Source organism: Paenibacillus sp. UNC451MF, assembly GCF_000686845.1.
Classification (GTDB): domain Bacteria; phylum Bacillota; class Bacilli; order Paenibacillales; family NBRC-103111; genus Paenibacillus_S.
The window spans coordinates 57,672-173,014 of sequence record NZ_JMLS01000020.1 but is presented as its reverse complement, the minus strand read 5'-3'; the positions used below and the strand labels follow the sequence as shown (position 1 = coordinate 173,014).

Here is a 115,343-nt window from a genome sequence, read left to right as displayed (position 1 = left end):
TACTGGATTATTAACTAACCAAGGCAACCCCAATATACACAAAGCAAGAACTGGAGTTCCAATAAGAATAACAGCTATCTTTAAAAAGAGTGTTGAACCTTGTTTCATAAAGAGCACCTCACTTATTTATTGTCAATTTGATTATAATATTTAATTTATCGTTTTACAATAAATAATTATTGAATTTTATTTTATTATTATTGCTATATAAATATCCTTTTGATTTAAAATAAAGTTAAATAGGCATTCCTCATTACAAAGAAATGCTTTATAACTTATAAATTCAATTTATAACTTGTTCCACTAACCTTAATTTCATCTATCAGACATAACAAAAAAGAAGCTGTATCAATGAACACAGCTTCTTCATTCTTGCGTCTTATTCGAAAGGAGAAATTAAACATATTGCAGGCAATACTTCATTCAATTTTCAATTCCATTTAGGATTTTTTTTAATTACGAACATTATCCGGTAAACAGGTTTATTTCTAGCTTCTCTTTTTACGCAATAAAGAATATTATTGCCCAAATTACACCAATGTATACATAGATCGAAGACCACCACTTAAACATTCAACTATAGTTCCCCTTTTAGCATATTAACCGGAACCTTATATCCGTTGTGTAGACCATCTAGTGGCAGCCTCTGTCCGTGCTGTTTGCACCGCAATGCGGTCCTTTAACCAAGCCTTATGTTTACAAACGATATAAAACCAAAAAGCGAATGCTCACAAATTCGGGAACCATTCGCTGCTTGAATTATTCAACGTCGACGGCGGATTCAGTAAAGTATGGCATATGGACTGATGCTATTGATATACGAGCGATGGTGAAGACTCGGATAGTTGTGAAGACCCATAGAGCGGTAAAATTATTTCTACAATCGTCCCCGAACCACTGCTATCTATTTTCATCGTGCCTCCATGAGCCTCTACGATTCGATGAGAGATCATGAGGCCTAGCCCCGTACCCTTTTCTTTTGTTGTAAAAAATGGCTCTCCTACCTTCTCTATGATCTCAGACGCAATTCCGTGCCCCTCATCCTTGATCTGTATGCATAAAGCGGTTGAACTCGCCAAAGCAACATCTACATAAACATTCCCCTCCTGAGGCATTGCCTCGATGGCATTTTTCAAGAGATTCACAAAGAGCTGCTTCAATTGATTCTCTTCGCAAAGTATAGGGGGAAGTGCAGTCTCAAATTGTGTTACGATGTGCACCCCAGTAAGAATCGCTTGTGTCTCCAAAATGGACACAACGCTGGTGATGATTTGCGCTATATCTTTGAGACTGAAGTGGGTAAGATGCGGCTTTGCAAGTGACATGAACTCTGTAACGATAAAGTTAATCCGATCTAATTCGCTTTCCATAACTTCAATATAAGGAAATTGCTCTTGATATCTGGTCTTCAAGAGCTGTGTGAATCCCTTTAGGCAGGTTAGGGGATTCCTGATTTCGTGAGCGACTCCGGCTGCAAGCTGGCCAATAACAGACAGCTTTTCTGATCTTCTCAACAGCTCCTCCGCGCTCTTTCTTTCACTGATATCCCTTATGGAACCTATCAGACGAACCCTCAGCTCTTCCATATCACGTATCACTTGCCCATTGCACTCAACCCATAAATAATTGCCATCGGGCTGCTTTATTCGGTATTCTAACCGAACGGGCTGCTCCATCTGGGTTTGGTCAAATAACGCCGCTTGTACAGCCGCCCTATCTTCCATGTGAACGAAGGAGAGCAAATCCGCCTCCGTCACCGGTGGACATTGAAAAAACTCATTTGCCCGCTCGGACCATAAAAACCGTTTTTCCTCGACAGACCATTCAAAGATTGCATCCATGGCAGCTTTTGAAACGGTTTCTAACAAATGATTCGTTTTTCGAAGCTGAGCAAGAAGGTCTTCTTTTTCCCATGCGGTTGCCAATCTGTGTAATGAATAGGTTATCGTATCGCTTTTGAAATAGGACCAGCTTTCATCGACCGGATGGAGCATAGCCATGACTCCCCAATCCCGTTCATTGGGAATTATCGGATGAATGGATATGATATTTGTGGGGTCGGCGAGTAATTCCTCAGGTATACAATGAATCGGAGGGAATTCCATAGGAGAGCATTGTATTTCACCTGTTGGAGCAGTCAACTCGTCCTTAGCATAATAGTGTTTGACATACATTCTCTCCCGCGCTGAAGATTCATTGAACCATTGGCCGTAGCACCCCCATATGCATTGCAAAGAGTGCATCCATGACAAGTTGTTTAGCTTCTTAGCATCCCGATAAGATAAGTAATGGATGGTCCGATTGGCCGACATACTTTGATTTAATAACTGGTAGGGGTGGAATAGCTTTCCTTGATCCCCATCCCAGCTCTCCGGCTCATAGTGGCAACCGCATGATCCTCTAGCTATAAGGGTCATATTCATTTGGACACGATCCGTTTGCAGTCGCCCCGTTGCCATCTCCTTTTCCAGAACGTCAATGGACCGTCTAGCCGCTTCCGCAAGCGGAGGCTTGATTGTAGAAACGGCCGGCTTCGTATGCATCGATAAGGGATTATTATCATATCCCATGACCGCTAGATCCTCAGGTATTCGATATCCATCCTTTTGGAGCCGATCGATGAGGGCTATAGCCGTTATATCGTTACTAGAAACGACAGCCGTACAGTCGAGTTCTCCGCTCACAATGAGATCGGCCACTAGATGCCCTCCTGCTTGAGCGTCGGTTCCAATTTGAACCAGCAAGTTAGGGTCCATTTTTATCCCGAATCGATCGAAAGCGTTTGCATACCCAAAATATCTGGAATTTGTTGCCCGGTTCATCATATTTCCGACAAATGCGATCCGACGGTGTCCGTGTTGAAAGAGATGTTCTACAGCCATCTCCATCCCTTTCTCATTAGCAAAATGGATGCTAGGATAATGCAAGGAGTCGTGGTTGATCCCTATAATCGGTCGCTTTAGACGTTTAAGTTCATTTACAATACATTCGTTCAAGGGGTAATCGACAACAATCCACGCCGCCGCATGAACGGTAGCTAGCGGGATAGAGTAATCATTGTTCGTTTTGGGAGTTTTAATTACGATGAGTCTATATCCACGTTCTATGGTTATTCGATTTAATTCGTATAATAAGCCTCCGTAAAAGCTTCCATCCAAATAAGGTGTGATCACACCGATAAAACGGCTTAAGCTCATATTGCATTTTCTCCTTCTAGATAAATTACGCTTTTCCTTACACTGTCCATCCCGATCCTTATCCCTCTATGCCCTTTGTATGAATGCTCATCACCTACATCTGGGTACCGTTGTCAAGATAATTTCTATAAAGGGAGCTGCTAAGGTACCTGCGGAATCATACGTCTCAAGACGAAATTTTGTTTATTTGTTTTATTTCAAAAGACTATTTATTTATTCAGTACAGCCTTGCGGCAAGGTCACTACGTGTTCTTCGCAGGTTTCCCCAGTTGCTGCCGCAGCCATATAATTTTTCATGAGCACTAAAGGTAAGCTTTCGCCTGCCATCTCTCGGGACAGCTGCCCTATTATGACTCCTCTCTGAAGTATACACACAATAAAAGCGCCCCAGTAAAGGACGCTTACTTTCTCAACTGTGCTACTATCGCTTTGCCTTATTAAACTCGTGATACAGCTTCTTAAGTGCCCTCTTCTCGATTCGAGACACAGGCCATTTTCGAACAAGTATTCTTTGCTACTTTTCGAAAGTAGCCTGTACATTGGTTTTTTCCAGGGATAAGCGAAATACGTTCAAGAGTTTAAACATATCTCTTATCAGCCCCATAAATCTGTTTTCCCATATCATTCGATAGCTTCAATAAGTCGCTTTCCAAATGCTCTGAATCAGTGATCAAAAGAATTGAAATTAAGTCTTCCTTTTTAAGTGATGATGCCAAATATAATTTATTTTCCAAAAGTCTAGTTCCTATATAAACCCTATTATCCATATAAACTCATTTCCCTTTTTCGGTGTATTTATTTCACGATCCTGTTCTTCCATATATATCCCCCTCACCTGTCAAAAATTTAAAGGATATGAGAACATCTCAAAAAATAATTCACATAATAATCTTCATTATTTAATTCTAAAAAATTTGAAAGAGCTTGAACATAGGAAGTTTTGTCGATTACTTGGGTGGTTTTGTCTTACTTGATCGTTTTTTGACTAATCGATCTATGAAATAAGCCACTCCTTTTAAAGGAGCAGCTTATTTCATAGTGTACTATAACTTTTATTAGTGTTTTAAATTGTTCCTATCCCATGCTCTCAATTCAATATATCGCAATTTAGAGAAGACAAAACGCCTGAAGTCATAAGTCTTCAGGCCTCCAACAAGAATCTCAAGGGTGGTTCACAACGATTTTTGTATCAATAATAAGTAAAATTAGCCTTTATCGAGGCGGAGATTTTCAACTCACCCGGCTGAATTGGCGTTGCTACACTCGGGCTATACGATGTAGCAGAGTATAGAATCGGTTCTTGTGTACGCAATATTTCTTGAACAAGGCAAGGAGCCGGATGAAGCGTCACGCCTAATGTTTTGGCTATGGTAGTTGCCTTGAATAGGCCATTTTTTATAGCAATTGATAATGCGTTCATATAAGCAATTTCCGGGTGCGCCAATGTAAATTGAATGTTCGACACAGTGTTGGCACCTTCCTTGACGGCCGTATCCACAATAAGTCCAGTCAGATCGATTTCGTCAATTGTTAGTTGAAGCAAATGGGTTACTTTATATCCCCGAAAAATTTGATGGCCATCTTCATAGTTATATTGGATGTCGATGCTGTATTGCGTGGTTTGAATGTTCTCCTTCGGAATGGATAGGTTTAACAATGCATCGATGATATTACTAAGAGTATTTGCATTTTCTTTCTGAGCTACTGTCAGGCTTATATTCTCAGTGATCACGCCGAGAACGATAATGGCTTTGTTAGGAGTTGCCGAAACAGTTCCTTCCCCCGTGACTTCTATCATATTACGACATTTGGGAAATGTGGGTGATGCGATCGGAGGATATGAAGACCATGGTTGATAGTACATTTGCCGTCCCCCATTCATACGTTACTTAAACTAATGTATTTATTAACCTCGTCCATGATTCCTATCTTCGGAAAGAACTAAGCTTCGAGAGATCAAAGGCTGGAGATCGATCCCACATAAATCTTAAGAGGGTTTTCATAGCCCTTATTGTTTGCCAACAACTATTTTGGCAAACTTCCTTTTGCCTGCTTGAATAATGTCACCACTTTGAATTTTCACACGATCATTAGGGTTAATAAGCTTACTTTCGTTGATTTTAACCGCCCCTTGAATGACACTGCGTTTCGCTTCGCTATTTGAGGTTGCAAATCCTAGTGTAACAAGAAGCTTGCTTATTGTAATCCTTCCTTCTTCTAAAAGGTCTTTTCTCACATACATTTCAGCGATATGCTCAGGAAGGGATCCCTTCTGGAATACAGTTATAAAATGTTGTTCCGCTTGTTCACCTTCTTGCTCGCCGTGGTACATGCGAACAAATAGTTTGGCAAGTTGGATCTTAGCATCACGAGGATGAACATCCCCTTCTTTCAAGCCCTCTTTTAACCTGAGAAGTTCCTCATTTGTAATGCTTGTACTAAGCTCAAAGTATTTCAACATTAAGTCGTCCGGGATGGACATAGTCTTACCGAAGATTTCATTCGGAGATTCGTCAATACCGATGTAGTTACCAAGACTTTTGCTCATTTTTTGAACTCCGTCAAGTCCCTCCAATAATGGCAAGAAGACGGCCACTTGACTGTCTTTAAATCCATATGCACCTTGTAATGTTCTGCCCATCAAAATATTAAAGGTTTGATCCGTACCACCAATTTCAATATCGCTCTCAAGAGACACCGAATCATATCCTTGCATAAGTGGATAAAAAAATTCGTGGAGGTGAATGGGCTGATTGTTGGAGTACCGCTTTGAAAAGTCATCGCGCTCTACCATTCGTGCAACGGTAACTTTAGCTGATAGCTCTAGTACGTCTTGGAAATTCATTTTTCCAAGCCATTTAGAATTAAAATGAAGCTTAGTCCTTTTCGGGTCAAGTATTTTATACAGTTGCTTTTCGTAGGTTGCTGCGTTTCTTTTAACATCATCTTCGGTCAATTGTTTTCTTGTCTCGGATTTCCCAGTAGGGTCCCCAATGCGTCCGGTAAAATCCCCAATGATCAACTGCACCTCGTGTCCCAAGTCTTGAAATTGTCTAAGCTTATGAAGTACCACTGTATGACCAATATGAATATCGGGTGCAGAAGGGTCGAGCCCGAGCTTTACCCTAAGAGGTTTGCCCGATATAACTGAGGTTGAAATCTTTTTTTCGAGGACATCCTCGGGTATGATCTCAGCAATTCCTCTTCGGATGACGCTCAACTGTCGTTCAACCTCTCTTTTTTGATCCTCCGAAAGCAGCTTCATTTTATCCATTTAAGGTCCTCCTGATCTTTTAACAAAATAAAAGCAATCTAGGTTTTTACATTTACACATTAGCCAATCCTTTCTTATTAAAATAAAAAACGCGCCGGACCTCTTGGTCCTGCGCGCTCTATATGTCGCAGGGAGGCCAACGCGAGAAGCGGTAGCCCACCCTGATTTTTTCAGGTGTGCTAACGCCTTTTGTAATAATGAAGTTGATTTATCATGATTCTATTCATGGTTATGATCTCCTTCAAATTTTTTAATACATCGATTTTAACTTATCACTTATGGTTAATACAAGATTAATTTACCGACTTAAACCTAAAAAGGTATAATAAACCAAAAGAGATGAAGCGGTGATGTAGTTGCTTACACAATTTATATATAGCATAAAATAACAATTCTAACCTTATATTGCTATATAATTGTTAAACATACATTCCTCTTTTAGGAGGTCTTTCATGATAAAAGAAATTGCTATACAGATATTAGCTATGACCATTATTTCTTCGCCGATACTTGATACTAAATTTGATTATGTTAATAGTTATAACAATATTAATGATCATGATGAACGTTTGATCAAAGATTTTCGTTCTCATCATGGATACTCAAGATTTGAATTGTTTAGTTTAGAAATAAGACTTTTAGGAGAGATCAATGACTATAAAATTTATTACGTTCCCTTTAAAGGAATGGACGATACATTAAACAAACCTTTTGAAGAACAAGGTTATAATTTTCCAATACAAAGCCAAACAAGAATTATAGGTATTAAAGGTAACCGTCTATATACTTTGGGTTGGTTAATAAGAATGAATGATATGGATTTAAATAAGTTATATAAGTTAATAATTAAAGAATTTTAAAATGCATAACCAACTCATTGTGTTGCAGGATTCAGAGTAATGAGGTTGTAGTGAATTAAAGCTGCAACCTCATCGTGTTGTTATTCAACTCTCGTTTACGTTGGCTCAATGACGCAAATATACAGGAGATAAACAGCAATTTACTTTGTACATTCGAGACAGTAAACCAATGTAACTGGAAATTCAGTACACCTGAGCGAATCCAATTAGGCTAACTGTACATTGGATTGAAGCAGAATCTGCTGCAGTATCTTTACGTCCACTTCCGCGACGGATAAGTTCTTTGCACTGGCCAGAGCAGCGGCAGTTCCAGCTGCCTGTCCGGTGGCCATACAGCTGGGCGTTAACCGAGTAGTTGCCAAGGCCTCATGAGAAGTGGAGATACAACGCCCTGCTGCTAGCAGGTTCTGTATCTTTTGCGGTACAAGACAACGGTACGGAATATCATAAGCGCCATCTCCACCGATCCACGCGGCAGTAACTCCCTTTCCTTTTGGATCGTGAATATCGATCGGATATCCGCTTCTGGCAATCACATCATCGAACCGTTTTCCCGACACAACATCCTCAATGGTCAGACTATACTGCCCGTTAATGCGTCTTGTTTCCCTGATCCCGATTTGTGTTCCCACCGACGAGATGCTCGCTTTGGCGAAGCCAGGAACCCAGTTTTGCAAGAATTGGGCCATCATCATCACTTGACGGCGGCCCTCCTCCTCGGCCTTCGTTAAATCTTCGATGTCCGTACCGTCCAATCCCTGTACACGGGTGCAGTTCACCAATACCTCATCTTCCGCAGGGCCAGTGAAGAAAAGAACCTGGTCCCGATTTATAGGGACATTTGCGGCTTTCCACTGTGAATAAAAGCCCTGGACACCTGTCAATGGAATTTTATCTAGTTCATTAAAAGGGGTTTTCCGGTAAAAATTATCCGGGTTCTCTATCATATTGCGGCGAACGGCCTCTAGGTCCACTCCGCGCATCCGGAATTTCATCGTCATCGGCTGGGTGCCGTGATCTCCTTCCCGCCCTTGCAGCGTAGGAGCCCCGGATAAATAGCTCACATCCGCATCTCCAGAGGCATCGACGAACATCTTCCCTCGGATTTGATAATGACCCGATTTGCCCGTAATTTGTACGGATCGAATAATGTTGTCTTCCACCTCAACGGCATCCACAAAGCTGTGTAGCAGCAGCCGCACGCCCGCTTCCTTGAGCATATCGATGGCAACCAGTTTGTAAATCTCGGGGTGATACGGTGTTACCGTGTGAACGAATCCCACCGTGTCCCGCAGATGGCCGGGTGAGCCCCCTTGCGCCATTAATCGTTCCACCAACTCCTGCGCAATTCCCTTAATGACCTGGTTGCCTTGCTCCGTGTGAAAGGTCATCCACGGATAGACGGAGGCGGCTGTCGACATCCCTCCCAAAAAACCATAGCGTTCGATTAAAATGGTGGATGCCCCTAGTCTTCCGGCAGCGATGGCTGCATTAATGCCGGCAGGCCCGCCTCCGACAACCACGACATCAGCTTCTAAAATGCGGTTCATCTCGTTCCTCCTCTACTCCTTTAACCCTGTCATTGCAATGCCTTGTATAAACTGCTTTTGCGCGAAGAAGAAAACCAGCAGCAGCGGCAGTGTCACCATAACGGAAGCGCTCATCAGCAGGTTCCACGCCGTGCCAGCCTCGTCTGTAAACAGGGAAAGTGCCAGTGGCAGCGTCATTAAATTCCGGTTGTTGATAAAAATAAGCGGATTGAAAAAGTCGTTCCAGGTCGTTAAAAATGTAAAGATTGTCAGCGAAGCGAGTGCCGGCTTGGCCATCGGAAGCATGATTTCAAAGAATGTGCGCATTCGCGAGCAGCCGTCGATCATAGCGGCTTCCTCCAGGTCCTTTGGCATGGCAATAAAATACTGCCGCATCACAAATACACCAAAGGCTCCCTCCGCACCAAAGATCGGCAGAGCAATCAAAGGAACATGCGTATTGTTGAACCCTAAATCCCGCATGAACAAAAACATCGGGATCGCAGTGGCTTCTGCCGGAATCATCATGGTGCTGAGCAATAACAGGAACACGAGATCTCGTCCTTTAAACGGGATACGAGCAAACGAATATCCGGCCATCGAAGCAAAAAAAGCGGTCCCAACCGTTACCACAATCGCGATATAGACACTGTTAAAATAATACAAGTGAAAAGGGGTGTTGTTCAGTACTTCCGTGTAGTTAGCCCAGCGGATCGCAGATGGAATAAATTCCGGCGGAAACACGAATATTTTGGCTGGCTCCTTAAGCGAAGTAGACACCATCCATAAAAACGGGATCAGCATCACGACCGATATTAAGGCTAGCACCAGATAATGCAGCGCGCCGGCGATCCAATTCGATGATTTCAAGACTGCACCTTCAGTTTTCATGGAACACCCACCTTTTTCTGAGCTGCCACTGAATCAGTGTAAAGATCAAGATGATGAAAAAGAGAACATAGGCAAGAGCTGATGCATAACCGAACTCGAACAGTTTGAACGCTTTTTCCCAAATATAGTACACGAGTACTTTAGTGCTTCCGCTCGGTCCGCCTTGGGTCATCACATAGATCTGTCCAAACACCTTCAACGAACCGATTACGGTCATGATAACCGTCAAAAATATCGTTGGCGTAATCATCGGCACCGTCACTTGAAAGAAAACGGTCCGCCTGCCTGCCCCGTCGATTTTGGCCGCTTCATAAAGCTGAGCCGGAACCTGCTGCAAAGCGGCGATAAACAGCACCATATTGAGCCCGACGTTCTTCAGCACGCTGGTAACAATAACGGCAGGCATAGCTAATTGTGTATTGTACAGCCAGGCCGGGCCTTGAACGCCAAAAAACAACTGCAGCAGCTGGTTAATAAAGCCTGTATCCGTCGCAAACAGATACTTCCAGACGATAGCCCACACGATGAGTGAAGTCATGACCGGCACGAATATGGCGGTACGGAAGAGACCCATGCCAGGCTTCCCTTTTGCAAGGAGCAGCGCAAGCCCCAAAGCCAGGATAATATTCAGCGGTACAAGACCCGCCGAGAAGTAAAATGTATTCCCAAGTATTTTCCAAAATTCGGCATCTGCGATGATTGCTTTGTAATTAGCAAAACCAATAAATTGTGCATCGCCAAGTATCGGCCAGTCTGTCAAGCTCATGTAAAAAGCCATAACTAAAGGAGCAATAAGGAAGGTGATAAAACCAAGAACCATCGGCGCCACAAACAGCCATCCGGTGATAGCAGCTTCCCGCGACAAAGGATGTTTCTTCTTGATAGCTGCGGCTTGTTCGCCACTCATGTTCTTTCCCCCTATCTGTCTATCGCATTACGGAACGCGTGGACCATGCGACGGATTTCGTCCTCATGTTTCCCGATGGCGACAGCCCCAACTAACAGGACTTGAATACCGCAATCTTTTAGAGCAGGGATATCCTGAGGGACGATTTTGCGTTGAGAAGGAACGATGACGGGCAACCCGGCATTCTCTACCAACCAGCGGTACTTTAACAAATCGGCAAAACTAAGCGGTGATCCGTACTCTTCTCCCGGGACGATGGACGCTTCTAACGCTTCCAGCATTGGAAAGGATTTGGCTGCCTCCAGAAAGCGGAGGTCAAATCGGTTATCGATAGCAAAAGTGGAGGACAGCTTGCCTGATTTCAGCAAAAAGGACGGCAGATGCCAGGCATAAATGGAGTAGAAGTCAATCCCAAGCTCGGATAGTTCCTCTATTTCATGAGGAAGAATGGCCTCTATGGACCCTCCAGGTACTATACCTAAAGGACCGTGGAACAAGGAACGAATCTCCTTGAACGTTGCCCTGTATTCCGAGAGCTCACTGAAGCTGGTGCCACTGGCACGGTGGCCCACATTCATATGCACCTTTAGCCCGTCTGCGCCTTCTTCGATTGCGACTTTAGCCAATCCCGCGTCATTCTCCGGAAGGCTAACAAACAATTGCAATTTAGTTTGATTAAGTGATGTCTTCAAACGATTCATCTGCGGGTTCTCCTTTCCTTTGTAAAACAGCGGCCCGCTTTCAACGAACCGCATCGTTCCTTACCTATTTCAAAAGAGGGATGATCTTGGTTTCCAGCGTTTTTACGATTTGTTCCGGAGTTGCCGTTTGGCTGAAAAGTTGATCGAAGCCTGCAAGGATTTCATTATCGATTTTCTCCCAATTGACGTGCCCCGGTTGAACGATGGCCTTCGGCATTTCATCAATTACGGCTTGCTTAATGTCAACCGTATCAGGATTTCCCGGCTGCTTCAGAAAATCATCGGAGCCTAACACGCTCTTGCGCGGAGGTACGAAGAACGTTTGGGTTGCCTTGATACCTTCCTCACTCGCCAGGAATTTCATGAATTCTTCGGATTCCTTAGGATACTTGCTGCCTTTGAACATGACATATCCGGCTTGGCCCAGCATCGGTACAGAGCCTTTCGGACCGGACGGCATCGGAGCGATGCTCCATTTGAAGTCTTTAATCGTCCTTGCTTTGGACACATAGCTGTATACATCGAAGAACATTCCGATTTTACCGGATTCGAAGCTGACCTGTTCGCCCGCTTTCGGATGTGACTGATCGACGAACATCATGTTTTGCAGCATTTTGAAAGTCTCAATTCCGTATTGATCATTCCATGTAAATTTGGTCATGCCTTTATCGAACGGGCCGCTTCCGTTGGACCAGGAGTAGCTGGACAGCAAAATATACGTTTTCCAATCGCGGAAGAAGTTCGCTCCATATATTTTGTTAGCCCCTGTACCGCTTGAGAGTGCCTTGGCGTCTTTTACAAATTCCTCCCAAGTCCATTTGCCTTGTTTGGCAAGATCGTTAGGAGAAGTTAGTCCTGCTTTGGCAAACAGGTCCTTGTTATAGAACATAACGCTCGGCGGCGTCGAGAATGGCAGTCCGTACAATTTACCGTCTTTGGTGAACAAATCCAGTGTGGACGGGATAATATCATCCATTTTAAAGGAAGCATCCTGCTTTACACTGGAAATGTCCTGCAGAATCCCGTTGGCCATAAACTGCGGGACCATACGCTCGGATAACCAAGCGACATCAGGAAGTTCGCGTCCTGCTGCCAATACCGAGATCTTCTGCTGATAGTCCGGAAATGGAACGGATTGCAGGTCCACCGTAATGTTCGGATGGGTCTGTCTGTACTTATCGATTAATGTCTTGTATAGATCGAGGTGGGCCTGATTTCCCCAAGTTAAAAACTTGAGCTGGATAGGCTTGCTTGTATCAGGTGACGCACTACTGCCAGCTGGCGTTGCGCTCGGTTGTGTTCCTGCACCGGAATTGCTGCAGCCGGCAACCAGGACCGCGAGTATGGCCGATATACTGAGCATGATATTGGCCTTACGTTTCGATGCTTTCATTCTGTTTCCCCCCATTTAGTGATGATCTTGATAGTCCTATTATATTGAAAGCGCTTTTATAAAATAAATCACTTCACATTTGGGTTTGGTACGTTTTGTTTAGAAGATTTAAGAATCTCCCTCTTCTCTGTATGCACCAGGAGTCTTGCCCACCTGCTGTTTGAAGAGCAGCATAAAATGCTTAGGGCTTTGGTAGCCGGAGAGCCGAGCCACATCATAAATCTTCAGGTCGGAATTCGAAAGCAAATATTTTGCACGCTGCATTCGGACATCTGTGATAAAATCGGACAAATGAATTTTGGCTTCTTGTTTAAACAACTGGCTGAGGTAAGCCGGGTTTAAATTAACGTACTCTGCAAGAACCTGAAGCTTCAGGTCTTTATCCGGATTTTCTTGAATGTACTCTTTGACCTTTCGGATCAGACGCCTGCTATTGTCATTTTTCGGAGGCATCTCTTGCCTATCCGATTCTTCCTCAGGAAGAGACGAGTTTCCCTCCTTTGGCCCGAATCCTCGTCGAATTTGATCCAGAACCGAAATTAGAGCCAATCGATCAATCGGCTTCAATAAATAATCGGTGACTCCATACCGGAGCGCTTGCCTGGCATATTCAAAATCACCGTATCCGCTAATGATCAGGATCGGCATCTGTGGGTAGCGTTCCCGTACTTTGGCGGTTAGCGTCAACCCGTCCATCTCACGCATACGGATATCCGTGATGATGAAATCCGGTACTTCCTTTTGCAAATAGTCCAACGCCTCCCGTCCATTTACGGCTTCCTTGACTATGTTAAAATCCGCAGACACTTGTGCGATTAAGTTTTTCAATCCGTTTCGGATGATTTCTTCATCTTCAACCAGCAGTATTTTGAGCATGATCGTCCACCCTTTCGATAACCGGTATTGTAATAGTAAATGCAGAACCTTTTCCCGGACTTGCATCGACTTCCAGCTCGTACTCCTCTCCGAACATCAGAATCAAACGATGGTAAATATTGCGCAAAGCCAGCCCATGATCCCCGGATTCTGGAGGCAAGGTCGAAGCAAGCGATGCGCGCAGACTTTCCATTTGTTCATCTGTCATCCCGACCCCATCATCCCTGACTGTAATCAGCAGATACTTATCAAAACGAAGCGCCGTGATCCAGATTGTACCTCCTTGCTCCTGGTCGCCGATTCCGTGATAAATCGCGTTTTCGACCAAAGGCTGGAGAAGCAGCTTCGGAATTAAATAACGCTGTATCCCTTCTTCTAAGTCAAATTCGACGCGTAGCCGGTCCCCGTAACGCATCTTTTGGATTTTGACATACGACGCAACGGAGTCCAACTCCTCTTTTAATAAGACCATCCGATCGTACTTATCAACCGTGTAGCGAAGCATTTTGCCGAGTGCTGTTACCATATCGGATACCTCATAGTTTTGCTTTCCAATGGCGATCATGTTAATGGATTCCAACGTGTTGTAAATAAAATGGGGATTAATCTGACTTTGCAGGGCTGCAAGCTCCGCCTCTTTTTCCTTCAGTCCAATTTCATATACTTCTTTGACCAACCGATCGATCTCCTCCGTCATCCGGTTGAAGCCTCTACTCAATTGACCGATTTCATCCTGTGATTCCACAGGGACATTTTGCTGGAAGTCTCCTCGCTGCACAAGCATCATTTTTTTCTTGAGCCTGTCTAACGGTCGGCTGATGCGGTATGAAAAATAGATCGCAAGCAGCCCGGCAGCCAGCAAAAAAACGATGGCGAGCAGGACCGTAAAATTACGTAACGTTTTCGTATCTTTGAGCAGCGAGCTTACCGGAATGAAGCTGATCACTTTAAGTCCAGTAAAATCGGAATAATCGACCACAGTCAAAAAACGTTTCCCCTCATACGTAACATCCTTGGCAAAGCTTTCATTCGGCAGCTTTGTTTCACGTAAGACTTGCTCCGTATTGGGGTCCTGTGTACAGCTTCTTTCGTTGTAAAAGAGTTCATTGTTACTATCTACTACGGAAAGGCTGCATTTCTCTTCAAATTTCACGTTTGATAAAATCTGCTTGAATACATCCATCTTCATATCAATTTTAATGAGCCCCAGCAAGCGATTCGTATTCGGCTCACGGATCAAGCGGGCGACGGAGAAATACTGCTGCGGATTGTTCTCCATGTAGTAATCCGGCCTATGCGGAGGAATGATTGCCCAGGCGCCGTCCGCTTGGCTGACTTTGGCATACCACGCTTCCTTCTGTACATCCACGGAAAATTGCATTCGGGTTGAATCCACGTTGGTAAAAATAAAGCCATTGTTGGCAATGACCTGTATTCCCCTCACCTCAGAACGGTTATACGCCAATCCCGATATGTAAAGAAACATTTTTTCCATTTCCTCTAGCGTTGGACGCGTTTGCACATACGCCGGCATACTGTATTTATCCAAAATAGACAAAACCTTTTGATCATAGAGAGGCATTAAGGAAAGACGCTGCATTTCTACTAATGTCCTATCCAGGTTGCGATTAATTTGACCAGCAATCTGAATCGTCGAGTCAGCAGTCCTCCTCTCAATGGTACTGGAGAATTCATAATAGGAGATCAATCCCTGTAAAGTCAGTGGTATCGTGATAAGCAGGATGAATATGGTAACTATTTTTTTACGCAAACTCATTCGAGAAAAAAAGGGGTGAAGAAATCGCCATTTTCTGTTCATTTTGTATCTCCTCATCCATACCATGATCCTATTATTTTAATCGTTTACCCTATTGTTCGAAAATAGCTATTTTTATGTTATTAAACAAAGAACGAAGGGGATAGATCTACTCAACATGTTCCCTGCACATAAGCAGCGCGGTTAAGGTGTTCTATGGGGCACGCTTGGCCGGTGGTTGTGCAAAAAACAACAAAAAACATCGCATCATTTTCGATACGATGTTTAATTAGATTGTTAACTTTGCCACTTATTAATAGCACATGATGACCATAAAGCAGCATCCCCTACAGTCAAGGAAACGCCTTTGCTATTATATTCATCGGATCATTCGCCGTTCCGTTTCGAATTGACTACCGCTTACTTCTTCAACGCGTCGATCTGCTTGGTCGCTTCTTCCTGCGCTTCCCGCAGTGCTGTATTGATATCTTTGCCGGCCATCACGTCTTTGAACTTAGCTTCTAGCGGTGGACGCGCCTTGCCCGAATATATCGATTGGGCGACGAAGGGAGCCGGCTTGCTTTTGAAAATCCCCTCAATATGTTTCCCTTTCAACAATGGCAGGTCTTCACCGAAATGTTTGTTCATCTCTGGATTTTTCAGAGCAGACAGCATCGCGGTAGATTTCGTATAAGCAAGCTGCACTTCGTCGGAAGTCATCACCTGAAGCGTCTGCATCGCCTGCTCGCGATGTTTGCTTGTCGCTGTAATGCAGAGCGCGTATGCTTTCACCATGCCGTACAGATTCGGCTTGTCTTTGAAGCTCGGATATTGGGCGATATCCCAATTTACATCGGACTGCGCAAGGCCGCTCACCACGCCATGGGATGCATACATCGCCACATTTTTATCCTTGGCAAAGCGGTTTACCGTTCCCGCGTGATTCGAAATCGTATTCTGGTTGCCGGGGATGCCGTATATTTGCTTCAGCGTTTCGAATACTCGCTTCCACCCTTCGGTATCAAGCGTAGCCTTCTGTATTTTCGGGTCGACAAAAGGCAAGGACAACGCATTGCCAAGCTTCTCCGGACCTTCCGGGTCGAGCCCTTTGTACTGGATTCCGCCGTCTTCGCGCGTCAGCTTCTTGGCCAGCTCAATTGCATCCTCCCAGGTCATCCCATCCTTTGGATAAGCAACGCCGAACTTGTCGAACAAATCTTTATTGTAAAACAAAGCATAGAAATCTTGCGCGAACGGCAGTCCATATAAAATCTCTTTCTTCTCTCCATCGCGCATCCCGTCGAGAACTTGAGCGTCGAACAAGCCGAGGTCCATCCCAGCTTTCTTGACATCCGGCGTAATATCGCCGAGCAGCTTCAAATCCTGAAACTGCACCAGCACGTCGTTCCAGGCCATAATGATATCAACCTCATTGTCAGCATTGGTTACGATGCTCTCCGGCTGCGTCTGCGGTCCGCGCACTATCTGCTGTAGAGTAATGTTCGGGTACTTTTTCTTGACGGGCTCGGCAATCAATTTCTGAAACACATCCTCCTGGAAAATCGCGTCCCACATATAAATTTTTAGAGTGACCGGCGGCGCCTCGGCTATTGTGGCCTTTGGTTCGCTGCCTGTGTTGCTGCAGGAAGCGGTTATTGCGGCGAATGCCAAGACAACAGCTATTTTTTTAGCAACGGGATGGATCATGATCGTTAACCTCCCTTTTTATTTAAAGACCCAGCCTAACATTCTATTCCCTATTTATGTAACCCCTTACAATTCGATATGGTATCAAATATACATTTGGTTTAAAATAGACATAATGGACAATTTTTCAATTAATATGGCCTGATCATACAAAATAAGGGGGAACAGAGGATGGAAATTCAATTTCGCCGTGATTATGACGATCTGGACTTGCGGATTCAGATGGGACATTTGCAAATCAACGTATGGTATATCCGGTTCGTCCCTGCTTCCATCCGGACGAATAAGATGCATGCGCACGGCGGCTACGAGCTGCATTTCATCCCTTATGGGTTCGGTCGGCTCATTGCCGAAGGAATCCACTACGAGATTACGCCCAATACGTTTTATTTGACCGGCCCGATGATTTATCACGAGCAAATGACCGATAGCGACCATCCGCTTGCAGAATGCTGCATTAACTTCGATATCACCGTAATGAAGAAAAGAAAGCAGGACAACGAGTTCCTCCGCATCGAAACCGACGCGATGATCGAAACGCTGTCTTCCACGCGGTTTTGGTTCGGGGAGGACGAATACCGCAGTATCGAGCTGTTCCAGAAGATTATGGATGAACTGGATAACCGACTGGTCGGTTACTACCACAACATCCGCAGCTACGTATCGCAAATTATAGTCAACGCCGTCCGCAGCTACCGTGGCGAGAATAAAGCCGATTATGCGCTGCCACGCAAAACGTTAAACGAAAAAAGAGAGCATCTGCTCGATGCTCTCATGAACCCGGAAACACCCGATATGTCGCTAGATCAAATGGCGGGCGAGCTAAAGGTCAGCAAACGCCATCTGCACCGGCTGATGAAAAAACAATTCCAAATGACCTTTAAGCAAAAGCTGTTGCAGGAAAAGTTGGAGATTGCCAAGAAGCTGCTTACCGAGACCAAGCTCACCGTAGAGGAAGTCGCGCACTCTGCCGAATACTCATCGAGCAGCTACTTTTGCAAAAAGTTCAAAGCGCATACCGGTATGTCGCCCACTAAGTACAGGAAGACCTGGATACTGGAATAGTCAGTTATAGCTGCTCCCTGTAAAGGGTGACTATTCATATAATCCCCCTTACCTTTTACCAATCATCTCCCAATCGCTCGCAGTGAAATTACCCATGTGCCAGAGGGAAATACCTTTGAGGCCGTAGACTTTGGCCAGCCAGATTTTTTTGACAATACTTGACGTGTCTTCATAATAAATATCATTGACCGTTCCGCCATCCTGATAATGAACATGCTCCAGAAAATAAGGCATGCTCCACGTTTTAATGGCATTTGGATCAGCAATGCGCTTTTCCACCAGTTCAATGGCCGGCATGGCGGTTGTCGTAATGTCGTTTCTTGTGACCCACTGATTGGCCTGCTTAGAAATGCCCAGTACCAGCTTATCCGGCGGTACTCCCTGCTTGAGTACTCTCTCTACCCCATCCCGGACCAGCGGTAATGGAGCGGAAGGTAGGCGCGAATCTGCATGTGTAAAATCGTAAGCCATGAGAATCAGGGAGTCCGCCGTTTCACTAAGTCCTTTGAAATCGTAGCCCTTGTAATAATGATCCGTCGGTACGCATACGGAGAGAGATTTGCTCCCAATGGCCGCTTTCAGATCTCGGACAAACTGCAGATAATAGGAAGCGTCCGCAGCCTCTTTCAATCCTTCAAAATCAAGAGAAATTCCGGAAAATCCGAATGACGGGTCAGCCAGCTTCGCAGCAACCTGACTTATGAATGTCTTTTGTGCGAGACTGTCCTTCAAAAATGCCGAAAGCTTTTTGCCATCACCGAAATACACCATCAAATCCTTATTGATATTCGCTTGGTTGGCTGCAGTCAACACATCCGCGTACCCGTCCGGAACTCGGTAGGTGGTTGTTTCCATATCCAGCTTGGATGTGCCCGCAGCTTCATATTCGAGATGGGACCAGCCCATCGCAACATGATCGACAAGAGGCATCCGGCCGATGGCCGGGCTCGATTTGATCGCATAGAAACCAGTCGCTTCCAGCTTATGGCCGGCTGCTTCGATATCGAGCAAGCGGTAAATTACTGCAGCCACTTCACTGCGGATCAAACCGCTCTTCGGTCTAAAGCCCTGACTGTCGCCTTCCATGACCGTCCGTTTTATGGTATAGAACACGTACGGTGCCAGGCTTTCCTTGATTTGGGCGCTGTCGCTATACGCTAGCGCTCCCTGTTCCTTCGACCAATCTCCCGCCAGCCATTGCGATCCGCTTGCCTCCTCTTTGTCCAATAGATACTTACCGACGACGGCTGCCACTTCTTCACGTGTAATGGGCTGCTCTGGCTTTATTTCACCTGCCCCGTTTACCATAAAATCTATCCAATGCCGCTCCAAGGCTGATGCCAAGTAAGGCGCGGACCAGCGGTTGAGGGCATCCGGCGGTACGATCCCTGAGGATTGGGATATATCCAATTTGGCTGCCGTGACCATAAGCTTGATAAAGGCTTCCCGGGACAATGCTTCCCCGGAATGATATTGGGAATCCGGATAACCTTCTATAATACCGAGAGCCGATAAAGTGTACACGTAATCTTGTTCCCAAGACTGCTCTGTCACATCCTTGTAAGCGGTTATAGGGACATCGTAAGCATGGGCGTTACCTGCTGTGGCGAACAACAGCGCTGCGGCCAATGCCATTATCTTTTTATGCATGTTTCTCTCCTCCTCCGAGACCTCAACTCTATTAGACTCCCCTAACAGATAAAAGTTGCCAGAATCATAGTTTCCTTCAAATTTCCGACCATATCAATGATCAATGACTGATAGGTATCTGACAATTGGTGTTTTACTTTTAGGAGGCTGACTACCGCAGAACTTTTAATGTACCGTCTCAGGGGTTTTAAGAGAATCACATCCCCCTTTTCCGATATTCTTCCAAGATATCTGGACCAAAATCAATCTGTAGTTTAATAGCAGGTATTTTTACTTCTGCAAAAAACTCCGCTTTAGTAATAAGTCCCAACACGAATATCGAGTTTCAAAAAATCATCACGGCTGCCATCTTTCATTCCCCTATCCAACTATACTGAACTCATTATTAGTCAGTTATTTATTTTGAAAGTTATACTTTATAGATTTTGACCAAAAGTACATTCCCATACCGAATAAAGTCATCATGCTGCCTAAGAACTGAAATATAGAAATTACTTCTCCTAGCAATAGATACGCAAGAATAATGGCAAGAACAGGTTCTCCAATAATACCTACTGAGACAGTCGTTGCCCCAATTGATTTTAGCAGTAGATTAAAAATAAATTGTCCAAAAATAGTTGGGATGATTGCAAGCAACAAAAAATAAGTCCACTCGGAGGAGTCGTATTCAATTAAAGAGTAATTATTCAACAAATTGTAGACGAGCATGACAGTGCCACCAATAAAAAAAACGATAATGCTGTACACTTTCGCCTCGATTTTGCGGCTTACTTTTTGGCCAGCCAACAGATATGCTGAAACGAAGATTGTGCCAATTAACGATAAGCCGTCTCCAATTAGCGCTTCTTTCGATATCCCTATATCTCCACAAGCTATAATGATTGAACCAAAAAGAGCAACGATCAAGCAAAGAACGGTGAGCAGATTAGCTTGTTCCTTGAACAAAAAGTATGAGCCGATCATTACAAATAATGGCTGTAACGACAAGATGACCATGGAGCTTGCAACTGAGGTATAGACCAATGATTCCATCCAGAATAAAAAGTGTAACCCTAGAAAAAGACCGGCTAAAATAACGATACTCCAATCTTTTTTATTCATCTCTAAGGAGCGAAGCCTTTTCCAAGGTACAAAAGCGAGCATGATCATTACGGAAATAAACAATCTGTACATCCCAGCCACAGAAGTGGGTGTATCAGAAAATTTTATCATGATGGAAGAGATTGAAACGGACAATATACTGATTATTAATAAAATTAACGGATGAAAAGGTAAAGACGATTTATTTAATTTAACCATAGTTCCTCCAAGCTGTTAGACAATTACCTGTGCACAGAATTGCAATGTTAAGCCGAAGCTAGATATAATAATATCATCACCGACGATTATTTTGTGTAACTATATCCTTAATTTATATTGAAATATCGTCTAAAAGGAGCTGTGTTTTGAAAAAACAATTACACGAAGCCATTCAGTATCCTGACGAGGCATTTCCATACATTATGTACATTCATACTAATCATGGATCTATTCCTGAAGGCAGAGGAGTAAACGATCTGCATTGGCACGAAGAATTACAAATCACTTTAGTGACCAAAGGGAAACTAACTATACAAATCAACGGAATCGATTATGATTTAGAAACGGGTCAGGCCATTTTTATCAATAAGAGTGTCCTTCACGTTGTTACACATCTAACCCATGACGGCGAATATGTCAGTTTTAATTTTCCGGAGAAGCTGCTCGCCTTTTATTCAGAGAGTGCCATGGAAAAAAGCTATGTACTTCCTTTTACTAATTCGTTTTTATTATCATTAGAAATCAAAGGAGATGCAGAGTGGCAAAATCAAATCCTACAAATGCTTTGGAATATGAAGAAGGAATTCGAAGTGAAAAAAAACTGGGGATGGCAGTATGAGATTTCCATCAAAACGGTTCAGTTGTGGTTGATCCTTATATCCAATATTTCCTTATCTTCAGAGGAATCCTCTAAACATAACAGACTCCAACAAGAGAGACTGCAATTAATGCTTAGCTTCATCCACCAAAATTATATAGGCAATATAACTTTGAAGGAAATTGCTGACATAGCACATTTGAGTGTTTCGGAGTGCACTCGAAGTTTTAAAAAAAGTATTCATATGACTCCTTATTACTACTTGGTTAAGTACCGTATTAAAAAGAGCTGCGAGCTGTTAGAATCTACTGAATATACGGTAACCGAAATTGCCCAGAGAGTTGGTTTCAATCATGTAAATCATTTTATCCAGTCTTTTAAAAAACATCGTAACATTACTCCTAAGGAATTTCGTAATATAAGAAATAAACTGACTACATCTTGAAAAATGAGCCCATTGATTTAGACTTCAAAATTATCCTGTTGTAGCTTGTCCATAATCCTGTACAGTAATTGCCACCTGGCCGCCGATGGCCCTCTTCTGAAGTTTCGGCGACCGTGACAATCACGATGTACTACTGATGACCCTTTTGGATCAGCTATTTTGTGCCTAATTTTTAATTGGTTTAACCGTAGAAGCTACCTTGACACCTTTCTTTTTTTTCGTATTTCGTCTCATTTTTCGGGTATTTAGTAAAGCTTTTATCTTCTTCTCTTCGCTGTCGTCAGATTCATCCAAAAACGCTAACTCGTTAAAAGTCGATTTCTGAAACCTCATGTTAAAATATCCCTGCCTTCTCTTTTGTTTAAGTCAAACTGCATTTATCTTATGTCATAGGTTCCCACAAGGTTCAATGTACTTAATGGGATAACCACCAATTCCTTATCTTTCTCCCCTGCTGAGGGCAGTTCGGCCCAAATCTCCCCCTGTTCAATTGGCTAGACCTGTATGTAAGATGAAGGAAATTCGAGAGCTATCCAAAGCATCTTTTGCTCGACAAATTTTGAACAAGGTTGATCTGGAAAAATAGTTATGCTAAAATACTCACAACTTTACATATGGGAGATGAGATGAATAATGTAATATTTCTTGCTTATGTTATGGAAGATAAAACAGCACTTGTTTTATTCTTTTTTAAGCAAGAAAGTTACTTATTCTTTTCACTCAAAATATATTCTTATCTATTCCATTAATTGGGCTGGATTTGTCTATTTGAGCTACAAGAAGGGTAACTTTCTTGTAGCTCATTTTTTTACTGAAACACTCCCCAACAATTCTTTTTGTAGAGGTTGATGCGATTTTCGCGAAAATATCGCTATCAAAATGATGGAGTTTAATGTAACTTTACACATCAATGATCTTAGGAGGTTGAAATCAATGTTTGAGGTAGTAAATGTTCATGTGAACCGTACATTGTCCGTTGGCACGGTTCACTATCAAATTAAACGGATGCCGGAGCATTTTCCATCTATCGACAGATGCACGTAGCGACTCTAAATGCAGAGTGCTTCGTGATTTTTCTAATATAGTTGTTTAATGTACGTGCAAGAGCACTAATAATGGTGCTATTGGCACTTTCTCCGGCTCTAAAGGAGAAAAACATGAAACCAACTTCGAAATACGAGACGATTCAACACATTTTGATAGATCTGAAACAACCCAAATATCGTTTTTTGCAAATAACGGACGCAATCTTCAAGCAAAGAATTGGCGAATATGACCGGATGACAATACTGCCCAAGGGATTAAGAAAGGAATTGATCAAAAAGCTTGGCGAAACGGTTCTGAACATATCACCCGTCATGCAAAAGACATCGAAACAAGTTAATAAGGTACTTTTTTCAATTGAGGGTGGAGAACGTATAGAAGCAGTACAACTAAGCTATGAACGAGGCTGGAAATCATACTGTATTTCTAGCCAGAACGGATGCGGATATGGTTGTCGCTTCTGTGCTACAGGCACGATAGGCTTGAAACGAAATCTAACTGCCGATGAGATTAGCGATCAATTGCTGTATTTTCATTTAAATGGTCAATCCTTAGACAGTATTTCATTTATGGGGATGGGGGAAGCACTAGCAAATCCACATCTTTTCGATGCGCTTGCGATTTTGACAGATCCGAGAATCTTCGGATTAGGGCATCGAAGAATTACCGTCTCCACCATCGGAATTTTACCTGGTATGGGTCGTCTGATGAAGGAATTCCCACAGGTTAATTTAACTTTTTCACTGCACTCTCCATTCGACGAGCAGCGGAGCGTTTTAATGCCTGTTAACAAACGGTTTCCGCTTCATGATGTATTGAACATGTTGGATAATTATATACGTGGTACAGGCAGAAAGGTTTATATTGCGTATATATTACTTCGAGACCAAAACGATTCGAATGAACATGCGGAAGCTGTTGCTGCTTTGTTGAAGGATCGAGGTCCTTGGGAACATTTATATCACGTCAATTTGATTCCCTACAATACAACCGATGTGACGCCGGAAAGTTACCAACAATCGGACAGGGAACGGGTAAAAATGTTTGTTCGTATCTTAAAATCAAAGGGAATCAACGTCACCGTGCGAACGCAATTCGGAACGGACATAGATGCAGCTTGCGGTCAGCTATACGGGCGCAGCCAGTAAGTAATAATTTCAGTTCAAAATGCATTAAGGGGAATGTGTAATTTAAACTACCATTCCCTTAAAATACATAATACTTATAACATCTAATACTCATTTTTAAAGAAGATTATAGAAGAAACAATGAAGTAAAACGAGCCACTAGAATCGCATCTTTGGCTCATTTTGCGTTTAGGGGGAGGGGGGCATTTCTGCTTTTATAAATAAAAATATGCAGCCAAGCTCCTGCATAGATCCTAGCTGCGTTATTGTTACCTGTAAATTTACGAAAGGAAAGCTCGCCGCGAAGCGTATACGAATCGTTCTCCTCGCGCCATGACATGACACTTCTGCTCAGGGTAGCGCTCGTAAAGCGTTTGAACGAAATTTCCCGGCTTCTCGCTATTCCCTGCAAACATATCGTAGTGCAGCGGAATGACCATATCCATATGTACGGCCTTGGCAAGCTCCGCTGCTTCGCGATAATTCATGTTCCCTACAATCCCGCCGGAAGTTCTGAAGTAATCCCGTCCATTGATGGGGAGCATCCCCAAATCGATTGCCTCCTGCTCTAGATTCTCTATCAGACCGGGGTAGATTACGGTATCGCCTGCATGGTACACCTTCACTCCGTTCAGCTCAAGCAAGTAGCCAACATAACGGTGGGCGCATTCACTTCCCGTCGTCTCCAGGGTTTCATGAGCCGCTGGTATCGGCTTGATCCGGATCTTTTCTCCTTCTCTGCCTTCAAGCTCAATCCACTCCCCAGTGAGAGCATCGATTATCCTTTCAGATGCTATTCCGCAGTTTGCTTCCAGCATAGCTCGACAGCTAAAGGGTGCCATGAAGCGTATCTCCGGACATTGCTCAGCAATTACCTTTAGTGTCCACGGATCCAAGTGATCCTCGTGCTCATGAGTAATCAGGCAGAAGTCGAGGGTGGTAATATGCTCAGGTTTAACTAATGTGGGATACGTTCGCTTTATCCCATTGATCTGTTCAAGATAATCGGAATAGAAAGGATCGACATGGATTACAGTCGCTTTTCCTTTGATAGCTACGCTTTCTTGTCCGAAGAACCATACAGCTGCACAGCCGGATGACGGCCTCGTCCTTTGTATTTCCTCCATAAGCCATTCCGGATTCCGCCAACGCTCCTTATTGTGACTTTCCATTCTAGCATCCCTCCATTACTATAATCCCATCATATCCGACAGTGCTTAGGCCAGCATCACATCCATAGGATCACGTGTCCGTTATTCAAAATAAATTAATTATATTCAAAAATAGTTAAATCAATGACCGTAAAACGGGGGCTAGGTCGGCAACCCCCCGCCATAAGACATTATGAACTTCTCGGCTTATAGTCCATCCTTAGTAAAATGTCCTGGTCGTAATTTCCGAACTTGCGGCCGAACAAATTGATACCTCCCTGATTCGCGGCATCGGGCTTAACGCCGATTCTCACATTGAAAGAGTGGCCACCTTCAGTCCCCAATTCGATTACTTTCAAATTCGATACTCTTATGCCGTCGATGAAGGAGCCTTCTTCGGTTACTTTCCATTTCTTCAGCATCCCGAACTGCGAGTCCTGCGTCTCCCACCATGCAGGAGTCAGGTGCCCCCGCTCGCCGCCGAAATCCCCCGGACTCAACCATGTCCCGATCTCCATCCCGTTGATCCATACCGTAATATCCGACGGCCAGTCTTGATTGTGCAGCGGGGCCTCGGAGCATAGTTCCATAGACAACTCGATTCCAGACAGCTCACAGTCGTACGGAAGCCGGTTCGGAAACATGTACTCGACAAAACCCTGCTTGAACCAGAGCAGTTGGGCATTTACCTTGTCCGGTTCATAAAAACTGCGCGGATCGTCGAAGAAGCCAATAATGCCGGTTTCCGCGGCTAACCCGCAGGTTGGGCGAATTTCGCAATCGACATAGTGGCCGACCGGCATACTAATATGGCAAAAGTTCGTATCTCCCGCCTCCGGAATGAATCCCATCCGGTCCCTGGATCCTATCCTGCTTGTAATAAAATAAAGCCACTTTAATACTTGCCTTTACCATCGCATCAAACATCATTACCAGTTAATGGTTGGATGCTAACGGCTTTAATTTATCCGCTCCCTCAGTTGGACGTGTTAAACCGATAACTTCACGCCCCATATTCGACAGCTTTACTGCAACCGAACCCCCAATATAGCCCTTTGCGTCCTGTAACACGCCTAGAATAGATTATAAATTTACTACTCAATTTCGTATTTATTTTAAGTTCAATAGATCATACTTCTCATTCCCTGCTACGCACGGAACATATTTTACGGAACAAGTTTGAAAATATGGCAAAACACCATTATTAGGATTTATTTTTGCTAACATGAGTAAGGGTTTCTTGGTCAACAATCTCTCTAATGGATTGGATGATGGGGTCGAATAGAGCGTGTTTCTTCCCATAGTCAATATTGAAAAGATAATCAAAATCAGAAGGATTAGCTCCTTGATTATGTTGAATTATGGTTTCTATTTTATCGAGTGCCTTTACCAGCTTGGCTTCTTTGGTCTCCGCTTTATTATATTCCCACCATAATTCAATGAACTTCTGTTGAGTTATTTCTGAAAGTGGTGCTATTAGTCTGAGTATGGCTTCTTCTTCCTTTTTTAACTTTTTTGCAGAATCCACTGCGATTTTAGCCGACGTATCTCCTTCATAGGCTTCACCAAGGTCATGTATCAGAGATAAGCGTAGGACTCTATTAAAATCTATATCATGAAAATATTCTTCTAGAACCATGCTGAACATGGTGAGTCGCCAAGAATGTTCTGCTATACTTTCTCGTCTCCCTTCACTTGTCCATGCTGTTCTTGTATTATTTTTTAACCGCTCTAATTCCTTAATAAAGGTAATAGTATTACTGTATTCCATGAAACCTACCCCCATCACAAGTAAAAAAATTTACATTCGGTTATTCAAGAATTCCGTCTCATAAGTTTAGACCTTCCTTACTCATTCATAAATGTTTCCATTTGCCCGCTCTCGCAGTCGCTGTAAATCCTTTATATAAAGGGAACCATTTTTTCGGTATATAGTCCCTTCTGAACTTAGTCTGTGAACAACTCTATTTAAGTGACGATAGCTTGTACCTAAAAGAGCTGCTACTTCTGTTAGGTACGAAGTCCTCATTTCTTTGTAAAACATGGTACTATCTCCTTCTGAAGACAGAGACAATAGATAGCTTGCCAAGCGAACATCGACTGGCAAGAGCATGTTTAAACTTGTGGATTAAGATTCTGTATATAGTTTTTGTGTAACAATCTTTAATAAAAACTGTAAGAAATCAATCTGGTTTGTTTCCATAGTTCTCAAATCGCTATAACGAACCGTTATTACTTCACCTTCACTAACCGCCTCAACAGTATTTAATACATCCATTCCATTTACATATTCCACATCTCCAATAATAGCCAGTGGAGTTTTGAAACGTACAATTAGTGTCTTACCTTCTAGTGAAGTTGTATAAATTTTAACCTTACCTTTTACAAGGAAATACATAAAATGTATATCGTCACCTTTTTTATACTTTCAATGATAACAACACCTTTGATCATTGAAGTTATCTAGCGTAAAGTTTATGGAAAATATGATTCCTTGTCTTTCTTCTCATTCCATTCTAACTTCTTCATTTAATTAAAATACAGAAGAAGGGTATAAAAAAAGGACATATGTCCCTTTTTTAAAACTTGACTATTGAAAATTATTACATGAAATTACAGGGGCGATTACCCCTTGATCGTTACAGAAAGTACATATGTCATTATGACTAATCGTACAACAGACCTAGGGATTCAACCAGCTGTCTGAACTTCTCCGATTGTAAAAAATAATAGATTCGCTTACCTTCCCTACATTCTTGAATATACCCTTCATCTTTTAATTCTTTGAGATGATAGGACAATTTGGACGGTGATATATCGTCTAGCTGAAGTTGAATGTCCGCTGGACATACCGCCAAGGGAACGGATGAGCAGACAGGCGCTTGATAATCTTCTTGCCTCCCTTTTCTAAGCATCACTAGAATTTTCAACCGTATGGGATCACTAAGTGCCTTTGCCGCTTTGGCTACCTCGAATTCGAAATTTTGTCTCATGAAAACAATATATCAAATAATTGTTGACACTTCAATTTTTTTTGAAATATAATCAAGTCAATTCAAAATAATTTGAAACGAGAGGTGTAGTCACATGTCATCAGGAAATAACTTATCTGCAGGTTCACGTACTTCATCCGTAAGCACAACAACGCCACAATCGAAATTTTTAGGCTGGAGTTTAGCTATCCTAGCATTTGCCCAACTTATTTACTCGATTGACATTAATATTGTGTTTGTCGCGCTTCCGGAGCTAGGCAAAGATCTAGGCTTCTCGGAACAATCGCTTCAGTGGGTCGTCAGTGCATACACGATTTTTTGCGGCGGCTTTTTGCTGCTTGGCGGACGTGCAGCTGATTTGTTCGGACAAAGAAGGGTGTTTATCTCAGCCTTAATCCTCTTTGCTATAGCTTCATTATTAGGAGGACTTGCTTGGAGTCCAATCATCATGATTATTGCCCGTGCAATACAAGGAATTGGGGGAGCGATGCTATTTCCAGCCACTTTATCACTATTAAACCGTTTATTTGAGGAAGGTCCTCGGCGTAACCGTGCACTTGGAATTTGGGGCGGTGCCGGCGCTAGTGGACTAACAATAGGTTCACTTTTAGGAGGCATCCTTACAAATGCCTTTGGCTGGGAATCCGTCTTCTATGTTAATGTGCTTTTCGCTGGTGTTGCTGCGTTTGCTGCGCTGCTCATCATTCCCCGGGATGAAACCTGTCGCCGAATTCAGAGCTTTGATTTACCTGGCGCCTTAACCTTTACTGGTGCAGCCACCCTTCTCGTTTATGTCCTTGTTCAGGGTCCTGGATCAGGGTGGGGCTCTGTCAGCGTCATTATTTGCATGGTACTTTCCTTCCTATTATTCATTACATTTGCGCAGATTCAAATCCGTTCCAAAGCACCACTTATGCCACCATTTATTTTGCGCAACCGCAGCCTAGTAGCCGGCATGACCATCACTTTCATTTTTATGGGCACATTCGGTGCGATTCCTTATTTTTTGACAATTCTTTTTCAGAATGTACATCAGTACAGCGCTTTGCAAACAGGTCTAGCTTTTATCGTTCCATCGCTCGCAATCGCATCCGGTACACAACTTGGGGAACGGCTCGCGACCCGATTGGGGATGCGCAGCACCCTATTGACTGGCATGATCATAGGCATTATTGGAACTGCGCTTATACCGCTTGGAGCTTATGTGGATAGCAGCTATCTTCTCATTCTGCCTGGACTTGTCATCTCTGGTGTAGGCCAAGGAATCGTCTGGACCGGAATGTGGATTGCCGCCTCCACTGGCGTCGAACAAGCGGAGCAAGGTGTTGCTTCCGGCATGGCTTCGACCACGCTAAATATCGGAAATGCAATTGGCCTCGCCTTCTTGATTGCCATTGCCAACTCCCAACTTCATGGACAAACAGGCCTATCGTTGCAGGCGGCCGTCGCAACAGGAGCACGGACTGCCTTTTATATTGCTGCAGCAGGTCTTGTGTTGGGAATTATCATTACCTTCTTCCTTCCACGGAAGAAATAATTACGCAAAACTGCCTATTCTCATTGATTCGTGAGCTCTGTTAAGTCAGCCATTCTAAGTTGTTTCTGTTAAGAATATCCGCTGGATCCACAACAGTACGAACTTCTGAGAAGCACAAATTTCTGGACAATAATAGGCAGAGAAAAGAACATGTCTTTTCCCTGCCTATTACTTAATTGATTAAATGTGCCACAGTTGCAAGATCAATAATGTCAACTTTATCATCATTGTTGAGATCGCCAATAGTCCGTTTTAATTGCGTTGCTGGCCCCTAAGCTTGCAAGCATAATCCGAACTTTGCCTGGTGCTATCCCATTTTTACTTACTACTGACAAACCTGATTTGAGAGATACGGCATCAACAAACTCCATTTGGTGATTGATGGACTTTCCGTTTATAATATCGTCTTGGCAGTACATGTGGCAAATTAATAGCACAAGTCCAAACCAATATCTTAGCCAATTCATAAACTGTTACTATCTTGTGATTAGGAGGGGGATAGGGATGGGATTAATATTTAATCGAAATGTTAGAGTTACTTTTTTCTCGGGTTTTAACTTTACTGGAAGAAGTCTAACATTTAGACGAGGCGTGGCAGTTTCAAATCTGGGATTATTCGGTTTTGACAATATCATCTCCAGTTTCCGGCTAAGAAATGTTATAATTCCTAGTCAAGTTACTTTAGTGTTGTTTTCAGGGCGCAACTTTACAGGGAATTTTCGAATTTTCCGTGGCAGCCAGAACATTCCAGACTTACGAGCTTTCAACTTTAACAATGTAACCTCGTCGTTTATTTTGGTTGGATTCCGGTTAACAACTTCTCAGATTCGTTCCATTCAACGTACAGGCAGAATGCCAAGCGGCATTTCCGAATTATAGGCTAAAGGGACGCTGAAAAGCGCCCTTTTTACTTAAATGAATGCCTTTGAAATCGTCAAGCCTTATTGTGTTTTTTCTAAGTGAAATCATCGTCTTCACCAAAAAAAACGTTGGTGCTTGATTCCCCGGAAACTAATTCTTGTGATACGACTTGACTTAATTCTTCAAGTCATTCTAATTACCATATCACGCTCTTCAACTGTAACATGATAACGCTCCTTGCAACGAAAACTCCATTCATCAGCTCTTTGATCTGAATATCAGGCAGCTCCCCTTTATAAGGAACAAGTACTGTTAAAAAGTTCTTCGACCCGCTGTAACGTCCATGAAATTTTACTCTTGTAGAAGGCCTTGCGACATCATTTCTATCCGACAGTCTTCCCGGCAAAATATCCACCCGGTCCTGTTCACTTGTAAAAATAGCCAGATTCGCGATATCGCTTGCTGCAATTATACCGCCTGCAGCTTCTTGCACATCTGTAAAATCAAGGTGAAAATAGCGCTGCACGCTATGCTTCTCCATACCCTCTACCCGATCGGCAATCACAACGAACCTGTCATTGACGAGAGAGATATGGCGATGATGGACAATCGGCTCATAATTCAAATGGTACGCGCTTGCAAGCTGGTAGAAGCCTCTATCTTCCACATGATAGATCTCTCCCTTTTTTTGCTAATATCGGAGGCGCACTGGGAGCGGTCACTTTGCACCAGACAATCATTTTTCGAATGAACGGTTCAATAATTTCTACAACAAAAAAAGCAACGAGTGATCTCGTTACTTTTATAGCTAAATACACGCGGGGACGCATTATAAATATGCATATGGAATTGTAAAGTGGCATCGCGCTCGGATACTGGGTATCATCTTGTCATGAAAAAAGCTATCTCTGTACACCGTCTTTATTTAGAGGGAACTGATGATCATATCATTATCCCTAACGGCAACCTGATATCGCTCGTCATAACCGAATTCGAAAACTCCATCCGCGGCTTCCTTGATCTGAACAACAGGCTGCGTCTCTCCTTTATACGGAACAAGTATGCTCAAAAAGATTTTCGTGCCGCTATAGAGCCCCTGAAACTTAACTCTGGTAGAAGACCTTGCCACATCAGTAGTATCCGATAGTCTTCCGGGTAAAAAATCCAGCTGCCCCTGCTCGCTTGTATAAATAGCCAGATTGGCGATATCGCTTGTTGCTGCTATACCGCCAGCAGTTTCTTGCACGTCCGTAAAATCAAGATGAAAATAACGCTGCACATGATGCTGCTCGAGCCCCTCTACCCGATCGGCAATCACAACGAAATTGTCGTTGACGAGAGATATATGACGATGATGGACAATCGGCTCATAATTCATATGGCAAGCGCTTGCCAGTTGGTAGAAACCTCTATTCTCGACATTGTAGATCTCTCCCTTTTTTTGCGGACCATACTCCCAGGAGCCCCTATATTCAAAGTGATCGCGGTCATCAATGAGGAGTGTGGAATGAAAGTTTGAACTTTTAAACTGCTTACGGTCCTCATCCTCCCTGTAGCAAAAATAACCGGGATCACAAACCATATTTTTGCCCAGCGCTGTAAAATCAAAACTCATAAGATCAATATGAGCATGAAGATTTTGAATCGGGCTGCGGCAAGTAAACAAAAAGCTAAGTGACTCGGAATCCCAGCCGCTGCGAATAATCGCCTGATGCAGCGTGCGATTCCAAAATGTGGTTTGCTTATCGCATGTAAATCGCTTCCCCTTCAAGGCGCGCAAATCTTCTGCGAATTGCCGCACATCCAGCGCGCGCCATATATGCCTACTTGCACCTTGTATCATTTTGCTCGTATTCATCATGTTCGTAACAAGACCGAGCCAGGTCATGTCCCCAAGAGCAAAATAACCGTATACGCCAGCATTAATCGCACCATCATTAGCACCTGAATCACCAACGGGCACACATTTTCCTGTCGGCCTTAGCGAATAAATCGAGTAATCCAAATTTTTCTTATAACGCTCTATAAACTGCTCGGAGAACTGGAAGCCAAAGCGCTTGGCAAGTACAATTGCAAGACCAAACCAGAACATACAGCCATTATGATAGGATGGACAGCCCTCGATCTGTCCGCCATCCTCCGTCAGCTGGGCCAAGCTGCTCTTCTCGAAGGCATCTATCGCAAAGGCTTTCCATTCCTCCGATTCCTTCAGCTCGGGGAAATAAAGCGCTGTGGTCAAAATACCCAAGCTTTCCATCAAATAATGGTTATGATCCGCTTTGGGCCATAGCTGCGGCGATACTTTGCGTAATATTTTGATTTGCTTATAGACGGCAGTTACATACCGCTCCAGCACTTCCTCCGTAAACAGCTCCGAAGGTCCCAGATGCTCCAATACAAGCGGCCAAGTCCTGTAGCTGCGAATGCCCAGCTCCAGTGCACGAAGCGGATGACAATCCTCATAATGGCTGAGTGGAAGATCGATCATTTCTTCTGTAATTTCTACCGTCTCGATCCAATCCAGCATCTCTTCAATCACTTTGCGGCCATATTTCTCATTCTTCGTTAAGGAGTAGGCTTCCAATAAATCCTTCCAATAGTCCATGCGATTAAGCTGCCATAGATATTCATTGTCATTATGTCTGCGCTCCAGCCAGCGAGGCGGATTTCCTACAAATTCTCTTATGCCGCCGGTGCCGGGAAGCATGATCATTCCTTGATAAGCAAGCTCCGCCTTGGCTATCGTCTCCTGCACAAGCTCAGGCATATGACTTGCGATATAGGCACTCTTTACGTCCATCCTTTCTAATCGGGAACGTAAATTGCCTAATAGCACCGTTGTCGAAATCGGCTCCTTCAGCCATTTTTGTATGCTCACTGGTTTATCTCCCTCCTTAATCTTACCAATAAGCTTATTCGTCCGCTAATCTTCTCCATCTAATTAGTCACTCAAGCCACACTCCTCATTGTTTTATATAATGCTTTTAATTTATCATGAAAAATGTAAGAAACGAATGTCTGAATCATCGCATTACTTGTAAATATGTGTGATTTAACTGCATATCATTTTCCACGACCGAAGGAGGACTTCTATGAAATCCAAAGTGCTTACCGTTTATTTAGGCTCGCTCCTCCCTTTAGCTTAATGAAAATGGAGAAGCTGCCGCTCCAGCAAACTGCTCCATATACTTATCTAACTCTTCAATATCCTCAGTTGCCCAATTTTTAACATGTATTTTACACGCTAACTTGCCAGTTAGTTCAACAAAGACAGCCGATCGTTGTGGCCTACTGCAGTTTTGCAAAGCTTCTACAACCCCGAATATTTAATATAACATTTTGAAGCTGATCTGCTCGTTGGCGTAATGCGTCTTTGTAGTTTATTGAGCTATCGTTCCCATACCCTTGACTTGCATAAAACATATTATCTTCCCCTTTTTGAATTCCTTGAAGACTGTTTATGTTTCATGGTAATACCATTTTGAAATTATGTTTTTTTTGATTTTAAACCTAACCACATTAAGAATGAGGGTAAGAAAGAAACGGGTACATACATATACGAGATTTTTATTGAAGATGCTTCGAGTAACATAAGCATACTTGGGCCCATACTTGCTAAATAGGCATTTATTACAAACCAATTAGAGACCCTAACACCAGCAATTAATTGCATCAAAAAGAAGATGAAAACCCGTTAGTTGAGAAAAGGCTGCCATGCGGCAGCCTTAATGGAATTGAATTATCGTACCCATTAACATGATAGAACATTTACTATAAGATAAGATGTTCATCCTTCAATTTTTTCAATACAATTTCATGTGTTGGGAAAGCCAAAATCGGCACTTCACTAAAAGAGAAAAATTCTACTTCCTCAATATCATCTCCCGCAACGAGCTTACCATCAATCTCTTTTACTAGAAACCAAATAATTGCATTTTGTTGTTCGAGGTTATGTAAGCGACGAAATTGTTCGTGTATACTGCCATAATCTGAAAGAACTGTGTAAACTGCTGTAATATTAATATTTAAACCCGTTTCCTCTACAAATTCTCGTCGAGCCGCTTCATATACATCCTCATCCCACTCAACGTGGCCACCTGGAAAGCACCACTGCCCCTTAAAGTTCCCTCGCCGTCGTTTGCCTAGCAAAACCTTCCCGTCCCTAATTAAGATTCCCATAACGCCTACCGTTGGATTTTGATAAAAGATAAACCCGCATGAAGTACAAACCGGCTTAGATAGCTCCCTGTTTTCGTTCAGAATCAACCTTCCACCACACTTGGGACAGAATTTATACCTCATCATTGATACAACCCCAATCCATATTGGATAGCCATCTATATTTTGATTTTATCTTGTGGGACCGGAAAAACAAAAATTGGCCCTTTCACATACATGTGAACAGTGGCCAATTTTTTTGCTTGAAATCTGGAAAAGGAAATCACCGCTCAAAATCAAATTTGAACAAATAAAAGGATTGAATTCTATTGTGCGGTCAATATAATCGGGCCATCCGCAGTAATGGCGATCGTATGCTCGTACTGTGCGGAAAGCGAGCCGTCAGCGGTTCTGGCGGTCCATCCATCGGCATCAATCGTCATTAACGCTTTTCCGGCATTTAGCATCGGCTCGATCGTAAAAACCATTCCTTCATTCAAGCGGAACCCTTTGCCCGGATTCCCGACGTGGGGATAATTAGGTTCCTCGTGCATCTCTCTTCCTACGCCATGACCGAGCAGATCGAGCACCACCGAGAATCCGTTTCTCTCGGCATGGGATTGAACCGCGTGCATTACATCTCCGATCCGGTTTCCGATGACAGCTTTTTCAATGCCAAGATATAAGCATTCCTTCGTTACCCGCATCAGATTACGGGCTTCTTCCGACACCTCGCCGACCGCATAACACCAGGCTGAATCACCGATCCAGCCGTCCGCTTCCGCGACGATGTCGATTGTGACGATGTCGCCTTCCTTGAGCGGCTTCCGGTTCGGAAACCCATGCGCAATGACGTCGTTGACAGACGCACATGTCGCAAACGGATAGCCGTTGTAGCCGATCGTATAAGCCTTGGCGTCATTCTCCTTCAGGAACCGCACTGCGAACGACTCGATATCGAGCGTCGTGACACCCGGCCGGATCATGCCTGCGATTGCCTGATGAAAAGCAGCGACAATTCGGCCGGCTCTTCTCATTTCTTCAATATCTGCTCTCGATTTCAGAATGACCATTCCATTTATCTCTCCTTTGACTGTATGCCTGAAAAAATCATATCAACGATGCCTTCCAAATCTATCTCGTCCCGCATATTGTGGTGGATGTTCAATGCTGAGCAGCCAACAAGCGAGCCAAATATCAGATTAGCTGTTTTCTCCGGTGATTTGGAACCGATTCCTACACGAATCATTTCCACAAACGGCAAATATATCCGTTCCTGAAAATCGGCAAACAGCTTGATGAACCGGTTTCCCGGGAATTGATGAAAATTATCCGCAACCGTTTTAAGCAATATAAATACGGAAGGATCCTGGATGCACTTCCGCAGGAGCAGCCTGGAGAACGACTCAGCTTTAAGCAAACTGCCGCCGTCCCCATTCAAAGCGGGCAGTACTGCCGACTCCGTTCGATTCAGGGCATCCCACAGTAAATCTTCCAAAAGCATGTGCTTATTTTTGTAGTAATGATACACGGTTCCGTAGCCTAGCTCCGCCTTGACCGCAACATCGCGTATTTCCAATTGAATACCCTTCTCCAAATATACTTCCGCAGCAGCTTGCATAATTTGGTTCATCCGCATCTCCCGGATCGCGTCATTCTGTTCTTTGGTACGTGGTGACATGGCTCCTCCTTTTTTAGACCTGCAGTAATGTCAATTTAAAATTAATATACACCATTTGGAAGTAAGGATCAAGTACTTCGATTCACCTGATTTTTTCGGATAAAGCCTTATCCAGCAAAGGAAAAGAGTCGGGAAAAAACGCGAGACAATTTATGTCTCACGTTTCCCGTTTAAGCAGAGGTACAGAAAATTCATCCCAATACCTATTCACTCTAAATGATAAAAGGATACTTATTAAAATAGTCTTAATATTTTTCCGTAAGTTCATGTCGTTAATTTAGCATATGCAACAAAGAAAACCATCACTTCTCCAATGATTATGTAATTGGGTAGAAGGAAAAACAAATCCACTGTAAAAAAGACTCCTAGTAGCCCTAACAAGAACGATAAGTGTGTTATCCCTAATCTTTGATGTATATGTCGATATCTATGGAAAACCAACGTCGTTGCAAAAAAGTAGAGCAATACAGATCCAAAAATAAAAAATAACATAAATGAATAATTTAATTGTTTCAAAAATATCAATTGAATCGAAGCCGCAATCATACACATGGATAAATAAATGAATAAATGACCATAAATTATAGTTTGCCCAGCTGTCTCTATTGTTTTGTTGACTTTCTTCTCGACGTTGTCAAAATATTGCCACCACATTGCAATAATTAATATAAAAGTTAATGACGCAAATAAAATAGATTGCCACATCCAGTAGCTAGACTGCAATACGGCTAGTATACTAATTACTGATTCGCCAAGAAGAATAAGTGTAAACAGTGAGAAGCGTTCTAATAGATGGTGAGTATTTATAGGGCTTTTCACCAAGTATTGCCGGCCGATTAATGGGAGCAATATGTCTACAGCGATTCCCGCATACAAAACTGCATAACGAATCCACGAGTCAAAGAACAGTGATAAAGAAGATATCACCAAACCGATCCAAAAGCGACTCCCCAAATAACGGGCAGTGATCTTTCTATTTGCTTCTTCTTTCTTATGTACCGAAAGATATTGAATGGCCGTCATAGCTCTTAAACCAACATAGCCTATTAAGAATGGAACATAGTATTGATCAAAATCAACCGATAGGCTGGCCGTCATTATTAATACAAAAAATAATTGTAAAATCAGAAATATTCGGTGAGATAAGATATCTTGTCCAAACCGATTTACAAAAAGCGATTGCCCTACCCAAGCCCACCAGATCGGAACAAATATTAGGACGAATTTCGTTAAGTACTCTACTGGAATTGAGCCATTTTCGACATGTAACAAGACATGACTCGCTTTTGAAACTGCCGCTACAAAAAGTAGATCATAAAATAGTTCCAGCCAGGTAACCTTCTTATCAGATGATGCTTCATTTTTTTGAAATCCCGATGTGTGTTTATTCATTTTGTGCTCCTTTACTTTTGATGTGTTGGAACCCCCGTCACAATTTATTTGAGTACTAACCCATTTTAGCTGATGAGATCGATTACGGATAGGGAAATATGATTATTCTAATGATTAGAATGTCACATGCATAAAATATCTGCTGGAGTGAAAGTATTTGAAGCGAGGATGGCAGCAATTTTGATTCAAATATTTTGCATTAATCTGCCCTTAGTTTAATAAACAAAACGAGGAGCTGCCTTGCGGCAAGCTCCCACACTATCGTGTCCCATTAATTCAATAACTTTAAAAATAATGAAGTTTTAAGCCACTTTCAGCAAGTGGGAATAAGACTCTAATCGCAGAAATCTATCAGCGGTATTACGGCTCATTGGATTCACAGCACCACAGTTGTTTTTATATTAATAGACAATCAAGCTCTTGATTACACTGAGAGAACCGTAAGCCGCCATTGCATCCGGCACTTCCTCTGGTGTAAACCGTTGGGTGACAAGGCTTGATACATTCACCCGCTTCTGTGCGATCAACGAAATAGCCTGCGAATGTGTGTGCGGGTTTATGAATGATCCCAGCACCGATAACTCCTTGGCAAACATTTCGTACGGGTACAGCGGAATTGAGATTCCCGGCGCAGCTACGCCAAACAACAGCACTTGCCCGCCTTTGGCTGATGAGTGCACCGCCTGTTCCATCGACTCCTGCCGACCAACACATTCGGCAACAATATCAAAACCGTCACAAACACCTAAAGAGACCCATGCTTTTGAAGAGGCTACTTCCCTCGGAGACATCGCCGCCGATGCGCCAAACTCAATTGCCCGCTCCCTTTTGGCTGCGTCTGGCTCAGAGACAACTATCGGCGAAACACCGTACAGCTTTAACACCTGAATCATCAGCAGGCCGATGAAACCGCCACCGACAACCAAGGCGGATGCCCCCGACCTCAGCTTTAGCCGCTCAACGCCATGCAGCACGCAGCCTAGCGGTTCAACCAGAGCGGCCTCCTCAAAGGACATACCGTTTGGAATGAGATGGCAATTTGCCGCTGGAACCGCACATTGCTCAGCCATACCACCGTTCCGTGTAACTCCTACGGCCTGTAGCCTGTCACAAAGCTGTATCCTTCCTTCACGGCAAAATCGGCATTCCCCGCAATAAATATTCGGGTCGATCGAAACTCGATCTCCAACCTGTAAAGAGGTCACTCCTTCGCCAATCTCTATCACAATGCCTGAGAGCTCGTGTCCTAGTATGATTGGATATGACACCGAAGTCGAACCGGTTCCGCCGTGAAAGATATGCAAGTCGGTACCACAAATCCCCGTTGCTTTCACTTCAATCACGACCTCTCCGATTTTTGGGGAGGGCGCTGTCCTTTGTTCTACTGAGAGCTCTTCTTTTTCCCGCAATACAATCGCTTTCATATCATTCCCCTCTCCAATTCAAATAATAAGAATAATCAAGCAAGTCTAAATGCCTGCACGATGAAAGTACTGCTTATCGAAAAAAGCTGCCGGAGACATGGTTGCTCCTACTCACTTTTCTTAATGATGCCTCAAGCAAGGTGTAACTCAGGATGATTACGGTAAAAATCCGCCCACCTTTCGAGGTGATTAGTGGTAATTAAAGCGCTCGGGTACTTAGAGGCAATAAGCTCCATATCCTCTACGGTTTCAATCGGCCAAGGTCCGGAAATGATGCCGTGCTCTGCCATCATCTCTGCGTACATAGGTGTCATAAAGCGCATATTTATACCGAGAAAATTGCAGCGGATTTCTTTCATATAAGGAAACACATAAGGCATGCTGCAGCTTGAAATCATACCAAGCTCGATATCAGGATCCAACTGCCGCATCCGAGCTATGGAGAAGTGGTCGAATCCGATAATCCTAGACTGATCCAGCGTATTCGTGCGGCGTACAATATCCAGTACCTTTTCTTCCAATCCCGGGTACATGTCGCCAGCCTGCTTGATCTCGATAAGCACGGAAATATTGCCTTTAAGCAGCTTCATCGCTTCTTCCAGGGTTGGGATCTCTTCCTTACCCTCAACACGAAGCTGTTTTAATTCACTTAGTGTCAGCTCACGGATAAGACCTTTTCCATTCGTTATCCGATCGACGGCATAATCATGCATCAATACGGGGATACCGTCTTTGGATAGATGGACGTCCAGCTCCAAATGTGTAAACGACAAATCAATGGCTGCCTGGAACGAAGATAATGTGTTCTCCGGAAATTTGACAGGATAACCTCTATGTGCGATACCTCGTATTTTCATTCTGTTTTCCTCCATTTAGATGATATAGTCGGGAATTTTTCAGTGCTATCCGGCGCTATCTCGACAGCATATCCGCCGCCAAGTGTATCGGGTTCAGGTACTCACAGCTTTTAATGAAAAATATTTTTCAATAACAAGCTTATGCACCGGATGCCCTTCGGGGATACCCGTTATTTGGGCTGCTGCGAAGTGAATCCCTCTAGATTTGATGAACTCTTGGAGTTCAACAGCCTCTTCGTCTTCCTGATAATCGAAGAGAAGGGCCGCAGCCATAGCCAGCGTCAAATATCGGGGTTCTATACCAAGCTCAAATCCTTGCATAGCAGGACGTACCAGACGATCATTGGGAGAAAGCTTCCGTATCGGAGAACGCGCTACACGAACGACCTCATCACTTAAGTAAGGATTACGAAAACGGTCTATAATCTTACGAATATATTGGGAATGCTCACTCGGATCAAAGGCGTGCTTTCGGATAAGAATCGATCCCGATTCCTCCAGAATATGCTGCACCTGCTGGGAGATAGAAGGGTTCTCCATCGATTCCAGAATCGTCTCATGGCCGCTAAGATAGCCGAGATAAGCGATACAGCAATGTCCGGTATTTACTGTAAACAATTTTCTTTGTAAATAGGGCTCCAGACGATTTACATAACGAACCCCTGCTATCTCTCGGGCTCCTGGAAGCATCCCGGATCGATCAACCAGCCACTCATAAAAGGGTTCCACAATAACCATCAAGGGATCATCATGATGCTGAAAAGGTACAATCCGATCGACCGCCGCATTAGGAAAGGACACCCACTGATCCGCTCTACTGCGTATTTCTGCATTTAAATGCTTATAAACAAAATCTTTCAGCTGGGAGCTTCCGTCTATCGTATTTTCACAAGCTATAATTTGTAGAGGGTTAGACGACTCAGACAGCCTCTTCTCAATACCCTTTGCAATTCCTAAGGACACCTTATCCAATAGAGCCAGCCCTACAGCCGTCGTTACTAGCTCCGAGCTTGCAATAGCTTCCGCCACCTGATCAAGATTCTGACCATTAATAGCGGAAATTCCCTTTACAAGCGTTGTATCATGGATGCTGTTGGCCAATGTAACGGTATAGGCGCCATTTTGCTGAAGCAGCGATACCAACGGCTCGTTAACATCTACAAAACATACTTCATATCCGGCTCGGGATAACAGCAGTCCGATAAAGCCTCTTCCTATGTTTCCCGCTCCGATATGAACGGCCTTCATGGTTCCATCATCCTTCTTGAGAAAATATCAATCCTTATACCCACGTTGAAAATCCTTCCTGTTTTCCTTTTTTTTGTCTTGCCACCAAGCCTCTTACTGATTTACATACATCACTTTGAGTGTAAACTTGCTTCGATCCCGCATCATTTTCAAAGCATCACCTATCCCTTCCACGTTTACACGATGTGTAATGAGAGATTCAAGCCGAAGCTTTCCCGAGGCCATAAAACTCAGCACTTGCTGCCACTCGTTAAAAGGTAAACCCGCATAATAAGAGTTCCAGGTGCCAATGAGCGTAAGATTTTTACGAAGAATCTTCCAATAGCCTTTCTGAGTTATTGACATATCGCCAGCGGGATTGCCCAAAAGTACCACTTTGCCGAATGGACGTGTCGTATGCATCGTATTCTCGAAGGATATCGAGCTGCCCGCACCTTCAATTGTCAAATCTGCACCCCGTCCGTCCGTATATTTGTTCACCCATGCTACTACATCGGACGTGGCGGCATTACAAGTGTTCGTGATACCCAAGCCACGTGCGAACGCCAGCTTGTCTTCATCGATATCGACTAGCAAAATATGCCCTGCTCCCCAAATTTGAGCCCACATAGCGACCATGATGCCGATAGGGCCTGCACCATAGATTAGCACTGTATCACTGATACTGACACCAGCTTGCCGAAGTGCATGCAAAGCCACAGCTGCCGGTTCAATCATCGCCGCTTCTTCAAAGGACACACCTTCGGGCATGAACAGCAGGTTCCACAAAGGTACTGCGATATATTCGGCAAAAGCACCGTCGCATCTCGATCCCATATAATTGTAATTTTCGCATAAAGCAAATTCGCCTATCTCACAAAAGCTGCAGCTGCGGCAGGGTATCAACGGAAACACTGCCGCCCCGCGACCGATAAGCGATTCGTCGCCACCTTCGCCAACTTCTACGATTTCACCGGAAAACTCATGACCCGGTATAGTCGGAAATGAGTAGGTTCCTTTCGAAAAAACCCGGGGAATATCCGAGCCGCAAATGCCGCATGCCCTCACCTTTAAAAGAACCTCTCCTTTACCGGCTTTCGGCTTTGTTCTCGTTTCCAGTCTAATATCTCCAATAGCATGCAAAGGCCAAGCTTTCATTATCATCGTTCCTTTCAGACGAACTGTTTCAACTCCCCATTTGTTTACGGATCCTCATCGCTGGTAGTGGATCATTGCATGTCAGCAGGGTAACCCCACATCCTAGCGCATAGTAAACCTGCTTGTCATGATCTGTACAGTAACACCCGACCAGAAGGCCCATATCCTTAAATCGTTGAGCTAATGCAGGTGTCAATAATTTCATACTTATACCCACCGACCACATTTTCGAATATGTACCTTCTTTGCCCGGAACAAAGTTGGACATACTTTCTTCAGGAAACCCTTGTGTTTTTAAACTATAGGTATCGTGAATATAAGTAATGATCTTTGCATCAAAGCATGTAAATATGCAGCGTGAAAGATGGCCGTACTTCGCCAGCATAGCGATGGCTTGATCTGCAATTTCTTTGGCGTGAATGCTTGGTTTAATTTCTACATTTAAAATAAGATCAGGATACGGCGTAATCAACTGGATCATTTCTTCAAGGGTCGGTATTTTAAGTCCCTCAAAAGGTTTACCGAACCAGCCTCCCGCATCCAATTGTTTAAGCTCAGCTAGCGTATAGTCACTTACATTGCCAATGCCATTGGTTGTACGCTCCAACGTTTCATCATGGATGATCACGATGACCTTATCTTTGGAAAACCGCAGGTCAAACTCAAGCACATCCACCCCCATTTCTAAAGATTTTTGGAAGGCAAGAAGCGTGTTCTCCGGAAATGCAGCCTTATATCCTCTATGTCCTACCACCATAATGGAAGAGGTTGTTTCAAGAAGCTTCAACATATGCGGCATGCCCCTTTCTTGGCTCATTAAGCCGTTTCAGTTTATTTCTTCATTAATTTTTCGGCTGACGCTTTAAATGTATTCAAAGTGGTCTGAATATCTTTATTGTCATACATGATCGCTTGCATGGCAGAGCGGAACTCTTGTACGGCCGGCGTCCATGCCAAATGCTTGTTCGTGTCAATCCCAAATTGAAGCTGGTCATAGGCTACCTTGCGATTTGGTTCTTTTGCAAACAGCTCTTTAATTTCCTTGGACTCCACCATTTTCTTCGTGAAAGGCAGATACCCCGTATCGATAACAAACTGCTGTCCACCTTGAGGATCGGTCATCAACCAGTTCATAAATTCCCATGCCGCATCTTTATTTTTTGAAGAGGCAAACATGGTAACATTCGCTCCGCCTGTCGGATTTGCGTACACATCATTTTTAGGCAGAAAAGAAGTCACATAATCAAATTTCACATTTTTTTGCAGCGATCCAATACTTCCGGTTGATTCGAACAAAATGCCGATTCTCCCCTCAGTAAACATCTGTTTAACGATATTTCCGGAATCCTGGGTAGGTGGATAGAACAAAGCTCCAGTTTTCTGAAGGTCCTTCAAGTAATTAAATATTTTCAATCCGACTCCATTGTCCACAAACCCGACTGAAGTTCCCTCTTCATTAAAGAATCTTCCTTTGGACTGGGTCATCATCGCAATGAGATACCAATCATCGAACGGCATAGAAAGACCCTGGCGTTTAAAACCGTTATTATCTTTGATAACGAGCGCATTGGTAACAGACTTCAGCTCCTCCCAGGTAGTAGGCACCTTAAGCCCCATTTCATCCAGCATCGTTTTGTTAACATGCATGATTGGAGTAGAACGGTTCAAAGGCAGGGTAAGTAGTTTTTTATTCCAGATGGAGTGGCCCATCAAGCCTTGTACAAAGTCTTCCGTACTTAAATTGGATTTCTTCATATACGGGGTCAAATCTTCTAAAACATCGGCATCCGCAAACAATTGGATGAAGGAACGCTCCAGCATGCTTACATCCGGTGCCGAGCCCGCAGCAACAGCCTGTTGAAGCTTGGTAACCACTTCTTCATAGGAGCCCTGAAAGGTTCCAACAACCTCAATGTTAGGATGACTGTCGTTAAACCGCTTGATCAACGCTTCCGTAAATTCGCCGTTTGCCCCTCCCATGGAATGCCAATACTGGATAGTCGTTTTTCCGGTCTTGGCTGCTGACGGTGCTGTAGTGGTTCCTCCCGTATCCGTTCCTTGCGGTGATGTGCAGCCCGTCAGTACACCGAGCAAAAGCGTAAATGCCGTAATCATTGCGCCATTTCTTTTCATGTTCTTCTTCCCCCTTGTTTTCATTATGATTTGCAAGGATCAAACAATTATTTAATCCCTGAATACACAAATGCCTTAACAATCTGCTTGGAACAAACCAAGTAAACGAGCAGAATAGGAACTACCAGGACCACGTTGCCCGCCATAATAATATGCCAATTACTGATTCCTTCAGACTCTCTGAGCATGGAAATTCCAAGCGTCAACGGACGAACTGGGTTCGAATCGGTCATCACGAGCGGCCAGAAATAATCATTCCAATGACTCACGAAGCTGAATAGGGCTATCGTTGCCAACGCCGGCATGGACATCGGTGTCATGATTTTCCAAATGATTTTGAGTTCACCGGCATTGTCCAATTTAGCCGATTCAATAATTTCCTCAGGAATTTGCATGAAATATTGACGTAACAGAAAGATACCAAATGCGTTGGACATGAAAGGAATAATTTGCGGCAATAAGGTTTTGACCAATCCCCAATCGGCCATCATCAAATAGACAGGGATAAAGGTTATTTGACCAGGTATCATAAATGCGAGAAGCACCATAGCAAACAAAAATTGCTTTCCTGTAAAAGAATATTTGGCAAAAGCGTAGGCAGCTGGTATCATCACAGAAAACTGCAATACAATGACGGACAAGGTAACGACAATCGAATTTTTGGCATAGGTCACAAATGGACCCGAGCTCATGGCTGTCACGAAATTACTCCATTGGGGTACAGACGGAATCATAGTCGGAGGTATCGTCAAAGTCTCCTGAACGGTTTGCAGTGATGTGGAGATCATCCATACAAACGGAAAAACAAAAATGATGAGAACTGATAGTTTTAGCAATGTACTTATTGTCATCCATAGGTGCTTAAGTTCAAATGTCATAAAGGGTTGAACCTCCTTTCTCCAGTAATCTAGGTACATTAATAATAATTTCTATTGGTAATGTACCTTTCTTGAAAGCAAACGGAAGTAGATCAACGTAAGAACTCCAATAATAGCCATCAAAACAACACCCGTAGCGGAGGAAAAACCAATATTAGAGGTTCTAAAACCATAAATATAATAAACCAGAGTACTGGTTGCGTTATTAGGCCCTCCTCCAGTCATGATTCTAACCGTATCAAACACCTTAAAGGAACCAATCGTCATAATAATTAGGATGAAAAATAGCTGTGGTGAAATTAAAGGCAGCGTTATTTTATAAAACACTTTGAACTTTTTGGCATTATCCAATTCAGCTGCCTCATAGATGCTCGGTGGTATGCTTTGTAGAGCAGCCACGATGATCAACGTATAGTAGCCTATACTGTGCCACACAGAAACGATGATCACCGATATCATTGCTGTCTTGGAGCTCTGCAGCCATTGAGAAGGCGGTAAACCAAGCGCCTTTAAAGCAAAATTGAGAAGACCTAGGTTTGGTTCCATTAACCAGAGCCATACAAGCGCAATAGACACGATAGAAATGATGTGCGGTGTGAATAAACCCGCTTGCACCACGCTGTTAAATTTACTCTGTTTACTAAGCCATATAGCAAAAAGCAGCGATAATACCATAGTCAACACGACAGCACCCACAGTGTAAATAAACGTGTTTCCCAATGATTTGTAAAAATCTTCTCTCATAAAGACCTCTTTATAATTGTCTAACCCGATAAAGGTGCTTTTAGCTTTATTCATCAGGTTAAATTTAAAAAGGCTCAGATATATCAGATAAAGCATAGGATAAATGACAAAGGTGAAAATACCCATCATCGCAGGTAATACCATAAGATAAGGACGGAATCTGATCCACGTTCGTTTTTTTTCCATACGATCAACCTTTCAAAGCTTCCAAATAGTCTTTGAAGCATCCATCTTCATCACCAATCCGGCTTCCATCTTCCCCAAAGAAAAATAGTTTGTTGGCTGCGACCTCTACATATACTTCCTGATCCACAGAGAAATGATCCTCGATACATTTAATCATATAGGAGCTATTCTTGTATTTCACTTGATAAACCGTTTCAGATCCGAGCATCTCTCTGGTAGCAATGACTCCGTGAATGGAAAAATGTAGCCCTCCGGGATTTTTGGATAGCACAGCACTTTCCGGACGAAAGCCAAATTTGATTTTTCCTACACCCAGGTCATCTATATTCATCGGCGGGACCCCAATGAACTCCGCAGCAAACTTATTGTTCGGCTTGCGATACATGATATCTGGCGGTGCTTCCTGTTGAATGAGGCCTTTATTCATCAAAACGATCGTGTCAGCCATCGACATAGCTTCTACCTGGTCATGGGTCACATAAACAAATGTAGTCCCCAGTTTTTTATGCAGCTCGATGAGCTCAATGCGCATTTGTACCCTTAATTTTGCATCCAGATTGGACAACGGTTCATCCATCAGAAACACGGACGGTTGTTTGACCATGGCACGTGCCAGTGCGACACGCTGGCGCTGCCCTCCGGATAAAGTCGATGGTTTGCGATCCAGGTAATCCACAAGCCCAACTGTAGCGCTGATAGACTCCACCAAGCGAGTACGTTCATCTTTTGGCACGTTGTTGTTTTTCAAACCGAATTCAATATTCTCCCTTACCGACATCGTTGGGTAAATCGCATAGTTTTGAAAAACCATTGCTACGCCTCTTTGACCGGGTGGAATTTTGGTTACATCCTTTCCGTCGATAAGCACCGAGCCCGATGTCTGAGGGTCTATTCCCGCAATCATCCGCAGCAGCGTCGTTTTCCCACAGCCTGACGGACCTACAAGAACAGTAAACTTGCCATCTTCAATTTTAAGATCCAAATCTTTAATAACGGCATGTTTATCAAATGATTTCGAGACCTTCATAAACTCTATGGATGCCAATTAGATTCCTCCTCATAGTAGAATAAGGTTCAATTATGATTGCTATTCTCAGCATGTTCCCTGTCAGGATAAATCATGATCTTTATGCTTTTATCCTTTTCATTTCTTGCTACATCAATGGCTTCCTGAATATCATCAAGAGCAAACTTGTGTGTGATCGAATGACGCAAATCAATTTCACTGCGTTTTAGAGCTTGAATGGCTGCAGGATATGTATTGGCATAACGGAAAACGCCAAAAACATCTAATTCTGAGTCGATTAGGAGGTTTATGTCCATTGGAACCTTTTCAACAGTAGGCAAGCCTATATACACAATGCGGCCTCCGCGATTCACCAAGCCGATCGTATCCGAGATGGCGCTGCTGCTGCCTGAGGATTCAATGATAACGTCGATGCCGTGGCCTACCGTGAGTAGTGAAATCTGCTCGGACATTTTGCCTTCTAGTGGATTTATCGCAGCAGTCGCTCCCAGCTTAAAGGCCATTTCCCTCCGGAAAGGCACAACGTCGGAAGCGATAATCTCGGTAACACCAAACAATTTGGCAGCTTGAATACCCAATAATCCAATCGGACCTAATCCAAGGATTAAGACACGATCAGCTGGTCCTACCCTGCCTCTTCTCATCGCATGGAAGCCGACTGACAGCGGTTCCAAAAGTGCCCCTTCCTCATAGCTCATACCTTCAGGAAGCTTGAACAGAAAATCACTTCGGATTACAGCGTATTCAGCCCAAGCACCATCAACGGGTGGAGTTGCCATGAATACAACCTCAGAGCACAAGTTATACCGCCCTGACTTGCAGTAAGAACAGTGGCCACATGTCACCCCCGGCTCAACGGCTACCCGATCACCAACCGTAACATTCGTGACCTGATCACCAACCTGAATAACTTCACCTGCAAGCTCATGACCCAAAATAATCGGTCTGTCCACCACATAACGTCCAATTTTTCCATGCTCATAATAATGAAGGTCTGAGCCGCAAACCCCGATACAATAAATCTTTACCAAAGCCTCGTCTGGACCTGGTGAAGGTCTTCTTACTTGCTTTACTGTCATGGTCATTGGCTTTTCCAAAACTGCTGCTTTCATCAGGTCATTACTCATAGTCGTACTCCTTTACTAATCACTCAGGTAATGCTTGATATTTCTTGAAGCACAAAACTCATTAACTTCAGCCAGTGTTGGAATGCCGTCTTGGGCATCTTGCCTCGTTACTTTTAAAGCGCTTACAATGGTTGCGAAATGCGCAGCGCTTATCAAGCTTTCACCATCCGCAATTGCACAGGCTAGCGCCCCTGCAAATGAATCGCCTGCTGCTACAGTATCCAAAGGCTTGACTTTAATGGCCTCAATATACTCCCATTCTCCGTAAGAGTAGACAAGTGATCCCAGCTCAGCCATTTTTATTATCGATCTTGCCACTCCCGCTCTTTTGTCCAAAAACCTTGCAGCCGCAAGAGCCGATAGACTGTCCGTCACGTGAATCCCGGTTAAGCTCTGAGCTTCCTGCCGGTTGGGAATGAGGATGTCCGCATATTTCAAGTTTTCTACCGTAATACCCTGTGCAGGTGCTGGATCTAAAATAACGGTTACCCCATACTCGCGCGCTTTGATCATAGCATGGATAGCAGTCTCCTGAGGAACCTCTAACTGAACAAGCAGCACTTTACTCTTACTGATTAATTCGCTGCAGCAATCGATATCCACGATATTTAATTCCTCGTTAGCACCTTTCACAACAAGCATCGTATTCTCTGCGGACTGATCAATCGTTACAAGCACAGCGCCCGTGTGTCTAGATACAGATCTTTTAATAAAACTAACATTCACATGATTGCTACCCAAAGTTTCGATCAGGCGGTCGCCGAACAGATCATCCCCAACACAGCCTATGATCAAGGCTTCCTTCCCTAATTTGGCACATGCTGTTGCTTGATTGGCTCCTTTGCCGCCAGGGGAAAATCGTAGTTCGCTGCCAAACATCGTATCCCCTCGTCTGGGATAATGATCCGTCAGAGCGACAACATCCATATTGATGCTTCCCACTACAGCAATAGTCATGACTACCTTCCTCCTAAGGTCGAGCTATCACCTACCGCAATACTCTCGCAAATCCGCAACCGACTGCTCCAATGGCACGCCCGGCAGGAACAAACTCGATGTTCCGCATACCAGCATGTCGGCCCCCTTCTCAATAACCTTAGGAATATTAGCTAAGCTGATATTACCATCGACCTGAATCGATATATCTCTGTCAGCAGCACGAATCTTTTGTTTTAAATCGGCTATTTTGCCCAAGGTGCTTGGAATCAATTTCTGTCCTGCAAATCCTGGATTAACGGTCATCAAACATACATAATCCACACATTCCAGCACATAATCCAACATGCAGAGAGGCGTCGATGGATTTAAAGCTACACCCGCCTTCAGATTTCGATCCCTTATCGCTTGCAAAACTCTCTGCAAATGTAATTTGGACTCTGCATGGACGGAAATCATATCCGCTCCTGCATCTGCAAACACATCTATGAATCTTTCTGGCTCCTCAACCATCAGATGCACATCGAAGGCTTTGTTAGTTTGAGACCGTAACGTCCTTAGCATATCCGGCCCCATACTAAAATTGGGAACAAAGTTTCCGTCCATAATATCAAAATGAAAGAAATCAACCTCGCCCCGATGCAAAATTTGAACAGATTCTACCATATGCCCTAAATCGGCACACATCAAAGAGGGTCCTATCCTTGCCATATCACACACCCCATCGATTTATTTCAAAAACATAAATTGTTTATTCCAACAAAAAAATCTTCGTAATAAACACTATACGAAGATTATATATCACATTTCCTTTGCTTTCAACATTTAATTTTTGAAACAAAGAATATATTTATTTTTATTTTTCCAAGCTCAGTTAACCATTACAACATTCAAGCCGCTTGCTTCCATTTCTTTTATTGCTCCAGCCGGCACATGGCTATCAGTTACCAGTGTAGTTATTTCTTCCAAGCCTATTAAGCGGACCATAGATTTCCTTTGAAACTTGCTGCTGTCAGCTAATAGAATGAGACGATCCGATATCGAGACGATGCTTTTTTTCAATTGAACATGCGCTTCATAAGGCTCGCTGACCCCTCTCTGTAAATCAAATCCCTGGCAGGAGAACATAAACTTGTCCACATGATACCCCTCTAACATTTTCTCAGCCGGTGTCCCCGTATTACTTAATGAATGCCTGTCAAGATAACCTCCGATTAGAAAAATTTGAATATTCGACTTTTTAACCAATTCATAGGCGATTGCGATGGAATAGGTTATGACTGTAATCTCCAGATTTGGCAAGTATTTAGCCATTTGAAGACAGGTTGTACTGGCGTCAAGCGCAATGACCTCACCTTCCTTAACGAGGGATGCCGCGTACTCTCCAATAGCTCTTTTTTCGTCGGCTTGTACTAGTTCCCTTTGCAGCACAGGCAGCTCGGGACCCTCTTTACGGTTCAAGACTGCTCCCCCATGCGTTCGAAGAAGCGAGCCTTCCGTCTCCAGCCGTTCCAAATCACGACGAATCGTTTCTTCGGTTACTCCGAATCTTTTACTCAGCTCCGCGACACGTACTACTCCCAAATCTGTCAATAAATTTAGAATTTCTTTTTTTCGGTCATTTCCAGCCAACGATTCCACTTTTTTGTTTGTATTGTTTTCCACATTTATCACCTATCCTTTATTTTCACATGTGGTTTATAAAGATTTTCGTCACCCTATTTTACTTCATCTTTGAGGGAACAGCAAACAAGTGACTAATAATACATGGAAAACCAACACTTTATAATAATTGTGCGCTAAATTAATATGAATTGCTTGCATTTGTAAGCTTCTACCAAGTGGTCAAGCAAATAATTATTAGGAGGATGCACATGGAAAACTCAAAAAAACAGTTGGAAAGGGCGATTAACTTACTATTCATAAATTACGCCATACATTTGCTGGTTGTGTATTAGCCATTAGCGCTACCGCAGGAGCTGCCGCAGTCTAACAATATATTCTTACAGATGCTTCATATCCGATAGTTGTTAATGGGAAAATTTCATGCATACGATTTGGAAGGAAGTTTCAGAGGGCGCTACACTGATGCTGATAATAAAACAAAACCAGGAGAGACTTTTCTTCGTTTAGTAGATGGTTGGGTGCCTTATACTATCCTTTGTCTGCAAATGGTGTAAGAATTAAACAGCAAGATTATTGAACATATTAAAAAATCAAGGACTTACAAAAAGCTGGGATAATTAAATAAGATCGAAAGTTGTTTTAGATTTAGCCAGTTGTCGGAAAATATCCGATTACTGGCCTTTTTTATTTTAGATGTTGAAAAAGCGTTAAATCCACCTTTTAATAAAAGCATCGGAGTCGCGTTTCTCCCAGCAGCTGGATGTTCTTCTACGCAAACGTGTTGGCTTGAACCATGTCCTCCAAAATCGTGCCAATTTTATATTTGTCCAATCACGGTTCTCTAGTTCAACATACTATGAAATTATCAAACTAGAGGAGATGATATTTTGGTTCGTGTTCTTGATAAGGCTGCGGTTCAGCCGCTGCGCAGATTTAACCTAGCCAATTCTTTTATTATCAGACGTTCACCCGCAAGGAATGTTTTGGCAACCATTCAAATAAGAATACCCTCTTTGAACGCCCAACCTAACCGGGTGGAATTAGTAGCGACTGTCGGTGTCCGTGGGGTTACTGGTATTGCTCAAATTCTGTTCAGAATTTTCCGTGATGGAGTAGAGATCTTCAATACGCAGCAAGGTATTGAATCAACTGGTTCTGAGCAAAACTATGCGGTCACGTTTCAAGCGATTGATAGAAACGTAAGAGCTGGCACTCATGTTTACAAAGTAACTGCAGAAAACCGAACCGCCAATACAAGAGCAGATATCGTCGGCCCGATTTCCTTTAGCGGCCTCGCCGTGAAAACGAGAGGCTAATTGGGAAATTCCAGCACCTGAATAAGGTGCTTTTTTGTTGGGGTTCTAGACTTCAGCCGCCGCATCCAGTCCGATCGTGGACATGGTCAGGAGTACTTCGTGGGATCGTTGACAAAGTGTTTGCTCTTCTTATTCCTCGGTGAAGCAGGGCTCATACGTCTTTACTCTCTTCACAATAACGTCTTGATCGTGTTCGATATTGAATAAGGCGTAATTCATATATTTCATGTTGTCGTTGCGGCCGCTTTCATACTTCGCGCCGTGGTACCGAATATCAGTGCAGCATGCACCTATGAAATTGGTCAAGAGGTAGGCCTGTTTCACCTGCTTGGTTTCCTCATTCTTTTCTTTAAAGAATTCCTGAAAATCATGATCGAATTCCCCGAGGTCAAATATGTCCAGATCCGTCGATATTCGAATTTCGCAGATATCCATCATCTCATCATGGACAGGATGGATTTCGTGCGGGATTGCAACATACAGCACCGATACACCGATGGTCTTATATAACGTGAGGTATATTGCATCTACTCTTGATCTTCATTCATTACACCCCGGCGTAGGACATAAACCCACCATCTACTGGTATAGTTATACCTGTAACGAAGCCAGACAAATTCTCATCAGCCAACCACAGCAGTGTACCGAGCAGATCTTCCGGTTTACCGAACCTGCGCATTGGTGTGTGCGTTAATATTTTGTTAGAACGTTCTGTCAATGAGCCGTCCTCATTCGTTAAGAGCCTCCGGTTCTGTTCTGTCAAGAAGAAGCCAGGTGCAATAGCATTGACACGGATCCCTGCATCCGCCAGGTGCACCGCAAGCCATTGCGTAAAGTTCTCGATTGCCGCCTTAGCTGCACTGTACGCCGGTACCTTGGTCATTGGACTTGGCGCGCTCATGGATGACATGTTAATCACAACGGCACCAGGTCTATTCACCATGCCACGTGAGAACACCTGTGTTGGAATCAGCGTCCCTAGGAAGTTCAAGTTGAACACATACCCGAATCCTTTCTCTGTCAGATCATAAAAGGTCGTAATTTCCTTATTTTGCAGGTCCTCCAGCTTGAATGTTTCGTTAGTCGTGCTGCCTTTCGGATGGTTGCCTCCCGCTCCATTAATCAGAACATCGCATACCCCTAAACGCTCCGTTACGATCTTCTCCGCGACCTTCACGCTTTCCGCATTCAACACATCACAAGCTACTGCAATGGCAGTACCGCCTGCCGATTGAATTTCGTATGCGACCTGTTCGCCTTTCTCCACAGTCCGGTTCAAAATAGCGACCTTCACGCCATGCCGACCCAATTCCCTCGCCATTGCCGAGCACAGCACACCACTACCACCCGTAATGACGGCAACTTTCCCTTTTAAATTATCGTTCAGAGTAATCATGCTTTACCCCCTGTGCTTGATTTACCAAAGAATCCCACACGCCCCATAAATACATAATGCCTAGCGCGCGGTCATAAAGCCCGTAGCCGGCACGGCATTGTTCATCCCATATATGTCTTCCGTGGTCCGGTCTTGCATACCCGGCAAAGCTTGTCTCGTGGTAAGCCTTCATGATGCCGCAAATATCCACGGTGCCATCCTGGGTACGGTGCGACGTCTCAATAAAGTCACCGTTATCATAAACTCTGACGTTGCGGATATGGGCAAAAGGAATGCGCCCCGCGAACTCTCTGACCATAGCAGGGATGTCATTATCTGGGTTAGCACCAAGCGAACCGCTGCATAAGGTTACTCCGTTGTAAGTGCTATCGACCAACTTGAGCAGCCTGCGGATATTAACTTGGCTCGTCATAATGCGCGGCAAGCCGAAGATCGGCCAAGGCGGATCGTCTGGATGGATCGCCATACGGATGTCGTTCGCTTCACACACAGGAATAATATGTTCCAAAAAGTATTGAAGATGACTCCATAAATCTTCTTCCGTCACATGCTTGTAAGCATCAAACAAAGAAGTAAGATGCTTGAGCCGCTCTGGCTCCCAGCCCGGCATCGTAAAATTAGGATTTTCGTTGATTCTACGGACAAGTTCCATCGGATCCATATTGTCCACCTTCGCTTTTTCGTAAAAAAGCGCCGTCGAGCCGTCTTCCAGCTCCTTAAACAAATCGGTACGTATCCAATCAAAGACCGGCATAAAGTTATAGCAAATAACCTTGGCTCCAACCTTGGCAAGCTTCTCAATTGTCCGCTTGTAATTCTCAATGTATCGATCTCGGGACGGCAGTCCTAGTTTTATATCTTCATGAATGTTAACACTTTCCACAACCTCTAGATGAAAGCCATAGGCATCGGCTTTTTTCTTATATTCTAGAATTTTATCCATCGGCCATTCTTCACCTGCTGGCACATCATGAAGTGCCCATACAATACCTTCCACGCCGGGGATTTGCTTGATTTGGGGTAGAGTGACGGTATCGTTGCCTTCACCGTACCACCTAAACACCATTCTCATCCTCGAACCTCCTTTTTAAATTAGTATACTAGTATTACTAGTATACTAATTTAACGAAAGTATGCAAATAGTTTTCAAATCATAGCCTTCGGGATACGGGCGATGGTCATGTCTGAGACCTTGTTATTATTGGAAGTAAACGATGCACTCTCGCTCCGATCTGGTTTGTATCTCCGAGTCGTTCATCGCACATTATTCATTCAATTAACCCAACGAATCGGCTTCATTTATCCAAAAGATAATTTTCGTATTATTTCTTATAATATTGAAATCCCTGAATATAAGCGCGTACCGATAGGGGTACCCCAAATGCGCACCTTATCTCCCTCGAAGATATCCGGCCGATTTATAAATCAGCATGTAGTAGGACTGAGAGTTGGAATCCATTATGTTTAGAAAGGATGGTTGGCCTAAATCGTTAATGCATAGTCTGTACCGTTAATAGCATCTCTGGCTAATAATGCAATTTCTGTCTTCTTAGCCTCTGCTATTTTCCTCGCTTTTTCTTCGGCCTTCGCCTTTGCCTATTCTTCCGATTTGTGTGTAGTCTCCTCCTCAGCATTTGCTTTAGCCATGCCTCAGCAGCTATTCTTACTTTCGCCCGAGCTTTGTCTCTTATTCTCATTTCTGTTTCTGCTTTAGCGGCGCAACCACTTAAAAGCAAGGCTACCTTCATAGATAAAGATGCAATTTCTTTGAAATCTCATTGGAAATTCCTGCCTATACCGATGCCACCGGCAGTACTCCCAGCTTGTCGACGAGAGGATCGATTTTTGCCAATATATCAACTGGTGTAGTTGCAGGTAGTGTCGCAATCGGCGTCTGCTGAGGATCGTTTTTTTTGATCGTTGCGAACACCGAATCTAGGTCTTGAATGGATTTGATCGCCGTCAGATCGATCTTATATTTGTCTATCATGTCTTTGCGCGATACCACGCTGCGTAGCCATATCCTTTACTTTCTCGGACAACAGCAAAAAGATCGCTAAACATCTGACTAAGCAAGCCGGATAGAGCGATCTTTTTTTTGTTCGTACATCATTCATTTGTTATTCAAGCTTTAAGTGAACCAGAGGGTGCCGTCTTCCCTGAAGCCCATCCGATCCATGCATACTTGCCGGTTGCCGCCTCCCTTGGCAGGGTCAGTATGCGTGTGGTATACCATGAAAAGCTCCGTTCCGTCCGGCGATGCAATGATGCTGTGATGTCCCGGGCCGGAAATTTCTTCGCAATTGCTTTGCAGCACAGGATTGTTTTCGTATTTGCGGAACGGACCAAGCGGACTTTCCGACACCGCATAACCTACCGAATAATCCCGTCCGCCGAAGTAGTTCGCGGAATACGTTAAATAATAAATGCCTTTTTGCTTGAGCATGAATGGGCCTTCATTCCATAATCGTCCCTGGTCAAGCGATTTCATCTCCCACTCCTGGTCCGGCTTCGTTAGACATACGCCTTCGCCAATAACCGTTACCATATCTTCGCCCAGCCTGACGCCGTAAATATGGCTTTCGTATCGGCTATTCTCGATATTTTCCGAACAGTCTCTCGAATAATACATATACATGTTACCGTTATCGTCGAATAAAATATTCGCATCGATAGCGGCATAGCCGAAATCAAACATCGGATTGTCGTATACGTCGATGAAAGGACCCGTGGGACGATCCTCAACGGCAACCCCGATTCGCAGACTGTCCTTCTCTTTCCAACGCGCCGTATAATACATGTAAAACTTTCCGTCTCGTTCCACTACTTCGGGCGCCCAAAACTGCCGGAACCCCCATGAACGTTCATTTCTCTCGTAGATGAAGCCTTCCTCTTTCCAATGAACCAGATCATCAGAAGACCAGGCTTTGAACCCTTGGTCCCTACCCGACGTGGGATAACAGTAATATTTGGCGTCGGACGCCCGCAAAATGTACGGATCGCCGATATTTTGAATTACGAGCGGGTTTTTGTAATATGCAGTTGAAATGGACATGAACGATTTCACCCCTTACCTTTGTACTCAAGTCTTTGGATCTCTTGATTCATGTTTGCACTCCCTTTATTTTATTAACAAATGAATTAAAACGGTTACTTTCAAGTAAATATAATAGGCAAACCCTTTTTTTTGTAAACTAATTAGTTTACTTATTAACTATTATGTTATACAAATGAGTAGGAGTTAGAACTGCAGTGATGAAAGAGATAACGTCTCTAGTGGTTTAGTATCCTCCGAGAAGCGGACAGGCATGATGGATGATCCGCGTTACCGTTACTTCGATGACCCCGAATGCAGACTGGCTGTCTTGCGCGAAAAAGCCTTGGGCATTAACTTTAAAGTAACAGGTTCCGTACTGATATTGGATATATCTGTGCTTTTTTCGCCAGACATAGTTTGACTTTGGCAGCCGATATTCAGAAGCAGCGCTAAAACTGTAGCAGTAAGTACTAACTTCCTTTTCAAATAGATCCCTCCATATTCATTGTGTGTATCCAATTTCCGCAAGTAACAACCTGTCTCCCGTTTAATCAGGCTGTTACAATATTGTCTACAGAGCTAAAGTGAGATACGATTCTTAGTCTAAACACACATTTGATTTGGAAACCGTTTTCATAAATTCTGTTTAGTTTACTTGGTTTGTGAAAGAATCTCGCGAGGATACCCCTGTCTCATCATTTCTTGAGCCATACCCTCCTTCTATTTAATAAAATAATTATCTTTATTGCATAATGGTTAATATAATAGTTTTACCTTGCTTTTTTGTCAATGTAAAGTTGATTAATTAATAATTTGGTTATATAATCGAGTGAGTTAGGAGCGTGCAGTATGAAAATAGACGTGACGACAAGATATATGAACGTGCTGGAGTGTTTTTCTTCTGAAACGCGAGTACGGATCATTGAATTATTGAATAAGAAACCTTATAACATTGGTGAACTCGCAGAGGCATTAGGCTTGTCCTCAGCCATAATTACAAAGCATATCCAGAAGCTTGAGGAAGCTCGGATTGTTTCTACGGAGAATACGGTAGGAAAACGAGGTACGCAGAAGCGCTGTTCATTGAATGTGGATAAGATGACGCTTGTACTCCGAACTACCGAAGAAGAAAAGCCACCGAACCAAACCGGATTTACGGTTGACCTGCCGGTTGGGCAATATATCCGGTACGAGGTTCACCCAACCTGTGGCTTGGCGTCCTCCGACAAGCGCATCGGCATGATGGACGATCCGCGATATTTCGATGACCCCGAACGCACGACAGCAGAGCACCTCTGGTTTGCAAGCGGTTTTGTCGAATATCGGATTCCGAATTATTTAGTGGGAAAAGAAACCGCGTCAAGCCTAAACTTTTCATTGGAGATTTGTTCCGAGGCACCTTATTATAACGATAATTGGCCGTCGGATATTACCTTTTCCGTCAACAACATTGATGTTGCTACTTGGACCTGCCCGGGGGATTTTGGCAGCAAACGCGGACAATACACGCCCGAGTGGTGGGTGGATACACAGTATGGACTTCTTAAGGTCCTCTCCATTACCAATGAAGGTACATTTATCGATGGGGTAAGGTTTTCTGATGTTCGAATTCATCAACTGAACATAAAAACAGGACAGGAACTACTCTTTCGAATCTCTTGTCCTGAATCCGCTGCGAATTGTGGAGGTGTCAGTCTTTTTGGCAAGAACTTCGGCAACTATCCACAGGACATTCGAGTAACTATTTCAGTTTAGATCTCTATTTATTGATTAACGAACGTTAAACAACCTAAGACCCAATTCATTGGTTTTAGGTTGTTTGCTTATTTCTTGATACGATGCTTCAATACATACAATCGGACATCCCATAAATCAAAGTTGTTGGTAATGTTTGTTATGGAAAAGGTAAATAAACGTAACAGAAGAGCGATGACAATCAACGATCTGCCGAAGAGCTGTCGTATTCGTGCCGTCATTTATTGAAGTCCTTGTGTAAGCACAATCGGTCCCGTGTAAGCTTCCAACGGGCATTCGGATCTTCATCAGTCATATAAGCGATAGAAGCCCCTTGTGTTGCCGAATGGAGCATGATCGTCCAGAACTGCATCCTTACCCGGTATATGGCTGTTGATTGGGATGAAGATCGGTGCGGCGGTTTGCAGCTGCACCCCGTTCGGCCACATGCGGGCAACCATATTCTCCTCCGGAACCTATTTCTGCTTGAATCCATGTGCATTTCGATATTCATTCGGCGAAACACCTTCATATTTTTTGAATAAACGCAGAAATGTTGTACGGCTAAATATGCCGATCTGATTAGAAATATCACTAATTTTCATATCGCTATGCGCTAATAATTCCTTTGCTTTCGCAATCCGAATAAGACTGATATAGTCTGAAATATTCGTCCCTGTCGCGTCTTTAAACATTCTTGATACATACTTGGCGGATAGCCCTATCTCATTGGCAATTACCTCTAGATATAAGTCCTTCTCATAATGCTTCTCGATATATGCGGTGATCAACGAAACAACAACACCTGATTTACTTTCAGGCTTATCTAGCGTCTCTGTAATAATTTTCTCATAAAATTCAAAAATCAATTGCAGTCTTCCATCAAACTCATTCGGTAAGAGCTCCTTGTCGTCCAAGGAAGCATATTCATCTGCTTCAAGGAAATCATATACATTTAGTCTCTTTTCCGTCAAATAGCGATTACCTGTATGAAACAACTCCACAAGTAAAGCACCAAGATAATGATAAGAGACGCCTCTCGTTTTATTCAAACCGATGATTTCTTCCACTTCCATCTTTAAGGCATCCATATCACCTGATTTCAGTCCGTTTACAATTTTGTTCTGCTCAAGAAACGAATAGTAGTAGTTTTGATCAATAACAAGATCAGTCGCATCTAAAATAACCATCTTAGTCGAGTCTGTTCGCTTATCAATGGCTGTAATAGCATCGCTATACGATTTTGAAAAATCGTCAATCTTCTCATATTTTTTTCCTAAACCAATAATTAGTTCACAATACGTCATGTCATAAGCGAAGGTCAGTTTAATCATTTCTAAAGACTGATCCAGTTTTCTTCGGTCTTCCTCATCCTTTAAATTGACCACACAAACATATAAGTAAGGCTCATATTCCAGCAAATAACAGTTTACATACTTTTTCATAATTCCCGAAAGGACGTTCTTCATTTTTTCCAAAATCAATAAACGATCTGCTTCCAAGATATCATGATAAAATTTTTCTTTAAAAATAAACATAAAGCAGCAGCACAGATAGCTTCCTGAATGAAAATCAAGTTTATTTAGCACTTGGTGCACGGCATTGGCCTGCCCCACTCGAAAGCTTTTAATTAAATTCTTAAAAAACTGCTCAAGAATTTCTTCCGAATAGGTATTGATTTTGATATTTGCATCCATATGCTGCTGAACCAACTGATTGATGCTGTCTCCGATTTTCTGAAGCTCGCCGCTGCGGTTAGTTTCACCGTTCCATTGCTCGACTTTTTCATTTTTTTGTAAAATATCTCTAATATTTTTGATCGGGTTATATAAGCGAACACTAAATATGAAAGAAAAAGCTATGCCAATGATGATTAAACTTATGCAAATCCAGATAATCAAACTGAAAATATTAGAAGATTCCTGATTAAAAGAATCAACAGGAGTAATAGAAAAATATTTCCAACCGTAATCGGAAGTGGTTTGAGCTATCCAGTTCGGCTCCTGACCTATTTGAATAGCTGCATTTTCACTGCCCTTATCGGCTGGAAAGCTAGCTGCTACTTGATTAAGAACCTTCTTATCCAGCCCGCTGCTCTGAAGAATAGTCTGATTATTTTTATCCAATACGACATACTTCGTAGTCGAGAAAATGGAGTTATTTTGTAACGTTGTCATAATTGTCGGGATAGAAATGGTGGTTACCATCGTGGCCAAATGCCCATTCAAATATTGTGTCGTAATACTCGGGATAACTTCGCGGTTAGAATTCATATTTGCGTTGATTACGTTTGTAGGCTTCAGTAGTTCGAATAAGCTGCTTTGAGATAATTGTTGACGCCAAAAATCTTTATCGTAGCCATCAAATTCATAAAATTTATCAAAGAAAACATCAAAATCAACGATACCGTCACTCAAATAAACGCGCTTGTCATCAATAAATAAGAAGATATTGTCAACAAAATGACTGATTGTATTACGATTACCGGCAATTGATCTTACAATCGATGGCATTTTGATTTTCTCTTCATCCGTCAGCAATGGATAAGGCCTTAAATTTTGTTGAATCGTATCACTTAGCAGCAAATTATTATTGGTTGCCTGTGCCATGCCTAAATATATATCGATGGTTTTGGAGGATGCAATCAAATTATCCGTCAGCTTCTCTGAAACATCCTTCTTAATTAGATGATCTGCATTAAAGTAAGCGATAACTCCAATAATGACAATTGGAATCAGCAAAGAGAAGAAATACAGCAGAATCTTGAAGAAAAGTCTGTTTTTATTCACAGATTGCTTCAGATACTTCCAATTCAAGTGTAATCCCCCATTTATCACGCGACGCAATGATGTCGCTCCAGTTGGAAACGCATTCATTTTTAATGTTAATTTCGCCAAAGGGACCGTAAAATCCTGTTGCGCAAGGGAAAAATTTGAAATATAGCAAGAATTGATTGGAAACCTTTATAAGGAAAAACAAAAGAAACGCAAGGGTTTTGCATCCCTGCGTTTTCCGTTTTGTAAGGACTATTCCTCTATTTATTCTGTGTCGCTGCAACCGTAAATTGTTTGGCTAACTGTTTGGAGACACGGTAAAGATGCTCAACCTCCAGCCGGTTAGTGGCTGTAAATTCCTCGTGATTCCTTGATCGGGAATAGCAATTTACAGCTATCCCATCCATCATTTGAGAATATTTTGCGTTAATGGGATAAAGCTGGCGCTCAATAAATGACGCTACAGCCAGAATACTCATTAGGTACTCCGCTTCCTCAAGCCTCTTCTCCCAATTGTGCAATAACCATACATACAAATCCGGATGGAAGTTCGCCATAACTCCACTATACCCGTTAACTCCCAACTTTAATGATTCCAGAAGCGTAGCTGTGTTGGCATTGTAAAGCTTCAAAGGGGTTCCTTCAATAACGTCCAGCTTTTCTTTGATCAACTCCACGTCACACGAGGTATCTTTCAAAAAGAAAAATCTCCCGGTATCTGCGCACCATTTCAATTCAGAGGGGGATAATAGTCTTTTATATGGAAACGGACATTCATAGATACCAAGCGCGACATGGTCCGGCAGCTGCTCCAGCAGGTTCTGAGCGTTAGCCTTCCACACGTCCTCGGACTCATCCTGTGTCGCCATTCGGTTCGAGATCAGGATGACAGCTTCGACGCCTGTTTCTGACATCGCAGTCAATTCTCGAACCTGATCTCCAAACGAATCTGAGATGTGCCCCGAAGCAATGACAGGAACTCTGCCCGCCGCCTTTTCCACGACAAATGCAGCAAGCTTCACACGCTCTTCTAAACTCAAAAAGAACATCTCGCTCGACTGGCATACAGCAAATAGTCCATCGACCTTATTTTGAATAAACCATTCAATCATTCGTTCCATGGCTTCAAAATCAATTTCTCCAGACTCTTTATATAAAGTAATCATCGTTGGCCATACGCCGTCAGGGTTATTAATCTTCATTTGGCAACTCCCTTTCATCGATAGATTGCATTTCTAAAAAATCGACCTCCATAATCGGATTTTGCGGTATGGAAGGTATGAAAAACGTTTTAATCTCACACTTGCCAAAGGTACTTTGCCAACTTCGCTTTAAGGCTGCTATACTTATTTCTGTCTTCGCTTCTCTCCCGTATGACTCGTGACAACGAAGAATCCATCCATTTCCGTCTTCGGCCGGTTTAAAGGCCACAGCAATAACATTGTCTGAAGAAATAACAATTCCCTCCGAAATTTGAGGCAAATCCCCTTCATGATACGTTTCCCATACTTGCTGCAGCGGATTGTGCAATTCGTATGCCTTACGTACAACTCCACTATTTTGCCAAGAACCGATATGAGGCGAAAGTAAATAGACAAATTCCTGTACACCTTGATCCATAAATTCCACTTGTTCATCACGTTCGCCAAAATGGTCGGCATAAATCGGGCTTCGTACCATTGTCATCCTCAACTCATTGTCCAGCACATCATATCCGTATTTTGCATCGTTAATCAAAGACAGACCGAACGTAGATGACGTCATGCTGTCCGTTGTGCCGGGCTTACTGCCTGATAGATTCACCCACATTTGTCCAGGCACTTCATTTCCATTAGCAGGACGTTCTATGAAGCCGTACGGAATTTCAAACACAGCAAGAGACTGCTCGACATTAACGGGAAAGGCAAGCTTTAGCATCTTGTGCTGTTCTCTCCAGTCCAGCCTTACCTTGACATGCACATCGGAGCTATCATTTAATAAGCTGATATCCTGACGAAGCACAGAAGTTCCATAATAGCTAGTTACCCTTATCGTCGCTCGCAGCGGTCCAGTTTCAAGCACCTTCATTTCAGCGTTACCAAATCGTCCCAACTCATCGCGATACTGTGTCAGACCGTGTCCCCATGTATCACTGTGGTTCTCATCGATGACGATAGGCACCGCTCCATCACCTAGCAGCACATGATGTCCGCCATTCAACTTGTCAATCATACGACGGATATATCCTGTAGCTGGATCAAGCTCAACGCATAACTTACTATTTTCTAGCAAGCACCCTTCTGCCCTAACGGCTGCGGTTGACTGCTCTGCATCGAACGTTTTATCACGGTATACCCAAAATACTTGATAACCAAAAGCCGGGATTCTCCCCTTAACTAAGGTGTCCCATTTATCACTGGTATTTGTCCGAGATGCCCTGATCGTTTGAATCGGCAGGGGCCTGCCTGCAGCATCTGTCACACCTGCCAGTTTCTTGTTAATTCCAATAGGTGCCTCCACTTCCCACGATAAGGGGTTAAAAACCACAAGAGGTGACCCGAGATCATCTTGCTCCCAAAGCTGCCAGTCCTTCTCCTTGCTTAATGATGTAACACCCGGTTTCATGGTATGAATCGACCAAGATATCTTTTGAAGAGCCGCATTAATCGCTTTAGCTCCAATACTAAACCCTTCGCCGTAAAAATCCCGAACATCGTCAAAAGCTTCCTTTATACTGCAGCCGCCCATAATATCATGAAAGTGATTAAACATCACATTTTCCCAAGCACGATTAAGCGCTTCCATAGGATACGGTAAACTTCGCATTAAATTAGCCAGAGAAGACCATTTCTCAGCTGTAAGCATTTGGTGCTCAACTCTGCGGTTTGCGGCCTTGGATTCCGAGTGCGTAGAATAACAACCGACGGCATGCATCTGCATCTCATCCTTAATCACAGGAATATCCGGAGCCATCTTCCTCATTTCAGAGAAATATTGATTCGGAGAACTAAACTGGATGCCGTCCATGTCGGGTCGTTGCCCGAGCTCACGGATCAGTTTGATATTCTGAATGGTCGGTCCCCCGCCATGATTGCCTACACCGTAGAATGACATGAAAGCATGCCCGCTTGTGACTGCCATAGCTCTGTGACTCATTATCTTATCTTCCATTCCATTGCTCGCCCAATTGCCGTAACTGTCGGCTAGTCTAAATGTCATCACACGGCTGCCATCTTCCGATTCCCACCAGAATAAATCGTGCGGCAGCGTCTTCTCGTGCGCTCCCGGACGCATGAATACGTAGTAGTCCATCCCGCTTTGCTTCAATAGCTGCGGCATCATGCCGTGGTGACCGAACGAATCCACATTGTATCCGACCCGCGCCATCACCTCGAACTTGTTCATAAAATAGCGTTGTCCATATAAGCTGTGTCGTGCGAACGATTCACCCGACGGCAAATTGCAGTCCGGTTGTATCCACCAACCGCCTGTAATGACCCAGCGTCCTTCGGCAACACGCTGTTTAATTTCGGCAAACATCTCAGGAGCATTCTCTTCAACCCATTTGTAGTAAGCCGCACAAGCACAAGTAAATACAAAATCAGGATACTCATTCAATCGATCCAACGCAGAACGGAAAGTTGCTTTAATCTCGGCATATCCCTCTTGCCAGCGCCATAGCCAAACCGGGTCCAAGTGGGCATTACCTATTAAATGAAGCTTCGTTTCCACAGCCATTTCACCCCCCTTAAGAGAAATCTTTAACCTTTAACAGAACCAAGCATGGCTCCTTGTACAAAGTATTTTTGCACAAACGGGTAAATAGCAAGCACGGGCAAGATGGCAACGAAAACACAGGCATACTTAATATTTTCCGTCATGACGGCCAGTCCTGCCTCTGCTGCACCAAGTTGTGCTGATTGTGTAGCCATATCTCCCGAAATGACGATATTACGCAAGATGATTTGCATCGGGTACAGATTTTTCTCATTTAAGTAAATAAGTGCAGGAAAGAAGCTGTTCCAGTGAGCCACTGCGTAAAAAAGAAACATGGTTGCCATAACAGGCAAAGAAAGCGGCAGCACAATTTTTGTGAAAACTCGGAATTCTCCGGCGCCGTCCATAATCGCAGACTCGTGCAGCGCTTCTGGAATTTCTTCAAAAAATGTTCTCATAAGGATCATATTGAAAACATTGATCGCAGTCGGAATTAATATTGCCCAAATCGTATTGACCATTCCCAAAGCATGGACCACCATATACCTCGGGATAAGACCACCGTCGAAGAACATGGTGAATACAACAAACAAAGCAAGAACTGAACGCCCATACATATGCTTACGCGACAAAGGGTATGCGCAAAGAGCCGTCATCGCCAAGTTAATAAGCACACCAGCGGCCGTATAGAAAATGGTATTTCCGTAGGAGCGTACAATAGCCGGATCATTAAAAATGACATTGTATGCTTTAAAATTAATATCTATAGGCCGCCAAAACACCTCACCGCTGCTAACCGATGATCCGGAGCTAATGGATATGATCCCCATATAATAAAGGGGGTATAGCGTAATAAAGATCATAACCAGCATAAAAGTTAAGTTCATCGTATCGAAAATAGAAAAGTTGCGAAATCGCATCTCAATCCCTCCTGCTAAAACAACCTTGATCCATTTATTTTTTTGGATATTTGATTTGCTGAAATGACAAGCGCAAAGGCCAGTACCGACTGGAAAATGCCTACAGCCGCAGCGAAGCTAAAGTCACTGTCAATCAACCCCCGGCGATAAACAAAGGTTTGGATAACATCTGCGGTTTCATAAGTGGGACCACTGTACAGTAATAAAATTTTCTCAAATCCGACTGAAAGCATTTTGCCCAAGGTTAAAAGCAGCATAATCGTAATAACAGTTGAAATCCCAGGCATTGTAATGTGCAGCAATTTACGCCATCGGTTTGCCCCGTCCATCGTTGCCGCCTCATAGAGTTGTGGATCGATAGTGGTCAATGCCGCCAAATAAATAATGGAGTTCCAACCAATCCCTTGCCAGATTTCAGAGCCGACATAAATGGTTCGGAACCACTGAGGCATGGACATAAATGTCTTTGCTTCCCCGCCAAACAGCTTAACTACTTCATTAATGAGCCCATCGATAGATAGAAAATTAACCAGCATACCTACGACTACAACGGTAGACAAGAAATGTGGAATATACGTAATACTTTGAACAAACTTTTTGAAAACTTTTTGTTGCAGCTCGTTTAACAATAAAGCGAATACGAGTGAAGATGGGAAATAAAAAAGGAGAGAATACAAGTTGATTAGCACTGTATTGCGAACTACTTGCCAAAAATACGGATCCGTCAAAAATTGGCGGAAGTACTTGGTCCCTGCCCAAGGGCTATGAAAGAAACCCTTGACGATCGAATAATCTTCAAATGCCATCAAATTCCCAACCATGGGTGCATAATGAAAAATAACAAAATAGGCAAACGGTAATAAAAACATGAGATACAGAGGCATGCTCTTGCGGATATTCTTTTTAATCTCAACAGCTTGTGTCAAATATCTCCACTCCATTCCGGAAAATAAAGGGACAGGCTGCTAGGTATGCCTTAGAAGCAACCTGCCCTCTCACTGTATGAACTGAACTTTGAGCTTTATTTCACCCGGGCTAAGGCATCGTTATAGATTTTGACGATATCATCTGAACCTTTAGCTTTGAGTTGTTTTACGAAGTTATCCCAATCCTTGAGCGCACCGTCTGTCACAATGAATTTATCCATGTTTTGAGCTAGGTAAGCGTCAAGCTGTGTACGGATTTGTTTTAGCTTCTCACGCTCTTCCTTTGTAAATGGCGGGTCGTTAACGAATTGAACATTTTCGCCTGCGGCCAAACCTTTGGATGCTTTCGTGTTCCAATCTACCCATTCCTTGGTGTTAAACGGTAATCCGGCATGATCGTCATTATCCAGACCAAGTCCCAGGTAGCCCGTGCCATACTCAGATTGCAGCGCATAAAATGCGCTCGGCTGTCTGTCCTTGTACTTATTCACAACAGCGTCAGTCAATTTGTAATCGCCATTTTCGCCTGTGAAATCTTCACCTTTAACACCAAAGTTGGTGACCTCGATTCCCTCTTGGGAATAGAACCAATCCATGAATTGAACAACTTGTTCAGGATTCTTTACTTTCGCATTAATTACGTACGATTCCGACAAGTGGCCCAGTGCGTAGATAAGGTTCCGCTTTGCTCCGCTCGGCGTTGTCATGGTATCCAACATATCAAACTTAGCATTCGGATCCTTCTTCTGCAGATTAATGTTAAACGTGCTGGCGAAACCATTATTATCTTGGAAATAGAAGGATTTACCCGAGTTTAACTTTTCCTGCCAAATTTGTGATGTAGCCGTAGCATAATCCGGATCAAGAAGCTTTTCTTTGTATAGTTTATTCAACCATGTAATAGCCTCTTTAAACTCTGGCATAACCGGTCCGAATTTGTATGTTTTATCTTTCGGCTCGTAATATACCTTCGTACCATTAAATGTTGTGTATCCGCTTCCAAACGCAAACGAAATGGGATTGATTAGATTTTCTGTTCCTGTAAGTCCATTTGCAGCCCGAGCAGTGAACGGATAGGAATCCGGATTCGCTTCTTTCATTTTCTTCATTACTTGATATAATTCATCGTAAGTAGTCGGCTTTTTCAAACCTAGCTTATCAAGCACATCCACGCGGATCATCGAAAGCTGGCCGCCAACACCCTGCCAATTTGCAACAAGAGGGAATCCATAAAGCTTCCCGTCAATTTTGTTTTTATTGATCTCCGGCTGCTGGGCAATTACTTTCTTCAAATTGGGCATTTTGTCCAAATAAGGAGTCAAATCAAGAAAGGTTCCCGTGTCGGCAAAGTTCTGAATATCGTCTTGTTTGACAAGCATCACATCAGGCAAGGTATTCGTTGCGATCAACGTTTTCTTCTTATCATCGTAGTTGCTTTGAGGGACACTTTGGAGATTTAGTTTTACATTTTTGCGCTTTGCAATTTCCTGAACGGCTTTTGAATTTGCCACAATGGCTTGCGAGGGGTGTTCGTATCTCATCCAAGTCAGCGATAGTGGTTGGGCCGGTACTGGCGTACTTGCCGCACCGGCGGTAGTTGCCGGAGTCGAAGAATTATTCGTTGAAGTCGTTGAACTGCTAGTTGAACTACTTCCACAACCGCTAAGCGCACTTGATAGCAAAAGCACTGAACCAGTTACTGCCATAATCCCCTTTTTTGATTTCATCGAATAAATCCTCCCATGGTATTGGATTGGCTTACACGAGGATCATATCACACCTTTTTTGTGCATTTGAATGTCCAAATTAGCGTTTTAAGCACCGTTTTTCCGCTATTCGCACCTTGATTCATTTCTCCGCTATGATGCAAAAAGTCATAATAACTTAGCTCAACAGTTACGGAGTTGGTTTATAAATAAGAGGCTATCTCCTAGGTCATTTCTGACCTTGAGACAGCCCCAGTACAAATCAATATTATTTTAGCAATTTTAAAACCCTATAAACCATGGTTGCCACTTCTGCTCTTGTTGCTTTGCCTTCCGGATTTATCAGGTTGTCACTACCCTCAATAATTCCTGCTTTCACAAGTAAAGCGACGCTTTCCTTGGCGTACTCTGCAATGCTAGATGCATCCTTAAAGGAATTTAAATCGTCTTGGTTCCCCTTTAACGACAACTTCCCTGCTTTTTGAAGAGATCTAGCAATAAGCACCATCAAATCTTGTCTGCTAATTTCTTCAAGCGGATTAAACTTGTTACCGCCAACCCCTTCTGTAATTCCCAGAGCTTTTGTTACTCCCAGAGCTTCATAATAATAATCGTCTTTATTCACATCATCAAAATTGGAACTAAATTCAGCTTTCAGGCCAAGAGCTCTTACAACTATTAATAACATATCAACTCTTGTAATATGTTTCTCTGGCGAGAATAAATGATCTGATGTCCCATTAACAATTCCTTTATTAGCCAAATCTTGAATGGCATCCTTAGCCCATAAATAGTTGTCATTTACATCTTTAAATATTTGCTTTGGAGTTGTGTCGGGCTGCTTTGTGGGTGGATCAACAGGTGGCTGCTCGGTCACAGGCGGCACTTGGGGTGAAGTTGTTGAGCTGCCGCTACTGCCACGGCTACCGCCGCTGCTTCCTAGCACTTTGACGACTGCCGTTCCAGCCGCTACGTTGCTTCCGTCAATCACTTTTGCAGTAATGATTGCGTTACCAACACTTTTAGCTGTAACCTCCCCTTTATCATTAACTGAAACAACATTCTCATCACTTGAACTCCAGTTGATTGATTTAATATTTGAATCATCCGGCGTTATAGCTGCTGCTAAAGCACTTGACTGACCTCTTTGCATCGTAATTTCACCTGGTGTGACAATAACGCTTGCAGCAGGTATTCTTACATCTACATTAGCTGTCATAGTAAAGTTACCGTCAAGTGTTTTCGCTGTGATGACAGCAGTTCCTTTATTAACAGCACGGACAATACCATCCGTATCCACTGCAGCAATATTGGAATCGCTTGAACTCCACAGTACCGTCTTATTCGTTGTGTTGCTTGGGGATACTGTAGCAGCCAGCGCTTCAGATTGACCCTTGAACAGAGCAAGATTTGTTTTATTTAACTCCAAGCTTTGAGCCGCAACCGCGTTAGGATCATTATAGAGATATACTCTCAACGGTGCTTTGAAGAACGGCAGCATATCGCTTGTTACCCCTTGCGGAAGCTTTGTCTCATCAACAACGCCAGTAAGGTTGCTAATTAATGAATTAAGTTTATAATTCGCTTTAATTGCTGCAACATCCCAATTCACCGGCAAATCAACAGAGGGAAGCACACCGTTCGCTGCCCCCGGTTTATAGGAGGTATATGCTTTAATTGTAGATGGGAACAGGGCTTTAATCGCACTATCGGATGCAGTACTGATATTAAAAGAGGCAGGCACTGCAATTTCACGATCGACGCTCTCATATTCTCTGATTATGTTTACCGTATCACCTTGCTTAATCCAGTCCTCGTTAATTCTGGAGAAGGTAATGTTTTTAAAGCCGCCCAAGGATTGGTTAGCAGAGTCCATATCAAGCGCCGAGAAGAACCGGCTGAAGCTGATCAGGATATCCCCATTATCTCCTTGAGTTATGGCAGGGTAATGGTAGCTTCCCATACTGCTTCTTGTATCCAGGGCAAGATGCCTTCTGTATTTCCACGTTTTTCCTTCATCGTCCGATAGGGCGACAGCCAACGTGTTCCGGTTCGATTCCGTATCTACGTGAACGAATGCCCAATTACCGCTCTTAAGCTGCAGAAGGTCGTGTCCTACACCCGGATCCTGCAATTCAGGAACATCCTTGACCGTCGACCATGTCAATCCCTTGTCCTTAGACTCGGAAGCCACCACACGATAAGGTCTTGGACCGTTGTCACGCATGTAAGCTACAATCGTGCCATCTGTTCTTTGAGCCATCGTAGCCTGAATGTTGGCGACACCTACAATGGGCTCACTCATCTCCCAGCGAACCGAGTTATCCGCAAGAGGTTTGGAAGGATCATACTCTGTAAAAGCCATTATGCTCATTTCCAATATGTCGGAATAGAGAGGCAGGAGCAAACGAATTTTGCTGTTGCCTAAATCTACTGCAAACGGCTTATCTTTCGTTTGCCAGCCGAGCCGGCGGGCATACGGATAGCCTGAACGAGGTTCAGTAATTGCGTCCGCTACTGTGGGAGCATACAGATATTTGGTTGGGTCACCCCCAATCAACTGCATGGTCTGCATGACTAAACCATCAAATTCAGCTTCATTTATTTTACGACTCATACCTGCTCCGCCGTCAGCAATTGGTTTGAACAAATACTCTTTTTGCTCATCAAGCTTGGCTTTTACTGTATTCACGAAACCTTTGGCCAACTCTTGGTGCGCTACAACAGGTGCTGTGGCCCAAGAAGGTCTTGATGCTGCTCCAGGTCTATCATCGAGCGACAGACTTATATGATCATCTGCGCTTTTCGGATCGACTACACCGCCAATATTTTTACCAAGTTTTATCCCAACATTCTCTGAAAATGTCCAATTCGGCACTTTGTTTCCAACCGCTTCAAGCTCATAGCTGCCTTTTTCGGCATAAGCATATCTAGGCTGGGAAGTTTGCCATCTGCCCGCCAAAACGGGATACCAAAAAAACCAGAGGCGGTCGCCGGAATCAACATATACGACTGGATTAATATCAGCAATATCTTGAGCATCGGTCATTACAAACGAGTTCATCCATGTTTTTCCTCCGTCCATGGAACGTGCTCCCATAATCTTTGTCGTAGTTGCATCCCGTTCGCCATTTCCCTGAAACCATACACACAACAACTCACCGCTTGGCAGCTCTACAATACTGGAGCCATGTACGTGGTCGCCTGTAGCACCATTATCCTTAATTGGTTTGAAAATACTTACAGCTTGATCGGAAATGTTAAAAGTTCCCGTAGTAGCAGCCAAGGCAGGAATGATACTTGTTGCTGAGATCGCGATACAAACAGTCAGTGATGTTAGTAACTTGAATTTCCTGTTCATCTGCATTACTCCTTTCATTGGGTAACCTTAACAATGAATTTATAGATTGTTCCGTATTTATTGCTCACAGCAGTTATCAGCGCAGTTCCTGGTGCCATTGCATTTACGATTCCAGTCGTGGGGTTATTCGTAGCGACAGCAGGCATGTCTGAAGTCACTGTCAGTGTATCGATTGTTGCATTGGACGATTGTCCGCCTATCGATAGATTGTAGGTCAGTTGTGTAGTGTCTCCTACCTTCAGTTCAATTGTCGGCAACATGGTAACACTGTCAATAGACGGTAATTTTCCAGAGCCGTAAGTTGCTGTCACAACAGAATTAAACAATGTTCCAATCTCGCTGCTTGCTACTTTAGAGAAGCCAATCGTTCTGTCTTCACCACCAGATGCAGGAATCTTATAAGTATAGTTCATCAAAGCGTTCCCAGCTCGATCAACGACAACCGATGGATATTCATAGCTCTCACCGTTGTTCATGCCATCCTTAATCATGATCGGCTTCCAAGTCAATCCTTCATCGGATGAAAGCAATAAACTGAAAGAATTTCTATTTCCGTCTTGTTTAGGCTTAACTACGCTGCGTGCGGTTTCTTGATTTGTAGCTAGCAACCAGTTGCCATTTGGAAGCTTGGAAAGTTCAAAACCGCCGTCGTTTTTCAAATAAGGATCAACTTTTGGAACACTCCACGTAGCTCCGTAATCGGTTGACTCCGAGTATGTAGTGTGCCAAGCCATGCGTCCGTTTCTGCCATCTAACTTACCGCTTCTAAAATAACCGCGAATCGTGCCATCCTTCTTTTGAATCAGTGAGCCTTGAATCGTACCTGATCCTACAATGGGGTCACTAAATTTCCAGGTGATGCCGTGATCATCGGTATACGCGCAAACGGAATTGGCCAATGAATCTGAATATAACGGCAATATTAATCGTTTGGTAACGCCATCTGCAAGTGTTACTTCAATCGGTTTATTTTTTGTTTGCCATCCAAGTCTGCGGTAAATGGGTCCCCATGTATTTACGTCATTGTCTGCACCAGAAGAACGCTCAATTGAATTTTTAATAATTGACGGCTCTTTTATGGAAACTCCCGTGGTAAGCATAGTAATGATTTCATCTGTTCTTCCCGAATACACATCATCGTAAGGCTTCGCGGATTTCAAATATGAAACGTACTGATCATATTTATTTCTCATCTGGACAACAAAGCGGTCTGTAATAAAACGAGTACCTCCGCCAAACTTTGTAGTGACGGATACGTACTGTGACGGGTCCAGATAAGTTGCAGCAGTCACAGAACTTGGATTTACAAACTTAATTTCGGCACCCTTGATGCCATAAGTCCACTGTCCATTTAAGAATTTGCCCTCACCAAACATGCCTTCACCAACATTGGTGTATATTGGCTGGGGATAATGCCACTTCGGGTTTCCGCCATTGCGAGCAGCGTACTCATAGCTGCCCATTTCGGCATACATAAATTTAGTTTGAGTAGATACCCATTGGCCATTGTAAATGACACCATAGAACAACCATAGTCTTTGTTGGCTATCTACGAAAAGAACCGGGTTGTTATCTGGGAAATCCCATGTATCATAAACAACAAATGGTTCTGTCCAAGTGTTCCCGCCATCTTTCGAGCGAGAACCGATCAGCTTGGTTAAATTCCCATCTCTTTCTCCATTTCCGTTAAACCATACAGAGAAGAGTGTGCCATCTGGCAGTTCTACCATAGTGGAACCGTGATTCGCAATCTTGTCGTTGGGCATCATTCTAGAATGACTAATGCCTTGCGGCGCTGCTGCATCCGCAACTACAGAACTAAACACGCTTAAAATTAACATTAGAGACAATAAAAAGCTTAAACGTTTCATCTTTTCCAACTTCCTCAAGCTGGGTCACGTCCTTTCCTATTGTTAATAAAAACTACCCTTTAATGCCTGTTTTCTTGCAAGTGTATGCGTTTACATAACAATCAGTGAATTCATCACAACCGCTAAGCACAATGGATGGTACTAATAATGAACCCGTTATTGCAATAATCCTCAATTATTATTTCATCGAATAAATCCTCCCATGTCATTGGTTTGTCTTACACGAGGAGCATAGCATAGCTTTTTTGAACATTTGAATATCCAAATTGGTGTTACAAGTGCCGTTTTTCCGCTATTTAGACCTTGATTCATTTCTCCGCTATGATGCAAAAAGTCATATTGCACGATAAAAAATCACGATAAGACGATCTGTAGGAATGTTCGTGCTGAAAATTCTCAATTCCGAGCTATCCGAATGCACAGATCGAGATTCCGCCGAGAGCAAGACATACATCGAGATGTTTCATGCGGAAAAACAACAAAACCGGCACTCCATCGGAGTCCCGGTCCCTACATCCACCTATCCAACTTCACTCAACCGCCCATCCCTAAACTGAATAATCCGCTTGGCCTCCCGAGCAACCGCCAGATCATGTGTAATCAAAACGATCGTCCTGCCTTGCTTATTCAATCTCTTGAAGATGTTCAATATCTCCACACCCGTGTTCGAATCCAGCGCCCCTGTCGGCTCATCCGCTAAAATAATCGCCGGATCACCTGCCAGTGTCCGGGCAATTGCAACCCTCTGCTGCTGCCCGCCGGACAGCTCCGAGGGCAGATGACGCCTGCGATCCACCAGTTCCACCGCTTCCAACGCCTTCATGACAAGCGGTTCCCGCTCCTTCTTGCTCATCCCCCGATAAATTAGTGGCAGTTCGACGTTCTGGTAAGCATTTAACCCTGGCAGCAGATTGAAGCTTTGAAAAACAAATCCGATCTTCTGATTCCTTATCTCAGCCAACTGAGCATCCTTCAGCTGATTAATTGCCTTCCCATCTAGTACATAATCTCCATAATCTGCAATATCCAAGCAGCCAATGATATTCATCAACGTAGATTTACCCGAACCTGACGGGCCCATGATCGCCACGAACTCGCCATGATCAATCTCTAAAGAAATATCATCCAAGGCACGAATCGTTTCTCCACCCATAACATAATTTTTACTCACATGTTCGATCTGGATTAAGGTCATTCCTTTCGCCTCCATTATCTGGACCCAAATAAATGAAGTATGCGACCCATCAACCTCAACGCTTCGCCTTATAAAACTCATGATATAGCTTCATCAGCGCCCTCTTCTCAATCCGTGAAACATAGCTGCGTGAAATCCCCAGCTCTTTGGCTATTTCCCGCTGAGTCCGCTCTTCTACGCCGTGCTCCAAATCAAAGCGGCCTACTGCCACTTCTTTCTCTCAATGATCGAGGTTATCCAAATTTTTGTAAATTTTCGATTTTCAATTTTCAACTGCACTTTATCTACGACATCATCGGCTTCTGTACCGAGAATATCTATAAGCGTAATTTCATTCCCCTCCTTGTCCGTACCAATGGGGTCATGAAGGGATACATATGAACACGAAACGATTTAATTTTGAAAGCTTCTTAAACTGTTTGCCAATTTACCTATGCAATTTGCGGATTTGGCATACTAATACCGTAGACCTAAATTTTCAGTTTGATATTTTTTCTTTGCACATTACGATAATGGTTATTCCGGTATCCTTACAATTCAATTGTATGTTGAACAGTGCACGTCAATGCGGGGGAAAACCCCTCCATTTTTTATTATTCTAGTGTACTTGATCAATATTTCTACTTACTGCATACACATTTACACAAAATGTAAATGTGTATGCGAAATAAGCCCCTTTTGGGGCTGTTTCAATAACACCAAAAACAAACAAGCGATGGATCGGTTCCACCGCTGCGCTATTGTACCCTTCGTTAAATTACTCGAACCATTAAAGCTAACTCTCCCTTAAGTGCTTGTCAATCAAGAACGGCTTGCCTGCCCACGCCTTCTTGGAGGTCAAGTCTGCTTCTCCATGCCAAAATGGATACTGCGGTGTTCCTGCCTCTCCGGACAAGCCGGTCAACTCCAACCAAGGAGCCATCCCAGACAGCAATCGTCCTAGTGCTTCCAAATAAGTATACTCGCTTCGATCAGCCCTGCCTTGAACGGGCATCCGCTCCTTTAGCCTGCGCTCGGCTAAAGCTTCCAGCACCGGCTTGCCCATTCGCAGCATCTACTCTAACCATTGATCTCGATTCGTCGTGTCATGAATCATGCTCTGTTCCTCCAATTCACGCGTTTATTTTCGAGATAACAGGAATTCGGCATCCCGGATGAGATAATCTGCATATTGGGCTGATATATGCTTGCCTTTTTGTGCCTTGACTTGGTTCACAAAAGCAGCTAGGCTGCCGGCAGTCAATTTGCTCCTTAAGCTGTTTGCAATGCCTGAGTTATCAATCCAACCTTCATTTCTAAAGCGCTCGATCAATGTGTGCAATGCTTGGATGCTTGTCGTTGTCTGGAACGTCACCGTTTGGCTGCTTACGTTCCCTGCCAGATCGCTTGAACTCACGACTAATTGGTGGGAACCAAGAGGTAGCGTATAAAGCGGTACTGTCACGCCTTGTTGTACTTCATTCGCATCAAGAGTTATCATCGTCTTGCTGTTATCAACCCCCGACAAGTTATCGCTAATCGACAAAACCGGCGAAATATCAAGGGAATCGTCAACCGTACCGTACACCACACCGGATACTGTGATCACCGGAGCCGTCTTATCCAGAGTGAAGACGACCGTTTTTGCCTTTTCCACATTGCCGGCATTATCTACGCTCCAATAAACGATCGAATGTGCCCCTTCGGTTGTAATGTTAACGGAACTCCCCGCTTGTGCAGTGTTTCCGTCTACCGAATAATAGGTTACCGCTACTCCGGAGTCGTTGTCTACAGCGTTGAAGTCAATTGTAGTATCCTGGTTTGTCGGAGCCTTCGGTGCATTATCCATCGTTACAGGTGCGATTGTATCGTTGTCAGCAAGATAACCTAATTTGTATGTGTATAGAGGACTGGTATTTACCGGACGCATAAAAGTCACATCAGGCAAGCTTCCGTCTGCTTTTCTGGGTGCAGATAATTGGGCCATATCCAAACTTACAAAATCTGCATCCGTGATGTTAAGACCGCCATTTATGGTCCAAGAATTATTCGTTACATTTTCCGCAGGATTGTTATCATTTATAATTGCCTTGCCAGCATAAGCAACATTATAATGCAATACTTCTCTGTAACCGGGGATGTCACCGACTTGAGTCGGACTCACTCGCTCCAGCATATCGAAGTTGGCTCTACTGTTTTTATAGGCAGTGTTATTAGTCCAGTTAGCTGCTTGACCCGGCTGATGATTAGCATAAAAGCCAGCGCCTCCGTTATTAACAGATAAAGAATATTTAACGGTATGAACGGGCAGCGGATTAGGAAGTCCTTCTGTTCTGGTAGTATATCCGCCGACTTTAAAGCCATTTTTATCGCCTTTCCCATCCTGATTTCCCCTATGATTGAAGGACCAGGAATGGTCATAGACTACCGACGCACTCGAACTGATGCTGTCAAATCCATCATCACTGTTATTCCATGCACGGGAGTTAATGAACGAAACGGGACCTGCATGAGCACCAAAACCATCTGTATTTCCAGCCGATGTATCCGTTGGTCCAATATTGTTGTACGAATCACAATTAAGAACAGTTCCTGTACCTCTTGTAGTAAAATAAAAACCATTCGCTTCATTATCATGAGCAGCTACATTCTCAAAATCGGCTTGACCGATAACTCTAAAAACCTCGGATTGCTTTTGATTGCCTACTTTTACCCCTATCACATCAAATCCTTTAAATTTGATACCCGTTACTTTATCCGCTACACGAAAAGCAGCCACACGCAGATTCGTCGGGACATTTTTGAAATCAAAAACTGGCCTTTCACCAGGATAAGCTTCATAGGTAATCCCGCTCTTAGTAATATCATGTACATAGTTATAGTTACTATCGGTATTGGCAATTTCAAAATCATCATAAACGCCTCCGCGAATATATACGGTATCCCCAGAGGACGCTGCTGATTGCGCTCTAGTGATGCTTTTAAACGGAGCGATTTCCGTTCCCGAACTGCTATCACTTCCCGTTGGAGAAATGTAATAACTTGCAGCAAATACTGAGGTTGATATAACAAATAATGCAGCTAAACTAATCGTTATCGTAGCGACACCAATTTTACAAATTTGACTCATAGAAAAAAACATAGATTTAATTGATGTTTCCATAATTAACTCACTCCTTTTTAATCTATGACCATTACAACCCTCACACCTATGCCGGGAGTCTTTGCATCTGTTCCGGAAGCGTTACGATAGGCTGAACGAACCATGGATGGGTCGTCTCCCCAAGCTCCTCCGCGTAATACGCGTGAATCGCCTGAATTTGGACCTTGCGGATCAGAAACATCACCTTTAGGATATGGGGTTGCATACCAGTCATTACACCACTCCTGAACGTTTCCGTACATATCGTATAGTCCCCATGCGTTCGGCTTCTTCTGACCTACCGGATGAGTAGCCGCATTGGCATTATCCTGAAACCAGGCATAATCACCTAGAATGGATTCATCATTACCAAAGTCCCATCGAGTACTTGTACCCGCACGTGCCGCAAATTCCCATCGTGCTTCCGTTGGCATGGTAAACTTACTTCCAGTCTTGTCTTGAAGCTTTTTCAGAAAAAGTTGAGAGTCATCCCAGCTAACAGTGTCTACAGGTCGTTTATCACCTTTGAATTTACTTGGATTGGCTTCCATAAGCTCTTCCCATTGTTCCTGGGTTACCTCATATTTTCCTAGATAAAATGGTTTAGTGATCGTGACCTTGTGTTCCGGAGCCTCATCCCCCTCTCCTGTGATTAAAGAAGATCCCATTGTTAACAATCCTGGATTAATAAGAACTAACTCCATGTTTATGCCATGCCCGATATCAATGCTTACTGCTTTAGGTAGATTTGCTGCATGGCGTGTTTGTTCAGACTTTTGATTGCTGAAAAAAATTAGACCGGCACCCGCTATGCCTAAGACTGCCAAGAATGTTAGTAGAGAAAACTTAATCTTCATAGTCACCTTCCTATTATTTTGGTGTCATAAATGAAATCCCCTCCTCTCTTACTTCGCACTCGCGGATCGCAGTGCATTGTTTACCTCTTCTTCGGTTGTACGAAGCATAGTATTGATGTCCATCTCTCCATTGACTACTTTCATCGCATTTGTCGTATATTTACCTAAGACTCCGGCTTTGCTTTCACTCACTGTTTTTTCTGCCATTGCCGGAAATTTGGAGAAGAACGCCGAGAAATTCTTGTCTTTGTACGCTGAATTCTGCCCAAGAGTTTTTTGAATCGTCTCGTTCTTCAAAACGGTCATGATACCGTTCTTGGAAGCTTCTAGCTGATACTCATCGGATGTCAGATACTTGATAACCTCCATAGCGGCATCTTTATTCTTTGACATCTTCGTCACGGAAATCACTCCGGGATATGCTTGTGCGCCGACGCCCGGCATTTCCTTGAACGTAGGGAAGGTAACGACATCCCAGTTCATCGAAGCCATATCCTGAGCAAATACTACCGGTAGCAGAGGAGAGGCTGTATACATTGCTAATGTTTTTTCTTTGACGAAGGTGTTGGAATCAGGAATCTTACCTTTTGATTGCTCAATTTTTTTCTTGTATATATTATTTTGCGTAGGGCGGATTAGCATGGTATCGATGACTTTTTTCCAGGTGTCGTTATTGATCGTAGCTTTATTGGTAGAGCTATCTACAAGCGGAAGAGAGAATTGGTTGGAAACGAATACTTGGTTCAGGGAAGGGGATAGGCCCGTGTAGATAACACCGCTTTCCTCCCGGGTCACTTGATTCGAAAGCTCGATGATTTCATCCCAGGTCATTCCATCCTTAGGATAAGGTACTCCAAACTTATCAAATAGATCTTTATTGTAATAGAGGGCCATTCGGTCGTTATAAAGCGGTAAACCGTAAAGTCCCCCGCCGGACATCTTATTCAATGAATCAATCATGCTCGGTTCGAAACGGTTCAAGTCTACGTTATGCTGCTTAATCAAATCCGTCATATCGAACGCCGTTCCGCTGTCGAGTACGGAGCTTGTGAACGATGCAATGGAATCCCACTGAATATCGATTTGTGCTCCGGACGTCAATAGCTGCTGTAAATCCGTACTATTCGGTACACGCTGAATATATTTAATGGTATATTTTGGAAATTTTTTGCGAATCGCGTTGCCGAATCGCTCATTAAAGTTCTCCTCAGAATCCTTACTTACGGAATAGAATACAAGCTCTACCGGCTCCACATTTTTCTTAGCTTCCTCTGCTTTACCTTCATTGGGCACCCCGTTGCTGCACCCTCCCGCAATAAGTGATAAAGTCGTGATCAATGACAATCGAACGGACCATTTCTTTCTTTGTCTCATGGAATCCTCCTTAAATAACTTTTTAGGTATTTGAGCGTGCTGGCTTCGTAAGACATCAAATCACCAATCAGTTTGTAATGTAACCGCATTCAAAAGGCCTTTTGCGTATTCTTTGAATCAAAGTCTGAAGCTCCAAGGACACAGGAGTACCCTCGGAACTCTTCAATTTACACTCATTGCGGTAACTTGGTTGTATCCCGCTCCAGGAACGAAAGAGGCATTTCCATTTCTCGAACCTCATCTTCCGCGGATTTTCCTTCGAGCTTGTTAATCAATTTACGAATGACAGCTTGTGCTTGATCACTATAGGGTATTTCCCAACTCGAAATTCCCGGGTAGCTATTAATGGCTACGTAATCGTTATTAACCCCGATCAGCATCATTCGCTCCGGGATAGGAATCTGCAGTTTGTTCGCAGCAGACAGCAGCTTCAGCGCAATATTATCATCAAAGGCAATGATGCCGATCCGCCCCGAATGCCGCTGCTCCAAGCTCGTCAAATAAAGCTCATAATCCAACTCTTGAATATCTGCAGATTCATGAAGTAAACCGCTTCCAAATTTCCGGATCCCCTCCCCGACTCCGATCCGCCGCTGTTCATCGATTATTTTTGAGCCTTTGTGCCCTACATAACAAATCGCAGTGCAGCCTCGCTCAATTAGAACCTTGCATGATTGCTCGCAGGCCCCGGCAATTCCCAAATTAACGGAACCGATCGAGATGTCCTCGGGCCAGCTCCAGCCGTTGATCAGTACCAATGGGGTTCCTTGATTCACTATGGACCTGGTAGCCTCCATCCCCATGGCCAAGCCATGGCAAATGAGACCGTCTACTCTCCGCTGTAACAATATCTCAAGATGCCTTCGCTCAATGTCGGGGTTGAGTCCGTTGGAGGAAAAAACCGTCAAGTGGTAACCGGCATGGTGCGCTTCTAGCTGCAAATGCTCCGCTAATGTACCGTAGATGCTCTTGAAGCCTGGTATAATGAGACCGATTTCAAATGTTTTCTTTCTACTTAACCCCGCTGCCATTATGTTTCGTCGATAACCCAGTTCATCAGCTGCTAATTCAACCTTGCGGATCGTTTCTTTCGATGTACGAATACCGCCTCGGTTAAGTACATTGGAAACGGTTGCAATTGAGACGCCTGCAAATTCCGCTACATCGACAATGGTGACTTGTTTGGTCTTACTCATAAGCAATTCATCTCCACTTTGTTAAACGTTTAACACACTTATTAGGTTAAGCTTAAACGTTTAACATGTCAAGAAAAATATGGAAGTTCAAGGAGATTACTTACTCTCTCTACCCTACCTCGGCAAGCTCCAGTGACTGCTTTCTCTAAATAGCAAAAAGGCGTAATCTCAGCTATGTAGCGAAGATTGCGCCTTTATCTTGCCGGTTACTTTCCTTTTTTAGGAGAAAGCTTCACGGTATTGGATGGAAAAGCATGATGAAAGTGAAACAGTTTGTGTAATACCATCCCAACCAACGAGTACTCCAAGAGCTTCGCCAACGAATCGTAAAGGAACTAGTGTACTACCGTTGATAATTTGTCCCTGAGCGCTTAAAGCTATAGGAGCATTGTTTTTATAAGCTATTTCTTGTCCAACAGTTAAGAGTATGGATGTATCCAAGTTTAGATCGCATCGCAATGAAAAAACTTATTTAACTACGATCCAAAGCTTTCCTTACACATTATCTCACTTTCTGTAAAGTTATGTTTGGATCACCATCGAACCGAGAGGACGCGGTGGACTAAGACTTGAAAATCAAGTCGTAGCCTGCCTCTGCTTCTATCCGATTATTTTCGTCGTTCCGTTGCTGCTCTACCATAAGCGCATAAATCTTCTAATCGGCGTTCACCCTTAATCAACCTAAAGAGGTCGCTCATGTCATACCATCAGGACAACTCCTATTATGTCGATTTAGTTGCTGAAGCCTTCCTTCATTTCCAAACAGTATTCGGTCTTACATTGATAGTAAATCATTCTTATGACTGATGCCTGTCACCATTCTACAGTAATTATCTTACCGGTAGTTGAGGAAGATCCGTACGTTGGGAAGCCTCTTTGACTGTAACGATTCGACCACCCCATTCGGCACCGTTCAGCGCACTGATTACGGTTTTCATTTTATCGCGAGGTACTTCCACGTAGCCGTAACCTTTCGATTGTCCTGTCACTCGGTCAACAGCGATTCGAGAGGATATAATAGGTACGTATGGTTTAACCCAAGCTGCTAGATCGTCCACACTGACGGCAGGGGATATTCCACTAACTTCAAGTGTAGCGATCCAGTAATCCGACTCACTCACCGATCCCCCTATCGCATTGTTTGTGCCTATGTTCAGCGCTTGCTTAATAGCCCCATTCGCGTCGACATTGATCATCAAAAGCACGCCTGCCAATACGCCAATTAGAAAAGTGCCGCAAACCGTTAAAATCGTTCTGCGATTCATTGCATTGCCTCCTAAAATAATGTTGTAATTCCAATATACCGTAGACAGCGTAAACAATCAGTAATAAATAACACAAATTATGATGTAATTCAGTTTCATCTTCCCGTAAGCGAGCTTGAAACCCTTCTCGGAGACGAGATAAAAGCTGCATAAGCGATCCATCCTGGCTAATTCTGCACCTCGTCGAAATCTCGTCCATAACTTTTGGTTCAAAATTAATCTGCTTCGCATATAGAACAAGTGTGCTAAATAGATAAAAGATCTTCGATTTTGAAACCCTCCGATTCGACTTACGCGCTTACGATTTATACAGGGTCCTGTATAACTCTTGTAAGGATCATAGCTGGAATTTTGTGATCGCCCGTTCCTTCCTCGATGGATATCAATCGGTTAACAAACTCAATAATGAAGATTTTGATCTTTTGAAGGTCTGGCTACGTTTTCCTCAAACGACTTACCTTTTGCTCAGGCAATTTAATCATAGAAGCCTAAAAGATAAAACAACTTCGGAGAAAGAATTTCTGCGAGCTCTTAAGGACGAAAGGAGAATTGCTTTGTTTCTTAAGCACTTGGACAAATACGCAAGATAATTTGTTGACTTCATCGATATTTATGTGGGTGAAACGGGCCGCTGTCCAATGTTAATAGAACAGCATAAGTAGCTTCCCTAAGTAATATTAAGGTAATAGACAAACTCAAAACGCTAGTAAAAACAAGGTTTAGTTCGGAGGTTGAAGTGTTGCTTTGTTTTTGATTTTCATAGATGGTTCCTGAATTCAGGATCCATCTTTTTTATTTCTCAACTTTGTTGAAAGAATAAAGTCCAATCTCATGATTGTCCCCCTATTGCCAAGCGCCGATAGCTTGCGTTGGTACAAATGCCCATAAAATGGGCACATGACTCAGTAACAAATGAGGATATGTTCTATAAAGATGCTTAGAAGTGATCGATATTTCCATTACTCCCTTATTTGGTGTGCGCGGTTAGTTAGCCAGGATTTATTTACCATGTAGTGTTACGTATATCTAATTACTTCCTCCACATAATACAATACACCAATGAAAAAGGAGTGATTACCAATGGCAAACAACAATTCTTTAGTAGTGCAACAAGCTCAGGCAGCATTGAATCAACTGAAGTATGAAGTAGCCCAAGAATTAGGTATTCAACTATCTCCAACCGGTTATAACGGAAACCTTGCAACCCGTGATGCAGGTGCAATTGGTGGAAACATTACTCGTCGATTAGTCCAAATTGCTCAACAGCAGCTTTCAGGTTATAAACGATAATAAACAAAACAGACCCAGATACCACTTTCTAGTCCTCCTCAAGTGGTAATAGGGTCTGTTTTTCTCTTAGGAACATTTTTTTGCCACTAAAATACAAAGTATTATTAATTCACTTTTCAGCTTCCTCCTAATGCGCCCACCAAAAGATTTATGCGACAATATTGAATCACTAATTTTATCTCCTGAAACAAAATCTATCCATTGAATCATTGCAGTTCCTGTTTTAGAAACTTCATCTAATGTTCCATATAGAAAAAAGTAATAAACTCATCTATCGACGATATGAGTATGCGAGCCGTCAATCTATAATCGTTATTATGCACGAAGACCGAGGCAGCTATCATTACTGCTTCGGTCTTCGGATGCGCTGTTTCTTTGGAGTTCGCCATTTGTAATAGCTAGCCCTCGGTATTCCTGCAATGGTTAACAGACATGTAGCCTAAGAAACTCTGCTGTGAATTCTTCAATAAAGTAGCCTTATTCTTCTTCCAACAAGTTAGGATGAGTGTAATAGTTGGAATGCGACAGTATGCCCTGCTTAGGCCATCGTTACCGGCTGAGCCTGCTCTTCGTCGCCTGTCTTGCGTTGATTTACTCGTTTGGCCCACCATGCAGTTAGAATCGGGACCAGAATCGCTGTGACGATGACACAGGAGGCGATAATAACGGTTGCAGATGGAGCAACATCTGCGTATTTAGGGTTCGCTGAAGCTATGACCGCAGGGACTGCAGCCGCATTACCTGCCGTTGTTGCTGCTGCGATCCCCGCGACTCCGTTGCCGCCAGTGAGCTTGTCCGCCAGCATACATACGGTACCCGTCACTATGACTACGAATAGGCCGAGCACGATGCCGGTGATGCCAGCCTGATACACTTTGCTAAGGTCAATTCCACTGCCAAGAGCAAACCCGATGAACGGAATGAGCATTGCATTGCCTTTACTGAACAAGCTGCGGATATCCGGATCAACGTTGCCGAGAATCATCCCAAGCAACAGGGGGAGGATCGAGCCGACCAGGTAAGGCCATGGAAAGACCGAGATGCCGGCGATGCCGAGCGTGACCATTGTGATGAATGGCCCCGTTTCCAAAGCCATGATCGTCGTGGCTCCGATCTCTTCTTTTTTGCCGAATTGATTCATCAAGGACATGTACAAACCGCCGTTCGTATCGTTCATAGCAACGATTATCGCAAGCACTGATAACCCTCCCATGACCATGCCGTCTCCGATGAATTTACCTGCGATAATACCGACAATAGCCGCAATCCCGACCTTGGAGATGATGAGCGCGCCGCCTTTTTTAATTATTTTCGGTGTCACCCTGAAATCGATCGACGTTCCTAGACAAAAAATGTTCAGAGCGATGAATGGCAGCGCCCCCTTGAACAAGCCCTCAGTAAACGATCCAAAAAATGTAGGCATATCAGGAAGCAGCGTGTGAAGAATCGCGCCTAACAGGAGCGGAACCAGCATCATACCCCCGGGTATTTTTTCGACTTGCTGTTTTAATTTCATTATCGTACACCCTTTCCGTAATGAAAGCCTATGATGCGGATGTGAGAATTGCCTAGTTAAGCGTTTTCAAATTTATCGGATGATCAATTCTTAATAAAGGCTCTCAGATTTGTATAAAGCCTACCCTATTTTACAGTGGATTCCGAGAACCAAGGCGAAAGCCGAATCTTATCCAAACGGCTTCACCTTGACCTAATGTTTTTTCTAGGCATGAATCCTGCGCTCTAGAAACCGATTAAGGCTCCCCCGTCGACAGGTAGCACTGCACCGTTAACGAAAGAGGCTGCGTGAGAGGCAAGATAGACAGCGGCCCAGCCGATATCATGAGGCTCACCGAACGTTTTCATAGGAGTTCGCCCGAGTATTTTTTGTGTTCTTATCTCGTCGCCGTCCAACGCTTTGCGTAGCATCGGGGACTCAATCCAGCCTGGTGCGATACCGTTCACCCGTATTCCATAAGCTGAAGTCTCGGAGGCTAGTGTCCGCACCATACCGAGATAGGCCGATTTTGCGCTCGAATAGGCAATGACGTTAGGTTGCCCTATGAAGGAGGTCATCGATGCTTGAAAGATAATATTTCCTTTTTTTCTCTGCTTCATACGGGGAATCAAGGCGCGGCACAGGGAGAATGCCCCAAGTAGATGGACGTCTATCACAGCATGAAATTCTTCGTCCGTCGTTTCCTCTATTGGCTTCTTGCAGTGGTTGCCCGCATTATTGATCAAAACCGAAATGGGTCCAATCGTCTCCTCGACTTCTTGAATAAACCGCTCAGTCCGTTTCGTATCTGCTACGTTGAATGAGCGGTAAAAGACACCTGGGCCCATGGCTTCAGCCAACCTCGTTCGCTCCTCCCCGTCACCCGAACCGACCATGACGACCTCCGCACCAGCCGCTTGAAAACATTGGCTCATTGCCAGTCCAAGCCCTGTAGCCCCTCCGGTAATAAGCACGCGTTCCCCAGCAAGACCAAACATTTCATTCATCGTTTTCATATCGTTATACCTCACAGTTTGTCCCAGTGCTTTGATATTTGTACGGGATGTAATATTCCTTATGTTTAAGCTTCTCTGCTTGGGTCAACCGCCCACTGCAGGTCTGAACGACCAGTTCCAACAGTTCAGAGGCTAGCGTGTCCATCGTCTTCTCGCCGGTTAATGCAGCACCCGAGCAGAAATCGAGATCATCGGACATTTTACGATACGTCTTCTCATTGCCTGTTATTTTAAGGACCGGTGCGACGGCACTGCCGACGACGGTGCCTCTACCAGTGACGAGAAAGACGAGATGGGCTCCGCTGCAGATGAGGTCCATGAGTCCCTCATTATCGTTTGGATTCGTGTAGCCGAAGCCCATGAAATACGGATCCGGCGTGCTGTCTAATAGCCATAATCCGGGACGCGGTGGATTTTGCGACACACGGAGTACGCCTTCGATCGGTTTAGAGCCACTTTTAACGAACGCACCCATGCTTTTCTCCTCAATGGTCGTCAGACCTCCCGCAAAATTACCCGGTGATACCGAGTACTGCCTTACTCTTTTGCAGTAATCGAGCATCTTGTCGTACGTCGCTTCAAGCGCTCTTCTTACTTCTTCATTCGCCGCCCGGGCGAGCAAAATATGCTTCAACCCGATCGCTTCGACGATTTCCTCGAAGATAGCCGTCCCTCCCGCTGTGACGAGCAGATCGAACAAGCGCCCTACGACCACATTACCTGCCAATCCCGATGTATAGTCCGAACCACCGCATTCCGCGCCGATGACCAGATCGCTCAGATTCATTTCGACGACTAACGTCTCCTTCTCCAACTGCGTATGCAGCTGCTCGATCGCGTTCTTGCCGTCTTCGATCGTTTTCATTGTGCCACCGCGCTCTTGAATGAGCATCCACGAAGAAGGCTTGCCTTCCTGGAGAGCGATCTCGGCCAGGTTCTTGGCCTGCAAATATTCACAACCAAGTCCAACGGTTAACACCGCACCTACGTTCGGATGGCGGATCAGTGCAATCATCATTCGTAGTGCATATTCGTTATCTGTACATCCTGCGAAGCCCACTACATCCACATCGATATCGGAATGCTTGAAATGACTGCCGATTTCTTTAGCGACAAAGGAAGAGCATTCCACCGTGTACATCACCAGCACTTTATTTCTAATCCCTTTGGAACCGTTTTTGCGAAGATATCCCTTCCAGGAAGGAATCGAACATTCCATCATAGCTACCACCTCTTTTGTTTGACAACATTCAATAAATTGGATATTTGCCGCCTGCCACCTGTTATTTCAACGCTTTCATCAGCATGAAACTGGGATCTAAAGACAATCGTATCTCCCCAACTATTCCGATCATATTAAGGACTTCTTGAGTACAAGTATAGCCTATTGAATTAAGCCGACTGAGTGTTCAGGTATCCGGGAATTTTACTCTTTAACGGTACTGGATATCTGTGGGCGCACCGGACTCCACATCGAGTGTAGAGGAGCGTTTGTCGTAGAAGCTCTTGCAATTATGCAGATGTACCCATTCCCCGACCAAAATATCACGAGTCGCCAGCCCAATGGTAACTCCATATTTAATGATCGCTTCACCCTCGTTAATATTGCGTCGTGCCAGCTTATGCCCTTGTTTGATCAGTTCACCGACTGCCGAGAAGGCAGTCCCCTCAGGACCATAAACGGACACCTCTCCCGGCTGCAGATCAGATAAAGCGACACTTACATTGTCTCCCTTATGAATTTGAAAGCTGGCTTGATGAAACTTATCGAACATCTTTGTATTCCTCGCTTTCCCGGATTACAAAATCCCGTATTTGGCAAATGCAGCTGTACTGGATAATCCGGCTTCGATTTCTTTGCGTACCAGCTTTTCGCCCCTTGCCTTCTCAAGGGATCGCTCAATCACTTCTACCTCCAGCTCCGAGGGGATCACGATCACGCCGTCCAGATCAGCAAAGATCAGGTCACCTGGATTTATCCAAACACCACTGATTTCAATGGGGCAGCGATAATTGATAACCTTGGTGCGGACCGAGGAATCCTGAGCGAATCGTCCGCGGGAGAATACAGGCCAGTTCTGCTCTAGAACCTTTGGTGTATCACGATGGTAGCCGTTCACGACCGCACCCGCCGCTCCGCGGGCTTTGGCCGTTGCTGTCAATATCTCTCCCCAATACGCGCAGCGCATGTCCCCTCCGCTGGCAATATACACATCCCCGGGCTGTAGCTGGTCCAACGCTTCGGTCAATAGACCGAAGGGCTTTTCCTGCTTGCCGTAAACATCAACCATGACGGCTGGCATGGCGCGTCCCGCCAATACCATATGCATTTTCATAGGCTGAACTTCAGGAGCAAGAATTTGATGGTATTTACCTAAATCGTCCAAAATATCTCCGATAACAGGTGTATACAGTTCACGTTTCATCAATTCGAATAATTCCAGGTCATTCTTCGGTATACTCATATGCAGGTTCCTCCGTTGTGAAAAGTAATGGAGCTTTCATAATTATTATAAGAGTGATACCATGGGAATACATCGTCAATAATCAACCAAAAATATATAAAAATTGAGGTAGGTCTAATGAGCACCATGAACAACATAATCAATGACATTATCAGCCCGAACTCAGCCCATCTCCTACATCTGCCGAATCCACAGAGCTACCAGCTTCCTTTCCGCATCGTAGCTTGCGGCCATTATCACTGCCTCTCGGGTTACCGGGTGCAGAGGCAAGGACTCAACTACCGAATTCTGATCCTGACGTTGGCAGGCAAAGGCATGGTGACGTTCCGTGGACAAAAGTTCCAGGTGACGGATGGCCATATTTTTTTGCTTGATTGCAATGATCTGCATATTTATGAATGCGTCGGCGATAGTTGGGAAATCAAGTGGGTCCGGTTCGAGGAATCGGAAGGGATTAATTACGAAGCACTCATCAACGAGGGGAAATTTCATACGATCGCACTACAAAAACCCGGTTCAGTCGAAGCCCAAATCGATATGGTGTTGGAGCAAGTCACCCGCAATGCGCCGACGGCAGATCTCAAAATGGTCGAAGCACTATGCAGTGCGCTAACTGCTCTTAGCGAGGAGAAATACGCCTACGATACACTGAAACTGTCTAGCGCAGCGACCAAAGCGATTGCTGAAACGATTACGTATATGGATCTTCATTATAAAGAGGATTTGTCAGTTAATGACATTGCAAAAAAAAATCACCTGACTACCTACGCCTTCATCCGAACCTTCAAGCGTCAGACGGGGCTTACACCTTATGAATATTTGCTGAAATTGCGGATTACAAAAGCCCGCATGCTGTTAGAACAGACGGATTATTCGGTTCTTGAAATATCTGAGCATGTTGGGTTCAATAACGTAAACAATTTCATCCGCAAATTCAAGCTGCTGACAAATACGACGCCACTGAAATACCGGCAGCAAAATTCGGATTTATTTTATTGATTGATGGTTAGTTCGTGAATTTAGAAGGGGCTTCCGTGACATGGAGCAAGTCCTAAAAAGGGCCTCGCCATGCGGCGATGCCCCTTTTAGGATGGTTTTTAGGTTCCAATTTCACAGATCAACTACGGCCTTAATCACTTTGCTCTCCGGAGATAGCCATGCGTCGAAAGAGCCGATCATGTCGTCGAAGGAAGCACGATGAGTAACGAATCGGGAAGCATCCACTTGCCCTGCATGGATCGCCTTTCTTACAACGTCAAAGTCTTCCATCGTTGCATTCCGGCTGCTTAAAAGTGTCAGCTCTTTCTTGTGGAATTCCGGATCGGAGAATGAAATATCCGATTTCACGAGACCGACGTACACCAGTCTGCCCCCATGAGACACATACCGAAATGCGTCCATCATCGATCGCAAATTGCCAGTCGCATCCAGCACCGCGGTCGGCAGTTCCCCACCGTTCAACTCAAGCAACGACTCATAGGGCTGATTCAAGACATTGACGGTTCCATCTGCACCCGCCCATGAGCGGCAAAAGGCCAGACGGCTGTCGTTGACATCCATAGCAATGACTTTGGCGCCTCTGCTTTTGGCAATCGCCATAACACCGAGGCCGATAGGTCCCGCTCCAATGACCGCAACCGTCTCTCCCTCGCAGATCTCCGCGCGGCGGACCGCATGGGCTCCGATCGCAATTGGTTCCATGATGACGGATTGATCCAGTGTAAGCTCGTTTGTCCGAATGAGCGCTGACAGCGGAACGGAGATATATTCCTGCATCCCTCCGTCAATATGCACTCCCATTACTTGCATCTCCGTACAGCAGTTAGTCTTACCTGATCTGCAAGCGATACAGCTTCCGCAGTGAATATAAGGTACGAGAGTGACCTGATCCCCTACTTTAAAATCACATTCATTTTGCCCAACATCTTCGATTACGCCGGCAAGTTCATGTCCGAGTATACGGGGGTATTCGAAGTAAGCCTGCTCCCCACGAAACGCGTGATAATCCGTTCCGCATATACCGACGCGACGTATACGCACGAGCGCTTCACCGGGTCGTTTGACGATTTCATTTTTTTTAATCATGACAAAATCATTTGGTTTCTCACAGACAATAGCTTTCATAGGATCTCCTCCTTCAGTTCTTCCCTTCTCTCATGGAAGATTGAATGATGTATAATCGGCTTACTGCCATTATACCGAAGAGGATACGCTTTTTCATCGTTAATAATCCACCGTAAATATATAAAATTTGCAGAAACTTTATTTTTCAAGCGGGACTATTCATTGGCGTGGACATCTATGCTCTTCCTCGCCCGGAAGTGCTAGACAAGCAATACTTTTGAGCTAGGACAAATGGCCAAATGCCCTTGGCTTAATCTGCACATACACTGAGAGGCCTAAGAATAACCGTTTGTACACAATAGAAAAAAATAATTTACACTTTGTGATTTTAATCACATGGCAAAACTTTAATACATGGTATATTTAAGGTGTAGAAAGGAAGTAAACATTGTAATCGAAAGGAAGATATAACATGAACACACAAAAACGGTCCCGTTCTTGGCTGAATTAGATAAAGTTATTTTTTTAGCACACTTTGTGAAAAAAATCACCACTAAATTTTAGGAGATGATTTTCATGCTAGGTAAATGGCTTAGAGAAAATAAATATGCAGCCGGTTTCCTTCTTTTCATACGTTTGTATATTGGATATGAATGGCTCACTCATGGATGGCAAAAGTTAACCGGCGGATTTACTGCCGAAGGATTCTTAAATAACGCGATCACTAAACCGGTGATCGATAAAGCAACCAATGAACTTGTTTATCCGACCTTCACCGCATTCATAGAACATTTTGCACTGCCGAATGTTAAAATAATTAACTTTTTGATTCCGCTCGGTGAATTCTTAGTTGGTCTTGGTTTGATTCTTGGTGCCTTGACCACCGCTGCAGCTTTCTTCGGACTTCTCATGAACTTCATGTTCATGTTCGCGGGTACCGTAAACACGAACCCTTGGTTCATCCTTATCGGCGGGATCTTGTTCTTGGCCGGCGCAAATACCGGCAGATTCGGTTTAGACTACTACCTGATGCCGTACCTGCGCAAGCTGTTCACACATAAAAAAGACGACGCTAACCGCACAGCAGGAACGGGTACAAATCACACTCCGGCACATGCCTAACCCATAACAAAACAACCCAGAAAGGATCCGCTGTTGCGGATCCTTTTTTAACTCTATCCTATTCCCGATCAACAAGCTTCAAAGTTTCTAAACGTCATAGGAATCCAATGAAAGCTCCCCTTTTTCTCCCAACTTTACATTCGGTTGTAAAGTAAATCTCTCTTTGTCTTGAGCCCTTGCCATATACTATTGCGGAGCAGTTCAGGTACTCGATGTTTAACTTCCCCACCTCTCCAGCCCGCCAGCCGGTACTGTAGAGATATTCTAGAAGAGCTGTTTCTTTCAGTGGTTCAGAAAACTGAATGACCTCCAGGTCAGTATAGGAACAAAGTTCCTTAACTTCTTCTTCTGATAGTTTGTCTATGATATTTACCCTGCTCTTGGATACTTGGCTGTACATAAGCCACCTCATTATTTACATTTTATTAATCCGTCTGGCTTTCTAACCTTCAGGAGTCAGCGGCAATTGGTTATTTTGGGGCCCATTGCTGCTGTATATGTTGAGGTAGTTCAATAAATAACATAATTTCAATAAAGATTTAAAATACACGACTTGTAACTTGCCCAATAAACTCCAAAGCATCTAAGACCCTTATTCGATGAGTCTCACTTAATTCTGATAAATGCATCCACCTAAATTCGGAGTGTTCATAATTAAGTATTATTGCAGGGGCACCAAACCTAAAAGTAACATTAAAAGCCAAGCATATCACCCCTTTTTAGTCTACATAAATATTAACATATATTGGAAGCAAACTGCCCGTTAACTTAATGCCGTTCCCAGTCTAATACTATATTTTCTCAGTCTACTTTATTTTCCTAGTAAAAAACTTTTTTCAGTCTAATGGTGTATTTTCTATTAATACTTACATATGTCCGCTCTTCAGCTTGCGCTTGCCCATACAGCATTCGACAAATTAAACCGCTTACAAATTTCAAATAAATACATTAAACTAGCAAATAAGAGAAAAAGAAGATGTTCTTTAGCATAATCCAATAAACTTACAAGGATGGATTGAGGATGAACATTGATTTTAAGCTTAGACTGGTAAGACCGGAACGCGAAATTCCACTCCCGGCCGTATCGCGGCTAGAGTTGGACGAGGCTGTATTCGCCAGCTGGAGGAATGGACAGGAGCATGGATTTGATGGCCGTGCATGAGACTGGCCTAGAGTGGCGGACAAGGCACTCCGGTTCAGCTGGCAAGCGACCCGATGCAGTGCAGCAAGAGTATGCGCTGTATATCCTAATCAGTGAATGGCCAGGAAACGAAGATGTCGAACTAACGCCAGCGGAAAACAAAAGGAAGCGGAGATTTTCGGAACCGTGACCGAATGGGTGGATTACAGCGGCACCATATATAATCAAACCGAAGCCGGTATTGCGGTATTTTCATATCCAACCAATGAAACGTTGCTTCTCAATGGTTTTTAAGGGATTATGGGTCGTTCACAACTGCCAATTTTCATTATTGCGGGGAAAACAGCTGCCGGACAAGGATACGCTCCGTATGAAGCATCGTATCTACATCCATCAAGGCGATATGACTAGCGGACTTGTCAAGCAGCGGTATGAGGAGTATGTTCAGCTTGCTGTTCGAAGTGCTCAACACCTAAAAGGAGGGATTTTTTTGAAACGAATCAGGATCACCTCAAAAGGAATTGAAAAGACGCTTCGCAAGTTTAATTATCTTCAAGCAATTTCCGAATACATATGGAACGGATTTGATGCATGTGCGACGGTTGTAGATGTTCAGCTTCAAAGGAACCCATTGGGCGGTATCGACCAAATCACGATTGCGGATAATGGATATGGTATAGATCGTGATGCGCTGGAGCGCAAGTTTACTCCTTTTTATGAATCGGAGAAGCAGGTCGATCCCGGCAAACGAGTTCGCGTAACCTCAGCCATGCATGGAAAAAACGGTATCGGCCGTTTAACGTTTCATCGTTTCGCTTCCGACGCTTTGTGGAGAACTACGTATGAGGACGGGGCTTCCTACATGACGTACACGATCCATGTTCGTTCGGACCGTATGGATTCTTATGAGGCGACAGGGGCTGTTCAGGCGAATGACGTTCAAGGCACAGGGACAACCGTAACCTTCCACAACATCATAAAAGATTTCGTTTACGAAGAGCTGATAGCTTATTTATGCAGGGAATTCGGGTGGTTCCTTGAGTTGAATTCAGACAAGGGCTTCGATTTAAAAGTGGACGGAAGCCCACTGGACTATTCCAGCCTTATTAGAGAAAAGGAATGGCGTGAATTTGTTCATAAGCCGACCCAAACGGTATTTCATCTGAAATATATTCAGTGGAATGACCGAATCAATCACGAGCATTCCAAAATCTATTTCATTGATTCAACGCTAACAGAGAAGCATAAGCAGCCAACAACCTTTAATAATAAAAGTGATTCCTTTTATCACAGCGTTTATATTCAAAGCTCTTTTTTTGACCATTTTGATTTTGATACGGAGCCGGACAGCGAACAGCTGGAATTCGGTTTCGGCGCAAACAAACGAAGTGAAGAGTATCTGTTCATGATCGATGAGGTTAGTGCATTGATTAAGCAAAAAAGGAAGCCGTATCTGAAGACTTATTCCGATGTCGTTATTCAGGATTTTGCTGAAGCCGATGCGTTTCCTCCCTTTTTGGATATACCGGAGGATCGTCTCAAAAAAGAAGAGCTCGAATCCGTGATCCGTGAGATGTATCAAGCGGCACCGAAGATATTCACCGATTTGAACCGGGAACAGAAAAAGATAGTGGTCCATCTCATTCACATGGCTCTTGGCTCCAACGATCGTCAGCAATTGTTGAATATCTTTAATATCTGAAACGCTGAAGGAGAAAATGAGGATGTACTTGATCGGACTCCACTCATTTTGACCCTTACGGTTCCATTTTTGTGGTGATCCGAATTCATTTATTACATGGTAAATTTCATCTAATGTGTATACCTGATCCCTATACACTTCCCGTCCTGATACCGCATCTCAGGGAACAAATTAAACTAAAGATGCCAAGTTAACTCCATAACCAATATAAAACAGCCCTGATATATCTCAGAGCTGAGGACGGGCAAGATCAGGTCTCGCAGCAAGCGATAACCACTTGCGTATTGCAATCCTAGTTTACTGTGTGAAGTTAGTCATGCCAAACAGCGAAGTAACAAAGGGGATTTTGACCTTAAAATTATTTGATGATGTTGGCATTGTCGAGAACAGCAACATTAACCATTAGCATGAAACTCAGATACCTTTATCGGTCGGCTACAGGACATAGTAGACATGAGTTCAAGTTCAGGAGCCTGCCGAACACCATGGTTCATTAACTCCTTTATGCAGACTAAACTTCACCAATTCACTTCTTCGTGAAACTACTCGGCACGAAATATAAAATTAAATGTCCCTTCCATCGATACTGCTTTCGGCCTCATGACGATGCGGTATACCGCGTCACCCCACGCTAGGAACATTTTTTCGTCGATAATGTCCTTTCGTTCCAGCGCGACGTCAAACCGGTCCCCTTCATAATGACAAAGAAGCCCCTTCCCGTCCCCGCTTGCCAGCCTAATGACGTTATCGGCAAGCAGCTGCGGCTTGCAGCATGAAAGGAAATGAAGCGCGATTTCCTTCGGCTCATCTTGAAATCGATAATCGTCCGTCAATCGAACATAAGGCTGACCCGTTCGAACAAGCGCTACCGAGCGTCTCCAGGATGCGATCCCCGCTTCATCTGGGTAGGTGGAAGCAATGTCCAACGTCAGACTTGTCTGTGCATCGTCGGAATCATATTCACAGCCTGTCGCCTTGTATGCTTCTCCAGCCTTCTGCTGAATGCCTCCGATACTGGGCAGATTGTGATAAGATGATTGCATCGTCCATATATCATAACGGTTCGGTCCGAACGTCTCCTTCGTGTATGTTTCTACGCCAAGATCAATCACGTACGGTTCCCCGTCGCTGTAGATGACGAACTGTCCAACATCGTTATGGTTGTGGCTTTCATCGTTATGGCCGCCTTTTACGGCGACGTACAGCCCTTTATCCGATCGGGCCGATTCTCTGGAAATCATCACCTGAATGCCTTCAAGCCACAAGCTGCACGGATAAACGGCCTTTTGGTTGTGCTCCATCAGCTTATTGTAATTAAATAATGCGGGGACGACGCGCAGAAAAGAAAAAAACTGCATCTGCTTCACGCCTTCCGTCCCCCAACGTCTGGCAATTGTATGGCCGAAATCCATTAAATTCACATTGCCCGTCCGGAAGCCGAAACGGTAAATCAAATCTCCCTCGACGGTAACCTTATGCGGCCCGTCCGCGAAATTTAACACGTATCGGTCATGAATATGCGCTTTGAAAATATACTCTGCGATGCTGCGAATGAGCGGCTCTCCATATACGTCAATCGTACCGTGACTGGCATAGCCTAACTGCTCCAAACAATCGAAGAGCGATCCAGCCGCTTTATTCCAGTAACTCGGTCCCTCATCGCAGCCGCCGTCCTCATGATATGTGCTCAGGAAACGGTCGAGACCGAAGCAGGCCTTTTCCACCGCCTTCGTGCGCTTATTGTCGTCTTCCTCCACGAAAAATACAGTACTCAGTACATTTGAGGTAATCCACGTCGTCCAGTTGTACAGCTTGACCGACTCGTCGTAGCCCATCCACCACATGTCGGTTCGAGTAAGATACGGCTCAATGATGCGTTCTTTTAATTCTAGAACGATCCTTTCCTTGATCAACACGCTATACTGTTCCGTCAAAACATCGCCTAACAAGTAATAGGTCCAGGCCAAAGCACTCCCGGTCTCTGCCGCAAACAAGTCGATGTCATGGCGCCGCTTATTGGCCACAGGCAGGCTAGATTCGTAAAAATGAAAATTATGCGCAGATATGACCCAGGATGTCTCTTCACTGATGCACCAAATGCCGTTGACGATATCGCATAGAAAGCGCCCCTTATTCTCGATGCACTCGGCAAGTACCAGCGTGGTAAGTGCCCTTCGGCGGCGATGATAGGGCAAATCGTACCGCGTCCGATTCCCGTTCTGCCAATATTCCATATACATCGTCGCCGTGAGCGGAGGATAAGCAAATTGCAAATATTTTTCGGCTTCAAGCACGATGGACATTTTCAACGGTTCGGGAAGGCTCTCCCATGCGCCCCGATCAGATATGTCCGGATATGGCTTGTATTCGGTCTTTGGCCGAAGCTGCTCCACCCAATTTGGTTGTTTCAACTGTTGACTTATCATGCGCGCTCCTCTTTCACAAAGCTTTACTCGTCTTCCGCATATTTTGTGCAAATCTCAATTTGATCATAAATCCCAGATTAACTATTGTCAATATTTATACATAAGTCAGGAGGATTAATAAAAAGTTATTAAGAAATTTTCCCTAGTTACGTTAATATTAATACATATGTTCGCTTTTCAGCATCGTGGCCAAATAAACCCTTGCTCCGAACAGCATAAGTATAACGTTTAAAAACGGCTAGGGCATTTTTCATGGAGAAATCCGTTAGTCTGTTAATCTTCTTTACTCCTACGTCTCGAAGGCATGATTATCAAAAGGAAGATGAATGAAAGATTACAAAAAAGGGAGGACCATATTAATGAAGTTTAATAACTGTGCACAACAAAAAACTGACGTTTTGCAGCCCACCTCATGTGTGGGTCTCTGAATGCCAGTAATACAACTTTCCCACGGAACATTCATTGCCCTCTCGGGCACTGTCTGCGCAGGAGTAATCAGATTCTCATACGGTCCGCCGACGGCACGGTCCGCCGTTAGGAGCCAAGGCTGGATTTCCCGGGCTTTCTCCATGACTTCACCCAGTCTGATGTTCTCGCCATTGCTTTCCCTGACCCAGCCTCCGTCGAGCCAGAGCATATCAATGCGGCCGTAGTGCGCCATCAGCTCCATAATCTGCTCGTGAGTGATCAGCACGAATTGTCCCATAACGAAGGATATTCCTTTGGATCATAAGAAGCCCTTCGCGACATCACGGTTCCACGCTCCATTCCTGGTGCCCAGTAGTAAGGCGTGTGCCAATCGGCCTTTGAGAAGTAGGCTGAGATTCCTAAGCCTTTCGCCCGAAAAGCATCGAAAAGCTGCTTGCAAACATCAGCATACTTGTGTGAACGGAATGGACAATCCGGACCTGTAATTCGGTAGTCCGTAGTACGGGTATCCCACATGCAGAAGCCGTCATGATGCTTGGTCGTAAAAGTTAAATATTTGAATCCGTTTTCCGCAGCCAGGTCTGCCCATAGCTCAGGCTGAAAACGAACCGGGTTGAACGATATTTAATGCGAAATACTGCTGCTTGAATTCCTCAGCGTCGACACCCCGATCGATATTAGTACGTGACCAGTCTGCAGCCCCGTCGCAAAGAGGCCAGGATAATATGACACCAAGCTGAGGGGAAGGAGCCCAGTGCATCATGAGACCCAGCTTCTGAGCCTTGAACCATTCGAGACGTTCAAGCAGAAGCGGACTCTCGGGCTTTACCCACTCATCTGCTCTTCAGTAGCTATGGACACCCCGCTTAACAATTAGATCATCGTATAACCTCCAATGGTATATTCGTAATTTAAGTTCGGTAAGCATTATCCCTTAACAGCTCCTCTACCTATCTCACGATTTACTTAATGCTGTCAGAGAGATTTTGTGGTGGATCGGTAATGTTCCAGTTGCCCCTAATGGTAAAGCAGAAGGGAAATTCAGATGTGGATATTCCAGTGGACTTCTTCAATTTCATGGTTTTCCCTCCCTTGCATTCATACTTGCTTTTAAGTTCAACATTACGCAATTGAATTTATTTCCGCTTGGACGAATCGGCGGATAGAGGCTGAGCCTGTTCCCTTTCGCTGTCCAACTGACTCATTTGCTTGAAGTTTTTATCATTTCTTTGTTTTATTTGGCTTTTTCCTGTTGGATGGCTTTATCCGCTGCATCGTTCACTTCGCGAAGCATTGTGTTAATATCTCGATCACCGGCAGTTAGTTTGTTATATGCAATATCTACCATTGGTCTAACAAGTCTGTCTAATTCGGTGATTTTGGGAACCGGGGCAGGCTTCGATTTGAAGATGGCGTCAATATTTTTATTCTTTAGAGCGGGTACGTTTGCACCAAAATGTTTCTGCGTTTCCGGATCCAATATGGAGGGGAGTTTCCCGTTCTTCGTCAGCTCCAATTGGACTTCCTGATTGGTAGTCAAGTATTGGAGCACTTTAAAGGCTATATCCTTGTGCTTGCTCGTCACGGATAGCGCCAAATTGTGAGAATCGACCGCATGCCCGACGCCTGGACTTTCCGGTAAACTTGGAAACGTTGCCATATCCCAATTCAGCGTACCCATATTTTGCGTATAGTCGTATGTCATATAAGTAGCAAGTGTTTGTTCTTTAATGAATAAATCACGATAGTTGTTTGCATGAATATTTCCCGGAATGTCGTAGAAATTCGCCATTAAGCGGAACGCCTTTCCCCATCCTTCCGCAGTGAAGAGTGCTTTATGAGTTACGGAATCGACAACGTCCAGCGACATCGGCCCCCCCCTTTCCAAGGGGTAAGGATCCACGCCAATATACTGGATACCGTCCACATTTCTTGTCAATTTGCGGGAAATATCTACGTAATCGCTCCAGCTCATCCCGTCCTTCGGATAGGGGATACCGAATTTATCGAAAATATCTTTGTTATAGTAAGTCACGCCGTAATTCGTAGAAAACGGAAGCGCGTATAATCCCTTTTCACCCCCGTATGTTTTGATCGCCCCCAGCGTTTCCGGAGTAAATTTGTTAAGGTCAATGTTGCTTTTTTTCGCATAATCCGTTAGATCCTCCAAAGCCTCAAGCTTTTTTAAGTCTTGAATATTTGGATTACTGAGGAAAATTAAATCCGGAAAAGCGCCGGACGTAATCAGACTAGTGTCGGTTACTCCGCTCTGCGGTTGGACAATGTTCAGAGTAATTTCCGGATATTTTTTACGGATAGACTCGATCATATATTTCTGTAAACTTTCTTGCGGATAGTTCAGCTTATTGTAAAGTGTCAAAACAACGGGTTCACTTTTCTGGCTGGAATCCACCGTTCCATCTGTCGTTTGTTCTGTTCCTGCTCCGCATCCTGATAACAACATCATTAGCGTAACTAGTGGAACGGAAGCCAGCATACTCATTCTCTTCATGAGAAAACCTCCATTTTTTTACTTATTCATGTATAAAAATGTAGTTTGTTTCCATACAAAACTTAGGAACTTTTGTGCATGTTCATTGGTCACGACACAAAAGTTCCTGCATTATTAAAAGATTATCTAGAAATATAAACCCTTAACGTATACGGAATACATGTGCAATCGGTGCTTGAATCGACCGTTCTTTCTCAGGCAACCTCACGGTAATTCCATTCTCAGCGTTACGGTATGCCAGACTTTCTTGTCCGCCGACTAAATCAATACGGCTGCAAGCATGTTTGATTGGAAGAAGCACTTCTTCCTGCACAGCCTCATGCTCCTCTTTATATAAGTAGAAGGCATAGACGGTATCCCCTTTTTTCGTAAAATGGCAGTTACCTTCGGATGATATCTCATAAGTACGCGTTCCGTAGATTCCCTCACCATAAACCTTCAACCATTCACCAATGGCCTTGATTCGGGAAATGGCGGGTTCAGGCAACCGTCCGTCAGGCTGCGGTCCAACATTTAGTGCCAAATTACCGCCTTTCGCTACAATATCAATAAACATATGAATGATGAAGCGTATGGATTTATAGTTTTCATCAAAACGGTAAGACCACGATGTCCCCATCGTAAGATTGCTTTCCCACGGAACACTCAATGCACGATCAGGTATCGTCTGCTCCGGCGTAAGCAGATTCTCATAGGGACCACCTACAGCACGATCCGCCGTGAGGAGCCACGGTTGGATTTCACGCGCTTTCTCCACCACTTCCCCGAGTCTGATGTCCTGATCATTTTTTGCTCTCACCCAGCCAGAGTCGAGCCATAGGATATCGATGCGGCCATAACGAGTCATAAGCTCCATAATCTGCTCGTGGGTGAATTGCACGAATTTCTCCCATAACCAAGGATGTTCCTTGGTATTGTAGGACGGGCCTCTCCACATATGGGTACCGCGCTCCATTCCCGGGGCCCAGTAATAAGGCGTGTTCCAATCCGCCTTGGAGAAGTAAGTTGCAATGGCTAAGCCTCTCGAGCGAAATGCATCGAATAACTGCCTACAAACATCAGCGTACTTGTGCTTATGGAAAGGGCAATCAGGACCCGTAATGCGATAATCTGTCGTGTGGGTATCCCACATGCAGAAGCCGTCATGATGCTTGGTTGTAAAAGTTAAATATTTGAAGCCGTTCTCTGCAGCCAGGTCAGCCCATTTCTCAGGCTCAAAGCGTATCGGATTGAACGTTTTGTTTAAATCGAAGTACTGCCGCTTTAGCTCCTGTGGGTCGATATCCCAATCGAGATCCTGACGGGACCATTCATCTCCATCCTTGTCACTGAGGATCCACGACGGTCTGACGCCAATTTGAGAGTACGGTGCCCAGTGCATCATAAGACCTAGTTTCTGATCCTTGAACCATTCAAGTCGTTCAAGCAAAAGTGGATTCTCAGGCTTCACCCACCCGTCTGCTCTGCTGTGTTTATAAATATCCCGCTTAAGAATTTGATCTTTCTCTTGTTTTTCTTTCGTATTAATCTCGCTCATGGTATACCTCCAAATGTATATTCTCGAAATCGTAGCCAACCATTTTAATACAAATTTTAGATGATACATCCCATGACCAGCATGAGAATGTTTGACAATCCCCTATAATTTACTCATATCGGCTATCAAGACCTGCCTTCTTCCTTCCGGTGTACCGTTGAAGCAAATGTACCGGTTGTCCTCACTCCAGACCGGATGGGGATCGCAACGCAAATTGCCCTGTACATCCGTTCCGCCAAGAGTCCATATATCAATAAGACGCTGCTCTGTTCCAGCTAGGGTATCGATCAACCGGATAGGCACTTCGAACCGCTCATTTAGAAACTCTTTTTCTGAAGTATATGCATCAGTCACAATGTAGCGTCCATCATTAGAGAAGCTTGGATGTCCACCGCCGGTAGTGAAAGGAGCAGCAATTCTGAACGATTGCCCGTCTTTCCCAAAAAGACAGAAGCGCATTCTATTCAATTGAATATTCATTAGAATCTCTTTGCCATTGGTATGCCAGTCCGGATGATGAGATCCATTTAGCCACAACTCGTACGGTAGAGCAAGCTTGGCGTCCGTACCGTCCATGTTCATCGTAATGATAAAACGCAAGTCAGTTCTCCCGTTGTCGAACAGGCAGCGAACAACCTGCATGAGACGGGTTTGCTGCGCATTGATCTTCACATGGAAAAATGTAAATCTCGCGCCCTCGACATCCCTCTTATCCGGGAGAAGCTCGAGCGCTTGTTTGTAGCTGAACAACAGTATAGTGCGATTGGCATCAACATCCGTTCTCCATAGCCCATCTTCTTCAGATGCGCCTATCGGAGGAGGTGTGCTGTGTTCAGGAGCCAGCGTCGCACCATAACCCATCTGGGCAAAGTTGATAACGGATAGATTCGGACTATATAGATAACGGCCATCTTTAGTAGCCTGGTATACAGAACCTGAGAGCCGCACCTTCTCACCGGTGATCGGATTCATTTTATACGCATACACGCGGTTGCCCTCTTTATCATTAAAGAACAGTTCTTCATCGTTTGCCCCCCAGCACAGATGAGCACCGACTTGAATCCCCCATCCTGTTGTTGTGCAAAGTTCCACCATTTGCTGATTATGTAAATCGATTACACAGACAGTCGCTTCATCATTTGGCCTTGGCAGCTTATCTTGAAACGGCAATTTTAGCACAGCCAAGTATCGGCCAGAAGGACTCCATGGCTTTACATCGAAAAAATTGTGAATGTAGTAGCCGTCATCAGGGGTTACTATTTGAACAGGCTGCATCCCCTTATGGTAAGTACGGAATTCATAATGTTTTATATTCCTGTTAGCCATCGCTGCTGTACCCTCCGCTTGTTATTTGATAATACAATAAACCATTCATAGCCTTATCGAAGCGTGTTTTGAGTGAGCTACATTACTTTACGGACTTCTCGAAGGTCAATATGCTGTGCCTTTTCATTCAATCGTTGCTCCGTGTCTGTCCCAGCCATTGAAAGCGAGTGCGGTCGGATACGTTTCGCTACCGGTCCGCCTCCGCCTGTACCCTTGATCAAATGGTTAAGATCAGCAATATCCGATCGCCAGCTCAACAGCGCTTCTACAAGCTCCGTCCGGATTTCCGAATAGTCTGAGTCCTTAAAAAGATCCTTCTGTTCCTTGGGATCGTTCAATCGATCATATAGTCGTCCCTCGCTTTCTTCAAAATAATACTCAAGCTTCCAGCGGGCTGTAGCGACAGCCGCCGATTTATACAAAGTGGCTACTGCACAGCGTCGAGGTGATGGCAGTCCTTCAATCAACGGGGTATACAAATCGAATCCCTGCATCGTATCGCATTTGGTGCCGGCTGCAGCAAGAATTGTAGTCGTTATATCATTCCAAATGGCAAAGTCTCTTACCTCACCTTGCGGCAGCGTGCCCGGCATGCTCATAATGAACGGAATTCTCCAGGAGCTGTCGTAATAATTGTGTTTATCGTTCACTCCATGATCGAATAATTCATGACCATGGTCGGTAGTAAAGATAACAAGCGTGTTGTCCCGTAATCCTGAGGAGTCAAGGAAGTCTATTAATCTCCCCACTTGCTCGTCGCAATATGCTGCAAAACTGTAATACAGCCTCCTTACGGCATCTGCGGCGCAGCGCGTCTCGGACTGTTCATCGAGCAGTTCCGATAAACGTACACTTGCTTGCTGCTCTTCTCCCAAGATACCTAACATTCTCTTCAGATGAACGGGAACATGTTCAAGCTCGCCATCGGTATAGTTGATTTGCGGCAAAGGAATATCGTCATATGCGTTTGCCCATTCTTTAGGAGGAACATAAGGACTATGAGGAGCATTCATGGAGACAAACGCAAAGAAAGGACCATTCCCATCTGAAGTTGCCTTTGTAATTTCGTCCATTGCAGTATCAACTAGGAACGATTCGAAGTATAGCTCTTTCGGAATCGGATTTGGAGCGGCAACAGGTTGGCTGTATCCATGCTTAGCCAAGTGCTGAATATATGGATCATTATGATTTCGTGGATTTGGCACTGATGAGCATACAAAATCGAATGAGTCAGGTATCGGTCCGAAATGTGTCTTCCCTATCATTAAATTGGTATAGCCTTGTTCCTTCAAGTAATCCGGAAATACGGGAAGATCAGCGTATCGCTTTGTACCGTTCTCGATACATCCGTGAATCGGCGTGTGCAATCCGGTCAATAGACTGCACCTGGCAGGCATACATACTGGAGAAGAAGTATGTGCTTGAGTGAACATGACTCCTTCTGCGGCCAATCGGTCGATATTTGGAGATACCGCATTCGGATTTCCCATACAACGAAGCGTATCGCAGCGCTGTGTGTCCGTGCTGATGAGCAGAATATTCGGCCTATGAATGTTCCTGTATGAAGCAGCTTCGGTTTGCTTATTCAATTGAGAATCATCCCCTCTTCAAAAAGCTTTGAATAGTTAGTCTATCCCGCTTACTTTTTAGCCAATTTTATTTCGTTGACCTTTTTTTCCGCTTTCTCCTGTGCTTCGCGCAGCACCGTATTGACATCTTTGCCGGATAACGCCATATCTTTGGCAGACTCCTGAATCACTTTTTTCAATTCAACATCATAATCGGTCAAAAGTAAGTTTTTGCTTCTTTTCAACTTAGTTATTGCAGGAATATTTTTATTTTGAAAGCTCTTTAAGTTCGCGCCGAATTGCAGCTGAATATTTTTGTCGTTCAACACGGTCAATTTACCGTTTTTGTTCATTTCCGTCTGCGCCTCATCGGATACCAGTGTGCTCATGACCTGGAATACCATCTCGATGTTAGGGCTCTTTGGGAAAGCTGTCAGAACCGCCATATTGGTCGGACGGCCTTTGCCTGGCTGATCGGCGAATACAGGCTGCGTAACAAAATCCCAATTGAGCGGCTGCCCCCGTTTTGCCTCGTCTTCCAGCATCCCGACCAAGGAGTCTGCCCAAGCGGGCAACATGGCGACGGTTTTATTCTTTACAAAGGCGTTTCTGCCATAAGTATAAGTATTGTTATTTCCAATAAAGCCGGGAACCTCATAAAATTGCTTCAGCAGACCAAACAATTTCTGATAATCTGCTGAATTAAGGATGGGTGCATCCTGCTTTTCATTCATGTATGGAATAGCGTACTGCTCCTTCATTTGGTCTACATTGCCTGGATCCATGCCAATATATTGAGTACCCTGATCCAGAATCGTCAGCTTCTTGCCGATCTCAAGCAATTCGTTCCAAGTCATTAAATCCTGCGGATACGCAACACCGAATTTATCGAAAATATCTTTATTATAAGCCGTAATTCCATAATTCATCGAAAGGGGTAAACCGTAAAGCTCATCTTTGTTGCCATATTGCTTAATAGCCTCGATCGTGCTTGCATCGAAACGATCCAGACTGATGGCATTTTTTTTAACCATATCGCTCAAGTTCATGATCATTCCAAGATTTTTAAACATTCCGATATAAATATCGCTAATCAGGAGAATATCAGGGTATTTTCCGGCGGCAAGAAGCTCGTCCGGGGTGTTCGCACCTCCGGCATTGATAATATACTCAAACGAAACGTTCGGATATTTTTTTTGCACAGGATCTATGAAATATTTTTGGAACTCAGAATCTGTCATACCCGTGCTGTAACTGTACACTATTAATTTGACAGGATCTTTGGAAGCAACGGTAGTCACGTTGTCACTGGTGCTTATGTTTTCTTTATTATCCGAACAGCCCGACAGCACAGCCAATAATAAACTTATAGATATGAGATAGGACGAAAGCGTTTTCAATATTCATGTCTCCCTAGATTCAAATTAGGTTGAGTTGCATTCCTTATTTTGCTTTTTCCGATTGAATGGCTCTGTTTATTTCTTCCTCCCAATCTCTCAGGGCTGTATTGACATCCTTTCTGCCAAGCGCAAAATCGTTAAACACTTTAGTGGGATCAATCGGGACTTTCACCAGCTTAGAATCCCGAGGAGGCGGCAGCTTCACTTGATTCAAGTAATACAAGGCTCCATTATGCTTGCCCTTCAACTGTGGGGAATCGGCTCCGAAAGCATTGCGCACTTCCTGATCTTTGAGCACAGTCACTCTTCCCATTCTGCTCTGCTGCATTTGCACTTCATTGGACAAAACGAATTCGATTAGCTTAAACGCTTCCTCCTTATACTTACTTGTGCTCATAATATAGTAATAACGCGGATTCAGTTGAAGATTGGTATCAGGTGCATCTTTCATGGTCGGCATGGATACCATATCCCAATTGGTGAACTCTTTTGGAAACGACTCTATCAAAGAGGTTACCCCTGCGAACATGGCGGCTGTATTGTCTTTGGCGAATACATCCCTTTCTTGCGCATTGCCTAAGGATGTCAGCGATTGGTTCATCGGAATCTGGTAAAATTGCGCATACGTTGAGATGATGGACCGCCACGCATCCGTGTTGACCCCGGCTTTATCTTGAGACGGATGGAAATACGCAGCGCCCAATTGATTGTTGTCGAACAAATATCGGAAAGCTCCGGCAAAGCCACGATATTGTATTCCCTCATGATACAGGGTTAGCTGCTTGGCAAGCGCATAAGCCTCCTCCCATGTCATGCCATCTTTGGGATAAGCGATACCGAATTTATCGAAAATATCCTTGTTGTACATGAGCACGGGCGTATAGACGGTGCCGGGCAGCCCGAAGTACGTGCCTCCATAGCTTGCCGATATATTTTTAATCCCTTCCAAATAAATGGGATCTATCCGACTAAGATCGAATTGATTTTTCTTAATCAATTCACTCAAATCGTACTGCATATTCATGCTGGTCAATACACTTTCTAAAGCCGCAGCGCCCTGGTAATAAATATCAGGCGCTTTGCCTGATGCTACAAGTGCAGCGAAATCGGCAGTTTGGAACTCTATGGAAATATGAGGGAATTTGGCTTTGAATTTGTCGGCAATGTTCAATTTGAACTGCTCTTCGTCCGCCTTATCCCCTGTATAAAATTTGAGTGTAACCGGGTCCTTCTTCTCCATCTCTTCTTTTTGTTCCAAACTATTCCCGGACTGGCAACCGGCGGCGATGAGCGTAAGCAGCAAAAGGACTGGTAATGCTCTTTGCTTATTTTCTAACAAACGAATCATTGTCTCCCTCCTTAATGTGGAAAAAAACAATTTCTTATACGATTCATTGGCTATCTATTCTTTTGCTGACCTTTTTTTCTTAATTCCATAATCTCCAGTATTTTCTCCCGGGGCTTGACGCCGCAGCGCTTAGCCCAAATTTCGTATTGTTCACTCATCATTAAGACCCGATCGGTATGCTGTTTGGAAAGATCGTCGGTTTCCGTACGATCCTGCTCCATATTGAACAACTCCCACTCATTCGGATATTTTTTGACAAGCTTCCACTTCCCTTCCCGAACAGCTGCGTTACCTTCGTGTTCCCAGAACAGAGGGGCTCTCTCCCAACAATCGGAAGCAAACACAGGCATCATACTCTGGCCTTCCATCGGGAGTATGTCGTTACCTCTATAGCTCGATGGATAGACGGCACCAGTGATCTCCAACACGGTCGCCATTACATCGGTTAACTGGCAAGGGGTGTGCCGGAATTCCCCGGTTGCTTTAATCCCTTGGGGCCAGTGGACAATAAATGGAGTCGAAATCCCCCCTTCATGCACCCAATGTTTGTATAGTCGAAACGGCGTATTGGACACGTTCGCCCAGGACAAACCATAACTCTGGAACGTATGCTCTGAGCCTGGCATGATATCGGGACGGTTACCATATGCAACTTCTTCCCCAGTTTTGGTATAACCACGATTCTTTACCACTTTTTCCGGTGGTGTCGGTTTGATCTCTTCCGCACATCCTCCGTTATCCGCAAGAAAGAAAATGATCGTGTTATCCAATTGTCCCGTTTGCTCCAGCGCTTGCAAAATGTGACCGATTCCCCGATCCATACGGTCGATTTGAGCGGCATATACTTCCATTCGGCGAAGCTGCCAATCTTTATGCTCGATTTGATCCCATTCTGGCAGTCCGGGATCGCGTTCAGACAATTTCCAGTCGGGATCTATAATCCCCATATCAATCATTCGTTGCAGCCTTTCCTCTCTTAACTGATCCCAGCCTTGATCGAAGCGGCCAAGATACTTGGCAATATCCTCTTCACCGGCATGAAGCGGCCAGTGGGGAGCTGTGTAAGCTACATACTGGAAAAACGGAGTATCCGGATACTCTTGCGTGTGCTGATTAATAAACTGAACCGCTTGCTCGCTAATGGCATCAGTGTAGTAATAATCGGTCTGAAGAGCTTCATGGCGAATATCGTCGTTATCCCTTGTCAATGTCCAGGGATAATAATAGTTTCCCGAACCTGCCAATGTACCGTAAAACCGATCAAATCCGCGCTGAAGCGGCCATGTATCATTAGGTGTATCAATGTTATGAGCTATATGCCATTTACCGCTCATATAGGTGCGGTACCCATCCTCCTTCAGCACTTCAGCTATTGTCATACAGCTTTTGTTCAAATTACCGGGATATCCTTCCGGACCGTCATCGTCAACCAGAACTCCGATTCCTGTCTGATGGGGATGTAGTCCTGTGAGTAAAGAAGCCCGTGAAGGACTGCAACGTGCAGTATTATAAAATTGAGTAAATCGGATACCGCTAGCTGCCAGACGGTTTAGATTTGGAGTATCGATCTCGCCTCCATAACATCCTAAATCAGAATATCCCATATCGTCATTCATAATCAGTAGTACATTTGGTTTGTCGGCCATATTTGAGTATCACTCCACTCCCGTTCATTTTGATCCAATTGGTCATCCATTAGCCCGTATACTTACATTCCTTGAGCTCTATGACTCTATTCTCGATTCGAGATTGGTCAGCGGCGAATCCAATCAAGTGGCCATCGAGCGATTTTTCCAGTGATGTGGAGGAAATGGATGTTTCTGCACCGCTCAGTACTTTGATAAAGTCTTCGACAAGACGCAAATCTCCACCTCCGTGCATATCATTTGACACTCCAATCTCAACACGGTGTTCAGAATATCTGTGGCCTTTGCGGGCATCCGGATGACGTATGACGTAAGCTCCTTCTTCCATTTCTCCTTGTATTTCACCCTTTGTCCCAATAATGTGGATAGAACGTCCGCGCTTAGAAACGCCGCCGGTCATAACGTGAGTCGCCGTGCTGCCGTCCGAGAATTCTACAATGACCGTCTGGTGATCGACCACGTCGTTATCGCAATGCCACACACAGCGTCCGTACGGGCTATCGGTTCGCAGCGATTCCGCCAATTCCTCATCACTTACTGCGACACCCAGATGTTTATTGTAAGTTACATATGCATTCCACAGGCGCTGCTCAATGTAGTTTTTCCGTGCTGAATAAGGGCAGGATTCCTCAATAGAGCAATCAACCAGACACCGGGTGCCTGCACCGGCAGGTGCATTTTCAGCTCGGAATTGCAGCAAGCTTCCAAAGCTGCTGACTTTCACTGGATTGACATCTCCATTCATCCAGGTCATGATGTCCAAGTCGTGACAGCTTTTGGCCATGAGCATCGAGGATCCGCTTTTGGCCTTGTTCCCCCACTTCCCCCTTACGTAAGCCATAGCCATATGATCGTAGCTGACCTTCTCGCTCGATGTCAGACTGACGATATCCCCAATGACTCCATCAGCTATTTGACGGCGAATGGATTCGTAGAATGGTGCATATCGCAGTACATGACAAATCATCACTTTTCTGCCATAGCGCTGAGCTTCTACATACAGTCTTAATACTTCATCCGGGCTAACACCGATCGGTTTCTCCAGCAGGATGTCATAGCCCGCTCGAAGCAGAGGAATCGAAGTGGCTACATGAATATGATCCAAAGTACCGTTAATAACGGCATCGGCCATTTTGGGCTTGCCAGCAAATTCCTCAAGATCGGCAAAACAGTTTTCCATCGGTATATCGAAGCGCTCCTTGGTTAGATTTCTGCGCTCGATATCCGGCTCAACGACGCCGACAATTTTCATATGCTCGGGATGTCGCTTTGCGTATGAAGCGTAAATCAGACTGCGGTGACCGGCTCCAACTATAACGACTTTAATAGGCTGCATATCGTTTTGTTTCACATCTAAATGGCTCATTTCGAATTCCCCCAATTTTCTTAATTTTTAAGAAATAGTAACATTAAGTGAGTATTTGTGCGGGCTCTTAGCTCTACTAATTTTTCTTCTCCGGCTCCGGTTGAATGTCTTTATTTAAGAGATCTGAAGCGCTTCTCTAACCGCAAACATAGCGGAATATTGATAAAGTTGAGAGTAACCTGCTGGTCCTTGGTAGTAGATTTGAAAGTACCGGAGATGATTACCTTTTAATTGTAAACCCTTTTATTTCGATTGGACATGTGTTACTTATATAAGAAGATGGACTAATTCTAGGAACATTTAAAGCAAGGAGAGGAGATGGATGGTGAACATTCGAAGAGCGTTAACCAATGTTGTGGGCAACGGTGACGATTTGAAAATTTGGAATGCAGGCGCCAAGAGTTCGAGCAGATACGGCCCAGTCATACGGGACCATTACTATATTTTACATCTTGTGCAAGGTTGCGGTGTGCTGGAGACCGGCGGTCGAACGTTCCAGCTTGAAACGGGGCAAGGCTTTGTCGTACCTCCGGAAACGGTCCATCGTTATGCAGCGGAGGGGGAAAAGCCGTGGTCTTATTTTTGGTTCAGCTTCCATGGACTCAAGGCTGATCATATCATTCGCCAAGCCGGGTTGTCCTATGAGCAGCCGGTTTATGCAATCGAAGACAAGCACGATATTTTCCACACTTTGAAAAAACTCGTCGATCAGAAGTTGTTGCACAACCAGAAGCCATGCTCCGAAATAACGAGGATGAAGGTCCTGTCTTTGTTTTATCTTTATTTTTCGGAATTAATGGAGGCCGCATCCGGTGCCGTAATGGACCTTCCAACAGAACTTCAAAGTGAACGATATATCAAGAAGGCACTGGCATATATCGAACTTAATTTTTTTAGAAAAATTAAAATGACCGACCTTGCCAGCTATGTCGGATTGAATGCCAGCTATTTGGGGCAGTTATTCAAGAGACATCTTCATGTTACGCCACAACAGTATTTGTGTCGGTTCAGAATTGAAAAAGCCATTCAGTATATGCTCAATCCGGCCATATCGCTTAAAGAAATATCAAGCTCTGTCGGCTATGAGGATCCTTACTTGTTTTCGAGGATATTCAAACAAATTAAAAGTGTATCGCCCTCCGAATATCGGAAAACGTTAATGGGCCAATTTAACGAACTTTGATAGATACTTATACTAAGCACTCGGCACCATACCGGGATTGTTTTTTTCCGGAACCTCAGTTCCTCAATATTCAAAAATGTATCGCTGTCTTGTTGCTTAAAACGCGATCAACGCAATATTCCTCTGTAACGGGAAGGGGGGAGCGATACACTCCCCTCTCTATTACGGATATGGTTATCTCTCTAACTCCTGCATTTTAACCCCAAATTCTTGAGGAGTTATTTTGTTGGCCAAAAGCTTCGCCACTGCTACATTGGGTTTTAGCAAGACAGTCATAGTATAAATAAATAAACAAACCTGTAACTGACTAATGAGTTTGTTTATTTATTTACGTTCAGTTGGGCATCAATTCCCGAACGGGGCTAGCGGATGTCCTTTTTTACTCATCTTAACTGGTAATCTATATATTAATACATACATCACTGCTTCAGTCCAATTCATAACCTACTTCCAAATGTTTTAGAGGCCTGGCAGGCCATTCTTATTTTGTTTACCTTTTTGCTTTATAAAACCTCATGATATAGCTTCATGAGAGCTCTTTTCTCTATCCATGACACGTAGCTCCGTGAAATCTACAGCTCCTTAGCAATTTACCGCTGAGTCCGCTCTTCTCCGCCATGCTCTAACCCAAAACGGCCAACCACAACTTCTTTTTCACGATCATCCAATATGTCCAAGTTTTTATATATCTTTGACTTTTCGATCTTCAACTGCACTTTATCTTTTTGACGATATTTTTGAAAGCTTCTTCTTAAACTGTTGGCCAGTTTACCTATGCAGTTTGGGGGTTGTCATACTTATACCTTAGACCTAAATTTCAGTTTAATATTTCTTCTTTGCACATTGCGATAACGGTTATTCCGGTACCGACTGTCGGTCGATGCCAGCAGCCGCATTATACACCACGTCTAAAACTAATTGATTTAATATATTTTTCTTTCAAAAAATGGTTAAGAAAATGAAATTAAAACAATCCATGTCCAGGCGGGGAAACTGCTGGGATAACGCCCCTCAGGAATCCTTTTTTGGTCACTTTACGCAGTTGTCGGTGGTAGCTTTCTATCAAGTAGGCCGGGTCGTGTAAATAAGGTTACGTAGCTCTGGTAGATACTTGAAGAAGAAGGTAGCAAGCTTGACACATTTGCTAGCCACGGATTGAATACTTAAGCTCACTACGTCTCTTCAAAGCGATCCAATTCTACCAGACCTGTTTTTTAGTAGATTGCTAGGATAAAATTTGTCAATTCCTGCCCCTCTTCCGGCATGCTTAAACAACTGTTATCACGTAACGTTTTCCGCTTTCAACATGGAACTGGATATGACCGTCCTCCATTCGGGAACCATCCACTTCCTCACCGTCTTGGGTAATCCCTATCGTCTGCTTTGTAAGCACTTCACAAGCCTGTGCTTTTGAAGCTGCAATTACTGCCTTTGACAAGGTTCCGTTTTTCCACTCCAAATCGACTTCGTATCCACCTCTGCCCCGAAGTCCTTTTACATAGCCGTCTTTCCAAGCATAGGGCAATGCCGGCAAAAGATCTAAAAATCCTTGGTGCGATTGCAGTAGCATCTCTGCGATCCCTGCAGTTGCAGCAAAGTTGCCGTCGATTTGAAATGGAGGATGCGCATCGAACAAATTGGCATATACGCCGCCTCTAGAATAATTAATTGGCTTATTGCTCTCTACGAGTGTCAACAAATTCGAGATTAAACGCTCTGCACGGTTGCCGTCTTTGAATCTTGCCCATAGGCCGATTTTCCAGCCAAGACTCCACCCCGTTCCTCCGTCTCCTTTGATATCAAGCGATGTCTTCGCTGCATGGAATAGATCGGGAGCAGATTGCTCCGTAATCAGCTGTCCCGGATAAACCCCTACAAGATGAGAAACGTGTCGATGATGGATATCCTCGTCTTCGAAATCCTCGGATCCCGGATGAGCCACAGCATGAACTGATGGGCCAGATTACGACACAGCTGCTGGATTTGATGCAAGTGGAATGGCAATATCTTTCAAACAATCTAGAGGAAGTCAAATTGCAACTGAATCAAGCAGACCAGCATATTGCTCACAACCGCCCTTTTTCTTTGTCGTCAAGAAAGGGACATTTAATGCTGATGCTTTTCCCCAATTAGGTGTCTTGTAACCTCTCTATAAATGAAAAGGATTCGTTTTAAGACACCGTGTTCACGCATTAAGTCTTCCCGTAGGTGGAATAGCTTCCATTTTAGTTGTATTTTCATCAGACAAGAACAACAGATCACTCCCCTACTTCTAGTTTCCTTTCAGGTCAATGGGCATCTATACACAATGTTCCCCTTTATAAATAGCGATTTCATTTCGCCCTTATCCAGAGGGGGTAGAACATTCTACGCGGCTCCATTTGTAGCAATGTATTAAAGACTGGTTTATCAAAGGGAAAAGCCCGTGGTTGTAGCAATACTTGCTGTTATCAAGATTGTATTTTGTTCGTGTTTTTTCAAAATCGCTCCTTTCATCTGGCTATATCACAAATGAGGTTAATATTTAATTCTATCATGCCGATATATACTTTAATTCTTTTGGCAGATGACTTCCATCGGGCTGATGTCTATCATGGCGGGGATCCTGTTCTGTTTGGTAATTAATATTTGAAGGATTTCATAACAAGGTAGCGAAGGAGCATAGATGAATTATGAGAAGATTAAAGGTTTTATTGTTTTTGTTTATTACAGGAGTAATGACTGTCGGCTGCAACCCACAGTCCAAATCAGATAATTATGAGACTGTAAAGTTTAATGGATTGAAGGTCAGTATTCCTAAGGAGTGGACCCAAACCCCGATACAAAATTCGGAAAATGAAATATCGTATAGACTAGATGTTGGAAAAGACAAATATGGATTTTTTTATATTTATGCGTACCCTTACCCAAGAAATGTGTATAAAAGCAAGTTCATTGACTGGGAAAAGAACACATATAAAGGTGTCTTTGCACTGAGTGAGGAAACGAAGCTCAAAAAAAATATGACTGTGTTGACCTATAAAACAGACTTTAATGTACTTAAAAATGCTTCACTCCCTGATCAGGTCGTCCAAATCATAGTCATCGATGATCTTGATCGTGTACTGGAGGTTTCAATAGATATGCCAAGAGATTATTATGAACAAA

General features: G+C 43.8%; 95 protein-coding genes and 5 pseudogenes (2 of these 100 cut by a window edge). 18 read left to right on the top strand and 82 right to left on the bottom strand.

Features of this window, described 5'->3' with window-relative positions; translation table 11 throughout:
- The 5 genes from BP97_RS0120545 to tyrS all read right to left on the bottom strand — a co-directional run.
- Window positions 1-108 carry the 5' portion of a DUF2975 domain-containing protein gene (locus BP97_RS0120545; RefSeq protein ID WP_028550786.1) on the bottom strand. The gene continues 369 nt to the left of window position 1, outside the view, so 108 of the gene's 477 nt are visible here — the first part of the coding sequence; the start codon lies at window positions 106-108; its stop codon lies off the left edge, out of view.
- A 701-nt stretch (window positions 109-809) separates the two neighbouring features.
- On the bottom strand, window positions 810-3,197 hold the full coding sequence (locus tag BP97_RS39010; protein ID WP_051620828.1) for a substrate-binding domain-containing protein: 2,388 nt from the start codon (window positions 3,195-3,197) through the stop codon (window positions 810-812).
- A gap of 213 nt (window positions 3,198-3,410) precedes the next feature.
- Complete coding sequence (locus tag BP97_RS40265; protein WP_156043265.1) at window positions 3,411-3,572, bottom strand: hypothetical protein; 162 nt, start codon at window positions 3,570-3,572, stop codon at window positions 3,411-3,413.
- Between the two features lie 814 nt (window positions 3,573-4,386).
- Entirely contained in the window at window positions 4,387-5,061 is a 675-nt protein-coding gene (locus BP97_RS0120525; RefSeq protein ID WP_028550783.1) for an SIMPL domain-containing protein, read from the bottom strand.
- A 144-nt stretch (window positions 5,062-5,205) separates the two neighbouring features.
- Window positions 5,206-6,471 (bottom strand): tyrosine--tRNA ligase, encoded by a 1,266-nt coding sequence (tyrS, locus tag BP97_RS0120520; protein WP_028550782.1) that lies wholly within the window; start codon window positions 6,469-6,471, stop codon window positions 5,206-5,208.
- A gap of 452 nt (window positions 6,472-6,923) precedes the next feature.
- On the opposite strand from tyrS, the gene BP97_RS0120515 reads away from it, so the two are divergent.
- Window positions 6,924-7,331, top strand: coding sequence for a hypothetical protein (locus tag BP97_RS0120515; protein WP_028550781.1), 408 nt, complete (start codon window positions 6,924-6,926; stop codon window positions 7,329-7,331).
- A gap of 206 nt (window positions 7,332-7,537) precedes the next feature.
- Here the strand turns inward: BP97_RS0120515 and BP97_RS0120510 are convergent, their stop codons facing one another.
- From BP97_RS0120510 to BP97_RS0120475, 8 genes are all read right to left on the bottom strand, one after another.
- Window positions 7,538-8,881: an FAD-dependent oxidoreductase gene (locus BP97_RS0120510; protein ID WP_028550780.1), complete on the bottom strand. Its 1,344-nt coding sequence runs from the start codon at window positions 8,879-8,881 to the stop codon at window positions 7,538-7,540.
- 12 nt (window positions 8,882-8,893) lie between these two features.
- Window positions 8,894-9,751, bottom strand: a complete 858-nt coding sequence (locus BP97_RS0120505) for a carbohydrate ABC transporter permease (protein ID WP_028550779.1) — start codon at window positions 9,749-9,751, stop codon at window positions 8,894-8,896.
- Window positions 9,741-10,658, bottom strand: a complete 918-nt coding sequence (locus BP97_RS0120500; RefSeq protein WP_028550778.1) for a carbohydrate ABC transporter permease — start codon at window positions 10,656-10,658, stop codon at window positions 9,741-9,743. The genes BP97_RS0120505 and BP97_RS0120500 overlap by 11 nt, the downstream gene beginning before the upstream one ends.
- Window positions 10,659-10,669: 11 nt before the next feature.
- Window positions 10,670-11,359: a beta/alpha barrel domain-containing protein gene (locus tag BP97_RS0120495; RefSeq protein WP_028550777.1), complete on the bottom strand. Its 690-nt coding sequence runs from the start codon at window positions 11,357-11,359 to the stop codon at window positions 10,670-10,672.
- 64 nt (window positions 11,360-11,423) lie between these two features.
- Window positions 11,424-12,752, bottom strand: a complete 1,329-nt coding sequence (locus BP97_RS0120490; protein ID WP_231506351.1) for an ABC transporter substrate-binding protein — start codon at window positions 12,750-12,752, stop codon at window positions 11,424-11,426.
- A gap of 108 nt (window positions 12,753-12,860) precedes the next feature.
- Window positions 12,861-13,628, bottom strand: a complete 768-nt coding sequence (locus tag BP97_RS0120485; protein WP_028550775.1) for a response regulator transcription factor — start codon at window positions 13,626-13,628, stop codon at window positions 12,861-12,863.
- Window positions 13,606-15,447: a cache domain-containing sensor histidine kinase gene (locus BP97_RS37005; RefSeq protein WP_051620825.1), complete on the bottom strand. Its 1,842-nt coding sequence runs from the start codon at window positions 15,445-15,447 to the stop codon at window positions 13,606-13,608. The genes BP97_RS0120485 and BP97_RS37005 overlap by 23 nt, the downstream gene beginning before the upstream one ends.
- 357 nt (window positions 15,448-15,804) lie before the next feature.
- Complete coding sequence (locus tag BP97_RS0120475; RefSeq protein WP_028550774.1) at window positions 15,805-17,091, bottom strand: ABC transporter substrate-binding protein; 1,287 nt, start codon at window positions 17,089-17,091, stop codon at window positions 15,805-15,807.
- Between the two features lie 171 nt (window positions 17,092-17,262).
- Between BP97_RS0120475 and BP97_RS0120470 the strand changes: the two genes are divergently transcribed.
- Window positions 17,263-18,156, top strand: a complete 894-nt coding sequence (locus BP97_RS0120470) for a helix-turn-helix transcriptional regulator (protein ID WP_028550773.1) — start codon at window positions 17,263-17,265, stop codon at window positions 18,154-18,156.
- Between the two features lie 48 nt (window positions 18,157-18,204).
- Here the strand turns inward: BP97_RS0120470 and BP97_RS0120465 are convergent, their stop codons facing one another.
- Together BP97_RS0120465 and BP97_RS0120460 are read right to left on the bottom strand one after the other, a co-directional pair.
- Complete coding sequence (locus BP97_RS0120465; protein WP_028550772.1) at window positions 18,205-19,806, bottom strand: glycosyl hydrolase family 18 protein; 1,602 nt, start codon at window positions 19,804-19,806, stop codon at window positions 18,205-18,207.
- Window positions 19,807-20,199: 393 nt separating this feature from the next.
- Window positions 20,200-21,105, bottom strand: coding sequence for a DMT family transporter (locus tag BP97_RS0120460; RefSeq protein WP_028550771.1), 906 nt, complete (start codon window positions 21,103-21,105; stop codon window positions 20,200-20,202).
- 146 nt (window positions 21,106-21,251) lie between these two features.
- Here BP97_RS0120460 and BP97_RS0120455 point away from each other — a divergent pair, with 146 nt between their 5' ends.
- Window positions 21,252-22,148: an AraC family transcriptional regulator gene (locus tag BP97_RS0120455; protein WP_028550770.1), complete on the top strand. Its 897-nt coding sequence runs from the start codon at window positions 21,252-21,254 to the stop codon at window positions 22,146-22,148.
- 1,157 nt (window positions 22,149-23,305) lie between these two features.
- Complete coding sequence (locus BP97_RS0120440; protein WP_028550769.1) at window positions 23,306-24,340, top strand: Cfr family 23S rRNA (adenine(2503)-C(8))-methyltransferase; 1,035 nt, start codon at window positions 23,306-23,308, stop codon at window positions 24,338-24,340.
- A gap of 260 nt (window positions 24,341-24,600) precedes the next feature.
- On the opposite strand, the gene BP97_RS0120435 is transcribed toward BP97_RS0120440, so the two are convergent.
- From BP97_RS0120435 to BP97_RS38995, 6 genes and pseudogenes are all read right to left on the bottom strand, one after another.
- Window positions 24,601-25,491, bottom strand: a complete 891-nt coding sequence (locus tag BP97_RS0120435) for an MBL fold metallo-hydrolase (protein ID WP_028550768.1) — start codon at window positions 25,489-25,491, stop codon at window positions 24,601-24,603.
- 170 nt (window positions 25,492-25,661) lie between these two features.
- Window positions 25,662-26,321, bottom strand: a complete 660-nt coding sequence (locus BP97_RS37000) for a hypothetical protein (RefSeq protein WP_051620823.1) — start codon at window positions 26,319-26,321, stop codon at window positions 25,662-25,664.
- Window positions 26,322-26,674: 353 nt separating this feature from the next.
- Window positions 26,675-27,241 (bottom strand): HD domain-containing protein, encoded by a 567-nt coding sequence (locus tag BP97_RS0120425; protein WP_036746239.1) that lies wholly within the window; start codon window positions 27,239-27,241, stop codon window positions 26,675-26,677.
- A gap of 81 nt (window positions 27,242-27,322) precedes the next feature.
- Window positions 27,323-27,583, bottom strand: coding sequence for a helix-turn-helix domain-containing protein (locus tag BP97_RS41750; RefSeq protein ID WP_081824286.1), 261 nt, complete (start codon window positions 27,581-27,583; stop codon window positions 27,323-27,325).
- Window positions 27,584-27,598: 15 nt separating this feature from the next.
- Window positions 27,599-27,883 (bottom strand): annotated as a pseudogene (locus tag BP97_RS39000) (Crp/Fnr family transcriptional regulator); the annotation flags it as partial.
- A 253-nt stretch (window positions 27,884-28,136) separates the two neighbouring features.
- The gene (locus BP97_RS38995) at window positions 28,137-28,463 is read right to left on the bottom strand and encodes an ArsR/SmtB family transcription factor (protein WP_028550766.1); all 327 of its coding nucleotides are present in this window, start codon (window positions 28,461-28,463) and stop codon (window positions 28,137-28,139) included.
- A gap of 94 nt (window positions 28,464-28,557) precedes the next feature.
- Between BP97_RS38995 and BP97_RS36985 the strand changes: the two genes are divergently transcribed.
- Window positions 28,558-30,000 (top strand): MFS transporter, encoded by a 1,443-nt coding sequence (locus tag BP97_RS36985; protein WP_036746238.1) that lies wholly within the window; start codon window positions 28,558-28,560, stop codon window positions 29,998-30,000.
- Window positions 30,001-30,504: 504 nt separating this feature from the next.
- Window positions 30,505-30,879 (top strand): hypothetical protein, encoded by a 375-nt coding sequence (locus tag BP97_RS0120405; protein WP_331281316.1) that lies wholly within the window; start codon window positions 30,505-30,507, stop codon window positions 30,877-30,879.
- 178 nt (window positions 30,880-31,057) lie between these two features.
- Here BP97_RS0120405 and BP97_RS0120400 read toward each other — a convergent pair whose 3' ends face one another.
- From BP97_RS0120400 to BP97_RS0120310, 19 genes are all read right to left on the bottom strand, one after another.
- The gene (locus tag BP97_RS0120400) at window positions 31,058-31,528 is read right to left on the bottom strand and encodes a heparinase II/III domain-containing protein (RefSeq protein ID WP_028550764.1); all 471 of its coding nucleotides are present in this window, start codon (window positions 31,526-31,528) and stop codon (window positions 31,058-31,060) included.
- Between the two features lie 258 nt (window positions 31,529-31,786).
- Window positions 31,787-33,739: an alginate lyase family protein gene (locus tag BP97_RS0120395; protein WP_028550763.1), complete on the bottom strand. Its 1,953-nt coding sequence runs from the start codon at window positions 33,737-33,739 to the stop codon at window positions 31,787-31,789.
- A gap of 893 nt (window positions 33,740-34,632) precedes the next feature.
- The gene (locus BP97_RS0120390) at window positions 34,633-35,163 is read right to left on the bottom strand and encodes an NUDIX hydrolase (RefSeq protein WP_028550762.1); all 531 of its coding nucleotides are present in this window, start codon (window positions 35,161-35,163) and stop codon (window positions 34,633-34,635) included.
- Between the two features lie 182 nt (window positions 35,164-35,345).
- Complete coding sequence (gene map / locus BP97_RS0120385) at window positions 35,346-36,092, bottom strand: type I methionyl aminopeptidase (protein ID WP_028550761.1); 747 nt, start codon at window positions 36,090-36,092, stop codon at window positions 35,346-35,348.
- Between the two features lie 5 nt (window positions 36,093-36,097).
- Complete coding sequence (locus BP97_RS0120380) at window positions 36,098-36,700, bottom strand: TetR/AcrR family transcriptional regulator (RefSeq protein ID WP_028550760.1); 603 nt, start codon at window positions 36,698-36,700, stop codon at window positions 36,098-36,100.
- Window positions 36,701-36,964: 264 nt separating this feature from the next.
- Entirely contained in the window at window positions 36,965-38,092 is a 1,128-nt protein-coding gene (locus BP97_RS0120375; RefSeq protein WP_051620816.1) for a low temperature requirement protein A, read from the bottom strand.
- Window positions 38,093-38,493: 401 nt separating this feature from the next.
- Window positions 38,494-39,516, bottom strand: a complete 1,023-nt coding sequence (locus BP97_RS0120370) for a zinc-dependent alcohol dehydrogenase family protein (protein WP_028550758.1) — start codon at window positions 39,514-39,516, stop codon at window positions 38,494-38,496.
- Between the two features lie 131 nt (window positions 39,517-39,647).
- A complete protein-coding gene (locus BP97_RS0120365; protein WP_028550757.1) occupies window positions 39,648-40,373 on the bottom strand; it encodes a glycerophosphodiester phosphodiesterase in 726 nt (241 codons plus the stop codon).
- Between the two features lie 93 nt (window positions 40,374-40,466).
- The gene (locus BP97_RS0120360) at window positions 40,467-41,621 is read right to left on the bottom strand and encodes a mannitol-1-phosphate 5-dehydrogenase (RefSeq protein WP_028550756.1); all 1,155 of its coding nucleotides are present in this window, start codon (window positions 41,619-41,621) and stop codon (window positions 40,467-40,469) included.
- 93 nt (window positions 41,622-41,714) lie between these two features.
- Window positions 41,715-42,758, bottom strand: coding sequence for a galactitol-1-phosphate 5-dehydrogenase (locus tag BP97_RS0120355; protein WP_028550755.1), 1,044 nt, complete (start codon window positions 42,756-42,758; stop codon window positions 41,715-41,717).
- Window positions 42,759-42,786: 28 nt separating this feature from the next.
- Entirely contained in the window at window positions 42,787-43,548 is a 762-nt protein-coding gene (locus BP97_RS0120350; protein WP_028550754.1) for a glycerophosphodiester phosphodiesterase family protein, read from the bottom strand.
- A 41-nt stretch (window positions 43,549-43,589) separates the two neighbouring features.
- Complete coding sequence (locus BP97_RS0120345) at window positions 43,590-44,891, bottom strand: ABC transporter substrate-binding protein (RefSeq protein ID WP_028550753.1); 1,302 nt, start codon at window positions 44,889-44,891, stop codon at window positions 43,590-43,592.
- A gap of 47 nt (window positions 44,892-44,938) precedes the next feature.
- The gene (locus BP97_RS0120340) at window positions 44,939-45,769 is read right to left on the bottom strand and encodes a carbohydrate ABC transporter permease (RefSeq protein ID WP_051620814.1); all 831 of its coding nucleotides are present in this window, start codon (window positions 45,767-45,769) and stop codon (window positions 44,939-44,941) included.
- 51 nt (window positions 45,770-45,820) lie between these two features.
- Entirely contained in the window at window positions 45,821-46,699 is an 879-nt protein-coding gene (locus tag BP97_RS0120335) for a carbohydrate ABC transporter permease (protein WP_028550751.1), read from the bottom strand.
- Between the two features lie 4 nt (window positions 46,700-46,703).
- A complete protein-coding gene (locus BP97_RS0120330) occupies window positions 46,704-47,744 on the bottom strand; it encodes an ABC transporter ATP-binding protein (protein ID WP_028550750.1) in 1,041 nt (346 codons plus the stop codon).
- Window positions 47,745-47,773: 29 nt separating this feature from the next.
- A complete protein-coding gene (locus BP97_RS0120325; RefSeq protein ID WP_028550749.1) occupies window positions 47,774-48,853 on the bottom strand; it encodes an NAD(P)-dependent alcohol dehydrogenase in 1,080 nt (359 codons plus the stop codon).
- Window positions 48,854-48,868: 15 nt separating this feature from the next.
- Window positions 48,869-49,810, bottom strand: a complete 942-nt coding sequence (rbsK, locus tag BP97_RS0120320; RefSeq protein WP_028550748.1) for a ribokinase — start codon at window positions 49,808-49,810, stop codon at window positions 48,869-48,871.
- A gap of 27 nt (window positions 49,811-49,837) precedes the next feature.
- Entirely contained in the window at window positions 49,838-50,500 is a 663-nt protein-coding gene (rpe, locus tag BP97_RS0120315) for a ribulose-phosphate 3-epimerase (protein ID WP_028550747.1), read from the bottom strand.
- A gap of 159 nt (window positions 50,501-50,659) precedes the next feature.
- Window positions 50,660-51,454 carry a DeoR/GlpR family DNA-binding transcription regulator gene (locus BP97_RS0120310; protein WP_051620812.1) on the bottom strand — a complete coding sequence of 265 codons (795 nt, stop codon included), beginning with the start codon at window positions 51,452-51,454 and terminating at the stop codon, window positions 50,660-50,662.
- 848 nt (window positions 51,455-52,302) lie between these two features.
- Between BP97_RS0120310 and BP97_RS0120300 the strand changes: the two genes are divergently transcribed.
- Window positions 52,303-52,731, top strand: coding sequence for a hypothetical protein (locus BP97_RS0120300; protein ID WP_028550745.1), 429 nt, complete (start codon window positions 52,303-52,305; stop codon window positions 52,729-52,731).
- A gap of 129 nt (window positions 52,732-52,860) precedes the next feature.
- Here BP97_RS0120300 and BP97_RS0120295 read toward each other — a convergent pair whose 3' ends face one another.
- The 5 genes from BP97_RS0120295 to BP97_RS36980 form a co-directional block, all read right to left on the bottom strand.
- Complete coding sequence (locus tag BP97_RS0120295) at window positions 52,861-53,217, bottom strand: hypothetical protein (RefSeq protein ID WP_028550744.1); 357 nt, start codon at window positions 53,215-53,217, stop codon at window positions 52,861-52,863.
- 61 nt (window positions 53,218-53,278) lie between these two features.
- Window positions 53,279-54,127 carry an SDR family oxidoreductase gene (locus tag BP97_RS0120290; RefSeq protein WP_028550743.1) on the bottom strand — a complete coding sequence of 283 codons (849 nt, stop codon included), beginning with the start codon at window positions 54,125-54,127 and terminating at the stop codon, window positions 53,279-53,281.
- Entirely contained in the window at window positions 54,108-55,199 is a 1,092-nt protein-coding gene (gene uxuA, locus BP97_RS0120285) for a mannonate dehydratase (protein WP_028550742.1), read from the bottom strand. The genes BP97_RS0120290 and uxuA overlap by 20 nt, the downstream gene beginning before the upstream one ends.
- A gap of 720 nt (window positions 55,200-55,919) precedes the next feature.
- Window positions 55,920-56,135 carry a hypothetical protein gene (locus tag BP97_RS0120280; RefSeq protein ID WP_028550741.1) on the bottom strand — a complete coding sequence of 72 codons (216 nt, stop codon included), beginning with the start codon at window positions 56,133-56,135 and terminating at the stop codon, window positions 55,920-55,922.
- 123 nt (window positions 56,136-56,258) lie between these two features.
- Window positions 56,259-57,182, bottom strand: coding sequence for a glycoside hydrolase family 43 protein (locus BP97_RS36980; protein ID WP_051620810.1), 924 nt, complete (start codon window positions 57,180-57,182; stop codon window positions 56,259-56,261).
- 831 nt (window positions 57,183-58,013) lie between these two features.
- Between BP97_RS36980 and BP97_RS0120265 the strand changes: the two genes are divergently transcribed.
- The gene (locus tag BP97_RS0120265; protein WP_028550739.1) at window positions 58,014-58,919 is read left to right on the top strand and encodes an ArsR/SmtB family transcription factor; all 906 of its coding nucleotides are present in this window, start codon (window positions 58,014-58,016) and stop codon (window positions 58,917-58,919) included.
- A 287-nt stretch (window positions 58,920-59,206) separates the two neighbouring features.
- Here the strand turns inward: BP97_RS0120265 and BP97_RS40260 are convergent, their stop codons facing one another.
- The 18 genes and pseudogenes from BP97_RS40260 to BP97_RS0120175 form a co-directional block, all read right to left on the bottom strand.
- On the bottom strand, window positions 59,207-59,359 hold the full coding sequence (locus BP97_RS40260; protein ID WP_156043264.1) for a hypothetical protein: 153 nt from the start codon (window positions 59,357-59,359) through the stop codon (window positions 59,207-59,209).
- A 15-nt stretch (window positions 59,360-59,374) separates the two neighbouring features.
- Window positions 59,375-61,795 carry a helix-turn-helix transcriptional regulator gene (locus BP97_RS0120255; RefSeq protein WP_081824284.1) on the bottom strand — a complete coding sequence of 807 codons (2,421 nt, stop codon included), beginning with the start codon at window positions 61,793-61,795 and terminating at the stop codon, window positions 59,375-59,377.
- 137 nt (window positions 61,796-61,932) lie between these two features.
- Window positions 61,933-62,874: a dihydrodipicolinate synthase family protein gene (locus tag BP97_RS0120250; protein ID WP_028550737.1), complete on the bottom strand. Its 942-nt coding sequence runs from the start codon at window positions 62,872-62,874 to the stop codon at window positions 61,933-61,935.
- On the bottom strand, window positions 62,864-65,389 hold the full coding sequence (locus BP97_RS36975; protein ID WP_036746232.1) for an alpha-mannosidase: 2,526 nt from the start codon (window positions 65,387-65,389) through the stop codon (window positions 62,864-62,866). The genes BP97_RS0120250 and BP97_RS36975 overlap by 11 nt, the downstream gene beginning before the upstream one ends.
- A gap of 23 nt (window positions 65,390-65,412) precedes the next feature.
- Entirely contained in the window at window positions 65,413-66,288 is an 876-nt protein-coding gene (locus BP97_RS0120240) for a carbohydrate ABC transporter permease (protein ID WP_028550736.1), read from the bottom strand.
- Between the two features lie 14 nt (window positions 66,289-66,302).
- Window positions 66,303-67,214 (bottom strand): ABC transporter permease, encoded by a 912-nt coding sequence (locus tag BP97_RS0120235; protein ID WP_231506350.1) that lies wholly within the window; start codon window positions 67,212-67,214, stop codon window positions 66,303-66,305.
- Window positions 67,215-67,309: 95 nt separating this feature from the next.
- Window positions 67,310-68,941 carry an extracellular solute-binding protein gene (locus BP97_RS0120230; protein ID WP_028550734.1) on the bottom strand — a complete coding sequence of 544 codons (1,632 nt, stop codon included), beginning with the start codon at window positions 68,939-68,941 and terminating at the stop codon, window positions 67,310-67,312.
- Window positions 68,942-69,188: 247 nt separating this feature from the next.
- Complete coding sequence (locus tag BP97_RS38990; protein WP_028550733.1) at window positions 69,189-72,281, bottom strand: exo-alpha-sialidase; 3,093 nt, start codon at window positions 72,279-72,281, stop codon at window positions 69,189-69,191.
- Window positions 72,282-72,295: 14 nt separating this feature from the next.
- Window positions 72,296-74,152: an exo-alpha-sialidase gene (locus BP97_RS0120220; protein WP_028550732.1), complete on the bottom strand. Its 1,857-nt coding sequence runs from the start codon at window positions 74,150-74,152 to the stop codon at window positions 72,296-72,298.
- A gap of 520 nt (window positions 74,153-74,672) precedes the next feature.
- Window positions 74,673-75,347, bottom strand: a complete 675-nt coding sequence (locus tag BP97_RS0120215; RefSeq protein WP_036746229.1) for an ABC transporter ATP-binding protein — start codon at window positions 75,345-75,347, stop codon at window positions 74,673-74,675.
- 55 nt (window positions 75,348-75,402) lie between these two features.
- Window positions 75,403-75,722 (bottom strand): annotated as a pseudogene (locus BP97_RS36965) (sigma-70 family RNA polymerase sigma factor); the annotation flags it as partial.
- Between the two features lie 400 nt (window positions 75,723-76,122).
- Window positions 76,123-76,392 carry a DUF2264 domain-containing protein gene (locus BP97_RS39795; protein ID WP_028550730.1) on the bottom strand — a complete coding sequence of 90 codons (270 nt, stop codon included), beginning with the start codon at window positions 76,390-76,392 and terminating at the stop codon, window positions 76,123-76,125.
- A 75-nt stretch (window positions 76,393-76,467) separates the two neighbouring features.
- Window positions 76,468-78,489, bottom strand: a complete 2,022-nt coding sequence (locus BP97_RS41125; protein ID WP_231506349.1) for a right-handed parallel beta-helix repeat-containing protein — start codon at window positions 78,487-78,489, stop codon at window positions 76,468-76,470.
- Window positions 78,490-78,506: 17 nt separating this feature from the next.
- Window positions 78,507-79,325 (bottom strand): formylglycine-generating enzyme family protein, encoded by an 819-nt coding sequence (locus tag BP97_RS0120195; RefSeq protein ID WP_028550729.1) that lies wholly within the window; start codon window positions 79,323-79,325, stop codon window positions 78,507-78,509.
- Window positions 79,326-79,373: 48 nt separating this feature from the next.
- Complete coding sequence (locus tag BP97_RS0120190) at window positions 79,374-80,699, bottom strand: ABC transporter substrate-binding protein (protein WP_028550728.1); 1,326 nt, start codon at window positions 80,697-80,699, stop codon at window positions 79,374-79,376.
- 173 nt (window positions 80,700-80,872) lie between these two features.
- Window positions 80,873-81,895 carry a LacI family DNA-binding transcriptional regulator gene (locus BP97_RS36955; protein ID WP_051620808.1) on the bottom strand — a complete coding sequence of 341 codons (1,023 nt, stop codon included), beginning with the start codon at window positions 81,893-81,895 and terminating at the stop codon, window positions 80,873-80,875.
- A 219-nt stretch (window positions 81,896-82,114) separates the two neighbouring features.
- Window positions 82,115-82,336, bottom strand: coding sequence for a copper amine oxidase N-terminal domain-containing protein (locus BP97_RS41745; protein WP_197035505.1), 222 nt, complete (start codon window positions 82,334-82,336; stop codon window positions 82,115-82,117).
- A gap of 389 nt (window positions 82,337-82,725) precedes the next feature.
- Entirely contained in the window at window positions 82,726-83,160 is a 435-nt protein-coding gene (locus BP97_RS0120175) for an RNA recognition motif domain-containing protein (protein ID WP_197035504.1), read from the bottom strand.
- Window positions 83,161-84,240: 1,080 nt separating this feature from the next.
- Here BP97_RS0120175 and BP97_RS0120170 point away from each other — a divergent pair.
- Window positions 84,241-84,450, top strand: coding sequence for an alpha/beta-type small acid-soluble spore protein (locus BP97_RS0120170; RefSeq protein ID WP_028550726.1), 210 nt, complete (start codon window positions 84,241-84,243; stop codon window positions 84,448-84,450).
- Between the two features lie 538 nt (window positions 84,451-84,988).
- Here BP97_RS0120170 and BP97_RS36950 read toward each other — a convergent pair.
- The 5 genes from BP97_RS36950 to BP97_RS0120145 form a co-directional block, all read right to left on the bottom strand.
- On the bottom strand, window positions 84,989-85,966 hold the full coding sequence (locus BP97_RS36950; protein ID WP_036746225.1) for a 2-keto-3-deoxygluconate permease: 978 nt from the start codon (window positions 85,964-85,966) through the stop codon (window positions 84,989-84,991).
- Window positions 85,967-86,190: 224 nt separating this feature from the next.
- Window positions 86,191-86,961 carry an SDR family NAD(P)-dependent oxidoreductase gene (locus BP97_RS0120160; protein WP_036746223.1) on the bottom strand — a complete coding sequence of 257 codons (771 nt, stop codon included), beginning with the start codon at window positions 86,959-86,961 and terminating at the stop codon, window positions 86,191-86,193.
- 4 nt (window positions 86,962-86,965) lie between these two features.
- Entirely contained in the window at window positions 86,966-88,183 is a 1,218-nt protein-coding gene (locus BP97_RS0120155) for a UxaA family hydrolase (RefSeq protein WP_028550724.1), read from the bottom strand.
- A gap of 211 nt (window positions 88,184-88,394) precedes the next feature.
- Window positions 88,395-88,736: a UxaA family hydrolase gene (locus BP97_RS0120150; RefSeq protein ID WP_028550723.1), complete on the bottom strand. Its 342-nt coding sequence runs from the start codon at window positions 88,734-88,736 to the stop codon at window positions 88,395-88,397.
- A 24-nt stretch (window positions 88,737-88,760) separates the two neighbouring features.
- Entirely contained in the window at window positions 88,761-89,426 is a 666-nt protein-coding gene (locus BP97_RS0120145) for an RraA family protein (protein WP_028550722.1), read from the bottom strand.
- A gap of 117 nt (window positions 89,427-89,543) precedes the next feature.
- Between BP97_RS0120145 and BP97_RS38985 the strand changes: the two genes are divergently transcribed.
- Window positions 89,544-90,425, top strand: a complete 882-nt coding sequence (locus tag BP97_RS38985) for an AraC family transcriptional regulator (protein WP_028550721.1) — start codon at window positions 89,544-89,546, stop codon at window positions 90,423-90,425.
- 111 nt (window positions 90,426-90,536) lie between these two features.
- Here BP97_RS38985 and BP97_RS0120135 read toward each other — a convergent pair whose 3' ends face one another.
- Complete coding sequence (locus tag BP97_RS0120135; RefSeq protein ID WP_028550720.1) at window positions 90,537-91,550, bottom strand: zinc-binding alcohol dehydrogenase family protein; 1,014 nt, start codon at window positions 91,548-91,550, stop codon at window positions 90,537-90,539.
- Window positions 91,551-92,066: 516 nt separating this feature from the next.
- Here BP97_RS0120135 and BP97_RS0120130 point away from each other — a divergent pair.
- Complete coding sequence (locus BP97_RS0120130) at window positions 92,067-92,612, top strand: DoxX family protein (RefSeq protein ID WP_028550719.1); 546 nt, start codon at window positions 92,067-92,069, stop codon at window positions 92,610-92,612.
- A gap of 94 nt (window positions 92,613-92,706) precedes the next feature.
- Here BP97_RS0120130 and BP97_RS38980 read toward each other — a convergent pair whose 3' ends face one another.
- Window positions 92,707-93,012, bottom strand: coding sequence for a site-specific integrase (locus BP97_RS38980; protein WP_051620806.1), 306 nt, complete (start codon window positions 93,010-93,012; stop codon window positions 92,707-92,709).
- A 621-nt stretch (window positions 93,013-93,633) separates the two neighbouring features.
- Here BP97_RS38980 and BP97_RS40255 point away from each other — a divergent pair.
- The 4 genes from BP97_RS40255 to BP97_RS0120105 all read left to right on the top strand — a co-directional run bounded on the left by BP97_RS40255 (window position 93,634) and on the right by BP97_RS0120105 (window position 95,455).
- Window positions 93,634-93,774, top strand: coding sequence for a hypothetical protein (locus BP97_RS40255; RefSeq protein WP_156043262.1), 141 nt, complete (start codon window positions 93,634-93,636; stop codon window positions 93,772-93,774).
- Window positions 93,761-93,943, top strand: coding sequence for a hypothetical protein (locus tag BP97_RS40735; protein ID WP_028550718.1), 183 nt, complete (start codon window positions 93,761-93,763; stop codon window positions 93,941-93,943). Before BP97_RS40255 ends, BP97_RS40735 begins: the two co-directional genes overlap by 14 nt.
- Window positions 93,871-94,047 (top strand): DUF6807 family protein, encoded by a 177-nt coding sequence (locus tag BP97_RS41740; RefSeq protein ID WP_156043261.1) that lies wholly within the window; start codon window positions 93,871-93,873, stop codon window positions 94,045-94,047. Before BP97_RS40735 ends, BP97_RS41740 begins: the two co-directional genes overlap by 73 nt.
- 76 nt (window positions 94,048-94,123) lie before the next feature.
- On the top strand, window positions 94,124-95,455 hold the full coding sequence (locus BP97_RS0120105) for an ATP-binding protein (protein ID WP_028550717.1): 1,332 nt from the start codon (window positions 94,124-94,126) through the stop codon (window positions 95,453-95,455).
- Between the two features lie 542 nt (window positions 95,456-95,997).
- Here BP97_RS0120105 and BP97_RS36935 read toward each other — a convergent pair.
- The 10 genes and pseudogenes from BP97_RS36935 to BP97_RS0120055 form a co-directional block, all read right to left on the bottom strand.
- Window positions 95,998-97,881, bottom strand: a complete 1,884-nt coding sequence (locus BP97_RS36935; RefSeq protein ID WP_051620804.1) for a heparinase II/III domain-containing protein — start codon at window positions 97,879-97,881, stop codon at window positions 95,998-96,000.
- Window positions 97,882-98,314: 433 nt separating this feature from the next.
- A pseudogene (locus tag BP97_RS36930) lies at window positions 98,315-99,238 on the bottom strand (alpha-L-fucosidase); the annotation flags it as partial.
- A gap of 306 nt (window positions 99,239-99,544) precedes the next feature.
- A complete protein-coding gene (locus BP97_RS0120090) occupies window positions 99,545-100,822 on the bottom strand; it encodes an ABC transporter substrate-binding protein (protein ID WP_028550715.1) in 1,278 nt (425 codons plus the stop codon).
- Window positions 100,823-100,964: 142 nt separating this feature from the next.
- Entirely contained in the window at window positions 100,965-102,359 is a 1,395-nt protein-coding gene (locus BP97_RS0120085) for an alpha-L-fucosidase (RefSeq protein WP_028550714.1), read from the bottom strand.
- Between the two features lie 102 nt (window positions 102,360-102,461).
- Complete coding sequence (locus BP97_RS0120080) at window positions 102,462-103,685, bottom strand: TolB-like translocation protein (RefSeq protein ID WP_028550713.1); 1,224 nt, start codon at window positions 103,683-103,685, stop codon at window positions 102,462-102,464.
- A 77-nt stretch (window positions 103,686-103,762) separates the two neighbouring features.
- On the bottom strand, window positions 103,763-105,274 hold the full coding sequence (locus BP97_RS0120075) for a sulfatase family protein (RefSeq protein WP_028550712.1): 1,512 nt from the start codon (window positions 105,272-105,274) through the stop codon (window positions 103,763-103,765).
- 50 nt (window positions 105,275-105,324) lie between these two features.
- Entirely contained in the window at window positions 105,325-106,653 is a 1,329-nt protein-coding gene (locus BP97_RS0120070) for an ABC transporter substrate-binding protein (RefSeq protein WP_028550711.1), read from the bottom strand.
- 43 nt (window positions 106,654-106,696) lie between these two features.
- Window positions 106,697-108,001 carry an ABC transporter substrate-binding protein gene (locus tag BP97_RS0120065; protein ID WP_028550710.1) on the bottom strand — a complete coding sequence of 435 codons (1,305 nt, stop codon included), beginning with the start codon at window positions 107,999-108,001 and terminating at the stop codon, window positions 106,697-106,699.
- A 50-nt stretch (window positions 108,002-108,051) separates the two neighbouring features.
- Window positions 108,052-109,647, bottom strand: coding sequence for an arylsulfatase (locus BP97_RS0120060; RefSeq protein ID WP_028550709.1), 1,596 nt, complete (start codon window positions 109,645-109,647; stop codon window positions 108,052-108,054).
- Between the two features lie 49 nt (window positions 109,648-109,696).
- A complete protein-coding gene (locus BP97_RS0120055) occupies window positions 109,697-111,013 on the bottom strand; it encodes a Gfo/Idh/MocA family protein (RefSeq protein WP_051620795.1) in 1,317 nt (438 codons plus the stop codon).
- A gap of 322 nt (window positions 111,014-111,335) precedes the next feature.
- Here BP97_RS0120055 and BP97_RS36925 point away from each other — a divergent pair, with 322 nt between their 5' ends.
- On the top strand, window positions 111,336-112,196 hold the full coding sequence (locus tag BP97_RS36925; RefSeq protein ID WP_051620792.1) for a helix-turn-helix transcriptional regulator: 861 nt from the start codon (window positions 111,336-111,338) through the stop codon (window positions 112,194-112,196).
- Window positions 112,197-112,686: 490 nt separating this feature from the next.
- On the opposite strand, the pseudogene BP97_RS39785 reads toward BP97_RS36925, so the two are convergent.
- A pseudogene (locus BP97_RS39785) lies at window positions 112,687-112,918 on the bottom strand (sigma factor-like helix-turn-helix DNA-binding protein); the annotation flags it as partial.
- A 545-nt stretch (window positions 112,919-113,463) separates the two neighbouring features.
- Window positions 113,464-114,138, bottom strand: coding sequence for a glycosyl hydrolase family 95 catalytic domain-containing protein (locus BP97_RS0120045; protein WP_028550707.1), 675 nt, complete (start codon window positions 114,136-114,138; stop codon window positions 113,464-113,466).
- Between BP97_RS0120045 and BP97_RS41120 the strand changes: the two are divergent.
- Both BP97_RS41120 and BP97_RS0120035 read left to right on the top strand, forming a co-directional pair.
- Window positions 114,096-114,313: pseudogene (locus BP97_RS41120) on the top strand (phosphonopyruvate decarboxylase); the annotation flags it as partial. The gene BP97_RS0120045 and the pseudogene BP97_RS41120 sit on opposite strands and share 43 nt — an antisense overlap.
- A 555-nt stretch (window positions 114,314-114,868) precedes the next feature.
- On the top strand, window positions 114,869-115,343 hold the 5' portion of the coding sequence (locus BP97_RS0120035; RefSeq protein WP_028550705.1) for a hypothetical protein. The gene runs 50 nt beyond the window's last position; 475 of the gene's 525 nt are visible here — the first part of the coding sequence; it begins with the start codon at window positions 114,869-114,871; the stop codon falls past the right edge of the window.

Excerpts from the sequence above, each read along its gene's own strand:
- BP97_RS39010 (WP_051620828.1), bottom strand. The coding sequence starts at position 3,197 with ATGAGCTTAAGCCGTTTTATCGGTGTGATCACACCTTATTTGGATGGA.
- BP97_RS0120525 (WP_028550783.1), bottom strand. The coding sequence starts at position 5,061 with ATGTACTATCAACCATGGTCTTCATATCCTCCGATCGCATCACCCACA.
- tyrS (WP_028550782.1), bottom strand. The coding sequence starts at position 6,471 with ATGGATAAAATGAAGCTGCTTTCGGAGGATCAAAAAAGAGAGGTTGAA.
- BP97_RS0120515 (WP_028550781.1), top strand. The coding sequence starts at position 6,924 with ATGATAAAAGAAATTGCTATACAGATATTAGCTATGACCATTATTTCT.
- BP97_RS0120510 (WP_028550780.1), bottom strand. The coding sequence starts at position 8,881 with ATGAACCGCATTTTAGAAGCTGATGTCGTGGTTGTCGGAGGCGGGCCT.
- BP97_RS0120505 (WP_028550779.1), bottom strand. The coding sequence starts at position 9,751 with ATGAAAACTGAAGGTGCAGTCTTGAAATCATCGAATTGGATCGCCGGC.
- BP97_RS0120500 (WP_028550778.1), bottom strand. The coding sequence starts at position 10,658 with ATGAGTGGCGAACAAGCCGCAGCTATCAAGAAGAAACATCCTTTGTCG.
- BP97_RS0120495 (WP_028550777.1), bottom strand. The coding sequence starts at position 11,359 with ATGAATCGTTTGAAGACATCACTTAATCAAACTAAATTGCAATTGTTT.
- BP97_RS0120490 (WP_231506351.1), bottom strand. The coding sequence starts at position 12,752 with ATGAAAGCATCGAAACGTAAGGCCAATATCATGCTCAGTATATCGGCC.
- BP97_RS0120485 (WP_028550775.1), bottom strand. The coding sequence starts at position 13,628 with ATGCTCAAAATACTGCTGGTTGAAGATGAAGAAATCATCCGAAACGGA.
- BP97_RS37005 (WP_051620825.1), bottom strand. The coding sequence starts at position 15,447 with ATGAACAGAAAATGGCGATTTCTTCACCCCTTTTTTTCTCGAATGAGT.
- BP97_RS0120475 (WP_028550774.1), bottom strand. The coding sequence starts at position 17,091 with ATGATCCATCCCGTTGCTAAAAAAATAGCTGTTGTCTTGGCATTCGCC.
- BP97_RS0120470 (WP_028550773.1), top strand. The coding sequence starts at position 17,263 with ATGGAAATTCAATTTCGCCGTGATTATGACGATCTGGACTTGCGGATT.
- BP97_RS0120465 (WP_028550772.1), bottom strand. The coding sequence starts at position 19,806 with ATGCATAAAAAGATAATGGCATTGGCCGCAGCGCTGTTGTTCGCCACA.
- BP97_RS0120460 (WP_028550771.1), bottom strand. The coding sequence starts at position 21,105 with ATGGTTAAATTAAATAAATCGTCTTTACCTTTTCATCCGTTAATTTTA.
- BP97_RS0120440 (WP_028550769.1), top strand. The coding sequence starts at position 23,306 with ATGAAACCAACTTCGAAATACGAGACGATTCAACACATTTTGATAGAT.
- BP97_RS0120435 (WP_028550768.1), bottom strand. The coding sequence starts at position 25,491 with ATGGAAAGTCACAATAAGGAGCGTTGGCGGAATCCGGAATGGCTTATG.
- BP97_RS37000 (WP_051620823.1), bottom strand. The coding sequence starts at position 26,321 with ATGGGATTCATTCCGGAGGCGGGAGATACGAACTTTTGCCATATTAGT.
- BP97_RS0120425 (WP_036746239.1), bottom strand. The coding sequence starts at position 27,241 with ATGGAATACAGTAATACTATTACCTTTATTAAGGAATTAGAGCGGTTA.
- BP97_RS41750 (WP_081824286.1), bottom strand. The coding sequence starts at position 27,583 with ATGCTCTTGCCAGTCGATGTTCGCTTGGCAAGCTATCTATTGTCTCTG.
- BP97_RS38995 (WP_028550766.1), bottom strand. The coding sequence starts at position 28,463 with ATGAGACAAAATTTCGAATTCGAGGTAGCCAAAGCGGCAAAGGCACTT.
- BP97_RS36985 (WP_036746238.1), top strand. The coding sequence starts at position 28,558 with ATGTCATCAGGAAATAACTTATCTGCAGGTTCACGTACTTCATCCGTA.
- BP97_RS0120405 (WP_331281316.1), top strand. The coding sequence starts at position 30,505 with ATGGGATTAATATTTAATCGAAATGTTAGAGTTACTTTTTTCTCGGGT.
- BP97_RS0120390 (WP_028550762.1), bottom strand. The coding sequence starts at position 35,163 with ATGAGGTATAAATTCTGTCCCAAGTGTGGTGGAAGGTTGATTCTGAAC.
- map (WP_028550761.1), bottom strand. The coding sequence starts at position 36,092 with ATGGTCATTCTGAAATCGAGAGCAGATATTGAAGAAATGAGAAGAGCC.
- BP97_RS0120380 (WP_028550760.1), bottom strand. The coding sequence starts at position 36,700 with ATGTCACCACGTACCAAAGAACAGAATGACGCGATCCGGGAGATGCGG.
- BP97_RS0120375 (WP_051620816.1), bottom strand. The coding sequence starts at position 38,092 with ATGAATAAACACACATCGGGATTTCAAAAAAATGAAGCATCATCTGAT.
- BP97_RS0120370 (WP_028550758.1), bottom strand. The coding sequence starts at position 39,516 with ATGAAAGCGATTGTATTGCGGGAAAAAGAAGAGCTCTCAGTAGAACAA.
- BP97_RS0120365 (WP_028550757.1), bottom strand. The coding sequence starts at position 40,373 with ATGAAAATACGAGGTATCGCACATAGAGGTTATCCTGTCAAATTTCCG.
- BP97_RS0120360 (WP_028550756.1), bottom strand. The coding sequence starts at position 41,621 with ATGAAGGCCGTTCATATCGGAGCGGGAAACATAGGAAGAGGCTTTATC.
- BP97_RS0120355 (WP_028550755.1), bottom strand. The coding sequence starts at position 42,758 with ATGAAAGCTTGGCCTTTGCATGCTATTGGAGATATTAGACTGGAAACG.
- BP97_RS0120350 (WP_028550754.1), bottom strand. The coding sequence starts at position 43,548 with ATGTTGAAGCTTCTTGAAACAACCTCTTCCATTATGGTGGTAGGACAT.
- BP97_RS0120345 (WP_028550753.1), bottom strand. The coding sequence starts at position 44,891 with ATGAAAAGAAATGGCGCAATGATTACGGCATTTACGCTTTTGCTCGGT.
- BP97_RS0120340 (WP_051620814.1), bottom strand. The coding sequence starts at position 45,769 with ATGACATTTGAACTTAAGCACCTATGGATGACAATAAGTACATTGCTA.
- BP97_RS0120335 (WP_028550751.1), bottom strand. The coding sequence starts at position 46,699 with ATGGAAAAAAAACGAACGTGGATCAGATTCCGTCCTTATCTTATGGTA.
- BP97_RS0120325 (WP_028550749.1), bottom strand. The coding sequence starts at position 48,853 with ATGAGTAATGACCTGATGAAAGCAGCAGTTTTGGAAAAGCCAATGACC.
- rbsK (WP_028550748.1), bottom strand. The coding sequence starts at position 49,810 with ATGACTATTGCTGTAGTGGGAAGCATCAATATGGATGTTGTCGCTCTG.
- rpe (WP_028550747.1), bottom strand. The coding sequence starts at position 50,500 with ATGGCAAGGATAGGACCCTCTTTGATGTGTGCCGATTTAGGGCATATG.
- BP97_RS0120290 (WP_028550743.1), bottom strand. The coding sequence starts at position 54,127 with ATGATTACTCTGAACGATAATTTAAAAGGGAAAGTTGCCGTCATTACG.
- uxuA (WP_028550742.1), bottom strand. The coding sequence starts at position 55,199 with ATGAGAATGGTGTTTAGGTGGTACGGTGAAGGCAACGATACCGTCACT.
- BP97_RS36980 (WP_051620810.1), bottom strand. The coding sequence starts at position 57,182 with ATGTCCATTTCAACTGCATATTACAAAAACCCGCTCGTAATTCAAAAT.
- BP97_RS0120265 (WP_028550739.1), top strand. The coding sequence starts at position 58,014 with ATGAAAATAGACGTGACGACAAGATATATGAACGTGCTGGAGTGTTTT.
- BP97_RS40260 (WP_156043264.1), bottom strand. The coding sequence starts at position 59,359 with ATGGTTGCCCGCATGTGGCCGAACGGGGTGCAGCTGCAAACCGCCGCA.
- BP97_RS0120250 (WP_028550737.1), bottom strand. The coding sequence starts at position 62,874 with ATGAAGATTAATAACCCTGACGGCGTATGGCCAACGATGATTACTTTA.
- BP97_RS36975 (WP_036746232.1), bottom strand. The coding sequence starts at position 65,389 with ATGGCTGTGGAAACGAAGCTTCATTTAATAGGTAATGCCCACTTGGAC.
- BP97_RS0120240 (WP_028550736.1), bottom strand. The coding sequence starts at position 66,288 with ATGCGATTTCGCAACTTTTCTATTTTCGATACGATGAACTTAACTTTT.
- BP97_RS0120230 (WP_028550734.1), bottom strand. The coding sequence starts at position 68,941 with ATGAAATCAAAAAAGGGGATTATGGCAGTAACTGGTTCAGTGCTTTTG.
- BP97_RS38990 (WP_028550733.1), bottom strand. The coding sequence starts at position 72,281 with ATGAACAGGAAATTCAAGTTACTAACATCACTGACTGTTTGTATCGCG.
- BP97_RS0120220 (WP_028550732.1), bottom strand. The coding sequence starts at position 74,152 with ATGAAACGTTTAAGCTTTTTATTGTCTCTAATGTTAATTTTAAGCGTG.
- BP97_RS0120215 (WP_036746229.1), bottom strand. The coding sequence starts at position 75,347 with ATGACCTTAATCCAGATCGAACATGTGAGTAAAAATTATGTTATGGGT.
- BP97_RS39795 (WP_028550730.1), bottom strand. The coding sequence starts at position 76,392 with ATGGGCAAGCCGGTGCTGGAAGCTTTAGCCGAGCGCAGGCTAAAGGAG.
- BP97_RS41125 (WP_231506349.1), bottom strand. The coding sequence starts at position 78,489 with ATGGAAACATCAATTAAATCTATGTTTTTTTCTATGAGTCAAATTTGT.
- BP97_RS0120195 (WP_028550729.1), bottom strand. The coding sequence starts at position 79,325 with ATGAAGATTAAGTTTTCTCTACTAACATTCTTGGCAGTCTTAGGCATA.
- BP97_RS0120190 (WP_028550728.1), bottom strand. The coding sequence starts at position 80,699 with ATGAGACAAAGAAAGAAATGGTCCGTTCGATTGTCATTGATCACGACT.
- BP97_RS36955 (WP_051620808.1), bottom strand. The coding sequence starts at position 81,895 with ATGAGTAAGACCAAACAAGTCACCATTGTCGATGTAGCGGAATTTGCA.
- BP97_RS0120175 (WP_197035504.1), bottom strand. The coding sequence starts at position 83,160 with ATGAATCGCAGAACGATTTTAACGGTTTGCGGCACTTTTCTAATTGGC.
- BP97_RS0120170 (WP_028550726.1), top strand. The coding sequence starts at position 84,241 with ATGGCAAACAACAATTCTTTAGTAGTGCAACAAGCTCAGGCAGCATTG.
- BP97_RS36950 (WP_036746225.1), bottom strand. The coding sequence starts at position 85,966 with ATGAAATTAAAACAGCAAGTCGAAAAAATACCCGGGGGTATGATGCTG.
- BP97_RS0120160 (WP_036746223.1), bottom strand. The coding sequence starts at position 86,961 with ATGAAAACGATGAATGAAATGTTTGGTCTTGCTGGGGAACGCGTGCTT.
- BP97_RS0120155 (WP_028550724.1), bottom strand. The coding sequence starts at position 88,183 with ATGATGGAATGTTCGATTCCTTCCTGGAAGGGATATCTTCGCAAAAAC.
- BP97_RS0120150 (WP_028550723.1), bottom strand. The coding sequence starts at position 88,736 with ATGTTCGATAAGTTTCATCAAGCCAGCTTTCAAATTCATAAGGGAGAC.
- BP97_RS0120145 (WP_028550722.1), bottom strand. The coding sequence starts at position 89,426 with ATGAGTATACCGAAGAATGACCTGGAATTATTCGAATTGATGAAACGT.
- BP97_RS38985 (WP_028550721.1), top strand. The coding sequence starts at position 89,544 with ATGAGCACCATGAACAACATAATCAATGACATTATCAGCCCGAACTCA.
- BP97_RS0120135 (WP_028550720.1), bottom strand. The coding sequence starts at position 91,550 with ATGAAAGCTATTGTCTGTGAGAAACCAAATGATTTTGTCATGATTAAA.
- BP97_RS0120130 (WP_028550719.1), top strand. The coding sequence starts at position 92,067 with ATGCTAGGTAAATGGCTTAGAGAAAATAAATATGCAGCCGGTTTCCTT.
- BP97_RS38980 (WP_051620806.1), bottom strand. The coding sequence starts at position 93,012 with ATGTACAGCCAAGTATCCAAGAGCAGGGTAAATATCATAGACAAACTA.
- BP97_RS40255 (WP_156043262.1), top strand. The coding sequence starts at position 93,634 with ATGAACATTGATTTTAAGCTTAGACTGGTAAGACCGGAACGCGAAATT.
- BP97_RS40735 (WP_028550718.1), top strand. The coding sequence starts at position 93,761 with ATGGCCGTGCATGAGACTGGCCTAGAGTGGCGGACAAGGCACTCCGGT.
- BP97_RS41740 (WP_156043261.1), top strand. The coding sequence starts at position 93,871 with ATGGCCAGGAAACGAAGATGTCGAACTAACGCCAGCGGAAAACAAAAG.
- BP97_RS0120105 (WP_028550717.1), top strand. The coding sequence starts at position 94,124 with ATGAAGCATCGTATCTACATCCATCAAGGCGATATGACTAGCGGACTT.
- BP97_RS36935 (WP_051620804.1), bottom strand. The coding sequence starts at position 97,881 with ATGATAAGTCAACAGTTGAAACAACCAAATTGGGTGGAGCAGCTTCGG.
- BP97_RS0120090 (WP_028550715.1), bottom strand. The coding sequence starts at position 100,822 with ATGAAGAGAATGAGTATGCTGGCTTCCGTTCCACTAGTTACGCTAATG.
- BP97_RS0120085 (WP_028550714.1), bottom strand. The coding sequence starts at position 102,359 with ATGAGCGAGATTAATACGAAAGAAAAACAAGAGAAAGATCAAATTCTT.
- BP97_RS0120080 (WP_028550713.1), bottom strand. The coding sequence starts at position 103,685 with ATGGCTAACAGGAATATAAAACATTATGAATTCCGTACTTACCATAAG.
- BP97_RS0120065 (WP_028550710.1), bottom strand. The coding sequence starts at position 108,001 with ATGATTCGTTTGTTAGAAAATAAGCAAAGAGCATTACCAGTCCTTTTG.
- BP97_RS0120060 (WP_028550709.1), bottom strand. The coding sequence starts at position 109,647 with ATGGCCGACAAACCAAATGTACTACTGATTATGAATGACGATATGGGA.
- BP97_RS0120055 (WP_051620795.1), bottom strand. The coding sequence starts at position 111,013 with ATGAGCCATTTAGATGTGAAACAAAACGATATGCAGCCTATTAAAGTC.
- BP97_RS36925 (WP_051620792.1), top strand. The coding sequence starts at position 111,336 with ATGGTGAACATTCGAAGAGCGTTAACCAATGTTGTGGGCAACGGTGAC.